Annotated in this window: 108 protein-coding genes, 6 tRNA genes and 20 pseudogenes (2 of these 134 running past the window's edge); 70 read left to right on the plus strand and 64 right to left on the minus strand. The window is 38.3% G+C overall.

All coding sequences use genetic code 11. The features are described 5' to 3' along the window. Nucleotides 1-612 carry the 3' end of a bifunctional glycosyl transferase/transpeptidase gene (gene mrcB / locus V3224_RS26025; protein ID WP_334473361.1) on the plus strand. The gene continues 1,869 nt to the left of window position 1, outside the view, so only the last 612 of its 2,481 coding nucleotides appear in the window; its start codon lies beyond the left edge, outside the window; its stop codon occupies nucleotides 610-612. A gap of 67 nt (nucleotides 613-679) precedes the next feature. Here mrcB and hemL read toward each other — a convergent pair whose 3' ends face one another. Beyond that, nucleotides 680-1,963: a glutamate-1-semialdehyde 2,1-aminomutase gene (gene hemL / locus V3224_RS26030; RefSeq protein ID WP_334473363.1), complete on the minus strand. Its 1,284-nt coding sequence runs from the start codon at nucleotides 1,961-1,963 to the stop codon at nucleotides 680-682. A 218-nt stretch (nucleotides 1,964-2,181) separates the two neighbouring features. Between hemL and erpA the strand changes: the two genes are divergently transcribed. Further along, the gene (gene erpA, locus V3224_RS26035; RefSeq protein ID WP_032116700.1) at nucleotides 2,182-2,526 is read left to right on the plus strand and encodes an iron-sulfur cluster insertion protein ErpA; all 345 of its coding nucleotides are present in this window, start codon (nucleotides 2,182-2,184) and stop codon (nucleotides 2,524-2,526) included. A gap of 69 nt (nucleotides 2,527-2,595) precedes the next feature. Here erpA and mtnN read toward each other — a convergent pair whose 3' ends face one another. After that, nucleotides 2,596-3,309, minus strand: a complete 714-nt coding sequence (gene mtnN, locus V3224_RS26040) for a 5'-methylthioadenosine/S-adenosylhomocysteine nucleosidase (protein WP_334473364.1) — start codon at nucleotides 3,307-3,309, stop codon at nucleotides 2,596-2,598. Nucleotides 3,310-3,432: 123 nt separating this feature from the next. Between mtnN and dgt the strand changes: the two genes are divergently transcribed. The 6 genes and pseudogenes from dgt (at nucleotide 3,433) to eno (ending at nucleotide 13,134) form a co-directional block, all read left to right on the plus strand. Further along, on the plus strand, nucleotides 3,433-4,959 hold the full coding sequence (dgt, locus tag V3224_RS26045; protein WP_334473884.1) for a dGTPase: 1,527 nt from the start codon (nucleotides 3,433-3,435) through the stop codon (nucleotides 4,957-4,959). A 514-nt stretch (nucleotides 4,960-5,473) separates the two neighbouring features. Beyond that, the gene (gene rlmD, locus V3224_RS26050) at nucleotides 5,474-6,796 is read left to right on the plus strand and encodes a 23S rRNA (uracil(1939)-C(5))-methyltransferase RlmD (protein WP_334473365.1); all 1,323 of its coding nucleotides are present in this window, start codon (nucleotides 5,474-5,476) and stop codon (nucleotides 6,794-6,796) included. Between the two features lie 13 nt (nucleotides 6,797-6,809). Continuing rightward, on the plus strand, nucleotides 6,810-9,044 hold the full coding sequence (relA, locus tag V3224_RS26055) for a GTP diphosphokinase (protein ID WP_334473367.1): 2,235 nt from the start codon (nucleotides 6,810-6,812) through the stop codon (nucleotides 9,042-9,044). A 72-nt stretch (nucleotides 9,045-9,116) separates the two neighbouring features. After that, a pseudogene (gene mazG, locus V3224_RS26060) lies at nucleotides 9,117-9,904 on the plus strand (nucleoside triphosphate pyrophosphohydrolase). Between the two features lie 224 nt (nucleotides 9,905-10,128). After that, nucleotides 10,129-11,778: a glutamine hydrolyzing CTP synthase gene (gene pyrG / locus V3224_RS26065; protein WP_334473368.1), complete on the plus strand. Its 1,650-nt coding sequence runs from the start codon at nucleotides 10,129-10,131 to the stop codon at nucleotides 11,776-11,778. 54 nt (nucleotides 11,779-11,832) lie between these two features. Then, a complete protein-coding gene (eno, locus tag V3224_RS26070) occupies nucleotides 11,833-13,134 on the plus strand; it encodes a phosphopyruvate hydratase (protein WP_334473370.1) in 1,302 nt (433 codons plus the stop codon). Nucleotides 13,135-13,765: 631 nt separating this feature from the next. Here the strand turns inward: eno and V3224_RS26075 are convergent. Beyond that, a complete protein-coding gene (locus V3224_RS26075; protein WP_334473372.1) occupies nucleotides 13,766-14,191 on the minus strand; it encodes a two-partner secretion domain-containing protein in 426 nt (141 codons plus the stop codon). A 311-nt stretch (nucleotides 14,192-14,502) separates the two neighbouring features. Between V3224_RS26075 and V3224_RS26080 the strand changes: the two genes are divergently transcribed. Next, complete coding sequence (locus V3224_RS26080) at nucleotides 14,503-14,970, plus strand: hypothetical protein (RefSeq protein ID WP_334473374.1); 468 nt, start codon at nucleotides 14,503-14,505, stop codon at nucleotides 14,968-14,970. Here the strand turns inward: V3224_RS26080 and mltD are convergent. Both mltD and gloB read right to left on the minus strand, forming a co-directional pair. Further along, entirely contained in the window at nucleotides 14,920-16,299 is a 1,380-nt protein-coding gene (mltD, locus tag V3224_RS26085; protein ID WP_334473376.1) for a murein transglycosylase D, read from the minus strand. The two genes, V3224_RS26080 and mltD, sit on opposite strands and share 51 nt — an antisense overlap. A gap of 89 nt (nucleotides 16,300-16,388) precedes the next feature. Further along, complete coding sequence (gene gloB, locus V3224_RS26090) at nucleotides 16,389-17,141, minus strand: hydroxyacylglutathione hydrolase (protein WP_334473378.1); 753 nt, start codon at nucleotides 17,139-17,141, stop codon at nucleotides 16,389-16,391. A gap of 44 nt (nucleotides 17,142-17,185) precedes the next feature. Between gloB and V3224_RS26095 the strand changes: the two genes are divergently transcribed. After that, nucleotides 17,186-17,902 (plus strand): class I SAM-dependent methyltransferase, encoded by a 717-nt coding sequence (locus V3224_RS26095; RefSeq protein ID WP_334473379.1) that lies wholly within the window; start codon nucleotides 17,186-17,188, stop codon nucleotides 17,900-17,902. Here the strand turns inward: V3224_RS26095 and rnhA are convergent. Then, on the minus strand, nucleotides 17,899-18,369 hold the full coding sequence (gene rnhA, locus V3224_RS26100) for a ribonuclease HI (protein WP_334473380.1): 471 nt from the start codon (nucleotides 18,367-18,369) through the stop codon (nucleotides 17,899-17,901). The two genes, V3224_RS26095 and rnhA, sit on opposite strands and share 4 nt — an antisense overlap. 59 nt (nucleotides 18,370-18,428) lie before the next feature. Here rnhA and dnaQ point away from each other — a divergent pair, with 59 nt between their 5' ends. From dnaQ to fbaA, 6 genes are all read left to right on the plus strand, one after another. Next, nucleotides 18,429-19,193 (plus strand): DNA polymerase III subunit epsilon, encoded by a 765-nt coding sequence (gene dnaQ / locus V3224_RS26105; RefSeq protein ID WP_334473381.1) that lies wholly within the window; start codon nucleotides 18,429-18,431, stop codon nucleotides 19,191-19,193. Nucleotides 19,194-19,310: 117 nt separating this feature from the next. Further along, nucleotides 19,311-19,387: transfer RNA gene (locus V3224_RS26110), tRNA-Asp, on the plus strand. 328 nt (nucleotides 19,388-19,715) lie between these two features. Beyond that, nucleotides 19,716-21,710, plus strand: coding sequence for a transketolase (gene tkt / locus V3224_RS26115; protein ID WP_334473382.1), 1,995 nt, complete (start codon nucleotides 19,716-19,718; stop codon nucleotides 21,708-21,710). A 269-nt stretch (nucleotides 21,711-21,979) separates the two neighbouring features. After that, a complete protein-coding gene (gene epd, locus V3224_RS26120) occupies nucleotides 21,980-23,011 on the plus strand; it encodes an erythrose-4-phosphate dehydrogenase (protein ID WP_334473383.1) in 1,032 nt (343 codons plus the stop codon). 76 nt (nucleotides 23,012-23,087) lie between these two features. Continuing rightward, complete coding sequence (gene pgk, locus V3224_RS26125; RefSeq protein ID WP_334473385.1) at nucleotides 23,088-24,251, plus strand: phosphoglycerate kinase; 1,164 nt, start codon at nucleotides 23,088-23,090, stop codon at nucleotides 24,249-24,251. Nucleotides 24,252-24,312: 61 nt separating this feature from the next. Next, nucleotides 24,313-25,392 (plus strand): class II fructose-bisphosphate aldolase, encoded by a 1,080-nt coding sequence (fbaA, locus tag V3224_RS26130; RefSeq protein ID WP_334473387.1) that lies wholly within the window; start codon nucleotides 24,313-24,315, stop codon nucleotides 25,390-25,392. 617 nt (nucleotides 25,393-26,009) lie between these two features. Here fbaA and V3224_RS26135 read toward each other — a convergent pair. Both V3224_RS26135 and V3224_RS26140 read right to left on the minus strand, forming a co-directional pair. Continuing rightward, nucleotides 26,010-26,753 carry a hypothetical protein gene (locus tag V3224_RS26135; protein WP_334473389.1) on the minus strand — a complete coding sequence of 248 codons (744 nt, stop codon included), beginning with the start codon at nucleotides 26,751-26,753 and terminating at the stop codon, nucleotides 26,010-26,012. Nucleotides 26,754-26,755: 2 nt separating this feature from the next. Continuing rightward, nucleotides 26,756-27,482 (minus strand): annotated as a pseudogene (locus V3224_RS26140) (IS701 family transposase); the annotation flags it as partial. A 78-nt stretch (nucleotides 27,483-27,560) separates the two neighbouring features. On the opposite strand from V3224_RS26140, the gene V3224_RS26145 reads away from it, so the two are divergent. Then, nucleotides 27,561-28,535: an IS701 family transposase gene (locus tag V3224_RS26145; protein WP_334470984.1), complete on the plus strand. Its 975-nt coding sequence runs from the start codon at nucleotides 27,561-27,563 to the stop codon at nucleotides 28,533-28,535. 13 nt (nucleotides 28,536-28,548) lie between these two features. On the opposite strand, the pseudogene V3224_RS30360 reads toward V3224_RS26145, so the two are convergent. Together V3224_RS30360 and V3224_RS26155 are read right to left on the minus strand one after the other, a co-directional pair. Next, a pseudogene (locus V3224_RS30360) lies at nucleotides 28,549-28,797 on the minus strand (IS701 family transposase); the annotation flags it as partial. A 659-nt stretch (nucleotides 28,798-29,456) separates the two neighbouring features. Further along, complete coding sequence (locus tag V3224_RS26155) at nucleotides 29,457-29,789, minus strand: hypothetical protein (RefSeq protein WP_334473393.1); 333 nt, start codon at nucleotides 29,787-29,789, stop codon at nucleotides 29,457-29,459. A 427-nt stretch (nucleotides 29,790-30,216) separates the two neighbouring features. Here V3224_RS26155 and V3224_RS30365 point away from each other — a divergent pair, with 427 nt between their 5' ends. Further along, complete coding sequence (locus V3224_RS30365; protein ID WP_409013965.1) at nucleotides 30,217-30,465, plus strand: asparaginase domain-containing protein; 249 nt, start codon at nucleotides 30,217-30,219, stop codon at nucleotides 30,463-30,465. Between the two features lie 163 nt (nucleotides 30,466-30,628). Here the strand turns inward: V3224_RS30365 and V3224_RS26160 are convergent. From V3224_RS26160 to V3224_RS26175, 4 genes and pseudogenes are all read right to left on the minus strand, one after another. After that, nucleotides 30,629-31,173: pseudogene (locus tag V3224_RS26160) on the minus strand (disulfide bond formation protein B). A 10-nt stretch (nucleotides 31,174-31,183) separates the two neighbouring features. After that, nucleotides 31,184-31,339: a DUF5993 family protein gene (locus V3224_RS26165; RefSeq protein WP_334473395.1), complete on the minus strand. Its 156-nt coding sequence runs from the start codon at nucleotides 31,337-31,339 to the stop codon at nucleotides 31,184-31,186. 305 nt (nucleotides 31,340-31,644) lie between these two features. Continuing rightward, complete coding sequence (locus tag V3224_RS26170; RefSeq protein WP_334473397.1) at nucleotides 31,645-32,853, minus strand: IS256 family transposase; 1,209 nt, start codon at nucleotides 32,851-32,853, stop codon at nucleotides 31,645-31,647. 552 nt (nucleotides 32,854-33,405) lie between these two features. Continuing rightward, a complete protein-coding gene (locus tag V3224_RS26175; protein ID WP_334473399.1) occupies nucleotides 33,406-33,966 on the minus strand; it encodes a hypothetical protein in 561 nt (186 codons plus the stop codon). 486 nt (nucleotides 33,967-34,452) lie between these two features. Between V3224_RS26175 and V3224_RS26180 the strand changes: the two are divergent. Beyond that, nucleotides 34,453-34,656: pseudogene (locus V3224_RS26180) on the plus strand (Arm DNA-binding domain-containing protein); the annotation flags it as partial. Continuing rightward, the gene (locus V3224_RS26185) at nucleotides 34,654-35,634 is read left to right on the plus strand and encodes a tyrosine-type recombinase/integrase (protein ID WP_442891191.1); all 981 of its coding nucleotides are present in this window, start codon (nucleotides 34,654-34,656) and stop codon (nucleotides 35,632-35,634) included. The pseudogene V3224_RS26180 and the gene V3224_RS26185, both read left to right, overlap by 3 nt. A gap of 421 nt (nucleotides 35,635-36,055) precedes the next feature. Here the strand turns inward: V3224_RS26185 and V3224_RS26190 are convergent, their stop codons facing one another. The 12 genes and pseudogenes from V3224_RS26190 to V3224_RS26245 all read right to left on the minus strand — a co-directional run bounded on the left by V3224_RS26190 (nucleotide 36,056) and on the right by V3224_RS26245 (nucleotide 44,817). After that, entirely contained in the window at nucleotides 36,056-36,301 is a 246-nt protein-coding gene (locus V3224_RS26190) for a hypothetical protein (RefSeq protein ID WP_334473401.1), read from the minus strand. Between the two features lie 23 nt (nucleotides 36,302-36,324). Further along, on the minus strand, nucleotides 36,325-36,501 hold the full coding sequence (locus tag V3224_RS26195) for a hypothetical protein (RefSeq protein ID WP_334469759.1): 177 nt from the start codon (nucleotides 36,499-36,501) through the stop codon (nucleotides 36,325-36,327). A 178-nt stretch (nucleotides 36,502-36,679) separates the two neighbouring features. Further along, nucleotides 36,680-38,104, minus strand: coding sequence for a DEAD/DEAH box helicase (locus tag V3224_RS26200; RefSeq protein WP_334473402.1), 1,425 nt, complete (start codon nucleotides 38,102-38,104; stop codon nucleotides 36,680-36,682). Next, on the minus strand, nucleotides 38,076-38,591 hold the full coding sequence (locus V3224_RS26205) for a hypothetical protein (RefSeq protein ID WP_334473403.1): 516 nt from the start codon (nucleotides 38,589-38,591) through the stop codon (nucleotides 38,076-38,078). The genes V3224_RS26200 and V3224_RS26205 overlap by 29 nt, the downstream gene beginning before the upstream one ends. Before the next feature lie 4 nt (nucleotides 38,592-38,595). Continuing rightward, nucleotides 38,596-39,364 (minus strand): annotated as a pseudogene (locus V3224_RS26210) (IS701 family transposase); the annotation flags it as partial. 9 nt (nucleotides 39,365-39,373) lie between these two features. Then, nucleotides 39,374-40,134 (minus strand): IS5 family transposase gene (locus tag V3224_RS26215; RefSeq protein WP_334473404.1). Its coding sequence is split into 2 segments (ribosomal slippage): nucleotides 39,374-39,796 and nucleotides 39,799-40,134, totalling 759 coding nucleotides; the frame shifts between segments, so codons are not numbered across the junction. Between the two features lie 46 nt (nucleotides 40,135-40,180). Then, nucleotides 40,181-40,423 (minus strand): annotated as a pseudogene (locus V3224_RS26220) (IS701 family transposase); the annotation flags it as partial. Continuing rightward, on the minus strand, nucleotides 40,401-40,784 hold the full coding sequence (locus tag V3224_RS26225; RefSeq protein WP_334473406.1) for an antA/AntB antirepressor family protein: 384 nt from the start codon (nucleotides 40,782-40,784) through the stop codon (nucleotides 40,401-40,403). The gene V3224_RS26225 and the pseudogene V3224_RS26220, both read right to left, overlap by 23 nt. Before the next feature lie 65 nt (nucleotides 40,785-40,849). After that, a complete protein-coding gene (locus V3224_RS26230; RefSeq protein WP_334473407.1) occupies nucleotides 40,850-41,749 on the minus strand; it encodes a BRO-N domain-containing protein in 900 nt (299 codons plus the stop codon). Nucleotides 41,750-41,905: 156 nt separating this feature from the next. Next, a complete protein-coding gene (locus tag V3224_RS26235; protein WP_334473408.1) occupies nucleotides 41,906-42,187 on the minus strand; it encodes a VRR-NUC domain-containing protein in 282 nt (93 codons plus the stop codon). After that, entirely contained in the window at nucleotides 42,178-42,399 is a 222-nt protein-coding gene (locus V3224_RS26240) for an ANR family transcriptional regulator (RefSeq protein ID WP_334473409.1), read from the minus strand. Before V3224_RS26240 ends, V3224_RS26235 begins: the two co-directional genes overlap by 10 nt. Before the next feature lie 355 nt (nucleotides 42,400-42,754). Beyond that, nucleotides 42,755-44,817 (minus strand): annotated as a pseudogene (locus V3224_RS26245) (DNA polymerase). Between the two features lie 216 nt (nucleotides 44,818-45,033). On the opposite strand from V3224_RS26245, the gene V3224_RS26250 reads away from it, so the two are divergent. Together V3224_RS26250 and V3224_RS26255 are read left to right on the plus strand one after the other, a co-directional pair. Beyond that, complete coding sequence (locus V3224_RS26250; protein WP_334473410.1) at nucleotides 45,034-45,705, plus strand: hypothetical protein; 672 nt, start codon at nucleotides 45,034-45,036, stop codon at nucleotides 45,703-45,705. Nucleotides 45,706-45,715: 10 nt separating this feature from the next. Then, nucleotides 45,716-45,790: transfer RNA gene (locus V3224_RS26255), tRNA-Lys, on the plus strand. Between the two features lie 2 nt (nucleotides 45,791-45,792). Here V3224_RS26255 and V3224_RS26260 read toward each other — a convergent pair. The 9 genes and pseudogenes from V3224_RS26260 to istA (V3224_RS26300) form a co-directional block, all read right to left on the minus strand. Continuing rightward, a complete protein-coding gene (locus tag V3224_RS26260) occupies nucleotides 45,793-45,987 on the minus strand; it encodes a hypothetical protein (protein WP_334473411.1) in 195 nt (64 codons plus the stop codon). Nucleotides 45,988-46,118: 131 nt separating this feature from the next. Then, nucleotides 46,119-46,682, minus strand: a complete 564-nt coding sequence (locus V3224_RS26265) for a DUF2815 family protein (protein WP_334473890.1) — start codon at nucleotides 46,680-46,682, stop codon at nucleotides 46,119-46,121. 203 nt (nucleotides 46,683-46,885) lie between these two features. Next, on the minus strand, nucleotides 46,886-47,929 hold the full coding sequence (locus tag V3224_RS26270; RefSeq protein WP_442891193.1) for a DUF2800 domain-containing protein: 1,044 nt from the start codon (nucleotides 47,927-47,929) through the stop codon (nucleotides 46,886-46,888). 112 nt (nucleotides 47,930-48,041) lie between these two features. After that, nucleotides 48,042-48,914, minus strand: a complete 873-nt coding sequence (locus V3224_RS26275; protein WP_334467716.1) for an IS982 family transposase — start codon at nucleotides 48,912-48,914, stop codon at nucleotides 48,042-48,044. Between the two features lie 103 nt (nucleotides 48,915-49,017). After that, nucleotides 49,018-49,494, minus strand: a pseudogene (locus V3224_RS26280) (transposase); the annotation flags it as partial. Between the two features lie 110 nt (nucleotides 49,495-49,604). Further along, nucleotides 49,605-49,787: pseudogene (locus V3224_RS26285) on the minus strand (DUF2800 domain-containing protein); the annotation flags it as partial. Then, nucleotides 49,780-50,109, minus strand: coding sequence for a hypothetical protein (locus V3224_RS26290; protein WP_334473413.1), 330 nt, complete (start codon nucleotides 50,107-50,109; stop codon nucleotides 49,780-49,782). The gene V3224_RS26290 and the pseudogene V3224_RS26285, both read right to left, overlap by 8 nt. 104 nt (nucleotides 50,110-50,213) lie before the next feature. After that, entirely contained in the window at nucleotides 50,214-50,975 is a 762-nt protein-coding gene (gene istB, locus V3224_RS26295) for an IS21-like element helper ATPase IstB (protein WP_334473414.1), read from the minus strand. Beyond that, on the minus strand, nucleotides 50,962-52,002 hold the full coding sequence (gene istA, locus V3224_RS26300) for an IS21 family transposase (protein WP_334473415.1): 1,041 nt from the start codon (nucleotides 52,000-52,002) through the stop codon (nucleotides 50,962-50,964). Before istA (V3224_RS26300) ends, istB (V3224_RS26295) begins: the two co-directional genes overlap by 14 nt. A 75-nt stretch (nucleotides 52,003-52,077) precedes the next feature. On the opposite strand from istA (V3224_RS26300), the gene V3224_RS26305 reads away from it, so the two are divergent. From V3224_RS26305 to V3224_RS26315, 3 genes and pseudogenes are all read left to right on the plus strand, one after another. Next, on the plus strand, nucleotides 52,078-53,127 hold the full coding sequence (locus tag V3224_RS26305; protein ID WP_334473417.1) for a phage tail fiber protein: 1,050 nt from the start codon (nucleotides 52,078-52,080) through the stop codon (nucleotides 53,125-53,127). 306 nt (nucleotides 53,128-53,433) lie between these two features. Beyond that, nucleotides 53,434-54,675, plus strand: a pseudogene (locus tag V3224_RS26310) (hypothetical protein); the annotation flags it as partial. A gap of 194 nt (nucleotides 54,676-54,869) precedes the next feature. Next, entirely contained in the window at nucleotides 54,870-54,959 is a 90-nt protein-coding gene (locus V3224_RS26315; RefSeq protein WP_334473891.1) for a YadA-like family protein, read from the plus strand. Between the two features lie 83 nt (nucleotides 54,960-55,042). Here V3224_RS26315 and V3224_RS26320 read toward each other — a convergent pair whose 3' ends face one another. From V3224_RS26320 to V3224_RS26330, 3 genes and pseudogenes are all read right to left on the minus strand, one after another. Then, nucleotides 55,043-55,393 carry a hypothetical protein gene (locus V3224_RS26320; RefSeq protein ID WP_334473419.1) on the minus strand — a complete coding sequence of 117 codons (351 nt, stop codon included), beginning with the start codon at nucleotides 55,391-55,393 and terminating at the stop codon, nucleotides 55,043-55,045. An 84-nt stretch (nucleotides 55,394-55,477) separates the two neighbouring features. After that, nucleotides 55,478-55,594: pseudogene (locus V3224_RS26325) on the minus strand (Rha family transcriptional regulator); the annotation flags it as partial. Between the two features lie 176 nt (nucleotides 55,595-55,770). Further along, entirely contained in the window at nucleotides 55,771-56,010 is a 240-nt protein-coding gene (locus V3224_RS26330) for a Rha family transcriptional regulator (RefSeq protein WP_334473420.1), read from the minus strand. A 417-nt stretch (nucleotides 56,011-56,427) separates the two neighbouring features. Here V3224_RS26330 and V3224_RS26335 point away from each other — a divergent pair. The 4 genes and pseudogenes from V3224_RS26335 to V3224_RS26350 form a co-directional block, all read left to right on the plus strand. Continuing rightward, nucleotides 56,428-56,595: pseudogene (locus V3224_RS26335) on the plus strand (NADP-dependent isocitrate dehydrogenase); the annotation flags it as partial. Nucleotides 56,596-56,937: 342 nt separating this feature from the next. After that, nucleotides 56,938-57,810 (plus strand): M10 family metallopeptidase C-terminal domain-containing protein, encoded by an 873-nt coding sequence (locus V3224_RS26340; protein WP_334473421.1) that lies wholly within the window; start codon nucleotides 56,938-56,940, stop codon nucleotides 57,808-57,810. 548 nt (nucleotides 57,811-58,358) lie between these two features. Then, nucleotides 58,359-58,811, plus strand: coding sequence for a lysis system i-spanin subunit Rz (locus V3224_RS26345; protein ID WP_334473423.1), 453 nt, complete (start codon nucleotides 58,359-58,361; stop codon nucleotides 58,809-58,811). 144 nt (nucleotides 58,812-58,955) lie between these two features. Then, entirely contained in the window at nucleotides 58,956-59,720 is a 765-nt protein-coding gene (locus tag V3224_RS26350) for an N-acetylmuramoyl-L-alanine amidase (RefSeq protein ID WP_334473424.1), read from the plus strand. An 875-nt stretch (nucleotides 59,721-60,595) separates the two neighbouring features. Here the strand turns inward: V3224_RS26350 and V3224_RS26355 are convergent. The 3 genes from V3224_RS26355 to V3224_RS26365 all read right to left on the minus strand — a co-directional run bounded on the left by V3224_RS26355 (nucleotide 60,596) and on the right by V3224_RS26365 (nucleotide 62,302). Beyond that, on the minus strand, nucleotides 60,596-60,841 hold the full coding sequence (locus V3224_RS26355; RefSeq protein ID WP_334473426.1) for a hypothetical protein: 246 nt from the start codon (nucleotides 60,839-60,841) through the stop codon (nucleotides 60,596-60,598). A 502-nt stretch (nucleotides 60,842-61,343) separates the two neighbouring features. Then, nucleotides 61,344-61,991 carry a hypothetical protein gene (locus V3224_RS26360; RefSeq protein ID WP_334473428.1) on the minus strand — a complete coding sequence of 216 codons (648 nt, stop codon included), beginning with the start codon at nucleotides 61,989-61,991 and terminating at the stop codon, nucleotides 61,344-61,346. 59 nt (nucleotides 61,992-62,050) lie between these two features. After that, a complete protein-coding gene (locus V3224_RS26365) occupies nucleotides 62,051-62,302 on the minus strand; it encodes a hypothetical protein (RefSeq protein WP_334473429.1) in 252 nt (83 codons plus the stop codon). A gap of 583 nt (nucleotides 62,303-62,885) precedes the next feature. Here V3224_RS26365 and V3224_RS26370 point away from each other — a divergent pair. Together V3224_RS26370 and V3224_RS26375 are read left to right on the plus strand one after the other, a co-directional pair. Further along, entirely contained in the window at nucleotides 62,886-63,860 is a 975-nt protein-coding gene (locus V3224_RS26370; RefSeq protein ID WP_334473431.1) for an IS701 family transposase, read from the plus strand. A 389-nt stretch (nucleotides 63,861-64,249) separates the two neighbouring features. After that, nucleotides 64,250-64,636: a pyrimidine dimer DNA glycosylase/endonuclease V gene (locus V3224_RS26375; RefSeq protein ID WP_334473433.1), complete on the plus strand. Its 387-nt coding sequence runs from the start codon at nucleotides 64,250-64,252 to the stop codon at nucleotides 64,634-64,636. Between the two features lie 214 nt (nucleotides 64,637-64,850). On the opposite strand, the gene mgtS is transcribed toward V3224_RS26375, so the two are convergent. Next, nucleotides 64,851-64,928, minus strand: coding sequence for a protein MgtS (mgtS, locus tag V3224_RS30370; protein ID WP_148305538.1), 78 nt, complete (start codon nucleotides 64,926-64,928; stop codon nucleotides 64,851-64,853). A gap of 1,172 nt (nucleotides 64,929-66,100) precedes the next feature. On the opposite strand from mgtS, the gene V3224_RS26380 reads away from it, so the two are divergent. Next, entirely contained in the window at nucleotides 66,101-67,561 is a 1,461-nt protein-coding gene (locus tag V3224_RS26380; protein ID WP_334473435.1) for an alanine/glycine:cation symporter family protein, read from the plus strand. 496 nt (nucleotides 67,562-68,057) lie between these two features. On the opposite strand, the gene V3224_RS26385 is transcribed toward V3224_RS26380, so the two are convergent. Continuing rightward, nucleotides 68,058-68,450 (minus strand): helix-turn-helix domain-containing protein, encoded by a 393-nt coding sequence (locus V3224_RS26385; protein ID WP_032114843.1) that lies wholly within the window; start codon nucleotides 68,448-68,450, stop codon nucleotides 68,058-68,060. 349 nt (nucleotides 68,451-68,799) lie between these two features. On the opposite strand from V3224_RS26385, the gene mgrB reads away from it, so the two are divergent. Both mgrB and V3224_RS26395 read left to right on the plus strand, forming a co-directional pair. After that, the gene (gene mgrB / locus V3224_RS26390; RefSeq protein ID WP_290606366.1) at nucleotides 68,800-68,952 is read left to right on the plus strand and encodes a PhoP/PhoQ regulator MgrB; all 153 of its coding nucleotides are present in this window, start codon (nucleotides 68,800-68,802) and stop codon (nucleotides 68,950-68,952) included. Nucleotides 68,953-69,101: 149 nt separating this feature from the next. Then, a complete protein-coding gene (locus V3224_RS26395; RefSeq protein WP_334473436.1) occupies nucleotides 69,102-70,463 on the plus strand; it encodes an amino acid permease in 1,362 nt (453 codons plus the stop codon). 58 nt (nucleotides 70,464-70,521) lie between these two features. On the opposite strand, the pseudogene pagP reads toward V3224_RS26395, so the two are convergent. Continuing rightward, nucleotides 70,522-70,995 (minus strand): annotated as a pseudogene (pagP, locus tag V3224_RS26400) (lipid IV(A) palmitoyltransferase PagP); the annotation flags it as partial. Nucleotides 70,996-71,105: 110 nt separating this feature from the next. On the opposite strand from pagP, the gene V3224_RS26405 reads away from it, so the two are divergent. The 5 genes and pseudogenes from V3224_RS26405 to V3224_RS26425 all read left to right on the plus strand — a co-directional run bounded on the left by V3224_RS26405 (nucleotide 71,106) and on the right by V3224_RS26425 (nucleotide 74,173). Next, a complete protein-coding gene (locus V3224_RS26405; RefSeq protein ID WP_334473437.1) occupies nucleotides 71,106-71,318 on the plus strand; it encodes a helix-turn-helix domain-containing protein in 213 nt (70 codons plus the stop codon). A gap of 161 nt (nucleotides 71,319-71,479) precedes the next feature. Next, a pseudogene (gene istA, locus V3224_RS26410) lies at nucleotides 71,480-72,016 on the plus strand (IS21 family transposase); the annotation flags it as partial. 188 nt (nucleotides 72,017-72,204) lie between these two features. Beyond that, nucleotides 72,205-72,540: a hypothetical protein gene (locus V3224_RS30375; RefSeq protein ID WP_442891059.1), complete on the plus strand. Its 336-nt coding sequence runs from the start codon at nucleotides 72,205-72,207 to the stop codon at nucleotides 72,538-72,540. Then, entirely contained in the window at nucleotides 72,527-73,288 is a 762-nt protein-coding gene (gene istB / locus V3224_RS26420; protein WP_334469160.1) for an IS21-like element helper ATPase IstB, read from the plus strand. The genes V3224_RS30375 and istB (V3224_RS26420) overlap by 14 nt, the downstream gene beginning before the upstream one ends. Nucleotides 73,289-73,981: 693 nt before the next feature. After that, complete coding sequence (locus tag V3224_RS26425; protein ID WP_442891061.1) at nucleotides 73,982-74,173, plus strand: cold-shock protein; 192 nt, start codon at nucleotides 73,982-73,984, stop codon at nucleotides 74,171-74,173. Here the strand turns inward: V3224_RS26425 and V3224_RS26430 are convergent. Then, nucleotides 74,133-75,107: an IS701 family transposase gene (locus tag V3224_RS26430; RefSeq protein WP_334473438.1), complete on the minus strand. Its 975-nt coding sequence runs from the start codon at nucleotides 75,105-75,107 to the stop codon at nucleotides 74,133-74,135. The genes V3224_RS26425 and V3224_RS26430 overlap by 41 nt on opposite strands. Before the next feature lie 680 nt (nucleotides 75,108-75,787). Between V3224_RS26430 and V3224_RS26435 the strand changes: the two genes are divergently transcribed. From V3224_RS26435 to V3224_RS26485, 12 genes and pseudogenes are all read left to right on the plus strand, one after another. Beyond that, the gene (locus V3224_RS26435; protein ID WP_334473440.1) at nucleotides 75,788-76,030 is read left to right on the plus strand and encodes a hypothetical protein; all 243 of its coding nucleotides are present in this window, start codon (nucleotides 75,788-75,790) and stop codon (nucleotides 76,028-76,030) included. Between the two features lie 443 nt (nucleotides 76,031-76,473). After that, the gene (locus tag V3224_RS26440; protein WP_334473442.1) at nucleotides 76,474-76,659 is read left to right on the plus strand and encodes a hypothetical protein; all 186 of its coding nucleotides are present in this window, start codon (nucleotides 76,474-76,476) and stop codon (nucleotides 76,657-76,659) included. A gap of 1,308 nt (nucleotides 76,660-77,967) precedes the next feature. Then, a pseudogene (gene dtpA / locus V3224_RS26445) lies at nucleotides 77,968-79,438 on the plus strand (dipeptide/tripeptide permease DtpA). 304 nt (nucleotides 79,439-79,742) lie between these two features. Then, entirely contained in the window at nucleotides 79,743-80,141 is a 399-nt protein-coding gene (locus V3224_RS26450; RefSeq protein ID WP_334473443.1) for a GFA family protein, read from the plus strand. Between the two features lie 343 nt (nucleotides 80,142-80,484). Next, complete coding sequence (locus V3224_RS26455; protein ID WP_334467716.1) at nucleotides 80,485-81,357, plus strand: IS982 family transposase; 873 nt, start codon at nucleotides 80,485-80,487, stop codon at nucleotides 81,355-81,357. Between the two features lie 35 nt (nucleotides 81,358-81,392). Beyond that, a complete protein-coding gene (locus tag V3224_RS30380; RefSeq protein ID WP_442891196.1) occupies nucleotides 81,393-81,671 on the plus strand; it encodes a phosphate-starvation-inducible PsiE family protein in 279 nt (92 codons plus the stop codon). Between the two features lie 186 nt (nucleotides 81,672-81,857). Next, complete coding sequence (locus V3224_RS26460) at nucleotides 81,858-82,505, plus strand: LuxR C-terminal-related transcriptional regulator (protein ID WP_334473445.1); 648 nt, start codon at nucleotides 81,858-81,860, stop codon at nucleotides 82,503-82,505. Continuing rightward, on the plus strand, nucleotides 82,498-84,330 hold the full coding sequence (uvrC, locus tag V3224_RS26465; RefSeq protein ID WP_334473447.1) for an excinuclease ABC subunit UvrC: 1,833 nt from the start codon (nucleotides 82,498-82,500) through the stop codon (nucleotides 84,328-84,330). Before V3224_RS26460 ends, uvrC begins: the two co-directional genes overlap by 8 nt. Before the next feature lie 53 nt (nucleotides 84,331-84,383). Beyond that, nucleotides 84,384-84,932, plus strand: coding sequence for a CDP-diacylglycerol--glycerol-3-phosphate 3-phosphatidyltransferase (gene pgsA / locus V3224_RS26470; RefSeq protein WP_334473893.1), 549 nt, complete (start codon nucleotides 84,384-84,386; stop codon nucleotides 84,930-84,932). 571 nt (nucleotides 84,933-85,503) lie between these two features. After that, nucleotides 85,504-85,579 (plus strand) — tRNA-Gly (locus V3224_RS26475). Nucleotides 85,580-85,612: 33 nt separating this feature from the next. Beyond that, nucleotides 85,613-85,686: transfer RNA gene (locus V3224_RS26480), tRNA-Cys, on the plus strand. Between the two features lie 7 nt (nucleotides 85,687-85,693). Further along, a tRNA-Leu gene (locus V3224_RS26485) sits at nucleotides 85,694-85,780 on the plus strand. Nucleotides 85,781-85,922: 142 nt separating this feature from the next. Here the strand turns inward: V3224_RS26485 and V3224_RS26490 are convergent. The 11 genes and pseudogenes from V3224_RS26490 to V3224_RS30390 form a co-directional block, all read right to left on the minus strand. Then, nucleotides 85,923-86,939 carry a tyrosine-type recombinase/integrase gene (locus V3224_RS26490; protein WP_334473448.1) on the minus strand — a complete coding sequence of 339 codons (1,017 nt, stop codon included), beginning with the start codon at nucleotides 86,937-86,939 and terminating at the stop codon, nucleotides 85,923-85,925. Between the two features lie 2 nt (nucleotides 86,940-86,941). After that, nucleotides 86,942-87,220: a DUF4224 domain-containing protein gene (locus tag V3224_RS26495; RefSeq protein WP_334473449.1), complete on the minus strand. Its 279-nt coding sequence runs from the start codon at nucleotides 87,218-87,220 to the stop codon at nucleotides 86,942-86,944. A gap of 26 nt (nucleotides 87,221-87,246) precedes the next feature. Then, nucleotides 87,247-87,560: pseudogene (locus V3224_RS30385) on the minus strand (antA/AntB antirepressor family protein). An 86-nt stretch (nucleotides 87,561-87,646) separates the two neighbouring features. Further along, the gene (locus V3224_RS26505; RefSeq protein ID WP_334473451.1) at nucleotides 87,647-87,892 is read right to left on the minus strand and encodes a hypothetical protein; all 246 of its coding nucleotides are present in this window, start codon (nucleotides 87,890-87,892) and stop codon (nucleotides 87,647-87,649) included. Between the two features lie 22 nt (nucleotides 87,893-87,914). After that, entirely contained in the window at nucleotides 87,915-88,091 is a 177-nt protein-coding gene (locus tag V3224_RS26510; protein ID WP_334473452.1) for a hypothetical protein, read from the minus strand. Nucleotides 88,092-88,268: 177 nt separating this feature from the next. Next, a complete protein-coding gene (locus tag V3224_RS26515; RefSeq protein ID WP_334473453.1) occupies nucleotides 88,269-89,693 on the minus strand; it encodes a DEAD/DEAH box helicase in 1,425 nt (474 codons plus the stop codon). Further along, nucleotides 89,665-90,474, minus strand: a complete 810-nt coding sequence (locus V3224_RS26520) for an antA/AntB antirepressor family protein (protein ID WP_334473454.1) — start codon at nucleotides 90,472-90,474, stop codon at nucleotides 89,665-89,667. The genes V3224_RS26515 and V3224_RS26520 overlap by 29 nt, the downstream gene beginning before the upstream one ends. Nucleotides 90,475-90,576: 102 nt before the next feature. Next, nucleotides 90,577-90,858, minus strand: coding sequence for a VRR-NUC domain-containing protein (locus tag V3224_RS26525; RefSeq protein WP_334473455.1), 282 nt, complete (start codon nucleotides 90,856-90,858; stop codon nucleotides 90,577-90,579). Next, on the minus strand, nucleotides 90,849-91,061 hold the full coding sequence (locus V3224_RS26530; RefSeq protein ID WP_442891067.1) for an ANR family transcriptional regulator: 213 nt from the start codon (nucleotides 91,059-91,061) through the stop codon (nucleotides 90,849-90,851). The genes V3224_RS26525 and V3224_RS26530 overlap by 10 nt, the downstream gene beginning before the upstream one ends. 34 nt (nucleotides 91,062-91,095) lie before the next feature. Next, nucleotides 91,096-93,159: pseudogene (locus V3224_RS26535) on the minus strand (DNA polymerase). Nucleotides 93,160-93,171: 12 nt separating this feature from the next. Further along, entirely contained in the window at nucleotides 93,172-93,861 is a 690-nt protein-coding gene (locus V3224_RS30390) for a Rha family transcriptional regulator (protein WP_442891069.1), read from the minus strand. Nucleotides 93,862-93,942: 81 nt separating this feature from the next. Here V3224_RS30390 and V3224_RS26545 point away from each other — a divergent pair. After that, a protein-coding gene (locus V3224_RS26545; RefSeq protein WP_334473457.1) for an IS5 family transposase occupies nucleotides 93,943-94,703 on the plus strand; the annotation gives its coding sequence in 2 pieces (ribosomal slippage) (nucleotides 93,943-94,278 and nucleotides 94,281-94,703; 759 coding nt in all). Between the two features lie 127 nt (nucleotides 94,704-94,830). On the opposite strand, the pseudogene V3224_RS26550 reads toward V3224_RS26545, so the two are convergent. Further along, nucleotides 94,831-95,034: pseudogene (locus V3224_RS26550) on the minus strand (helix-turn-helix transcriptional regulator); the annotation flags it as partial. Nucleotides 95,035-95,524: 490 nt separating this feature from the next. Between V3224_RS26550 and V3224_RS26555 the strand changes: the two are divergent. Both V3224_RS26555 and V3224_RS26560 read left to right on the plus strand, forming a co-directional pair. After that, complete coding sequence (locus V3224_RS26555) at nucleotides 95,525-95,911, plus strand: hypothetical protein (RefSeq protein WP_334473458.1); 387 nt, start codon at nucleotides 95,525-95,527, stop codon at nucleotides 95,909-95,911. Between the two features lie 10 nt (nucleotides 95,912-95,921). Continuing rightward, nucleotides 95,922-95,997 (plus strand) — tRNA-Lys (locus V3224_RS26560). A 2-nt stretch (nucleotides 95,998-95,999) separates the two neighbouring features. Here V3224_RS26560 and V3224_RS26565 read toward each other — a convergent pair. From V3224_RS26565 to V3224_RS26580, 4 genes are all read right to left on the minus strand, one after another. Further along, nucleotides 96,000-96,194: a hypothetical protein gene (locus V3224_RS26565; protein ID WP_334473459.1), complete on the minus strand. Its 195-nt coding sequence runs from the start codon at nucleotides 96,192-96,194 to the stop codon at nucleotides 96,000-96,002. Between the two features lie 74 nt (nucleotides 96,195-96,268). Then, on the minus strand, nucleotides 96,269-96,823 hold the full coding sequence (locus tag V3224_RS26570) for a DUF2815 family protein (RefSeq protein ID WP_334473461.1): 555 nt from the start codon (nucleotides 96,821-96,823) through the stop codon (nucleotides 96,269-96,271). A gap of 15 nt (nucleotides 96,824-96,838) precedes the next feature. Then, nucleotides 96,839-98,137 (minus strand): DUF2800 domain-containing protein, encoded by a 1,299-nt coding sequence (locus V3224_RS26575; protein ID WP_442891072.1) that lies wholly within the window; start codon nucleotides 98,135-98,137, stop codon nucleotides 96,839-96,841. Further along, entirely contained in the window at nucleotides 98,130-98,639 is a 510-nt protein-coding gene (locus V3224_RS26580; protein WP_334473463.1) for a hypothetical protein, read from the minus strand. The genes V3224_RS26575 and V3224_RS26580 overlap by 8 nt, the downstream gene beginning before the upstream one ends. Nucleotides 98,640-98,814: 175 nt before the next feature. Here V3224_RS26580 and V3224_RS26585 point away from each other — a divergent pair, with 175 nt between their 5' ends. After that, nucleotides 98,815-99,687, plus strand: a complete 873-nt coding sequence (locus V3224_RS26585; RefSeq protein WP_334467716.1) for an IS982 family transposase — start codon at nucleotides 98,815-98,817, stop codon at nucleotides 99,685-99,687. Nucleotides 99,688-99,708: 21 nt separating this feature from the next. Here V3224_RS26585 and V3224_RS26590 read toward each other — a convergent pair whose 3' ends face one another. Beyond that, nucleotides 99,709-100,071: a hypothetical protein gene (locus tag V3224_RS26590; RefSeq protein ID WP_334473464.1), complete on the minus strand. Its 363-nt coding sequence runs from the start codon at nucleotides 100,069-100,071 to the stop codon at nucleotides 99,709-99,711. A 122-nt stretch (nucleotides 100,072-100,193) separates the two neighbouring features. On the opposite strand from V3224_RS26590, the gene V3224_RS26595 reads away from it, so the two are divergent. Then, nucleotides 100,194-100,487, plus strand: a complete 294-nt coding sequence (locus tag V3224_RS26595; RefSeq protein WP_334473466.1) for a hypothetical protein — start codon at nucleotides 100,194-100,196, stop codon at nucleotides 100,485-100,487. Between the two features lie 12 nt (nucleotides 100,488-100,499). After that, nucleotides 100,500-100,946 carry a hypothetical protein gene (locus tag V3224_RS26600; RefSeq protein WP_334473468.1) on the plus strand — a complete coding sequence of 149 codons (447 nt, stop codon included), beginning with the start codon at nucleotides 100,500-100,502 and terminating at the stop codon, nucleotides 100,944-100,946. A gap of 634 nt (nucleotides 100,947-101,580) precedes the next feature. Here V3224_RS26600 and V3224_RS26605 read toward each other — a convergent pair. Next, nucleotides 101,581-102,210, minus strand: a complete 630-nt coding sequence (locus V3224_RS26605; RefSeq protein WP_334473470.1) for a LexA family protein — start codon at nucleotides 102,208-102,210, stop codon at nucleotides 101,581-101,583. A 133-nt stretch (nucleotides 102,211-102,343) separates the two neighbouring features. Between V3224_RS26605 and V3224_RS26610 the strand changes: the two genes are divergently transcribed. From V3224_RS26610 to V3224_RS26620, 3 genes are all read left to right on the plus strand, one after another. Beyond that, nucleotides 102,344-102,559 (plus strand): helix-turn-helix domain-containing protein, encoded by a 216-nt coding sequence (locus V3224_RS26610; RefSeq protein ID WP_334473472.1) that lies wholly within the window; start codon nucleotides 102,344-102,346, stop codon nucleotides 102,557-102,559. Between the two features lie 33 nt (nucleotides 102,560-102,592). Beyond that, complete coding sequence (locus tag V3224_RS26615; protein ID WP_334473473.1) at nucleotides 102,593-104,902, plus strand: DUF5906 domain-containing protein; 2,310 nt, start codon at nucleotides 102,593-102,595, stop codon at nucleotides 104,900-104,902. A 971-nt stretch (nucleotides 104,903-105,873) separates the two neighbouring features. After that, nucleotides 105,874-106,209 carry an antiterminator Q family protein gene (locus V3224_RS26620; RefSeq protein ID WP_334473474.1) on the plus strand — a complete coding sequence of 112 codons (336 nt, stop codon included), beginning with the start codon at nucleotides 105,874-105,876 and terminating at the stop codon, nucleotides 106,207-106,209. A 21-nt stretch (nucleotides 106,210-106,230) separates the two neighbouring features. Here V3224_RS26620 and V3224_RS26625 read toward each other — a convergent pair whose 3' ends face one another. Beyond that, entirely contained in the window at nucleotides 106,231-107,103 is an 873-nt protein-coding gene (locus V3224_RS26625; protein ID WP_334467716.1) for an IS982 family transposase, read from the minus strand. Between the two features lie 736 nt (nucleotides 107,104-107,839). Between V3224_RS26625 and V3224_RS26630 the strand changes: the two genes are divergently transcribed. The 10 genes and pseudogenes from V3224_RS26630 to V3224_RS26675 all read left to right on the plus strand — a co-directional run. Beyond that, nucleotides 107,840-108,076, plus strand: a complete 237-nt coding sequence (locus tag V3224_RS26630) for a phage holin family protein (protein WP_334473475.1) — start codon at nucleotides 107,840-107,842, stop codon at nucleotides 108,074-108,076. Continuing rightward, on the plus strand, nucleotides 108,036-108,518 hold the full coding sequence (locus V3224_RS26635; RefSeq protein ID WP_334473477.1) for a lysozyme: 483 nt from the start codon (nucleotides 108,036-108,038) through the stop codon (nucleotides 108,516-108,518). The genes V3224_RS26630 and V3224_RS26635 overlap by 41 nt, the downstream gene beginning before the upstream one ends. Beyond that, entirely contained in the window at nucleotides 108,488-108,937 is a 450-nt protein-coding gene (locus V3224_RS26640) for a lysis protein (RefSeq protein ID WP_334473478.1), read from the plus strand. Before V3224_RS26635 ends, V3224_RS26640 begins: the two co-directional genes overlap by 31 nt. A gap of 68 nt (nucleotides 108,938-109,005) precedes the next feature. After that, nucleotides 109,006-109,479 carry a DUF2280 domain-containing protein gene (locus tag V3224_RS26645; RefSeq protein WP_334473480.1) on the plus strand — a complete coding sequence of 158 codons (474 nt, stop codon included), beginning with the start codon at nucleotides 109,006-109,008 and terminating at the stop codon, nucleotides 109,477-109,479. 162 nt (nucleotides 109,480-109,641) lie between these two features. Continuing rightward, nucleotides 109,642-111,264, plus strand: coding sequence for a TerL protein (locus V3224_RS26650; protein WP_334473482.1), 1,623 nt, complete (start codon nucleotides 109,642-109,644; stop codon nucleotides 111,262-111,264). Beyond that, a pseudogene (locus tag V3224_RS26655) lies at nucleotides 111,261-112,663 on the plus strand (DUF1073 domain-containing protein). Before V3224_RS26650 ends, V3224_RS26655 begins: the two are co-directional and overlap by 4 nt. Continuing rightward, a complete protein-coding gene (locus V3224_RS26660; protein WP_334473483.1) occupies nucleotides 112,575-113,330 on the plus strand; it encodes a phage head morphogenesis protein in 756 nt (251 codons plus the stop codon). The pseudogene V3224_RS26655 and the gene V3224_RS26660 overlap by 89 nt, the downstream one beginning before the upstream one ends. 4 nt (nucleotides 113,331-113,334) lie before the next feature. Beyond that, entirely contained in the window at nucleotides 113,335-114,540 is a 1,206-nt protein-coding gene (locus tag V3224_RS26665; protein WP_334473897.1) for a DUF2213 domain-containing protein, read from the plus strand. A gap of 2 nt (nucleotides 114,541-114,542) precedes the next feature. Further along, on the plus strand, nucleotides 114,543-115,061 hold the full coding sequence (locus tag V3224_RS26670; RefSeq protein ID WP_442891078.1) for a structural cement protein Gp24: 519 nt from the start codon (nucleotides 114,543-114,545) through the stop codon (nucleotides 115,059-115,061). Nucleotides 115,062-115,072: 11 nt separating this feature from the next. After that, nucleotides 115,073-115,343, plus strand: the start of a protein-coding gene (locus V3224_RS26675) for a DUF2184 domain-containing protein (RefSeq protein ID WP_334473484.1). The gene runs 671 nt beyond the window's last position; only the first 271 of its 942 coding nucleotides appear in the window; it begins with the start codon at nucleotides 115,073-115,075; its stop codon lies off the right edge, out of view.

Below are 115,343 nucleotides of genomic sequence, written 5' to 3' on the forward strand. Positions count from 1 at the left end.
CAAACCATTAGTGGCGGCGGCAATCGAGCGGCATTATCGGCATTACGCTCCGTGATTGATGGTGATGGCAATGAACTTTATCAAAGTTATCCATCTGCAGAGCGGGCAGTATCTCCGCAGGCAGCTTATCTAACACTTTATGGTATGCAACAAGTGGTTGAGCGCGGAACATCTCGTTCATTAATGAATAAATTTGCTCAATATCACTTAGCCGGTAAGACCGGAACAACAAATGATCTACGCGATAGTTGGTTTGCTGGTATCGATGGTAAGGAAGTGGCAATTGCTTGGGTTGGTCGTGATAATAATGGTCCGACAAATCTTACTGGTGCAAGTGGTACATTACATCTATATCGTCGTTATTTAGAAAATCAGACTCCATTGGCATTGGATAATCGCTCTCCCGATGGAATTATGGAGATGCGAGTGAATATCGATGGCAGTTTTAACTGTGCAGGTGGTGGAGATCGTATTTTGCCAGTATGGACAGAGGATCCCCAAGCATTATGTCAGCAAGGGGTACAAGTATTGAAGCCAAACCTGAACTTAAATGAACAGCAGAGCAAAAGTAATGATGCACCTGCTTGGGTGAAAGAGATGTTTGGACAGTAATAAAAATCTAGTAAACCAGCGCTATGGTAAAAAATTAGCGCCGGTTTTTTTATGGCTTAATAAATGATCAGTTCATCTTATTAAAAGCATTTTCTGCTGCTTTAATTGTGCGATCAATATCTTCATCACTATGCGCAATGGACATGAAACCCGCCTCAAAGGCAGAAGGTGCCAAATAAACGCCTTCGTCTAACATGAAATGGAAGAATTGCTTAAATTTCTCAATATCACATTGCATGACATCCTGATAGCAGTTAACTTGTGGTGCCGCTGTAAAAAATAGACCAAACATACCGCCAACATGATTAACAACCAACGGAATAGCAGCTTGTTGCGCTTTTTCTTGTAAGCCTGTAACAAGTTTTTTCGTCAGTTCTGCTAAGCGTTTATGGGTATTGGGTTTAGCAACTTCTGTTAGGCAAGCAAGGCCTGCTGCCATCGCTAATGGGTTGCCTGATAAGGTACCGGCTTGATAAATTGGCCCTATTGGAGCGAGTTTTTCCATCAATTCGCGGCGGCCACCGAATGCGCCAACAGGCATACCACCGCCGATTATTTTACCTAAACAGGTCAAATCAGGTTTAACTTGATAATGTGCTTGTGCTCCACCTAAGGCAACCCGAAAGCCGGTCATCACTTCGTCGATAATTAATAACGCGCCAAATTGATCGCATAATGTACGTAGTCCAGGCAGGAATTCAGCCTCGGGTAGAATACAATTCATATTGCCCGCTACTGGCTCTACAATGATAGCAGCGATTTCTTGCGGATATTGGGCAAAAGTATGCCGAACTGAATCTAAATCATTAAATGTACAGGTAAGAGTATGTTTGGCAACATCAGCGGGAACGCCAGGAGAATTAGGTTGACCAAAGGTTAGAGCGCCTGAGCCTGCTTTAACTAATAGGCAGTCGGCATGTCCATGATAACAGCCTTCAAATTTAATAATCTTGTCACGCCCTGTATAACCGCGTGCAAGCCGTATGGCACTCATTGTGGCTTCTGTGCCTGAATTTACCATACGAACCATTTCGATGGATGGAATAAGTTGACTAATTGTTTCTGCCATTGTTACTTCAATGGCGGTTGGGGCACCAAAACTCAGGCCATTTTCTGCCGCTTGGATGACTGCTTTCTTAATTGTGGAGTGATTATGACCTAAAATCATCGGCCCCCAAGAACCAACGTAATCGATATAAGCTTTGCCATCAACATCATAAATATAAGCACCATCAGCTCGCTGAATAAATAATGGATAGCAGCCAACACCATTAAACGCCCGAACCGGTGAATTGACACCGCCAGGAATAAAATTTTTGGCTTTTAGGTAAAGTGTTTCAGATTGACTCATTAAATAACTCCAAGCATTGGTCCAGCAGAAATTTTGCGCATATCTTAAAGCAGTATTGGCAGTAAACCAAATAGCAAATGTAGCGAGAATTTTTTTAAATCAGTTAATTTCGGCTGGATCTTGAATCAATTGGCCGGCTGTTAGATAATCATCCATTGTCCAGTGAAGTATTGATGCTTCCTGGGTCTATTGATTGGCATGTCGGCCTGGAGTTAGAAATGAGTAATGATACTGCACTGCCTATACAGTTTACTGATGCTGCAGCGAATAAAGTTAAAGCGTTGATTGCGGATGAAGAAAATCCCAATTTGCGTTTGCGCGTCTATATTACTGGTGGAGGCTGTAGTGGTTTTCAATATGGTTTCACCTTTGATGATAAAATGAATGAAGGTGATTTAACGATTGAAAAGCAAGGCGTCGAACTAATCGTTGATCCTATGAGTTTACAGTACCTGGTTGGCGGTTGTGTTGATTATATTGAAGGATTAGAAGGGTCACGGTTTGTGGTAACCAATCCAAATGCGAAAACAACTTGTGGTTGCGGTTCTTCATTTAGTATTTAATCGCTTAACTTACTAAGGGTAATTAATAACCCTTAGTATAGGGATCTAGCCTAAGTGGTTGTTAATACCTCATTTACGGCTTTGGCTTGAGTTAGCTAAATTAGCCAGCATAGTTTGCACCAATAGGCTTGACTGACGAGCCGCGACAGGCAAAAACTCCTCAAAAGAGAGATGGGACTCTTTATCAGCGACATCAGAAATTGCACGCACAACAACGAATGGGATATCAAATTGATAACATACATGACCAATTGCGGCGCTTTCCATTTCAACAGCGATGGCAGTAGGAAAAGTTTGGCGAATATAGGTTAGCTCTTTCGCTCCATTAATAAAGCTATCACCACTACAAATCAAACCGCGAACAGCATGTAAATCTAATTTTTCAATACACTTTTCGGCCAGTTCTTGTAATTTTTTATCCGCTTTAAATGTGGCTGGACATTGTGCCATTTGGCCTGGTTGGTAACCAAAGGCGGTGATATTGACATCATGATAGCAAACTTCAGTTGAAATCACGATATCACCAACCTGCAAAACAGGTACTAACCCACCGGCGGAGCCAGTGTTAATAATAAATTCAGGGGCCAAATGTTCTATTAGTAATGTTGTCCCCATTGCCGCAGAAACTTTACCAATGCCTGATTTTAATAATGCGATATCAAGATCATCAAATTTTCCGCAGTAAATTTCGCAGCCAGCCCGTGATAATGTCAACTGAGCATTGATTTGCTCGCGCAATAATGCCACCTCTTGCTCCATTGCACCTATTATTGCAACTTTCATTGTGTCATACTCATAGTTGATTAATTAGACATGTTGTCAGATCCGTGCCATTGTAACATTGAAAAGAGAAAAAAAGTTAACTGTGATCCATTAGCTGGGGATATTTCATCATCGGGAGGGGAAATGTCCAAGATTGATTTTAGGCAAAAGCTCAATTTTCTTCGTAAATATAGTGATTACAATGTTGATGCAAAGAATGAGGAACAAGTTAATCGTCAATTTGAAAGTGATCGAGGGCGCATTATTAATTCTGCCGCAATACGCCGATTACAACAGAAGACTCAAGTCTTTCCTTTAGAACAAAATGCGGCGGTTCGAAGTCGTTTGACGCATTCGTTAGAAGTGCAGCAAATTGGCCGTTTTATTGCAAAGACTGTGATAAGCCAATTGAAAAAAAAGAAATTGCTGGCAACTTATGGTCTCTCTGAGCGCCTTGATGCGTTTGAAAGTTTGATTGAAATGGCATGTTTAATGCATGATATTGGCAACCCACCTTTTGGTCATTTTGGTGAAGCCGCCATTAAGAGCTGGTTTTCAACATTACTTGACGCTGAATTTGTTTCTACTAAATCAAAGGCTATAGATCAATGCCAAATTAATTTTCTACAACTAACAAATGAATCTAACAAGGATTTGCTTCGTCGCCAATTACGTATAGATCTTTGTCAATTTGAAGGTAATGCTCAGGGACTCAGAATGATCCATCAATTATTAAAATTGAACCTGACTTATGCTCAAATTGGCTCAATCTTAAAATATACTAAAGGTGCTTATCAACTGGATAAAATCCCTAAAGATTTTGATTATTTAACTAAAAAACCGGGCTATTATTGGTCAGAAGATAGTTTTATCAAAGAGTTGTATCGTCGATTGAATATGAAGCCATATTGTCGTTTCCCGCTTTCCTACATTATGGAAGCGGCAGATGATATCTCTTATTGCATTGCCGATTTGGATGATGCGGTAGAAAAAGGTATTTTCAGTGTTGATAAGCTGTTGGAGTATTTACGGCAAGGTTGGTTGGAAACAGGTAAAAAAGCAAAAGGTGATTTATTTGAACAGACAGTAGAAAAAGCTTACAAAAGTATTAATCACAATGAAACAAGACGTAGCAAGCAAGATCAATTTTTTATGTATCTTAGAGTTAATATTATTAGTAAATTGGCGTCGTATAGTGCTCATCGTTTTATTAAACATTTAGCTGAAATTTATGCCGGAAGTTTTAATAGTGCCTTATTAGAAGATAAAAGTGATGAACATCATCTCTTGGAGGTATTGAAAGGAGTTGCCTATAAACATGTATTTACGCACCCGGAAGTTGAACAATTAGAATTACAAGGTTATCGAATAATTAGCGGTTTGTTAAACTTTTATCGCCCATTATTATTAATGCCACGTGCTGATTTTACCCAGCTTTATCAAGATAAGTATCACAAGAAGTATTTCATTGAAACACGTCTATTGCATAAATTATCTACTAAACATTGTTTAGCTTATGGTGAAGCTATTGAAGGAATTTGCACTACTGATGAGACAGAAAAAGATATATTAGAATTTTATTACCGCGCTCGTCTTATACAAGACTATATTAGTGGTATGACAGATCATTATGCTTATCAGGAATATCGAAAATTTACTGTGAAAAATTAAAAAATGTTATGTTATTAAATTAAATAACGAAAATAAGCATATACTTAAATATATAGATTGGAAAATATTTTAAGTAATGCTTTAGAATAAACATATTAATTAAATATCGAGTTAAGGTCTGATAAGTGAAAAATGTTTTGAATTTAAAAACCATTGTAATCTAAATTACTCTATTTATATAATTAAAGTGATTTTGATAACATTTATTATTAGAAATTAGATAACAATTTAGTTATAACATTATTTAGCAATATTATATTGGTTTATTTGATTTTGAGAATTTATTTCATTGTTTTTATTTTTTTACAAAAATAAATAAATCTATTGCTTTATTTCTTTAAATTACAAATAATTAATAATTTAATGGTGGATAATCTACATCAATTGCTTCGAGATGTGATACTATTCTTCATCCTCATTGATAAAATGAATAAAATGAACTTAATTTTCCGATAATATATGAGATGACAGTTTCTTTATTAATAGACTAACAAAATTTTATACCTTTAATGATATGGTACAATTTTATTCTTCAAAGCAGCGTAAAGTTAAATCCGATAATTTGGCAGTAATAGCTGAAAGTCTTGATGTTAAGGGTCAAGGTGTTGCGCATTATCAAGGAAAAATAATTTTTATTACTGATTTATTTCCTGGTGAGCAAGCACAGATTCAATTTACAGAAGAGAAAAGGCAATTTGCCAAGGCAAAAGTGAGCAAACGATTGACTGATAGTCTTGATCGGGTGGCGCCTTTTTGTCGTCATTTTGGCATCTGTGGTGGTTGTCAACAACAACATGTGACGCCGGCTCTTCAACGTGCTGCAAAAATCAGTAGGTTAGAATATTTATTTCAACGTGAAACGGGCAGTGCGGTAAAATCATTGCCAGTTATTACCGGTAGTGAGTATGGATATCGCCGTAGAGCGCGCTTTGGTCTTCAATACCAGCATGCAGAGCGTCGTTTACACATGGGTTTTCGTCAGAGCCAATCAAATGTGTTAGTGGAACTGAAAATGTGTCCTGTGTTACAGCCAGAACTAGAAAAATTATTACTTCCTGTTGCTGACTGTTTAAACAAATTGGCAGCAGTTAAACATTTAGGTCATGTTGAGCTTGTTAATGCAGATAACGGCGTGAGTGTTATTTTGCGTCATCTTAAGCCGTTAACTACTAATGATAAAATATTATTAACTGCTTTTGCCAGGCGCTATAATCTCAATGTTTATTTGGTTGATAATAGTGCCAATCGGCTTAAACTTGTTAGTTTGGCAAGTAATGATAGTGAGCCTTATTATTCTATTGAGAATGTGAAATTGACATTTGATCCACAGAATTTTATTCAAGTAAATCCTGAAATTAATAAAAAAATGGTTGCTCAAGCGTTGGATTGGTTAGCGCTTGAGCCGCAAGATAGGGTTTTGGATCTATTTTGTGGCATGGGTAATTTTACCTTACCTATTGCACGTCATGTTAATGCTGTTGTTGGTGTTGAAGGCGTCGCTGAATTGGTGGCGCAAGGACGGTTTAACGCTAGTTTAAATCAATTAACCAACGTTGTGGAGTTTGACATAGACTGTCAACTTTGGGCAAAAATGGGCTTTAACAAAATCTTATTAGATCCTGCACGCGCCGGTGCTATGGGCGTAATGCCACATATTATCAAATTTAAACCAGAACGGGTGGTCTATATCTCCTGTAACCCAACGACATTAGTAAAAGATAGTCAACAATTACTTACAGCCGGTTATCAACTTATGAGTGTCAGGATGTTAGATATGTTCCCGCATACTAGTCATCTAGAGTCTATGGCACTTTTTTGTCGCGATTTAAGCAAATAGGCAAGGAAAGATTATGGTTGCAATTAGAAGCGCTCATTTGACATCTGCAGGAGAATTTGTCGTTGATAAGTGGGTTGCCAGTCTCAAACTTACCAACAATGACTCAGAACAAAAGTTAATTGAACTTTGGCATTACTGCTATAGCAAAGTTCAGCAACATGAACATCGTCAATTACTGCTATGGCGTGGCATCGAGATGGGAGAAATCCTGTCAACATTAAGCATGGATCTCGATAGTCTGCGTGCGGCAATGCTGTTTCCTTTAGTTGATGCCAAAATTGTCACTGAGGAAATTATTAATATTGAATTTGGTAAATCGATTCACGGATTGGTTAAAGGTGTGATGGAGATGGACGCCATTCGCCAATTGAATGCTAGCAAATTAGGCGAAAAAAGTTCTACTCAGGTGGATAATATTCGTCGGATGTTGCTCGCTATGGTGGAAGATTTTCGTTGCGTGGTGATTAAGATCGCAGAACGTATTGCCCATTTACGCGAGGTAAGGGAACGCTCTGAAGAAGAAAGAGTCTTAGCAGCAAAAGAGTGCTTAAATATATATGCGCCTTTGGCCAACCGTTTAGGCATTGGGCAATTGAAATGGGAGCTAGAAGATTTCTGTTTTCATTATTTACACCCAGATGAATATAAAAAGATTGCTGAATTACTCCATGAACGTCGTATCGATCGTGAACGCTATATTGATGATTTTGTTTCGTCACTGCGACATTTTATGCTACAGGAAAGTATTACCGCAGAAATTTATGGCCGCCCGAAACATATATATAGCATCTGGCGGAAGATGCAAAAAAAATACCTGGCCTTTGATGAACTGTTTGATGTGCGCGCTGTGCGTATTATCGTTGAACGTTTACAGGATTGTTACGCTGCATTAGGTATTGTGCACACTCATTTTCGCCATTTACCTGATGAATTTGATGATTATGTTGCTAATCCTAAACCGAATGGCTATCAATCTATTCATACTGTGGTGTTAGGGCCAAATGGTAAAGCGATTGAAGTACAAATCCGGACCAGCCAAATGCACGAAAATGCTGAATTAGGTATTGCCGCCCATTGGAAATATAAAGAAGGTGCGGTAATAACAGGCAAAGGCAGTAGCCATGAAAATCGTATTGTTTGGTTAAGAAAATTGATAGCCTGGCAGGAAGAGATGGCTGATTCAGGGGAAATGCTTGATGAGGTTCGTAGCCAAGTTTTTGATGATCGCGTGTATGTTTTTACACCTAAAGGTGATGTCATTGATTTGCCTGCTGGCTCAACCCCACTTGATTTTGCCTACCATATTCATAGTGATGTCGGTCATCGCTGTATTGGCGCTAAGATCAGCGGCCGGATTGTTCCTTTTAGTTATCACTTACAGATGGGAGATCAAATTGAAATTATTACGCAAAAATATCCCAATCCCAGCCGTGACTGGCTCAATCCAAATTTAGGCTATGTTACGACAAACCGCGGTCGCGCTAAGATCCACAATTGGTTTCGTCAGCAGGATCGTGATAAGAATATCCAGGCAGGGCGACAAATATTAGATAACGAACTTAATCAACTGGCGATAAGTATAAAAGAGGCGGAAAAGTTGTTATTAACCCGCTACAACGTTAACTCATTGGATGAAGTGCTGGCAGGTATTGGTGTTGGTGATATTCGTATTAATCAACTAGTAAATTTTTTACAGAATAAGTTTAGCCAAACCACTGCCGAAGAAGCAGACCGCGCCGCGTTAAAAACACTTGGGTCTAAAATATCCTCTATCCGCTTGCCAGTGAAAGATAGCGGTAGAATTGTGGTAGAAGGGGTTGGCAACTTGATGCACCACATTGCTCGTTGCTGTCAGCCAATTCCTGGTGATGATATTGTTGGTTTTATTACTAAAGGTCGAGGTATTTCGATCCATTGTATCGATTGTGAGCAACTGATCGAGCTACAATTGCATGCACCAGAAAGAATTGTCGATGCTATTTGGGGTGAAAACTACGCTAGTGGTTATTCATTAGGATTGAGAATTATTGCTAATGATCGTAGTGGGTTATTAAGAGATATTACGACTATTCTTGCTAATGAAAAAGTAAATGTTTTAAGTGTTAGTAGTCGTAGTGATGTTAAACAACAATTGGCGACTATCGATTTAAATATTGAAATCAATCAGTTACCTGTTTTAGGTCGTATTTTAGCGAAATTAAATCAACTCCCTGATGTATTTGAGGCTAAACGTTATATTAAGTCGTAACTATAACATCATGTTTTAGCAAGCGGCGCATTGATAGGTTTTTGAACTTTATTAACTTTGGATGGAAATAATATGCAAACGGACTCAGCTGCAATAGAACAATTGTTATTGATTATGACTGAGTTACGTGATCCTGAACATGGTTGTACATGGGATAAAGTGCAATCTTTTGCCACAATAGCGCCTTATACGCTGGAGGAAACTTATGAAGTTGTTGATGCTATTGAACGACAAGATTTTGCTGCTTTAAAAGAAGAATTGGGTGATTTACTGTTTCATATTGTCTTTTATGCCCAGATTGCAAAAGAACAAAAATTATTCGATTTTAATGAAATCTGCCAAATCGTCAGTCAAAAATTAATATCACGTCATCCTCATATTTTTGCTGGACAATCGATTATTAATAGCGATAAAGCAATATATGATTGGGAAAAAAATAAAGTCAAAGAACGGGCCGCAAAAAATCAGCATTCAGTTTTAGATGATATTCCACAAGTACTGCCGGCATTAATGAAAGCCAACAAAATGCAAAAACGCTGTGCGGCTCTCGGTTTTGATTGGGACAAATTTGCCCCGGTATTAGCCAAAGTTCATGAAGAAATTGAAGAGGTTTTGGCAGAAATAAATAAGCCTGAACCGAGCCAATCACATATTGAAGAAGAAATTGGTGATTTACTTTTTGCGGTGGTTAATTTATCGCGCCATCTTGGCCATGAACCTGAATTAGCATTACAAAAAGCGTGTCGTAAATTTGAACACCGTTTTCGCCGAGTAGAAAAACTGTAAACAAAGGCGGTTCATTAGAAAATGCTACACTAGATGAAATGGAAAAACTTTGGCAACAAATTAAAAAAGAGTGATTATTATTTTTAGCTGAATGGATTAAGTATTAGTTAGGATGTTATAATCGAGCAGCTATTTATTGACAGGAATTTGCATAAGCTAATTCTTGATATTGAAAGATTATTGATGAAAGTTAACCTTAATAGGTTTAGAACATTTGTAGCAGATTTAAGGTTAGGGTATACTGCTTTCCCGTCCTGTTATATTCATCGTCTTTTACACCTAAATTTTCAGGTTTAGCATGAAAACAAATTATATTTTTGTAACCGGCGGGGTAGTATCCTCTCTGGGCAAAGGCATTGCCGCAGCTTCTTTGGCTGCTATACTTGAAGCGCGTGGACTGAATGTTACTATTATGAAACTGGATCCTTATATTAATGTTGATCCAGGCACGATGAGCCCAATCCAACATGGAGAAGTTTATGTTACCGAAGATGGTGCAGAAACTGATCTTGATCTGGGCCATTATGAACGTTTTATTCGTACTAAAATGACACGCCGTAATAATTTCACAACCGGTCGCGTATATTCTGAAGTATTGCGTAAAGAGCGTCGTGGTGATTATTTGGGCGAAACTATTCAAGTTATTCCTCATATTACTGATGAGATCAAAAACCGGATTATTCGTGGCGGAGAAGGCCACGATATCGTTTTGGTTGAAGTTGGTGGCACAGTGGGCGATATTGAATCTTTACCTTTTTTGGAAGCAATTCGTCAATTAGCGGTTGATGTTGGTCGTAAACACACTCTTTTCCTGCATCTTACTTTAGTGCCTTATTTACCTGCTGCAGGTGAAGTTAAAACCAAACCAACTCAACATTCAGTAAAAGAACTTCTTTCTATTGGTATTCAGCCAGACGTGCTAATTTGCCGTTCAGATCGGGTTATTCCAGTTAATGAACGGGCAAAAATTGCGCTTTTCTGCAATGTACCGAAAGAAGCAGTTATTTCATTAGAAGATGTTGATTCAATTTATAAAATTCCTGCGTTATTGAAATCCCAGCAGCTAGATGATTATATTTGTAAGAAATTTGAGCTTACATGCCCAGCAGCTGATTTGTCTGAATGGGAACAGGTTATTGATGCGCAAGCCAATCCGGTAGGTAAGGTAACTATTGGCATGGTAGGTAAATATATAGAGTTACCTGATGCTTATAAATCGGTTATTGAAGCGTTAAAACATGGCGGTTTAAAAAATCGTTTAACAGTGAACATCAAGCTGATTGATTCTGAAGATATTGAAGCGCGTGGTACCGAACTATTAAAAGAACTTGATGCTATCTTGGTTCCAGGTGGTTTTGGTGAACGGGGTGTCGAAGGGAAAATTATGGCAGCTCGTTATGCACGTGAAAATAATATTCCTTATTTGGGTATTTGCCTGGGAATGCAAGTTTCTCTGATTGAATATGCCCGTCATGTTGCTGGTATGAAAGGGGCAAACTCAACAGAATTTGCGCCAGATTGTCCATATCCGGTTGTTGCCTTAATTACGGAATGGTCTGATGACAGTGGTAGTATTAAAGTTCGTAATGAGAAGAGTGATCTTGGCGGTACGATGCGAGTAGGTAGCCAATTATGCCGTTTAGAGAAAGGTAGTAAAGTCCGTGAGTTGTACAATAGCGACACAATTATGGAGCGGCATCGCCACCGTTATGAAGTCAATGGTAAGCTTTTGGCGCGTATTGAAGAAGCGGGTTTACGTATTGCAGGACGCTCAGCGGACAATAAGCTGGTGGAAATTATCGAGGATCCTAACCATCCTTGGTTTGTCGCTTGTCAGTTTCATCCTGAATTTACTTCGACACCAAGGGATGGCCATCCGTTATTTGCTGGTTTTATTAAAGCCGCAAAGGAATATCAGCAAGGCCAGCTGAAAAGAGATATGGGCTAATGGTATTAATTTGTTACCATTGGCTGAAATTTAACTTGTACTGAGGAAAATTTAATGTCCAAAATCGTTAAAGTCATCGGGCGTGAAATCATTGACTCCCGTGGTAATCCGACTGTTGAAGCAGAGGTTCATTTAGAAGGCGGATTTGTTGGTTTAGCAGCGGCACCATCTGGTGCATCGACCGGTTCACGAGAAGCATTAGAGCTACGTGATGGTGATAAAGATCGCTTTTTAGGTAAAGGTATTTTGAAGGCAGTTGCAGCAGTAAATGGCCCAATTGCTGATGCATTGATCGACCAGGATGCCAAAAATCAGGCTAATATCGATAAAATCATGATCGAATTAGACGGTACAGAAAATAAATCTAAATTCGGTGCTAATGCGATTTTGGCTGTTTCACTGGCTAATGCAAAAGCGGCTGCGGCAGCGAAAGGTATGCCTTTGTATGAGCATATTGCTGAATTGAATGGCACTCCGGGTAAATTCTCTATGCCTTTACCAATGATGAATATTATCAATGGTGGTGAACATGCAGATAACAATGTTGATATTCAAGAGTTTATGATCCAGCCAGTGGGCGCAAAAAGCTTGAAAGAAGCAGTTCGGATGGGATCAGAGGTTTTTCACCTCTTGGCAAAAGTGTTAAAAGCCAAAGGGATGAATACAGCGGTCGGCGATGAAGGTGGCTATGCGCCAAATTTAGAATCTAATGCCGCAGCTTTAGCCGCAATTAAAGACGCCGTTGAAGCAGCAGGCTATGAGTTAGGTAAAGATATTACTTTAGCAATGGATTGTGCCGCCTCAGAATTTTACAACCAGGAAACGGGTAATTATGAGCTGAAAGGTGAAGGTAAAACTTTTACTTCACAAGAATTTACCCACTATCTAGAAGAATTAACCAAACAATATCCTATCGTTTCTATTGAAGATGGTCTTAATGAGTCAGATTGGGATGGTTTCGCCTACCAGACTAAAGTGTTAGGAGACAAAATTCAGTTAGTTGGTGATGATTTATTCGTTACTAATACCAAGATTTTGCAAGAAGGCATTGAAAAAGGAATTGCTAATTCTATTTTAATTAAATTCAATCAGATTGGTAGCTTAACCGAAACTTTAGCAGCAATTAAGATGGCAAAAGATGCCGGCTACACTGCGGTTATCTCACATCGTTCAGGTGAAACTGAAGACGCTACAATTGCAGATTTGGCAGTAGGAACAGCAGCGGGCCAGATCAAAACAGGTTCAATGAGCCGTTCTGATCGAGTTGCTAAATATAATCAATTAATCCGTATTGAAGAAGTGTTAGGTGAAAAAGCGCCTTTTAATGGTCTAAAAGAAGTTAAAGGCCAGGCTTAAATTTACTGTTATTGATTAATCATATATTAAAGGCGAGAGACTTATTGTTATCTCGCCTTTTTTATTAATAGTCCTTGGATTTCTTTTATGCTTTTATTATGGCTTAATAAGGCAACTGTTTATTAATATTATCAATTTATCGATCATGGTTGCCGGCCAAGAATTAGCGATCCTGAATTTTCAAATAGACTATCACCGCGTAGGGAAAAATTTTGTGCGATCAGCGAGCCGTTTAATTGGATATTATTATTTTTGCATGAATAACTATTACTACAGTGATAAGGGTGGCTTTCCAGAATAATATTTTGCCCTTTGACAGTAGTCTGCTGGCTAAGTTTAAGCTGACTATGGTGTAAATAAGTTAGATTAGTATCCGGTTTGATTAGGTGCTTAAGTTTAATGTTAGCTTGGCGCAGGCTATAAGATATTGCGCCAGTTGCGGCAAGGTAGTGTTGTTGTGCAGCCTCCAGGGTTATATTATTGTTGATGATAATTTTATCAGCAAAAAGATTAACTTAAGCAATATTAATTTTAGCCTCAATATTTGCCAGATTGTTGATGGACAAGGAATTTTCTCTATCATCAGTTAAATTAATGCTGCTACCTATTGTGGTAATGAATTTTAGACTTTTCAGCTGTTGTAACGTTTTTTCGCTGGGATTTCCAGTTTACCTGCGATAAGCGACAGACTTTTGACATTATCTATTTTACCATTTTTCCAACTGATCCCATTAGGATTGGCAATAATCAAATCTGCAATAGTTCCTTTAATGCCGATAGTGCCTTGTAGATTAGAGTGCTTATCGCTAGTAATTTCTGCGATAATAATCTTAGCCGCTGTATTGTCTAGTATTGGATTTGATTGGATATCATTATTAAAGCTAATGCCACTTTGAGTGAAAGGAAGTTCAGAAAATGTATTGTATGAAATGCCATTTTCTAGTGGTTTTGCAATATCAACAGTAGAAGTATTGGCATAAATAAATTTATTAGCAGTAATTAAAGTAAACAATAGAATTTTTAAACCTAATTTGAATAAAATTGAGCAATAGTCCATTATTGTTCCTTTTAGTATTAATATAATTTATGATGAAAAATTTATGTCGGATTTATTATATATTAAATAGTAGATTTTTATTTCACCAATAATCTTATTTAAAGTTGCTTTAGATAATGAATGTTAAATTATTTTTAATTATAAATATTATTTTATAAATTGGTATTTTTATTCTTTTTAAGTTAATTAAATAATTATTTATTTTTTTATTTATAATAAAATATTAAATACAATAAAAAAGAAAATTTGATTTGATAATAAAATAAACTATATTTCAGTTGCTTTTTACTTGTTATTTTTAGGAGAAAATTATGGAAAATCAGGTCCAAACAAAAACAATACCGGAAGGTGTTAAGCAGTGGAATTGGGGCGCTTTTATGTTTAGTATTTTTTGGGGATTTGGCAATCGAACTTACTGGCCGTTGCTGTGTATTATTCCATTATTTAATTTTATTTGGATGTTTGTATGTGGTATTAAAGGGAATGAGTGGGCATGGCGTAATGGTAATTATAGTGATGTAAAAACCTTTAAACTTGTACAAGATACCTGGAATAGAGCTGGATTGGCTGCATTTATTATTAGTTTGATTTTTATTATTCTCTATTTTTTATTTTACCAGACTACGGACAAGTTCAAGTGGGATAAATTATTATCTCGATATCTAATGATAAAAAGAAATAATCGTCAATTTTTATTAATGCGCAAAAATAACCCTTCGCGCGAAGGGCTATTTTACCATAATATTATTGTGAATAGTCAGCGTTATGCCCGGTTTTAAATCTGCTATTCTAACGCTAGAGTTCCAATTCATCAGATCTTTAAGATCGATGCCGTGGCGTTTAGCAATACTGTAATAGGAATCACCTTGACGGACTTTGTAGGTCTTGATATTTACTTTACCTTTCTTGCCTGATGAAGTGCTATTTTTAGCAATCATAGTTGCTGCACGATAACTACTTTTACCGCTAATTTTTAATGTTTGCCCGATCCGCAAGTTGGCTGTTTTCATGCCATTGAGTGACTTAAGCTTATCGGTTGTGGTATTAAAACGTTTGGCAATAATTGATAAGGAGTCACCGCGTTTAACTTTGTAATTAGTGATAGCACGCTGTCTAGCTAATATCTGTTTATTATTGTTGGCAACAGCAAGGCGAATACTATTTAATACGTCTTGATCAGAAAGCGCATCCTTAAGCAGATCAGCTTTATCTGTTGGTAGCATAATAGTATAGGGACCGGCTGGAGGTGTTATATTATGTTTTAAATTTGGATTATAGGCTTTAAGAGCGGTTAATGGCAGTCCAGAAAGTCTAGCTGCTTGAGGTAAGGTAATTTGTTCGCCTATATTAACCTGGGTAAGTGCATTATTTTTATTGGTTGTTGGTAATTGCAATGCATATTGTTCGCTATTGCGTAATATATTACTGAGAGCCAAAATTTTTGGTACATAATTCATTGTTTCTTTGGGGAGTGATAATGACCAATAATTAGTAGGTAATCCCAGCTCTTCATTTTTCTTGATGGCATTAAGAACACAACCTTCGCCACAATTATAAGCAGCAAGTGTTAGAGGCCAATCACCGTCGAATAGGTTATTTAATCGTTCAAGTAAATTTAGTGCTGCACTAGTCGAGGCAGCGACATCTCTGCGTTCATCAACCCATTTATTTTGTTTTAATCCATATGACTGACCAGTCAATGGAATAATCTGCCATAAACCTGTAGCCTGAGCCTGTGAGGTCGCATGGGAATTAAAAGCACTTTCAACGATAGGAACCAGGGCAAGCTCCATTGGCAGGTGGCGTTGATCAATTTTTTCAACAATCCAGTACATGTAAGGTTCTGCCCGTAATGTCACATTCCGCAAATAGCTTTCTTTGGCCAAATAAGATTTGATTTGATTTCTGATCCTGGCATTATCAGGAATATCCATTTTCAGCTCATTACTAATATAACCCCACAAATCATTTTCTATTAAATAGGTTGATTCCCAAGTGGTAGTTTCAATATCTTGATTGGCTGAAGACCGATCTGGCGTTTGCTCATTGGGTGTCATTTGACAACCAACAAGCAGAACAGAGGCGAATAGTATCGCTTTTGTCTTCATTAATGTAACCTATCCTAGGTTGTTATTTATTCAATTGTTTAATAAAGAGGGAATGATACTGATCTCGTTAGCTAATGACAACCATCAATTTAAAAGCGATCTTTTAGTTTGCGAATTTTGGCAAATACATCACAATTTGAACAAGTAGCAGGAGAAAACCCCAATACTTTTTGTAAGTAAGGATCGTCATATTTTAAGAAGATATTGATCTTTTTTTCTACTTTAAGTTGTGATGGCAGTGTGGATTGTTTTTGGGCTCGTTTTTGATTCACGGCTAAAGTATAAGCTTTTATTGCTTCATCGTGGGGTAGCAAATAACTGGCAAATACCATATTCGCAGCGGTATATTCATGTGCGCAACAGACTAACGTCTCATCAGGTAAAGCTTTAAGCGTTTCAAGCGAATGATACATTTGTTCAGCTGTTCCTTCAAAAATACGGCCACAACCACCAGAAAATAGGGTATCACCGCAAAATAGATATGGTTTTTGATAGTAAGCAACATGTCCTAAAGTATGTCCAGGTACGGCAAAAATTTGCCATGAAAAGCCGGCAAAATTTAGCTGCTCTCCACCTTTTATGATACATGTTGCTCCTTTGCTACTGGTTTCCATTGGACCATAGACGACTAATTCGGGATAATATTTTTGTAATTCTTTGACGCCATCGACGTGATCATGATGGTGGTGAGTAAGTAAAATAGCGACCGGTTTTATAGCATTTTGTTGCAAAAATTGCTGCACTGGCTTAGCAGTACCAGGATCGACAATAATACAGTTACCTTGATAGATTAATAGCCATATATAATTATCAACTAAGGAAGGAATTCTGATAAGCTCCATAATATAATAATGCCTCATAGCTAAAGGGTTAGAAGGATATTACAATGAAGTCAGCTCGTATTGCTCAACGATCTAAAATGCCTGACTCCTGGGAAGACATTCCATGGGGAGAGTATTATCGTATTGCATTGAACCAGCAGCTACAACCATGGTGGCCAAAAATATTTGGTTTCCATTTATTAAAAATTGGCCAATTGAGTTTACAGATTGATACCCAAGCATCGCTGATTACCCATCAATTTAGCATGAATATAGCTGGAAGTAACTGTCAATTATTAGGTGATCCTAATGAAATGCCTTTCGAGGACAAATCGATCGATGCCTGTCTTTTAATACAACAACTATCTTACAGTACTAACCCACATTGGTTATTGCGTGAAGCTGATAGGGTTTTGGTTGATGATGGTTGGCTAATTTTATCTAATTTTAATCCTTTTAGTTTGCTAGGGTTAGGGAAATGTATTCCTCTTTTACGTAAGCGGCAACCCTATCGTAGTCATATGTTTTCGACCTGGCGTCAACTTGATTGGTTGAGCTTATTGAATTACGAAGTACTGCAGCGACAAAGTTTTCAAATTATACCCTGGATAAACCCTGATCATTTTATCAATAGAAATTTGCAATTTGCCGGTTGTATCAATCTTATCATTGCCCGTAAAAGAACATTACCGTTGACGCCAACACCCATAAAATTTATGCGAACCCGCATGAAAATAGGTAATACAATGGGGGTTGTTAAGTGTTGGCGCAAACGTCATTAATTTTGTTCCGTTTGGTAGCTGCTATCCTCTTCTGTTGGTGAATTTGCCGCATTTCTTGCTAATTCATCGCATCGCTCATTTTCTGCATGTCCAGCATGGCCTTTGACCCAGTGCCATTCTATTTGGTGTCGAGAAATTGCTGCGTCTAATCGTTGCCATAAATCAACATTCAAAACAGGTGATTTATCTGCGCGTCGCCATTGGCGATTTTTCCAGTTGTGGATCCATTGGGTGATACCCTGACGGACATATTGACTATCAGTCGTTAGAATAACCTGGCAGGGTTGTTTAAGCGTTTCCAAACCAATAATGGCAGCCATTAATTCCATACGATTATTGGTGGTACGAAAATACCCTTTGCTTAATGTTTTTTCATGTTTATTATAACGCAGTAAAATACCATAACCGCCTGGGCCTGGATTGCCTAAGCAAGAACCATCGGTGAAAATTTCTACCTGTTTCGTCATTTCTGATAAACTCATTTTATTTGTGATTTATAACCCTAAGTCTGACATAAAAAGGCACTATGAGCACTGTGATTACAAGACAAATTGTTCTTGATACGGAAACTACTGGTATGAATAAGCTAGGGATCCATTATGAAGGACATAATATTATTGAAATTGGCGCGGTAGAAGTGATCAATCGCCGCTTAACTGGTCGTCATTTCCATGTTTATATAAAACCAGCACGATTAGTTGATCCTGAAGCTTTCGAAGTTCATGGGATTAGTGATGAGTTTTTACAAGATAAACCAACTTTTGCTGAAATAGCCGATCAATTTTTAGATTTTATTCGCGGCGCTGAGTTAATCATCCACAATGCCCCTTTTGATATTGGGTTTATGGATTATGAGTTTTCCAAGTTAAATAGAGATATTCCACCGACAGCAAACTTTTGTCAGATCACTGATAGCTTGGTATTGGCCAGAAAGCTGTTTCCCGGAAAACGGAATAATCTTGATGCTTTATGTGATCGCTATCATATCGATAATTCAAAGCGTACACTCCATGGCGCCTTGCTCGATGCAGAGATCTTGGCCGAAGTCTATATGGCAATGACCGGAGGACAAACCTCGTTAGCTTTTTCAGTTGATTCAGAGCCAGGTAGTGAAACCTATACCGATGATATTAAACGAATAGAACGCTCAGCAATGGGATTAACCGTGATTTATGCTAATCAAGAAGAAATTACTGGCCATGAAGCAAAACTGGATCTGATTGAAAAGAAAAGTGGAAAGATTTCACTTTGGCGTTCCGATGATTGCGAAAAGGATCAGGTTAAACATTAATCATTGTTACACTTTTAGCTGAAAAAATGCGCAAATAGTGATTTTTTTTCTAAAAAATATTGACGTATAGATTGCTGATTCGTAATATCATGGCCGTTCTTAAATCGATTATACCGTGGTGCGGTAGTTCAGTTGGTTAGAATACCGGCCTGTCACGCCGGGGGTAGCGGCTTCAAGTCCCGTCCGCACCGCCAATATTATAAAACCCTGAGTATAAGCCTCGGGGCTTTCTGTATTTTAAGATAATAATCATTCTTTTTGCCAGAAAATCATATCCAATCTCACAGCCTTTTTGCTTAGAAAAAATTATGATATTCGTGTTTTGATTTTCGCTATAGCACAAACAGTGATTGTTATTATTGTTTCATTCACTTATTTTTAATTCTTTTGCTATTGATTAAAATTTTGTTACCGCTGATTATTTAGGGCAGATACCTAGATTAGATTTTAACTGTTAAGATGGCAAAACGACCTTGAGAAAATCAGTATCAAATTTGCTATTTATTCGATTTGGAGTAAACAATGATCACTCGTAAAATCCTTGCTAATGCTATCCGTTTCCTCAGTATAGATGCGGTACAGAAAGCAAAGTCAGGGCATCCAGGTGCGCCAATGGGAATGGCGGATATTGCTGAAGTACTCTGGCGTGACTATCTGGATCATAATCCTGCTGATCCTGACTGGGTAGATCGTGACCGTTTTGTATTATCTAATGGCCATGGTTCTATGCTACTTTATAGCTTGCTGCATCTTACCGGTTATGATTTACCGATCAAAGAATTAAAAAATTTTCGCCAACTTCATTCCAAAACACCAGGACATCCCGAATATGGTTATACGCCAGGTGTTGAAACCACGACTGGCCCGCTGGGACAAGGAATTGCAAATGCTGTAGGTTTTGCTATTGCCGAACGAACGTTAGCTGCTCAATTTAATCGTCCAGACCATACTATTGTTGATCATTATACCTATGTATTTATGGGTGATGGTTGCATGATGGAAGGCATTTCACATGAAGCTTGTTCGTTGGCTGGAACATTGAAATTAGGTAAATTGATTGCTTTTTATGATGATAATGGCATTTCAATCGATGGTGAGGTGGAAGGTTGGTTTACAGATAATACTGCTGAACGTTTTGCCGCTTATCATTGGCATGTTATCAAAGGTATTGATGGACATGATCCTGAACAAATCAAGTCAGCAATAGAACAAGCCCGTAAGGTTACCGATAAGCCCTCTCTATTAATCTGCAAAACGATAATTGGTTATGGCTCGCCACATAAGGCTGGTTCCGAAGAAGCGCATGGTTCACCATTAGGTGAAACTGAGATCGCTGAAACCCGGGCAGCACTAGATTGGTCATATCCACCTTTTGAAATACCAGCAGATATTTATCAAGCCTGGGATGCACGCGAAATTGGTCAGCAAAAAGAAGCTACCTGGCGTGAAAAATTTGCTGAGTATCAACGGGCTTTCCCGCAACTTGCCGAAGAGTTTATCCGTCGGACCAAAGGTGAATTACCGACTAATTGGCAAGCTGTTGCAAATAATTTGGTGACGGAATTACAACGCAATCCTGCTAATATTGCCAGCCGTAAAGCCTCACAAAATACGTTGGAGGTTTTCGGTAAGATATTGCCTGAACTTTTAGGCGGCTCCGCTGATTTAGCTCCCAGTAATTTAACTATGTGGTCAGCGTCTAAGTCAATAAAAGATTCTCCAGCAGGTAATTATATTCACTATGGTGTACGTGAATTTGGTATGTCGGCTATTATGAATGGTATTGCCTTGCATGGTGGTTTTATACCCTATGGTGCAACCTTTTTAATGTTTGTTGAGTATGCGCGTAATGCAGTACGCATGGCTGGGTTAATGAAAATTCGCAGTATTTTTGTCTATACTCATGATTCTATTGGTCTGGGTGAGGATGGTCCAACCCATCAACCTGTTGAGCAATTAGCCAGTTTGCGCCTGACGCCTAATATAAGTACTTGGCGTCCTTGTGATCAGGTTGAATCGGCCATTGCCTGGCAGTATGCGATTGAGCGTAATGAGGGGCCAAGTGCGTTGATTTTTTCCCGTCAAAATCTTGAACAGCAACCACGTGATACTAAACAGTTAGCCAATATTATTAAAGGGGCTTATGTGCTCAAAGATAGCGAAAAAACACCCGCGCTTATTTTGATTGCAACTGGCTCTGAGGTTGGATTAGCGGTTAATGCTTATGAAAAATTGACTGCCGAAGGCTATCAAGTACGAGTGGTTTCTATGCCATCAACGGATACTTTTGATAAACAGGATGCCGCTTATCGTGAGTCTGTATTACCCTCTTCAGTTACTGCACGATTAGCTGTTGAGGCGGGTATTGCTGATTATTGGTACAAATATGTTGGCACAACCGGTGGGGTTGTTGGTATGCATACTTTTGGTGAGTCAGCACCGGCAGAGGCTTTATTTAAAGAGTTTGGTTTTAGTGTGGAAAATGTGATAGAGAAGGCTAAAGCTTTATTGCCGTAATTGATGAAAATGATATGAGCGTATTGATCAGCTTTATATGATTAGATACGCTCTTTTTATTTCAGCAGATAATCATGCGCTATTGCGATCTTTTTTTTATGTTGTAGTGCATTTAAATTAAGCTGAAAGCTTTCATTTTGGCAAAATTGCTAGATTTATTGATCAAAAGCACACTTTTTATGATTGACGACAAAAATCCTCAGTACAAAAGCTGTAATTATCGGTATTCTTAGCCATTAACAAATCAGTTGTTATATTGAAGGAAGAGTATGGTAGTTAGAGTGGCAATTAATGGTTTTGGGCGAATAGGGCGTAGCATATTAAGAGCGCTTTATGAATCAGATCACCGAGCTCAAATTGCTGTTGTTGCAATTAATGAAATTGCTACTTCGGAAGGAATAGCGCATTTATTAAAGTATGATTCTAGTCATGGCCGATTTGCTTATGATGTGCGCCTGAATAACGATTTGTTAGTTGTAGGTAATGACAGTATGCATCTTTTTCATCAATCTGAGATTGAAAAACTACCATGGCGAGCATTGGATATTGATGTAGTACTCGATTGTACCGGTGTTTATGGTTCAAAGGTCGATGGCTCTGCGCATTTATCAAGTGGCGCAAAAAAGGTGCTATTTTCTCATCCGGGAAGTACTGATCTTGATGCAACTATTGTTTATGGGGTTAATGAAACCAGTTTGAAAAATAGCGATCAACTGGTATCAAACGCATCTTGTACCACAAATTGTATTATTCCTGTGATTAAAATATTAGATGATGCTTTGGATATTGAGTCTGGTACAGTGACTACGATTCACGCTGCAATGAATGATCAGCCGGTTATTGATGCTTATCATCAAGATCTACGTCGTACACGGGCCGCTAGCCAATCTATTATTCCTGTTGATACCAAATTGGCTGCTGGGATCACACGAATATTTCCAAAATTCAAAGATCATTTTGAAGCGATATCGGTTCGCGTACCAACTATCAATGTAACGGCGATCGACCTCAGTGTGACGGTAAGATCTAAAGTAACGGTAGCTAAAGTCAATCAGCTGTTGCAACAAGCAGCAGAAGGTTCATTTCGTGGTATAGTTGATTATACTGAATTGCCGTTAGTATCAACAGATTTTAATCATGACCCACATAGTGCTATCGTAGATGGAACGCAAACACGAGTTAGTGGGCAACACCTAATTAAGATTTTAGTTTGGTGCGATAATGAGTGGGGTTTTGCCAATCGTATGCTTGATACGACATTAGCAATGGCTGCTACTGGTTTCAACAAATCTATCTGTTGACAGACAGTATGGGGAATATTGCTCTCCATACACAGCAGAAGATTAATAATTTAGAGAATCAACGAGAGGATTCACCATGTCTGTAATTAAGATGACCGATTTAGATCTGGCGGGTAAAAAAGTATTCATCCGGGCTGACCTAAACGTTCCTGTCAAAGATGGCAAAGTTACCTCTGATGCACGAATCCGTGCTTCTTTACCGACGATTGAAACCGCTTTAAAGCAAGGCGCAAAGGTAATGGTAACGTTTCATTTAGGTCGCCCGATTGAAGGTGAGTATAATGAGGAATTTTCATTGAAACCCGTTGTAGACTATTTAGCAGATAAGCTCGACTATCCTGTTCGTTTAGTAAAAGATTATTTAAATGGAGTTGAAGTTGCTAATGGCGAGCTGGTGGTTCTTGAGAATGTACGCTTCAACCGGGGTGAAAAAAAGGATGATGAAAATTTATCTAAGCAATATGCTGCACTTTGTGACATCTATGTAATGGATGCATTTGGTACGGCGCACCGTGCTCAGGCATCAACCCATGGTGTGGCAAAATTTGCTCCTATAGCATGCGCAGGGCCGCTGTTATTTGCTGAGTTGGACGCATTAGGTAAAGCATTGAAAGAGCCTGCTCGGCCAATGGTTGCAATCGTTGGTGGTTCAAAAGTTTCGACTAAATTAACTGTTTTGGATTCTTTAGCAAAAATTGCCGACCAAATTATTGTGGGAGGCGGTATTGCCAATACCTTTATCGCAGCTGAAGGTCATAAAGTCGGCCGTTCTTTATATGAAGATGACTTGATCCCAGAAGCAGAAAAATTATTATCTACTTGCGATATTCCTGTACCTACTGATGTTCGTGTAGCGACTGAATTTTCTGAAACAGCCGAGGCGGTAATGAAATCTGTCAATGATGTTAAAGATGATGAGCAGATTTTGGACTTAGGCGATGAAACGGCTGAACGTTTGGCGGGTATTCTTAAAAAAGCAAAAACGATTTTATGGAATGGTCCAGTTGGGGTTTTCGAGTTCCCTAATTTTCGCCACGGCACCGCAGTGATTGCCCAAGCAATTGCAGAAAGTGAAGCTTTTTCTATAGCAGGTGGTGGTGATACATTAGCGGCGATTGATCTGTTTGGTATTGCGGATAAAATTTCTTATATTTCTACTGGCGGTGGTGCTTTTCTTGAATTTGTGGAAGGTAAAAAATTACCTGCAGTTGTTGTGTTAGAAGAACGAGCAAAACAGTAATTATATCTGAAGAAAATGACAGGTAGCACTGTTCACCTGTCCAATAATAGGATTTTATCTCATGTCTAAGATTTTTGATTTTGTAAAACCAGATGTTATTACCGGCGATGATGTGCAAAAAGTTTTTGCCGTTGCAAAAGAACATAAATTTGCGTTGCCGGCAGTCAATTGTGTCGGTACAGATTCGATTAATGCTGTTTTGGAAACCGCTGCTAAAGTTCGTTCTCCGGTAATTGTCCAATTTTCTAACGGTGGTGCTGCGTTTATCGCTGGTAAAGGTCTAAAAGCAGAAGGTCAGCAAGCTGCGATTTTAGGCGCAATATCAGGGGCTCATCATGTGCATCAAATGGCAAAACATTATGGTGTCGCTGTTATCTTACACACTGATCATTGTGCACGTAAACTACTGCCATGGATTGATGGCTTGCTAGATGCTGGCGAGGAATATTATAAAACCACCGGTAAGCCACTGTTTTCATCGCATATGATCGATTTGTCTGAAGAGTCATTAGCGGAAAATATTGAAATTTGCTCTCAATATTTGCAACCGATGAGCAAAATGGGCATGACATTAGAAATTGAGTTAGGTTGCACTGGTGGTGAGGAAGATGGTGTCGATAACACTGGCTTAGATAGCTCATCGCTTTATACACAGCCTGAAGATGTCGCTTATGCTTATGAGCAATTGAGTAAAATTAGTCATCGATTTACTATTGCGGCATCTTTCGGTAATGTGCATGGTGTTTATAAGCCAGGCAACGTTCAATTAACACCAAAAATTCTACACAACTCACAACAGTACGTTGCGCAGAAATTTAATTTGCCAGCGGAAAATAATCTGAATTTTGTTTTCCATGGAGGTTCAGGCTCTACTGCTGAAGAAATTAAAGAAGCGGTCAGTTATGGTGTGGTAAAAATGAATATTGATACTGACACCCAGTGGGCGACCTGGGAAGGCATTTTGAATTATTATAAGAAAAATGAAGGTTATCTACAAAGCCAACTGGGTAATCCAGAAGGTGAAGATAAACCTAATAAAAAATATTATGACCCTCGTGTTTGGCTGCGTGCGGGTCAGACTTCCATGATTGAGCGTTTAGAACTTGCATATAAAGAGTTAAACTGTATCAATGTGCTGTAATTAAACGCTATTTTATTTTCCTAGTTCTCAACCCTATGGTTCACCATAGGGTTTTTTATTATCCGACGTAAGTTTTGACAAAAAAGATGTTTTAGGTATAAGTGAGATATCAATTTTAACAAAACTAATAGAATAACCTGAGTTCGGGATAAGGAATATAAACTTTTTCATTATATATTCAAGTAGTTAACTTAAAATAATTACATAAAGTAGTGCTTAATCTTAGTTTTTTTCATGATTTTAGCAGAGAAAATAGCTTATTTTTTAACCTGCGATCACTGAAGAACTTTCCGTTTTTCCTCATTTTATTGATTTTAAAAAGGTTTTATTGATAAGTAAGTTATTTTTATTTTCTCATAACTACCGCTTATCCCGAACTCAGGTTAGAATATTATACGGTTAAAGATATTACTGTTGAATAGAATAAATAATTAACCATTCGGGTAAAAACGGAACATCGACATATTAAGCGACGAATACCAGCTATACTGGTATTCAAATCATTGCAGTGTACCCAAACTTTGTTTACAAATATCGAATTGATACATATGTTAAATAAGCAGCAGCTTCAACATCCGAAAAGGGATGACTTGTTGCTGGCCAACCAATTTTATCTGTTAGCCAGCTAAAAATAACAGAGCAACTTTTACTGAAATGCTAGCGGGTTTCCAAAAACGCATCCCCCTCATTGTGAGCATGCCATTTTTATCAAGGTAATTATTTAATGAGGTCAAATTGATGTTATATTGTTCACTGATCCCTATTAACCCACCAGCCTTTGCAAACCCTTCGGTACCTAATGACACTATTTTTGTTAACATCTCATGGGTTATGCGATTGGATATGCCATATAAAAAATATTTTCCTCGAGCCGTGAGAATGCCATTTTTATCAAGGTAATTGTTTAATGTAGTCAAATTGATGTTATATTGTTCACTGATCCCTCTTAACCCACCTGCCTTTGCGATCCCTTCTGCACCTAATGACACTATCTCTTTTAGTAGTTCAGGGGTTAATTTATTGGATTTACCACCTAAAAAAACTTTCCCTCTAACCGTCAGTGTGCCATCCGCATGGAGGTAATTATTTAAAGTACTCAAATTGACATTATATTTTTCACTGAGCCTTGTTAGTCCACCAGTTTTTGCGATCCCTTTTGCACCTAATAACACTATCTCTTTTAATATCTCAGGGGTTACTGATCTTATTTTTTCTCCATTTACCATAGTGTGAGCTAGATGAGTATTTTCAGTGAGTGAATTATGAGGAATATTATTGGACTCGACTTTTCTTTCTAAGTTACCATTAGTTATCTGCTGTTGTGTAAGTTCATTGCCTATAAAATCACGAGTTTCGCACAAAACTAATTTGGGTACGCTAATAAAACACGGATTTGCTCAGTAATAGCACTTTTGATTACGTCCCAATTTTGTTGATATAAGGGTTATTTTTTCAGATATACGACGTTTATGTTGTTCAAACCACGCAGAAATAGCGAGAAAAATATGATTTCTTTGCGCTCGGCTCGTGCGAGCCTGACAGCGTTCAATACCACAGTTTTGTTTAACTTCTCGATGATAAACTTCAACAGACCAACGGGCATCCATGATAGATTTGAGGTATTGACGGGTGGGATTCTCTTTGTTTGTTACTATGTAATCAATACGGCCGTTTTTGGCTGTAAATTTGAAAACGGTTACCCAACCATATCCTCGCAAGTGTATTGACGTTCCTTCTTCTGAGATGTCTAACTTGTTCAGTTGTTTGTTATGGTTAACAATCCTATTTTTCCTCAGCGTGGTTACCCAGATCCAACCATGAGAGCGAATTGATTTCAGGTTATCCAGGCTAGAATACCAAGCATCCATCACTACCGCTTCTGGCATGATCCCTCTTTTTTTAGCAAGAGTGAGCATTTCGGAAAAGTGCGTGTTTTTTGTTTTTCCATCAGAATCTTTATCATAAATACGATAATTGATAGGAATTGATTCAACCTTCGTCAGATCATGCCAAAGCAAATTAACTAAACCTATGCCAGCAATAACCTCATGTTCATTACCTGAATATTGATAATGGACCATCTCTATTTTTTACTACGTCACGAGTTTCGCAATCTCCAAAAAAGAAGTATAAATTTAAAAACAAGAAAAAATCAGGGTGTTCATATTTTGTCGGGTTATCCATTTATTAAAGATATCTATAAAACATTCTTACAAGTAAGCAGTTTAAGATACTCTGGTTTAGCGTTATCAGAAGTAAGCCCATCGCCTTTATCTCATGACACTGTTAGCCGATGGCTAAAAAGTAGATGTTTTAGACCTAAAGACCTATGGCGATTAGTTGAACCTTCTATAGACAAAAAAAGCCCTTGCGTACTAATTGCCGATGATACATTGATTGCCAAAACACGTAGTAAAAAAATAGAGATGGTCCATTATCAATATTCAGGTAATGAACATGATGTTATTGCTGGCATAGGTTTAGTTAATTTGCTTTGGCATGATCTGACGAAGGTTGAATCAATTCCTATCGATTATCGTATTTATGATAAAGATTCTGATGGAAAAACAAAAAACACGCACTTTTCCGAAATGCTCACTCTTGCTAAAAAAAGAGGGATCATGCCAGAAGCGGTAGTGATGGATGCTTGGTATTCTAGCCTGGATAACCTGAAATCAATTCGCTCTCATGGTTGGACCTGGGTAACCACGCTGAGGAAAAATAGGATTGTTAACCATAACAAACAACTGAACAAGTTAGACATCTCAGAAGAAGGAACGTCAATACACTTGCGAGGATATGGTTGGGTAACCGTTTTCAAATTTACAGCCAAAAACGGCCGTATTGATTACATAGTAACAAACAAAGAGAATCCCACCCGTCAATACGTCAAATCTATCATGGATGCCCGTTGGTCTGTTGAAGTTTATCATCGAGAAGTTAAACAAAACTGTGGTATTGAACGCTGTCAGGCTCGCACGAGCCGAGCGCAAAGAAATCATATTTTTCTCGCTATTTCTGCGTGGTTTGAACAACATAAACGTCGTATATCTGAAAAAATAACCCTTTATCAACAAAATTGGGACGTAATCAAAAGTGCTATTACTGAGCAAATCCGTGTTTTATTAGCGTACCCAAATTAGTTTTGTGCGAAACTCGTGTACGTGTTTTGGCAATCAATGTATCATCGGCAATTAGTACGCAAGGGCTTTTTTTGTCTATAGAAGGTTCAACTAATCGCCATAGGTCTTTAGGTCTAAAACATCTACTTTTTAGCCATCGGCTAACAGTGTCATGAGATAAAGGCGATGGGCTTACTTCTGATAACGCTAAACCAGAGTATCTTAAACTGCTTACTTGTAAGAATGTTTTATAGATATCTTTAATACATGGATAACCCGACAAAATATGAACACCCTGATTTTTTCTTGTTTTTAAATTTATACTTCTTTTTTGGAGATTGCGAAACTCGTGAAAATATGAAGATAAAACCTCATATTGGGGATAGAGACTGAACCAGATATCAAAAGTACTGTGGTTAGAGGAATTCATATATTTATTTACTACTTGTTGATAAGTTCGTGAAAGATTTTCAGCCACTTCTGGTTGTAAAGTATTAAGATTACTATAGGGTGCATGCAATAAAACCACCCGCTCTGGATCTAACGGGCCTAAGATATGTGTTTCATCAAAACTTATTGCTCTTTCTAAACTCCCTGTTACAGAGAATAGCAACGCTATAGCACTAGTGTCAGGATCATCAAAATTCTGTTTCAATGAAACCGCTGGTAATCCAAGCGCGGCAATAGCAAAAACCGCATAGGCTTGATTGCGGGATACATATCGTACAATTTCATCATAATTTCCGGCAACAATGGTTGTTTCTCCTTGTCACGAGTTTCGCACAGGCCTATAAAATTCTAGAAATGGCTTAAAAGTAATGATTAATCTGCAAGTTACTGAAATGCATAAATTCACTTAATTTACAATAAGTTATATTTAATTTATAAGGTTTTATCTATTTACATATTATGCTGAATTAAACTTAAAAATAGAGCGTTTTTTTATTGGTGCGAAACTCGTGCTTGTTTTCCAATCATTGGGTATAAGGAATTAAAGTCATGTGAAGGTTGAAATCCATTTATTTCAGGCTGTTCATTTACCGGATCGAGGACAACCTGAAATAGTAACGGAAAATTATCGCGAGCAGTTAGTCCGTTAGGAAGCAAGCGAGTTTCCCCTTGAATATGAGCAGAAGATGATATTAATTGCTGCAACAGCATGTTGGGTGGATCATTTTTATTGGGCAAAGCAACATGAGCAACCGTTGATAAATTACTTATTGGAAACACGTCACGAACTCCATAAAAAATAGAATATAAACACGAGTTTCGCACCGGCATATAAAATTCTAGAAATGGCTTCAGAACAATAATTAATCTGTAACTTGCTAAGACGTATAAATTTACTTAAATTACAATAAGTTATTTTTAATTTATGAGATTTTTTCTATTTATATATTATGCTGAATTAAACTTAAAAATAGCGCGTTTTTTTATTGGTGCGAAACTCGTGATAAATAAAGAATCAAGCATAGAAGAAAAATAATTATTGTAGTAATCCAAATTTGATCGGATAGTCAGCCACTTTATTGACGCAGGATCCTATATTGCCGTTGTTATTATCAACAAGACTTGAGTGGGTATCATCCAGATTAATGGAGTGACGATAGGTAAATTCTATAGAGGCTGCCTGCGGTATGTTTAGCCAAGGTGTTTTTTGCCTAATTTGCCGTTGCTAACAAAACAAGACTTTTAATTTAGAATAACCCATGGTAGCGATACTAATGAGGAAATCGCCTATTTGCTAAACTTGACGGTAAAGGGTGAGAAAGCTGTTGTGCTGGTGGGTGTGATGTGTCCGGTGACTGCATTTATTTCTGACGCGCCGGCAAACTTGCACGACGTAATCGTGACGGTAGCGTCACCAGACAACGTCAGGCAGGGTGTGATACTTATGATGAATAAATACATCCTTGACGCGCTGGACATGACGCAGATAGGGCTTTGTTAGCGTGAGCATAGGCAATAGCAAACCGCATTAAATATCTGTTTAATCGATTTAAACACAACGAATATTTTTAAAACGATTTAATAGACATTTTAGGGCAGACATTTTTAACTGTCTAAAATTTATACTATAACTGCGAATTTTCAATTGATAATAAATTAGATTTTTAATTTAATAATTTATAAAATATTGAGTTATCAACACATTGTGTCAGCCCACACTCCAATATTGTGGATATAAGGTTAGCGAGTATTAAAAATACAAATAGATAAATCGCTATTTCTCTGGCAGGGGATTTTGCTACTTGTATTTCAGCGCTATTGAATAACATTAATACACAAACAACAGAATGATGGCTAAGGAGAAAAGTAGCGACCAAGTATAAAGATGCAAACCGAAGACTGTGGAATAATATCCAGGATCACCTGGCAGAATATGAATTAATACTTGGCGGGTTGCAGTGATACATGTGGTGATAGAACTAAGAATAATTATACTATAATGACGCTGATTAATACCAAAGATAAGATTAAATAGAAAACCGATACCTATCATTATAATACCCACTCGTTGTAATAAGCATAGTGGGCAGGGTATTTCATGTAATATAATTTGATAATAGAATGCAACGATTAATGTTACAGATATTCCTAATAGCCCTAGAATATTCAGATTAGAAATAACTTTTGTTGAAGATAGTGTTTTCATCATAATTCTCTAACTAAAACGATAGGTTGATATTATCGCTTGTATGATATTTAAATAATAAGATAGTTATAATAAACAGCATTAATAAAAGGATATAACTTAGTTTTCTCTGTTTGAGAATAAGTGAGATAGTGACCAGAAAAGCGATGAAAAAAGGTAAAAACATCATAAGATCCTATTAGCATAACATTAACTATTCGATTTTATATGCACAATAATATTATCAATATAAATAATATATTTTATAATAATATATTAAAGTGATATTTTTAATTATAAATTATAGGTGTTAACTAATTGTTGTCAAAAGTTGTTAATAAACTGCATTTATTAGCAAAAAGCAATCCAATGCAAGATCATCTAGTGTTAAATTAAAATTCTATAGAGTTTTAAAACACAGAGGGTCAATGCAACTAATTTTATCAGGTTAACATTTACCCGACCCTGTACACGATTCTGTGTAAATGCCTTTTCTCAGTAGTGACCGTCCAGGCGGTCACCGAACTCGATAATAAAGCGGCTCATCGCCATACGCCAGTCCCTCAGCGGCATTGTCCATTTCTGTGACGCCGCCTGGATTGCCAGCCACACCACCTTTTTCACTGCGTCATCCGTCGGGAACACCTTACGCTTTTTGATGGCATGCCGGATCACGCTGTTCAGCGACTCTATGGCATTCGTTGTGTAGATCACCTTGCGGATGTCTGCCGGGTAAGCGAAGAACGTCGCCAGGTTGGCCCAGTTTGTCTGCCAGCTCCGGCTTATCTGCGGGTAGCGGCTGTCCCATGCGCTGGCGAACGCTTCCAGCGCCTGCTGGCCTGCTTCTCCCGTGGAAGCCTGATAGATGGCTTTCAGGTCGCGAGTGACGGCTTTGTAGTCCTTCCAGGAGACGAACCGCAGGCTGTTACGCACCATATGCACGATGCACAGCTGAATGCGGGCTTCCGGATACACGGTGTTGATGGCGTCCGGAAAGCCTTTCAGACCGTCGACACAGGCGATGAGGATATCGTTCAGACCACGGTTTTTTAGTTCTGTCAGCACACTGAGCCAGAACTTCGCGCCCTCGTTTTCGGCCAGCCACATACCCAACAGTTCTTTCTGACCTTCGATGTTGATACCCAGGGCCAGAAACACGGATTTATTGATGACGCGACTGTCTTGCCGGACCTTCAGGACGATACAGTCAAGATAAACAATAGGATAGACTGCATCCAGTGGGCGATTTTGCCATTCGGTAACCTGCTCCATCACGGAATCGGTGACCTTCGAGACCAGCGCCGGTGAGACATCCGCGTCATACAGTTCTTTGAACGCAGCCGCTATCTCGCGGGTGGTCATCCCTTTGGCGTACAACGATAAAATCTGGTTATCCATCCCGGAGATCCGGGTCTGGTTTTTCTTCACCAGTTGCGGTTCGAAAGAACCGTCACGATCGCGCGGAGTGCGTAGTTCCAGAGGACCATCGCCGGTGGTAACGGTCTTTGTGGAATAGCTGTTGCGGGAGTTGGCACCCGGTTTGGGCTGATTTTTATCGTAGCCCAGATGGTGGGACATTTCGGCGTTGAGAGTCGCCTCAATGCTGATTTTCTTCAGCAGACGATCGAACTGGCTGAGATCGTCAGGGGTTTTGAGATTTTTGGCCAATTTATTAGCCAGAGCCTGCAATTGTTTTTCGTCCATAAATTAACCTTCATTTGATGCTGGATTGAACATATCAAAATCAGGCAATTACACAAATTTATGTACAGGCTCATTAATTTAGTAAAATTGAATCAGTTTTATTTGCTTAGCGGTTACCAATATAAACAATAGTAAAATAAATACTCTAATAACTATTTGTTTTAAAAAGTATAAAAATGAATTTTTATTTTTCTGTTAATTCAATATTTATCTAATAGCTTATCATGACTAGTGAAAATATCATGTTATTTATGTCGCAGCTATTACCGCCAATTTGGGCTCTGGGTAAAGACATTGCGAATATACTATTTTGGTAAACTGTTTTTGGTGTAATAAATCTGGCAACTATTTTAATCAATATGTCACAGCATTAATTTCAAATTATTATAAATTTTATATGATCAATCTTGCCAGATTAAAAAAAGAGGCCAGAAATACTGGCCTTATCAGGTTAGAAGGAAGTGTAAAACAATATTATTCTTATTTCGATGGTTCTAACTACAATTAACTTTTTAACAATATTTTCTTTTAATTCATTAAACTAATTCAATTTTATTGTTTTTGTGGTTGAGAATTTTGTTGCATGGTTGCCGCTTTTTCTTCAGCGCTTTCACTTAAAGTGTTTGCCTTATTGGTTAGATCCTCTTTAGCTGCTGCTTTATCAGATAATGTCTGGACTTCAGAATTAAACCCTTCTTTAACTTGGGTTGCTTTTTCTTTGGCTTGATTTGTGGCTTCAGCGGCTTTATCTGAAATATTTTGTTGCAACTCTGATGTTTTTTGTTTGGTTGTTTCTTTTAATTGATCTGCTTTTGTTGATAGTTTATCAGCTTCTTCAGCAGCTTTATTTTTTATATCGGTTGCAGCTTCTTTCGCATCATCAACCACTTGTTTAGCTTTTTTTGCCCCAGCCTGTTTTATTTGTTCAGCGCTTTCCTTGGTCTGTTGGATGGCATCGTCTACTTTAGGTGATTCATCACAAGCGGTAACAGCAGTCATTATACCCGCCAAGATTAGCATACTTAGAATTTTTTTGTTCATTGATAAGTTACTTTCTCTATATTCACGGACGATCATAAATAAGTGTATAATCAATAAAAAAGATTTTAACATTATAGATACATCTATTAGATAAAGACATAAGACTGGGTATAAGATTTTAACAACATAACAACTTGATATGTATAACTCTGTAGCTTATGTCCGTTATCCATTAAGCATAGATGAGAATTAGAAGAATGAAAAAAAATTACCATCAGTAATTGTACTAAAAATGAAAATGGCTAATCCTTCTTAAGTTGAATTAATTAAATACTTAAAATCAATCATATTACTTAAGTAAATAAGTCTCGCCCATCAGCAATAGCCTTAAACAGTCATCAATAGACGAGGCTTTATCATTAATAGACTGTTTTATAATAATTTTATTTTTTACTTTAATATATAATAGCTGTTTTTAGTCACCTATCATAACCCTTGTGTCATGAAATTTATGTACATATTGGTGTACATAAAATATTATATAAAAAAGACGTAAGGAGAAAAAAGATGGCGGTGAGTGATTCATAGTTAAGAGCGGTAAATGGTAAGCCACAAGCTAAAATAGTGACTAAATCAGACAGAGAGGGTTTATCAGTTCGCGTGACACCAAAAGGTAAAGTCATTTTTCAATATCGCTATCGTTGGCAGGGGAAAGGTGATCGGATAGACATTGGAACGTATCCGGCAATAAGTTTAAAAGATGCTCGTGATAGTGGGCTTTTTTACCGTGGTGAACTGGAACAGCATAGAAACCCGAAAGTGGTTAAACGCACTCGTAAACAACAATCAGTTGATGTACAAACGGTTGAATCCGTTATTCGCGACTGGTGGGAAAAATCACTTAAAAATGCACAGGTAAAAGCGGGTGAAATATTACGGTCATTTGAAATTTATGTTTTTCCCAAGATCGGCAATTTACCCCACGACAAAACTCACTTGCATGTCTGGTTATCGCTAATTGAAGAGGTGGTAAAAGCGAAACCGGCGATAGGTGCGCGGATTTTACGTTATGCCAAAACCGCCCATCGGTGGGGGATACGTAGGGGGGCCATCAGTTTAAATCCACTTATCGATGTAACATCACAGGACTTAGGGGTGAAAGCACAACAGGGCGAGAGGGTATTAAGTGAAGATGAACTCAGAGTATTATTTGCGTTAATTGATGCGCCAGACTATAACCCTAGAAATACCTTGATAATCAAACTAGCGTTATTATTTGGCTGCCGGATAGGGGAATTGCTAAAAGCGAAAATGACCGATTTCGATTTTACTAAAAGAATATGGACAGTGCCGCCAGATAATCATAAAACAGGGCGAAAAAGCAAAAAGCCCATTATCCGGCCTATTATTCCAGCGGCAGAGGAATTGATAAAAGTGCCTAAAAAATTGAGTCATGGCAGTGATTATTTGTTTACAGTATCAGAGGGTAAAGCTTTATGTATGGGTGGCCACCTTGGTTTTGTCAACGGCTTGAACAAAAAAATGGCTCACAGATTTGAGAATTATACTCACTGGTCAATTCACGATTTGCGTAAAACCATGCGCACGGGGGTTGCGGAGTTAACCCAGCCTCATGTTGCTGAAATCATGTTAGGGCATAAATTACCGGGGGTTTGGCAGGTATACGACAAGCATACCTACCTAGAGGAACAGCGAGAAGCTTATGAGCGCTGGTGGAATAAAGTTAATCAAATCGTTTACCCATCTCCCAATCAAGAATATCCTGCAGGGCAAAATTAAGCTCATCAGATGTAAACCGAGGGCGTGGAAAACCTTCCCGCCGTTGGCATCCATTACCCGCTCAGAGTCTGATAGTGTGAGTTGACACTCTGTACCTTTTTGCCAGTTCACTGGTTTTGACAAAAGGGGATTCATTCATAGGATTTTTCTCCTTATTATATCTTTTCGTTATGGGTAGTTTAAGTGGAACACGAGTTTCGCACGGGCATATAAAATTCTAGAAATGGCTTCAGAACAATAATTAATCTGTAACTTGCTAAGACGTATAAATTTACTTAAATTACAATAAGTTATTTTCAATTTATGAGGTTTTTTCTATTTATATATTATGCTGAATTAAACTTAAAAATAGAGCGTTTTTTTATTGGTGCGAAACTCGTGTGGAATAGATTAGGGTGGGTAATGACTTCTTGTTTTATAACTATTTCTTCAATGTATCGAGAAACACCCCCAAATAAACCATAAGAGCTGGCACTATCATGACTCCGATAACCATTAACTCTTGCCCGCCTAAATGGATGTTGCCTAATTCACCACGTTTAAACCTGATTTGTGGGTCAATGACAGTATCGGCGTGCGCGAGATGTCCAACTAGCATTTCAAAGGCTAGCGCTGCGCTGATAAAAAGTAATGTCGTGATTAGTAATTTGATGATGTTAAGTTTCATGGTTGAACCTTTGTAAAATTAGCTTATTTCTTAACGCAAATCGCTTTGGCGTTGATATCCTTGAAAGTTTCAAACTCACGCTCAAACTGTTTAGCGGCGAATTGGCACATATTTTCAGTGTCAAATTCCTGAGTATGAACACTTGCAAAGTTACTGGATGCATAAGGACTGGCGTACATGGACAAGATTAAAATCCACATAGTGGGAACTCCTTTAATTGAGAAAATATTCATAAATTTAAGGTTAATTAATTTTCTATACATATAATTAAACTGTTTATATATACAGCTTTACTATGCTATGGTATAGTTATTTGGTTGTGTGTTTGCTAACAGCAATATTTTTACCTGGTGTTGGCCAGCCTAGCGCTGGTCTTTTTTATTTCCTTCTCATCGCTTCCAGTAATAAATCCTGTATCGCCCGTTTTGAATTACGACGTACCATGACCACTTCATCGAGTGTATCTTTAGCGACGATATGATGGATAAAGACAGGGCGATTGTGTCCTGCTTGCGCTTGACGGGTGGGGCCGATACGTTCGATAATTTGCTGGTACTGCTCTAAATCCCACCAGTGGGAGAAAAAGACCAGAATATTACCGCCGTCCTGTAAATTTAAGCCGTGTCCACAGCTTGCGGGGTGTGCAAAAAGTAACGGGATTTTGCCATTATTCCAGTCGGTAAGGGTTTGTGGGCTAGCGTCTAACATTTTGCCTTTTGGAAATGCTTTTAACAGTCTTTCAAGGTCATGTTTCCAGTGATAAGCAACCATAACTGGCATCCCTCCGGCTTCATTGACAATACTTTCCAGCGCCTGGATTTTGGCATCATGGATCACAGTCCAGTTGTGATTGTCATCACTATAAATAGCGCCTGCTGCAATTTGCAAACATTTTATTGTTTTTGCAGCGGCATTTAACGCTTCGATCTCACTATCGCCCAATTCAAGAAATAGTTCTTTTTCCATGGCCTGATAGTGTGCTCGCGCTTTTGCAGGCAGTTCAACGTTGATAACGTTATGTATTGGCTCTTCGATATTAAACCAATCGGCGGCATTAAGGGCTAAGGTGACATCACTAAGGGCTAACTGAATTTGTAGATTAGCAAATCCTAAAGGCTCAAACCTGCTCCACTGTTGCCCAGGGAGCTGGATACGATTAAACCAACGGGACATAAACGCATTATGCGTTCTGCCTAAGCGTTCGCCCTGGTCAACAAACCACGCTTGCCCCCATAAGTCCATTAGGCCATTCGGTGAAGGCGTACCGGTTAGATTTACCCATCTATGGACAGATTTATGGGCGATTTTGGCTAGGGCTGCGGTGCGTTTACCCCCTTTGCGTAACCGGAATGATTTTAATCGGGTGCTCTCGTCTGCGATAATCGTGCCAAAAGGCCAACTGTCTCCGAGGATGTCAACCAGCCAAACGAGATTGTCATAATTGACCGTAAATACGCTGGCATAGGTATTTTTGAGTGCTGCCATCCGTGATTTGGCAGTGCCAATGATGGGTTGCACCTCGATATTATGGAGGTGGTTCCATTTAAGTGCTTCATCCGGCCAGGTGGATTGGGCTACCCGTAAAGGGGCTAACACCAATGTGGGTTTGGTTTCACTGCCTGCAAGATAGAGATTTTCTAACGCCGTCAGCGTTGCTGCTGTTTTACCCATTCCCATTCCCGCCCAGACATTTGAGCGTTTGATATCGAGTAGGTGATTGATAATGAGATTTTGGTAAGGGCGAGGGGTGAAGGTTTTAGCGATTGTCTTTTGTTCAGGCGACAATCTGGATAATTTTGTCATGGGTATGTAATCCGTTCCAGTTCTTTTTCATGGGGAGTTTGTCAGCCAAATACTGGTCATAAAGTCGCTGTGCGCCTTTTCTAAGTAAAACAGGGCGATAACTAATGAAGCTATTCGCACCATGTGGGCTTATTTCGTTTTGTTTTTCGGTTAAATATTTATCCCGAGCGGTAGCGGCAACACGCCAGCGTAAATTGTTGCCGGACTTACTTTCGTTATAGAGCCAGTTTTTCGCTGCAAGATAATGATTTATCTGTTGACTATTCACGCCGTTAAGCATTTTGCTAAATTGGGTAGGGGTCATGCCTTCTTTGAAGAGATTTTTAAGACAATCGTTTTCGGTTGATAGGCTTTTATTTTCCAGTAATAACTTTTCTTTCTCCTCCTCAGCACGAACAACCATGAGTGCCAGTTCTTTTGCCGTCGGTAGTAATGCTTGAGGTTGTAAAACACGCCTTTCGCATTCAATAAAACACGAGTTTCGCACAAAACTAATTTGGGTACGCTAATAAAACAGGGATTTGCTCAGTAATAGCACTTTTGATTACGTCCCAATTTTGTTGATATAAGGGTTATTTTTTCAGATATACGACGTTTATGTTGTTCAAACCACGCAGAAATAGCGAGAAAAATATGATTTCTTTGCGCTCGGCTCGTGCGAGCCTGACAGCGTTCAATACCAGAGTTTTGTTTAACTTCTCGATGATAAACTTCAACAGACCAACGGGCATCCATGATAGATTTGAGGTATTGACGGGTGGGATTCTCTTTGTTTGTTACTATGTAATCAATACGGCCGTTTTTGGCTGTAAATTTGAAAACGGTTACCCAACCATATCCTCGCAAGTGTATTGACGTTCCTTCTTCTGAGATGTCTAACTTGTTCAGTTGTTTGTTATGGTTAACAATCCTATTTTTCCTCAGCGTGGTTACCCAGATCCAACCATGAGAGCGAATTGATTTCAGGTTATCCAGGCTAGAATACCAAGCATCCATCACTACGGCTTCTGGCATGATCCCTCTTTTTTTAGCAAGAGTGAGCATTTCGGAAAAGTGCGTGTTTTTTATTTTTCCATCAGAATCTTTATCATAAATACGATAATTGATAGGAATTGATTCAACCTTCGTCAGATCATGCCAAAGCAAATTAACTAAACCTATGCCAGCAATAACCTCATGTTCATTACCTGAATATTGATAATGGACCATCTCTATTTTTTTACTACGTGTTTTGGCAATCAATGTATCATCGGCAATTAGGGCCTGTCATCAAATAAGCCAGACGACGGCAGCGGCCAGATGGATAGCGCCAAGAAAGTTGATGGCGGTTTTATCGTAACGGGTAGCAATAGCGCGATACTGCTTCAGTCGAGCAAAGAAGTTTTCGACTAAATGGCGAGCTTTGTAGAGGTGTTTGTCATACGTGCGGTGTTGTTTTCGGTTCGAGCGAGATGGGATCACTACCGCCTTGCCTTTGTCTTTCAATGGCTGGACAAGGCGCTCTTGAGCATCGTAGCCTTTATCGGCAATAATCGTTTGGCCTTGTGTATCCTCAAGCAACACATCGGCACCTTCTAGGTCGTGGGCCTGGCCCGGCGTAAGATGAAAGCCTGTAGGGTTACCGAGAGCATCGACTGTGACATGAATTTTGGTGCTTAACCCACCGCGACTACGCCCGATAGCTTGTTTGTCTGTATCCCCCCTTTTGCTCCAGCGCTATGCTGATGGGCCCGCACTATAGTCGAGTCAATCATCGCATACTCGTTGTCAGCATCCTGCGCCAGGGCGTTGAAAATGCGCTCCCATACGCCAGTCTTGCTCCAGCGTGAGTGACGTAAGTGCACAATACGAAAGTCGCCAAAACGTTCGGGCAGGTCTCTCCAAGGAATACCTGTTCGATAACGGTAGATCACCGCCTCTACGAACAACCGGTTGTTACGTGCGGTCATGCCCACATGGCCTTTCCGTCCAGGAAGGAATGTCTCAATCCGAGCCCATTGATCATCTTGAAGTGCATAGCGACGCGTCATCTCTTTCTCTTTGGCCGAAGTGGATAATCATATATGGGGCATATCATACACGTTTATCCCGACATTTGATGACAGGCCCTAGTACGCAAGGGCTTTTTTTGTCTATAGAAGGTTCAACTAATCGCCATAGGTCTTTAGGTCTAAAACATCTACTTTTTAGCCATTGGCTAACAGTGTCATGAGATAAAGGCGATGGGCTTACTTCTGATAACGCTAAACCAGAGTATCTTAAACTGCTTACTTGTAAGAATGTTTTATAGATATCTTTAATACATGGATAACCCGACAAAATATGAACACCCTGATTTTTTCTTGTTTTTAAATTTATACTTCTTTTTTGGAGATTGCGAAACTCGTGTAAAATACTGCCTTGCCTGTTTCCCTTTTTCGTTACGCTCAACCATGGATAGTTCTTTCGCCATATCGAGGGAAATTGCGTATTCCTTTGTAGGACGCCCACCATTTGGGGTTTTTCCTAAAATTACGATAAAGTCCTGACTCTCAATAAATCCGTATTGTTGAATGCGATCTTTTATCCAATCAGCAAATTTCTGCTTGCTTTCTAAAAACTCATGTAAATCACGTGCATTAACCGTTTGGATTAATGAGTCATTGATGTTTTTTGTTTCGATGTTGATTAAATTTGACATAAGGATATTCCTCAATAGTTAAATTGATGAAAAATTGCTCCTATAAAAAGGGGCGTTAAGATTAATTAGTGGCGTTCTAAGAAGTGGGTCAATTCACCTTCATACCACTGATCGGTGCGTGCTGTGATTATCCCGATTTGTTGATGGTGGAATTGTTCAAAAAGCTGTTTTATTTCCGCTAATACGGTATCAATATTCTCACGCTTACGTAAAAGTCGTTTGATAACCTGTTTTTCAGCGTCATTGATAATCTGGCGTAGCGACTCGGTGATGTAGTAAATACTTCTGCATTCGTCAGCCATTAACGGTATATGTGCTACCTGAAAACGCTCGGGTGATGGCGTGCCTGTCACTTCGCACAAAGCCAGCCAGACCGCGTTACTCCAAGAACGCTCAAAAAGGAAGCCATTAGTCATGCACCAAACTAAATGCGTCAGATTACGGGTGTCTGAATGGTTAAAACGCTCTAGGGCTTTCGGTTGGTACTGTTGTTTGGGGTGATCATATCTGCCAGTTTTGCGGATTGATGGGAGGACTTCATTAAACACCCAATCCTGAAATTGTTTTGCTTCGGGCTTATTACTACGAAAAATTACACGATAAAGATTAGGTTCATTCACATAAACAAGTAGTTGATTGCCGCCTATAGTAGGGGGGTATGTTTTACATATACCCTTTTCATCAAGTTGTGCTGCTAATTGGCTAACATTTTTTATTTCTAAAATTGAGCAAATATCTTTCAAACAAAACCAAGGTTCCCTATCTATTATTTGAATTCGTACATCATTTGCTTCTTGGAAAGAAAATGAGATAGCTTGTGCGGTAGTCATAATATGACCTCCGATAGTGATTTGAGGTATCCCATCGTTAGAGTTGATAATCTCATTGGCGATGAGCTGAACAGGGTTATCAACACCGGAATCACCGACCGGCCAACCTTTCGGCTGCCCTATCCAGCCCACCATTGAATTAAGGCTAGATTACGACATTAAAAAACACGCTCGCGGCGTGCATATGTCGCGATGATTCTACCAGGTTCAGGTTGATAATCCCGACATCTGATTTATCAGATGCAAGCAAACTATAGCGCATGATTTCTTCTTTCGTCAATAAGTTAATTTTTAACCCACAACAGGTAAGATGTTACTTAAATCGTGACTGTCCAATAGGATGACCTGATGGCCTAAGGCAAAAAGCCTTGCGTGTTCGCGTAATTGGTAGGGGGTAGGTTTTTCGCCTGGGGCTTTACATTCGACGAAAATAATCTTGCCATTGGGTAGGGCGACTAATCGGTCAGGTACGCCCCGTCGTCCGGGTGAAACAAATTTATAGGCAATGCCGCCGATTTTTTGCACCTCACGCACTAAATGTTTTTCGATACTCTTTTCCCTGATTAACCGCATGGATACTTCCTTTTTATGTCTTCCCGTTTTATTTGCATAATGCAAAAATCGGCGCGGTTCTCACTCCAGATACGATTATTGCGATTGCGCGCCAGCCGGTTTGCCTGTGACCATGCGCGCGCGGCGTCATGGTATTGCCCTGACTGTTCAAGGTGAACTGCATCGCGCGCCGCCTTAAAATAAAGTGGGCTGTCGTTTTTTCTAAAGGCCATGATAGCTCCAAAAATAAACTCCTTCCTAGTCTGTGGGAAGGATATCGCTCTTAGGGGGGTGAATAGTGGGGTAAATGTGTTTTAAGTATTTTTTCAATCGTTGAGGTTGCTGACGGATTACCTTGTAGTTGAATGGTCTTATTGCGGTATAGATTGATGTACACCCCACAGGCTAATTCATAGCATATAAAATTCCCTTTCATTTTCGGCATAATTTTACCTAATCCGCATTTTTCCAAGAAACTGGAAAACGTAGCTATCTGGTAAGGGTACTTTTTCAGCGGTAATATATTGAGTGGGTCTTGTATAGTGAATAAACCTTATGATTTCCCTGTTAATCATTGTGAATACTTTTTTATTCTTTTCGATAGCGATAAGTCTCAAAGCCGGCTGCGCTAAGCGGTAAATCAAAAGCCCAGTCAGGCTTGGCACTTAACAGTGTACTTAACCCCTCGGCTGAGAATTGTGGGGTATCCGGCGCTTCGCTGATAATCTCATCATGGACGGTTAAGACAATAGCATAACCGGCCTTTTCAATAGACGGCATGCTATAGGCTAATACATCCCGAGCGGTAGCCTGACAGATATTTTCAGTAATTTTCCCCCCGTAGGTTTTTAGCCTTTCCCATTTACGACTATAGGGGTTAGTCCCCATATAGGTAATTTGTCCATTCTCTGTTCGTGCAGAAGGGTAGCAAAGACTACGACCTGATGGTAGACAAATCCTGAGCCAGCCTTTATCGCGCCGGACGCTAAGTTTACGGCACTTAAACACTATCCCTGGTGCCTGAATGGCCTGTTTTACTGCCTCTTCAATGTCGTACCAGAATGATACGGTTTGCGGATGGGCATTGCGCCATATGCGCTTAAGGGAATCGCAGGTAACAAATACTTTTTCGCTGAGGTCATAAGTTTTATCCGTTTCAACGGATTTTTGATACCAGCGCATCGCCTCTTGCTTAACGTTAGTGGGAATGTTAGGTAATGCGGCTTCCGCCAGCTCATCTAAATCCAGACCGTAGGCGAGGGCGAACGTTAGAAATGCCGCAACGCCTCCGCCATAGCCTAAGCCGAGTTCCATTACCTTACCGATTTGTCGTTGAGCTTTAGTGACGTTCTCAGGTAAAAGATTAAATGCCCTTGCGTAAGCGAGTTTATAGAGGTCATCGCCTTTGCCGTTATCAAACTCGCTAAAAGCGTTGACTTTCCATTTTTCCCCCGCTAGCCATGCCAGCATGCGGCCTTCAATATTCGACAAATCTGAGATAACCAGTTTTTTACCCCGTGGAGCGATAATACACCCTCTTAACGCAGAACTAGTCAGTTGCATAATGTCATCACAAATTAACTCGGCGCAACCAGCTTTTAATGCGTCAATACCGTTATCAATGGCTTCCTGGTCAAGCGAAGGTCTTGGAAGATTATCCGGCTGAAAAATCCGCCCAGCCCATCGTCCTGTGCGTGAGGCGCCACAGAATTGCTTAGTCCCTCGAAGTCGTGCATCTGCGCTGACCGATTTTAACAGCGCTTTGTATTTACTGGTGCTGGTTGTGCAGGATTGCAGACGGACTGACAACAGTTCGCGTAAAGCAGGTGGAATATCAGGGGCATTAACGCGTCGCTGTAGCGTGCTGGCTTGCATATCCGGTAATGTGATGCCAAATGCCGAGGTAATATGCTGTAACAGTGCATCACGTTGAGTCGCGGCCTGTACGGCATTATCTGTTAATTGCTGGGTGACGGTTGATAACCGTTTTTGCTCGTTTTCAACCGCAGTTAAGGCACTTTTCGCCAGTTCAACATCCATACACATCCCACGGCGATTAATTTTTGGTCTAACTGCCATAACGTTGTTTCATTATAATTCATATTCCAGCGGGGTAAATGTTGATAAATCTCGCGCATAGCTAAAATATCAGAGCCTGCGTATTGTTTAAAACGTTGCCACTCTTCAAAATGTGTTACCGCCGTGGCGCGTTGTATTTTGCTGTTTTTAGGGCGCGGTTTGCAAAATAGCTGTATGAGCGCTTTACCTTCTTTATCTTTGGTTTTATCGCTATTGACGTTAAAGATATCGCAAAGCGAACCAAGCGCACCGGGTAAGCCATGTGCCAGTGCTTGTACAAGGGGGTCGTGAACGCGGGATAGCGGTAAGTCAATATTTAACGCGTGTTTTAAAATTACCGTATCAAACATACCGCCATTATGCCAGACGGTTAAGATCGCAGGATCATCAAGATAGGCTTTTAAATCTGTGGGCATCGTTTTATCTTCAGTCACATCCCAAACCTTTACGGGTTCATGATTATAAGCATACGCAAAAAGTAATATTTCTGCATTTTCAGCGTAGCGATAAGTGCCACAATTAATCGGAATATCGCTATAGGTTTCTAAATCACAAAATAGTAAATTTTGCATGTAAAAATTCCTCAATAATGAAATTGATGAATGATTATCCCTGTAAAAAGGGGCTTTAAGATTAAATAAATGACGTTCTAGAAAGTGGGTAAATTCACCTTCGTACCAGTGGTTGCTAGTACACGAGATAATTTAATAAAAAAGCGGTATTTATTTTTGTTTTTTATAAAAAAAAAACTACGCTTAACTATAAAAATAAAGTTAATGGTGATATTTATGAAAACCAGTGACGTACTAGCTAATCACCTTATCTCGTTTATGGAAAAACAAGAAGATATTTGGGACATTAAAGATACTGACTCACGTATTCTCTATGCCAATAAAACAGTTTTAAACACTTCTGGTTTACCAATGAACTTCAATATTGAAGGGAAGAAAATTTCTGAATGTCCTGTATCATGGACTGAATATGTCGAGGCAACGCATGCATATGAACAAATTGTTATTCAATCTGAGAAGCCAATATTTATTATTAACACACACTTTGTAGAGAAAGAGCAGGTAGTGCAATCTTTTATTATAGAAAAAATACCCTATCATAATAAAAATAAGATTATGGGTACTATTTGTCATGGAAGAAAAATACCGGCTCTAGTACTATCAAAACATTTCTTTAAAAATCCAACCACGCCTTCCCTTTTAACCAATCACCCACCGAATAATTTATTTACGACTGAAGAACTGAATGTGCTATTTTTTGCGATGAAACTTATGAGTAATCAAGAAATCGCATTGCGGTTAGGTACCTATTGTTGTGTTGTAGAGCAAATAATACAACAAATATATAAAAAGATTGATATTTACACCCGAAAACAACTAAGAGACTACGCGATAGCGGAAGGATTTGATAATTACTTCCCGCCATTTTTGTTAAAGGGATTGTTATAAAAAATATTATGGGCTATTAGCTTAATGATAGAGCAGAGGGCTTTTGGCCCATCGGTTGCAGGTTCGAGTCCTGCATAGCCCACCATTTTACCGATGGCTTTTTGCCAGTCGTTTATTCTCTTTTGTCAGGTACTGGTTTTCTTCTGCCAGTAGTTGAATTATATTGATTAATGTTTTGGTTTCTTCATCAGCATAAACGAGTTGCGCTAAGTTAAGCAAATAATGGCTGTTATCACTGGGATTAGTGAGCGTAAGGACTTCAGTCATATTATCTAATTTCATTTTTAAGCCTCCTCAGGGTATTTACACTTTACATATCAAATTTTCCTTAAATTAAATAGAGTAAAATTTACTCATATTTTTGAACGGAGCCTGATTATTTCACTACCTCAGGCGGCGGTAGTTCCCTGGTGTTAACTTGCCAATAATTCTTCTTCCTCAGCCATGCTCAGGTCGTCAAACTCTTCAACAGAAGCTACGCTTCCACCGCTAAACGCATCACCATCGCGGAAAAACTGAACGCCTCTTAATGACGCTGAAATACCTTTACCATTATTGTCATAGGCGTAAAACTCAATAGTGGCGTTAACGTAGCAGCCAGAATAGGGGCGACCGTCCTGTGCTGTTAGGGGTGAGAGATTACGATCGAAGACTGACGGACGATCTTTATTACTGGCACTGATGTACATATTTCCGGCATAGCCGTCGTATTCCTTATTGTCCCCGTCGCGGAAGCAAAAACGGTTGTTGGAGTGGCAGATGCTGTTATAAATTTTTTCTACCTCTTTGGCTCCCCATTTTTCCTTAATGACCGCCTTAATCCCCTTTTTGATTTCCTCAATCAGGTCAGTACGATTTTTGGCGATAAGGAAATTTGCTCGGTATTTGAAGGCGCCCTGGCCACTGACTTGTGTAGGTTCAAATAAATCAGGAAAAGCCAGACGTACGTTGTTTAATTTGACACGAGTTTCGCACAGGCGTATAAAATACTAGAAATGGCTTAAAATCGATGATTAATCTTCAAGTTACTAAAACACATAAATTTTATTAAATTACAATAAGTTGTTTTTGATTTATAAGATTCTGTCTATTTATATACTATGCTGGATTAAACTTAAAGATAGAGCGTTTATTTATTGGTGCGAAACTCGTGTTTGATTTTCATCACGTTACCTTTTGATTAGATGGATTTATCGACGAGTGCCGCTTCGGTCACATCGTCGAAGTCGTTTAGGGGATTAATAACAATGGCAGGTCTTGGGTCTGATTCCGGTGCGATGACGGGTTTACCGTCTGCTCGCTCAATAAGCGCTTCCAGTTTTGCCCAGCGACTCGGTTTGTCTTTTTTAAGCAATTTTTCAGCCTGTGGTGGGCTGATAATTTTCTTGTGGTAGATTTGCTCCTGTTTAAGTTTGGCATTTTTTAACAGCGTTTCGGCTTCACGTTCATCACCCCATAAGCGATTCCCCTGTTTGCCCGTAACCAGTTTAAAGCCAGGTACCGATTGCCCGTTATGTAATGCCTCGGCTACCCGATTTCGTAAGGCTTTACAAAAGCTCTCTATCAAATCGACATGCGGGTAGAGTGTTGCCATTTGCTCAGGGGGTAGTAGTGTAATGCGTTTTGATGCATCACTTAGTTGGGGGTTCAAGGGTTGGGTTAAATCGACAAAATCGCCTCTGACTTCATTATGGACAAATTGCGCCTGGGCAAAACACAATCCGCCTTTAGCTTTGCAGAACTGGCATTGCTTGATACCTGGTGAAAAGGCACTATCGGGTAGCGCATCAAGCCCGTTGCGCACGGCGAGGGTTGCCATCTCCATGGCTTTTTGCGCCCGCAATCTGGCCAAATCCCTAAAGTTTTTTAAGTCCGCAACTGATACTGCCCATTCGGACAGATGGTTAAGTCTGGGTTGATGAATAAAAAGACGCACCGTGTTAAAATCATAGACAAGGTCAAACAGATTTAAGGCTCCCAGCGCATAGAGCATAAGTTGCTCATTGCTCGGGGCATATACTTTAACGCCTTTACCGTATTTCAGGTCATGGATTTGTAGCTCATCCTCGCTGATAATAATCGCATCGGCGGTACCAAATGAATTCTCTACGCCAATGACCGCTGAAAAGTCAACTTGCTCCTCAACCTGTAAGATTTTCCCGTCCGCCAGTTGCCAGATAGTATCAACATAGGTCTGGACGTGCTCAATCATCTCTTCATCCACTTGTGGCGAGTTGGCTTTTAACAACGGATATGTACCGATATAATCTTTTGCATCAAAACCAGATGTTCGTCTACGCCCTTCACTAACCTGAGTTCGGGATAAGCATTATCAATTATACTTGAAGATACGTACCTGCAACAGGTATCTTTGGTTTAGATGGCATTAAACAATATGCAACCAGTCCGCCTAATAAATTCACTACAAAGTTAGCCGGAGAGCGATGTCGCGTATGCTCTATTTGACAAAGATTTTTTAACTCATCAAATACCGTTTCAATGACAGAACGATGACGCAAGATGGCTTTGTCGAAACAAGTCTGTTTAATAGGCTTCATTTTCTTCTTGATATTCGTTATAAGGCTAATTCCCATCGTTTTGAGTTGCTGTTTCAGTGAAGCCGATAAATACCCTTTATCTGCGTACAAACAACCAGAAAGATCCTTTGTCAGCTCAGGCAATGGTTTCCGATCATCGGTGTTTCCTGGTGTGAGTCGAAAACTGAGTATTTCCCCCAAATGATTGATAATTACATGAAGCTTGAAACCAAAGAACCAACCTGTTGAATTTTTTCCCCGTTCAGCTATCCCATTGAAGACTTTATGTCTGCGGATCCGTAAGTTATCACACACCGCTATCGGAGTAGAATCGGCAACCGATAGCCCCGTGCATTTTCCCTTAATTGACTCAAACAGTGCCGTTAACGCTAAGGCACTACGCGGAAGTAACTCTACACAGCGTGAATAGGATGGCAAGTTAGGAAATTCCTTCCGGAGATATAAGCGGACATAATAGAGATAAAATACCTTGAATTGCCTGAATCGGAGTTGATGAAACAACACAACCAGTGTCATCATTTCCGCCAACGAAAGCTGAGTAGACCGTCTACGACGCTTAGTACCGTTAGTCAGCAAATATTCATGCATTTTTGGCTCGAAGTCTTTGCAAAAATCATCCATCAGGCAATAAAGTTCAGTAAGATTTTCCATAATTGTTTAACAATGCTCTACTCTTTAACCAGACTGTTAGAGTATTTTAACAAAACAGGCTCATTCAACTATTTGAATATCAAGACTTTCTCTTTATTTCTTATCCCGAACTCAGGTTAATTACATGAAGCTTGAAACCAAAGAACCAACCTGTTGAATTTTTTCCCCGTTCAGCTATCCCATTGAAGACTTTATGTCTGCGGATCCGTAAGTTATCACACACCGCTATCGGAGTAGAATCGGCAACCGATAGCCCCGTGCATTTTCCCTTAATTGACTCAAACAGTGCCGTTAACGCTAAGGCACTACGCGGAAGTAACTCTACACAGCGTGAATAGGATGGCAAGTTAGGAAATTCCTTCCGGAGATATAAGCGGACATAATAGAGATAAAATACCTTGAATTGCCTGAATCGGAGTTGATGAAACAACACAACCAGTGTCATCATTTCCGCCAACGAAAGCTGAGTAGACCGTCTACGACGCTTAGTACCGTTAGTCAGCAAATATTCATGCATTTTTGGCTCGAAGTCTTTGCAAAAATCATCCATCAGGCAATAAAGTTCAGTAAGATTTTCCATAATTGTTTAACAATGCTCTACTCTTTAACCAGACTGTTAGAGTATTTTAACAAAACAGGCTCATTCAACTATTTGAATATCAAGACTTTCTCTTTATTTCTTATCCCGAACTCAGGTTCACTAAAGGGGTTTTGACGCATTGTTAAGATACTTTCCGCCAAGGCGTGCGCCGCGCTGCCTTCTTCCGCAAACGGTGATGTTTTATCGGGTAAGGTGGCTTTTACTGCGAGACTGGCGCTACATCTAATCCATCTATGCGCTGAGGAGGGGGCAAGTTTTGCATGTTCAGCCATCGCTACCCTCGGCTAAAACGCGTTGGGCTTTCTCGATAAACTGAACCAGATTGTCATCGGTTACGTCACCCATCTTTTTAGCGTTGAATGAGGCGAGGATATCCAGCACTTCATTGCGATATCCGCCTTTGATCAGTTGAGTAATGCAGGCCGAAGCCTCACTGCGAAGTGCCTTAAAATCAATCGGTTTGACTTCTGCTGGGGTAGGCAATTCACGCAATAATGACAAGGCAAATTCGCGAGGATCGGTAATGCCAAAGAGATTATTCCAGTTAGCCAGTATTTTTAGGCATACGTCGAAGGTTTTGATTTTAAGGCGCAATAAAGCGCATCAATTTGCCCGGTAACACTATCTGCTTGTCAACGATCACCGAAAACTGATCCACTTTTTATCTAAATACGATCAATCAAAATTGATCCACTGTTTTACTCGGTTATTGCTCCTGATCGCCGCTTATCTTTCAATCGATAGCTTTCACCGCTTAATTGCAGTACATGCGAATGATGAAGTAAACGATCAAGCATAGCGGCGGTTAATGTTGCGTCATCAGCAAAAGTACCAGGCCATTGCCCAAATGATAAGTTACTCGTCAATATGACACTACCATGCTCATAATGCTTGGCAATCACATTAAAAAATAGGGTTGCTTCCTCTCGCCCAAACGGCAAGTATCCAATCTCATCTATGATCAACAACTTCGGGGCCATCACCGAACGTGATAGATATTGTTTGAGCTTATTTTGTCGTTTGGCAGTTGAGAGTTGCAACATCAGTTCAGCCGCTGTTGTAAAGCGAGTTTTCTTCCTAGCCTGTACTGCTTTTAATCCTAATCCAATAGCTAAATGCGTTTTACCTACACCACTTGGGCCAAGCAATACGACATTTTCATTACGTTCAATAAATGTTAATGCGCTTAATTCCTGTATTTGTTGTTTAGGAACACTCGTTGCAAACTTAAAATCGAACGTATTAAGTTCTTTGTGTACTGGGAATCCTGCCATCCGACTCAAGAGATTACGAGTTCGTTCATCTCGTTGTTGTTGCTCGCATTTTAATAGGGACAGTAAAAACTCTCCGTAGCTTTTGTCTTGGGCAATGCATTGTTCGGCAAGTGATGACCAATGAGTCGGAATAGAATTTAATTTCAATGACTCACACAGGTGTTCAATTTGTTCATGCAATAACATGTTCACCTCCCAGCAATGCTTCGTATACGCTGATTGAGTGTTGCAAACTGACAGATTCAAGGGGCGGTACGATACGGATATTAAGCGTATCAGTCTGCGGGATAGATTGGCAAACCCTTGCTGGTAAGGGTAGAAGATACTTAACTTCCTTAGCTAGTCTATCTGCTGGCTTCTCTAACGTTGTTCCATGAATCCGCTGATGGGCAACGCGTTGTAACCAGGGCCCCACTCTTGCATTAGCTATCTCAATATCCAGTTCAAGATTATGAGCACGAAGGTCGGTATTTAATGGTACGATAAAGCTGTTTTTTAAATAGTGGTTAAAGCGCTCTACTTTCCCTTTAGTTTTTGCCCTGTAGGGCTTGCAAGCACACAATTTAAACCCGTAATCTTTCGACATTTGAAGCATTTCGACATGCAATTTATGTTTACCTTCTGCATAAGCATCCCGTTCGATGATGAGGGATTTTGCGTTATCACACAATATTTCCTGTGGTACACCACCAAAATAGTCGAAAGCTTCTCGTAAACCTTGTTGCCAGGATTCTGCTCGTTCATTATCAAAGAACTTTACATAACTCGCACGCGAATAGCCTAGCGTTGCACCAAACGCTTTTAGTGATTTTTTACCTCGCCGGATGCTGGTGAAGTCGATTTGCATTTGTTGACCTGGCTGTGTTTCAAAACGGACGACAGCTTCGGGAACAATGCTTGGTTTAAATTGACAAACAAATCGGCGTAACTGAGCAATACCGCCTTGATAACCTCTTTCAGCTACCTCATCAAATAACACTGTTGCAGGGATCCAATCAGGTTTAGCCAATTCAATTCGCTGAAGCAAATAAGGTTTAAAGGGTGCCAGTTTACTCGGTTGTTTACTTCTTTTAGCATAAGTTGGCATTGCCTGTTGTTGTAAATGATGTTTTACGGTGTTACGGGAAATGCCTAATTCACGGGCAATTTTTCGAAGGCTTTGTCCTTGTGTAAAGCGAACATGAATATCCACAAATATCTCCTTGGTTAACATAAATTACCCGTACAAAAATGTACGAATAATACCAAGTGGATCAGTTTTAGATGATCGTTAGTGGATCAGTTTTGCATGATCGGTGACAATAATAATTCTGATGCAGCAAGAGCACTTGTTGCAGCCAACACTTACATTATCTATTTTCTGCAAAACATGAACACATGGATGACTGAAAATGGTGTGGTTGAAATCACGTTACCGAGTGGTAAAACAGTTAAGTTAGCGTCGATTAAAGCACTGCAAGAGCTAGTAGAAAGCAAAGCAGATGCTAGTAGCATTGAAGAGATAAAAACTGCACTAGAAAGTAAAGCTGATACAAAAACTGTTGAAGACATAAGTGAAACGGTGACCGGTAAGTTTGATAAGGAAAGCGTAGTTCAGGAAATCGGTAGCGCTACTGATAAAGTCATGAGTCAAAAAGCATCTACTGATATTCTTGCGAAAAAAGATTCAAATGAACAACTTAGAGCTGGAAAAATAAGTGCCTCACATTCTACCGGTGACTCAGTTATATGGTTAGGAGATCCTAAAGAGGGTTATGATTTAGTCTATGTACGTTCATCTAAACGTGGTTTTATACGTAATAATAGGCTTAGCGTAGCAACTTATTTTCCAGATAAAGATGGAACATTTGCTTTATTGTCAGACATTCCAAAAATGATAGCGGATGCTAACGGTTTTTTTAAAAGAGCCTCGCCGATAGTAAAAATCCATCCCGATGGTAGTTTTGAAACCAACGAAGAATCAGAAGGGGCAAGAGTCCAACGAACTGGAATTGGCAGCTATTTTATTTCCGGCGTCATGGGTTATAACGCTGATGGAGCATGGGGTGTGAATGGCGGAATATCAATCCCTAAAGATATTAATGGATTAGAACTTATCTACGTCAGAGACAAAATCTTATCCAATGGTGATATTGAGATTCAAACATTTCACCGACAACACACCCATTTGCCTAGAGATTTTCAAAATTGGCGAATTAAAGAAATTATTGACGGCAAACCAGTTTATTACGCTGACGGTGAGCAAGTTGATATCCCACCCTCGACATGGTTAGACGTGCGGGTGCAAATGCCCGTTGATTCAATTTGGGGTCAGCAGCAAAGATTGAAAGCGAAATAGCACTTCACAAAAATTTTTATCTGAAAATCGGATACATTGAACATCAAAAGACTTTCCTTCTTACTCGAAAATTTCGTTAGTTGATTAAACCCTATCATGGGATAGCGGGTGTGGTAAACAACTTTTCACATTAAAAAATCGATCGAATCGATCAAGATAATTCATTTTATTTTTGGATTCATGGAAAACTAAATACCCATGCGGCATTTAATTCTAAATGTCAGTTTTATTTAGTTAAATTAATCAAAAAATGGAGATAAAATGAATAAAAAAGTTATAATTCTATTAGCTTGTGCACCTATGGGAATGCTGTTAAATACTAAGGCTCAACCTAAAGAAAATGTTAAGTTTGCAACTGCATTAGGTGAAGGAGCCGAAGCTTACGGTGAAGAAAGTACCAGCATTGGCGTAAATAGTAAAGCAACCGATGAGTATTCATCTACATTAGGTTCAAGAGCCGAAGCTGCTGGTCAAGCAAGCACCAGTATTGGCGCACAAAGTAAAGCAACCAGTAAGTATTCATCTGCATTAGGTTCACTAGCCAAAGCTACTGGTCAAGGAAGTACCAGTCTTGGAGTACAAAGTAAAGCAACCGGTGAGTATTCATCTGCATTAGGTTCAAGAGCCGAAGCTGCTGGTCAAGGAAGCATCAGTCTTGGCGTAAACAGTAAAGCAACCAATGAGCTTTCATCTGCATTAGGTTTCAACTCCGAAGCTTTCGGTAAAGAAAGCACCAGCATTGGCGTAAACAGTAAAGCAACCAATGAGCTTTCATCTGCATTAGGTTTCAACTCCGAAGCTTCCGGTAAAGAAAGCACCAGTATTGCCGTAAACAGTAAAGTAACTGGTAAAGACTCAATTGCAGTTGGCTCAAAATCAATAGCACAAAGAGAATATACCAAAGATATAACTGATACATTAAGAAAACAACTTCCTTATAAAGATGCATTAATTAGAGAGTTCTCTATGGGTTCTGTTGTTCAAGATAATAAGAGTAGCACTGCTGGCACGAATGTAATGTTGAGTCAAATTACTCATGTTGTACCAGGTACTGAAGACACTGATGCGGTTAATCTTTATCAATTAAATAAAGTAAAACGGGACGTTGATGAGAGAATCGGCGAAGTAGACAAAATCAAAACGACCAAAAATAAGGTAGAACAATTCGAAAATGGTGCTAAGGATGCATTGGATGTAACAACTCAACACCGTGATAATGCTAATCTAGCGCTAAAGGAAACTGAGAAACACCGTGATAATGTTTATGGTGCCTTGACAAGTGTAAAAATGCATGAAAATAGCGCTGATTTACTCGTTAAACGACTAATAAAAAGAGAGGCATCATTGGTAGACGGGGAAATTACTCAGAGTTCCGATGGGACAATGTATATTGGCAAGGAGTTAGAAGGCAGTCAAATTTTTGTCTCTGGCAAGCAGGGTGACAGAGTGATAAGCGGTGTGGCTAGTGGTGCAAGAAACAGTGATGCAGTGAATGTTTCTCAATTAAACACGGTCAGAACCACTGCCAATTATGCAAGCCAACTGGCGCAAAAAAACAGCTCACGGATAAATCATCTTGAGGATAAGTTATCGAAAACTAACACGAAAATTGAACGAGGACTCGCGACCTCTGCGGCGCTGACCGGACTTTTCCAGCCTTATGGGGTCGGTAAAGTGAATTTCACGGCAAGTATTGGGGGATATGGTGCTTCTCAGGCCCTGGCGGTTGGTACAGCTACCGTATCACTGAAAATGCGGTCGTTAAAGCGGGGGTTGCTTATTCTGGCGGTAATCATGTGATGTATAACGCGTCATTTAATTTTGAGTGGTAATCCTGTTAAGTTTTACAACAGTCCCCAGAAAAACGCTGGGGACTTTTATCTTTTCTCAATTACCCCATTCAAGGGGCATCCTATTAGGAGCGTTGGAGGAAACGATTAACGTTCGTTTGTTGCCATCTTTCAAGGGATTGTATCATGACGCTATCGTGTTCGTGAGTACTGACCTCTAACAGTTGCTGCATTTCACGAAGTACCGTCTCAACATCTTCCTGATGGCGGAGTAGACGGCGGATAACTTGTTTTTCAGCGTCAAAAATAGCGGATTTCAGTGTACTGGTCATGCCGTAAATTCGTCGGCATTCTTCTGCGATTATCGATATTTGATTAACTTCAAAATGTTGAGGGGATGCGACTCCTGTCGCATTACGGAGCGCATACCAGATACCTTGTGTCCATGCTCTCTCAAATCTAAATCCATTCGCCATGCTCCAGACAAGATGAGCCAGATTGCGTGTGTCGTTATCGGTTAAGAGTTAGGGTGCTTCTGGTCTACGTTTAGGGATTGAATGTAGCTCTGCTTCCATACGATTAAATTCAGCAATGTAGGCTTCCTTGAATTGCGCCGCTTTTTTACCAGTAAATCCCATCACCAAGAATACGAAGCCATCTTTGGTCATGTGATAAATCTTTCACGAGTTTCGCACAGGCCTATAAAATTCTAGAAATGGCTTAAAAGTAATGATTAATCTGCAAGTTACTGAAATGCATAAATTTACTTAATTTACAATAAGTTATATTTAATTTATAAGGTTTTATCTATTTACATATTATGCTGAATTAAACTTAAAAATAGAGCGTTTTTTTATTGGTGCGAAACTCGTGTCTTTGATTCACGAGTTGCTCCATTACCAATGTCTATTTTTTGAACATGAGCGTAAAAGTTCGCTGATGTAAATTCAATCGAATATTCCAGTGATTCTATTTTTCTAAGTACATCTTTATGCAATTTACCAAAATAATCAGCTACATCTTGAGATGTGGTAATAGTTTTGCCGTTATGAACAGTTACTTTAGGAGTGATAGTAGATAATTGAAGTGTCATATGACCTCCAGTGGTTAACTGAGTTAATCACCACCAAGAGCTTCTAATCTCTATATTGGTGGTGAGCTGAACAGGGTTAGAACTACCGTGTTAACCGAACGGCCAGCCTACGGCTGCCCCATCCAACTCACCATTGATTATGATGTGCGGAAGTTATACAACAAAAAACACGCTCGCGGCGTGTCATTGACGCGGTTAACATAGTTCGGTGTTCTAATCCCGACATCTGATTTATCAGATGCAGATAAACTATAGCGCATGATTTCTTCTTTCGTCAATGGGTATTTTGTGGTTATCAAAACTAAATAAAATAAATGTATATTCAATTAGTTAGATATTGTTTATTTTTAATATTTTAAATTATGGAAAATGATAAAATAATAATATAAATCAATAATTTATTTGTTTTTTACCTATCTACTGTTACGCCATATGGGTTGGACAGAAGCCGCTGACTTAATTATTAAAGGCATGCAAGGGGCGATTGCTGCCAAAACCGTCACCTATGATTTTGAGCGTTTAATGCCAGGTGCTAAACTATTGAAATGCAGTGAGGTTGGTGATACAGTGATCAATCATATGTAATTTTATGCTTTGCTGAATTAATCACGGGAACTTAACGGTTCCCATTTAATTTGTGAGCTATTGTTTTGTTCCCTAAAACCGAACAATTAGACGGTAATGATTTGCCACTCTTTTCCACGATATTCTTGCTTATTCCTTCGGTAAAAAATAATAGCTAATCTACCATTATCAGATTTTGCAATGGCGCGCAAAAAATGATCGGTTTTTTTGTGCAGCACACACTCTTATTGTTGAATTTTTAATCATTGGTTATTAACAATTTTTCCAACATGCCAAATTTTAATTTTGACTTAATATTACTTATGTAATTTAAATTTTATCGATAAATAGGAAGAATATTCAATGACATTTAATTCAGAAAATAAACATAATGTTAGCAATGTGACCTTGTTAGGTAGAACAATAACAAACGACATATTTGATAGTTGTTTAGAAGATCACATGAGAATTGTTATTAATAATAGAGAAGCTGGTGCCCTTTGTACTTTAAGAAATGATGCGATATTAGGTGTCCAAGAAGATGATGTCATTTCTGGTACTGAAAAAGGAGAAACCATTTATGGTGGAAATGGAAATGATAACATATCTGGTGGTAAAGGAGACGATATCATATATGGTAATGATGTCATTAATGGTAATGAAGGAGATGATTACATATCAGGTGGTAAAGGAGACGATAACATATATGGTAATGATGGAAATGATGTCATTAGTGGTCATGAAGGAAACGATTGCATATCAGGTGGTGAAAGAGGCGATACCATATATGGTGATGATGGAAATGATGTCATTAATGGTAATGAAGGAGATGATTACATATCAGGTGGTAAAGGAGACGATAGCATATATGGTGATGATGGAAATGATGTCATTAATGGTAATGAAGGAGGCGATAACCTGTCAGGGGGCAGCGGAAAGGATGTTTTTCTTTATTATCAAATAGATGATTCGATGTTCGATTCGCCAGATAAAATAATCGATTTTGAGACTGGTAGCGATACAATTGATATTTCTGCAGTTAGTAAAATTAAAGGTAATACTATCGAAATTAAGCAAGTAAATCACTTTTCTAACCAAAAAAATGAAATGATAGTTGATTATAATCAATCAGAAAATTTAACCAGCCTAATGCTTGATTATAATGGAGATGGAAAAGCGGACTTTCCAATCGAAATTATCGGAGAAATTAATCCGATAGCGGATATCGTGACTTAAGGAACTTCTAAAATATAACAACCAGAATTTTACCCGAAGTTATAAAATTTACAGTTTATATGAGAAATTAAAATAGGATAACAAGATTATCCCAATCATTACGGGTGGTAATAAGCCGCTCTTTTTTATGAGGCGCACATGACGGCTGTTTTTGCTGCTGGCTATTTGATTGTAGTTTGTGACTTTGAACTGTGTTCGGCAATTTGTGGTCGCTATAACAAGTAAAGCAGGAGCTTCGCGACTATTTTTAAACAACGGTTATTATATTTAAAATAATAAATATTATAAGAAATAAATTAAATATTTTTTTTAATTTTAATTAAATTTAATTTTCTAAAAAGAAAAATAATCATTTGTTATCTTTTTTATTTTGATTTTTTATTACAAATTAGCGATAGTTAGGTTGTTTTAAAACTTAATCTAAATTTGTATTTTCATTGATAGTTAATGGTTTATTGATTAATAAGTCGAATAATAAAAACCGCTTTTATTGGTAAAGAACACGGCAGTTAACATACGAGGAAACGTTTGAAAAAGCGTCTTTTATTATGAAATTAAATTCTATCATAATAATTATAGCAACTTTAATATCCGCGATATTTGCGGTGGTTTATAACAATTACACTCATCTAAAGTATCAATACAAAAAACTTAAAGATGAATTACAACAACAGATAGAACTTAAAAATAATTATTTATACGAAATAGAATCGTTGCAACAAATTGATGTTAAACGTACTCAGGAACTTAATAATGCGAAAATGGAAATACATAAGCTTAGTGATGATTTGCGTAATAACCATAAGCGCTTGTTCGTCAAAGCAGTGTGTCCCCCAGATCAAAATGTTGCTACCACCACCACCGGTTTGGATGCTATCAGATCCACCGAATTGGCGCCAGACGCTGGACGAAATTATCTTCGTCTCAGACGTCAACTTGAAACATTAGAAGCCCAATTTTTGGGATTGCGGTCAAGAGTGCAGGAAATTTATAAACAGTGATAAATTTGTTATTCATGTGCTCAATCATGATTGCATCGTTTGTGATTAATATTGCTTTGAAATTAATTGTTACATATTAAATAAGGAGTTGAAAAACCGTTTCATTTATTGTTGAAAATAGTTAAACGAACAGAGGAAAAAAACATGTACTTCATCGATTATAACTCATATCGTTCAGTCAAAAGTTTTAACCGTAGGATTCGTTTTCTTGTTATGCATTATACGGCTTTAAATTTTCAAGCTTCAGTTACTGCATTAACGGGTAATAGTGTTAGTGCGCATTATTTAGTACCAGATCCAACTGATAAAACTTATCAGGCTGCTGGTTTTAATGATGTCAGAATTTTTAATTTGGTAGATGAAAATGAGCGAGCATGGCATGCGGGTGTTAGCTTATGGGCTGGACGATCAAATTTAAATGATACGGCGATAGGAATCGAAATCGTCAATGAAGCGGGTTATGCTAATGGAAAAATGATTTTTCCGCCGTTTAATGATAAACAAATTGATGCAGTAAAAGAATTAGCATTAAATATTGTTCAACGTTATCCAGATATGTCACCAACGAATATTGTTGGGCATTCAGACATTGCCATTGGTCGTAAAAGTGATCCTGGCGCTGCCTTTCCATGGAAAAAACTTTATGACGCCGGAATTGGTGCCTGGTATGAAGAAGAAATAAAACAGAAGTATATGGAGCAATTCAAAAATAAAATACCGGCAAAGGCGGAGATTGTTAAAAAACTAAAGTCCTATGGCTATGATGTATCTCAGGCAGCCAATAATAATGACTATATAAAATTGATCAGAGCTTTTCAGCTACATTTTCGGCAATCAAATTATGAAGGCATAATAGACGTTGAAACCGTGGCTATTCTTTATGCTTTAGTAGAAAAGTATTTTCCTTAATCGTTTATTAAGATTTAGCTTATAAAAAACTATCATTTAAATCTGATGGTTTTTTATATTTAAATATAATAATCCATTGAAAGTAAGTGAAAATTTTTATTAAAACAAATGCTGTGTTAATTTTGAGAGTTTTAAAATATGGCTGAACCGATATAGGTCAGTTAAGTTCTGATTGGATATTTAATATAAATATTCTTTTACTATAATAATTATTTTTTAGAACTAACTATTAATATTTTATCTGTAAAATACCGTTTATTAAACTATATTTACCGGTAAATTCATTAAACTTTCATTCTTGTACTCAATAAAATGTATGCTAATTAGCCACCGTAATAATATGCTCTTATATTTTATGATTTAAGTTGTTACTTTATTTTTATAACCAGCCCTAGCGGCTGGTTTTTTTGTATTATGATTATGCTTTTGGTTACCAAGTCGGCTCAATTATTACTTTATATTATGGATAATCTCCATTTAAATCGTTCAGATTTTCATCATCAATTTCTAAGTTGGTATCATTATTGCTATAAACTGGACTGCCTGAATTATAGGTTTTGGGGTAATGTCAGTGTTAGGTATAGCTGTAGGATCAGTGAGGTTGGTACTATTATGGACATTTGTTGCGGCATAAATATCTAAACTTTTTTTGATTGCCATATTTGTTGTTTTGTAAGCCTCGTTGTTAGCACTTTGTGTAGTACACGAGTTTCGCACGGGCATATAAAATTCTAGAAATGGCTTCAGAACAATAATTAATCTGTAACTTGCTAAGACGTATAAATTTACTTAAATTACAATAAGTTATTTTTAATTTATGAGATTTTTTCTATTTATATATTATGCTGAATTAAACTTAAAAATAGAGCGTTTTTTTATTGGTGCGAAACTCGTGTAGTAGTCAAAATTTTATCAATGTTAGTAACCCCGGTTTCTAAGGTTTTATTGGTTATATTATTAGCAAAATTCAGGGTGGGTGTTAGCAATTGCTCATTATGTGTTATTGTACTGCTATTAAGAGCGCTATGCGCAAGTTTAAAACTTTCTTGGACAGTATTTTTCATTAAATCCATACTTTCGTTAAAAGCGTATTTAGCGAAGTCAATATTTTGTTGTGCCATAACATAACCTTAAAAATAATTTTTGTCCACAATCGAGTTTATCCCCTCGTAATTATGGAATTGATCGTTATTGTGACTATAAATACCAGTAATTTCAGTCGAGGGATTGAACTGTCTATTGTTGGCTATTGCCGTCATCAAATGACAAGCAAATAAGATAATAATGGATGATTTATATAATAATTTCATAAACTAGCTCCTCACGATAGAAATTATTATTAAGTATATTTTAATTTAACATTTTGACCTATTATTCAAAAAACAGTCGGGCTACTTGATTTTTACCCTGAATAGAATAATGTAACCAATTAATAGACAAAAAATTTTGTAACAAATTTTGGCTATTGGATTTTATGGTTAATAAAACACTTTATTTAAATAGAGTTAGCTAACTAAAGATAACCATATTCATAATAATATCTCTCTTTCATAACCAGCAATATGAAAGAGATATATGATGCACATTTGTTATAAATCGATAAATAGTGCTTAATAATAATGGCTATCCTTGGTATCCATTTGCAATTTCATCTTCTGTAACACTATCAATATTACGATTATTATTGGTGGAAGTTGTACCAGCAGTATTGTTAATAATAGCTCCAGCATTATTGGCTGGATCAGCAATCGTAAGAGCATGATTAGTAGCAGAATTTGCCAAATTTAGACCTTGATTAGTAGTAGAATTCACAAGCTCTGAACTGGTATTGGCGGTATTACCAGCTATATTTATACCATTATTAACAGTATCTTTAACTGCATTTATCGTTGCTTGGGAAATAGTCCTGTTTGAATCAAAAGTCTCGTTAAGCACTGTGTCCGCTGCCTGAAATGCTGTGTCGAGAATACGATTAGCCGTATTTAAGCTACCGTCAGCGGTGTTCTTCACCACTCCTAAGGTTTTATCCATCATTTTATTGGCAGAATTTAACCCAGCGTCAAGAGCATTGGTAGCCACGATTAACCCTTGAGGACGAGTGTTAGTTCCATATTGTACTTTTGAAACTTTAGTAGAGAATTCGGTTGTTTTATCAAGAACATCACTAGCAAATTTTAAACCGCCATTAGCAGCAGATTCAACCATATTAAGTGTTTTATAGGTGATATCTGCCGCCATTTCTAGCCCATTTTGCGTAGTTTTTTGGACCAAATTCAAACCGCTTTCGGTTGTTGTTTGATTAGCACTTAAACCTGATTTAGCGATATTGTCTATAAGTTTGGTGCCATTATTGACGACTGACTGAACTGATTGGCAGCGGTATTTGCTTTTTGAACTGTGTTATAACTTGCTTTTACCGCATTATTGGCAACATTTGAACCAGTTTGAAGAACTGGGTTTACAAGATGCTCATTATTGTTAGGCACTGGGTTTCTTTGTGAGGTAACGTCAGCTATAGTAGCGGTAGAATTAAGTCCGATTAGTATTGTGATAATAGTAGATGTTTTTAATAATGATTTCATAGTTTAGATCCTCGAGAATGAAAATCATTATCAAATATAGTTTATTTTTGACAACTAATTAACATTTAGCTGATTTTATGAATTTAATCTGCATCTCACCATTAAAATAGAGTGATTATTTTTTACTAATATGGTTAATAATAATTAACTAAATGAGACTGGCAATAAATGAAACAATTAATGGTCAAGTCAATCATTTAATATAATATTATGTGTATTACCTTCAACGTCATGTGTTAAGCAATGGCGTTTGCCATCTTCAACTCCCACGACAATTTTCTCGCAAGCATATATGGCAGTAGGACTGGTCATCGCATGGCAAATATTAACTAGATTAAATTTTAAAACGGATATAATAGTCAAAATTTTAAATAAATATTTCATGGTTATTTTTAGTAGATATAAAACCGCAATTTTAAATTAACCAAATGATATTAAAATATATTTTATGAAATAATGACCAATTTATTTATTGAGTTGTCTTATTAGAATTTTATATCATCTTTTACTATATCACGAGTTTCGCAATCTCCAAAAAAGAAGTATAAATTTAAAAACAAGAAAAAATCAGGGTGTTCATATTTTGTCGGGTTATCCATGTATTAAAGATATCTATAAAACATTCTTACAAGTAAGCAGTTTAAGATACTCTGGTTTAGCGTTATCAGAAGTAAGCCCATCGCCTTTATCTCATGACACTGTTAGCCAATGGCTAAAAAGTAGATGTTTTAGACCTAAAGACCTATGGCGATTAGTTGAACCTTCTATAGACAAAAAAAGCCCTTGCGTACTAATTGCCGATGATACATTGATTGCCAAAACCCGTAGTAAAAAAATAGAGATGGTCCATTATCAATATTCAGGTAATGAACATGATGTTATTGCTGGCATAGGTTTAGTTAATTTGTTTTGGCATGATCTGACGAAGGTTGAATCAATTCCTATCAATTATCTTATTTATGATAAAGATTCTGATGGAAAAACAAAAAACACGCATTTTTCCGAAATGCTCACTCTTGCTAAAAAAAGAGGGATCATGCCAGAAGCGGTAGTGATGGATGCTTGGTATTCTAGCCTGGATAACCTGAAATCAATTCGCTCTCATGGTTGGATCTGGGTAACCACGCTGAGGAAAAATAGGATTGTTAACCATAACAAACAACTGAACAAGTTAGACATCTCAGAAGAAGGAACGTCAATACACTTGCGAGGATATGGTTGGGTAACCGTTTTCAAATTTACAGCCAAAAACGGCCGTATTGATTACATAGTAACAAACAAAGAGAATCCCACCCGTCAATACCTCAAATCTATCATGGATGCCCGTTGGTCTGTTGAAGTTTATCATCGAGAAGTTAAACAAAACTGTGGTATTGAACGCTGTCAGGCTCGCACGAGCCGAGCGCAAAGAAATCATATTTTTCTCGCTATTTCTGCGTGGTTTGAACAACATAAACGTCGTATATCTGAAAAAATAACCCTTTATCAACAAAATTGGGACGTAATCAAAAGTGCTATTACTGAGCAAATCCGTGTTTTATTAGCGTACCCAAATTAGTTTTGTGCGAAACTCGTGTATATATGACTGTCAAAATACTTAAAATTTATCTAAATTAAATCGCATAGTGAGTATTCTGTAATGCTAAATATGATAATGTCTTTGGCTGATAAAAAACATGGCTAATTTTGAAGTAGCTAATGCGTACAAGGTTGATATTTAAGCTGTAAAATTGTTTGCGATAGCTGGAGTTGATTTATTACAGCAAATAATATCGCCATAATCAAACTTAATAATAAATTCTCCCATAACAAAAATACACCTACAGGTTCAGGTAATTTATTGGTTATGCATAGTAAAAATATAAGATAAAATAATTTTTAATATAAATTTAGTAAATAGAGATATAATAAGATTTTTAACATAAAAATTTTGATTATTAGCTAATTATGACGAGAATAAATGTAATCCCACCTAGTGAATTATGCGATCAGCACTTGTTAGCTGAACATAGAGAATTAACTCGTATACCAAATTATATTGTTAAAAAAGAAGGCAATGTTACATTGTCTACGTTAACTTCATATACCTTAGGAAAGGGACATGTCATATTTTTTAGGGATAAATTGCTATTTTTGCATTGGCGATATACATCACTACATCAGGAATGTCTTAAGCGGGGATTTTCTGTTATCAATAAATGGCCTGAAGAGGTGAAAAACTATTCTCATTTATGGAGAAATTATCAAATTACTGAGCTAGACATTATGATTAATAAGGCTCGGATAGATGAAAGAATGCCATTAAAACCACGATTCACGCCTTATAAAAAATGATACTATTAACAAAAAATTGAATTAGGCTTGATATTAATTTTTTTCTATAAATATTGAAATAATAGACGTTTGGTTTGAATAAAATTAGATTTTTTGGATTGAGGATTTTATAGAATATTTTAAATTTGATTTTTAGATATAAGATAACGCCCCTTTTTCAGATCATAATCTAATAAAGGGGCGTATTACTCGGTGGATACTCTTCAGTATTCATTTAATCATCCCATTTTGGGCTCATCATTGCGGCGAAAATGCCAGATGCGCAAATCAGGCCGAGAATTAGTAAAAACATGATATTCTCCTTATTTTTAGTTAATGCATTTCGATAGAAATACCTCGCTAGAATGAAAGTTAAATGCCATTATTTGGCCGAGTAATTCTAGTCAAATAGTGACAAGATAAAAAGTAGTATTGTATTTAAAACATAAGTTATTTGACTTTGTTGAGGTTTCATTTAATTTTTTTCGTTTTAACAAAGAATTTGGTGGTACAAAATTTCAGAGCCACCCTCTTTATGTGATTAATTAGGTGCTTTTAGTGATAAATACTGTTTATTCTTGTTATCGAAGTAATATCATGTTGTGTGGTGGGTAACTAAATTAAATTGCGCTAGAAATAATAGTTACAATAGATAAAACTAGTTTATAAAAGATTACCAAAAGGATTATATCTTTTCCTGATATTCTAGAAATTTATTACTAATACTAAAATAATATTAAATAAATAATGTATTGATAATATAAATTAAAAACTTATTAATAAAATAATAAATATTTAACGGTTTTTCTATAAAAAAATAAATTAATAATTTAATAAAGTAGTTATAATAAATTTAAATATATAATTAATGGTTTTATACAGCTAAATATAAAAATACATTTAGAAAATAAAAGTATAAAAATAAACTTGAAGCAGAAGTTGCGGAAAGTGAAATTTATATTACAGTTAAGCATTATATTTATTTTAGCTAACATATCAAGTTATATTAGTAATTATAATTAATTAGTTGATTATTCTATATGATTTTTCTTGAGCTGAAACTTAGGGTAAATGATTTCTACAGTTATAAAGTTAATATTAAATATAACGACTATCATCTATCAAAATATAAAGATAGTTTGATTATTAATTATTAGTAGTTATTATCGTTAAGATTTACTGGATACTGACATAATTGATCATGTGCATTAAAACTCAGTGAATTGACAAATATCTTTTTATCTCTTTGCTATATTGCAGTTTATAGCTAATCATAATTCTCACTTTTAAAATAAAAAGGTTACCTAAACAGGATGTTTATGTTACATTTTAAGGAGTTTTGCTGCTTAGTAATGTTATTATTTTTTAGTGAAAGAGTGAAATTTATACAAATAAAAGGGTTGTTTTTAAAAAAGGTTTAGTATTATTTATTAGTGTATTTTATTTATTGGACAGTTTTTATTAATACAGATAAGGGGAAATGTTTTGACGGAACTGATAGACAATTTTAATAATATTCTCTGGAGTGGTGTATTAATCTATTTATTGCTTGGAGTAGGTATCTATTTTACGTTAGGCACTGGTCTTATTCAATTCCGCCATTTTGGGCATATGTTTACTATACTGAAGAATAGTAATAAATCGGATAGTTCAGGTATATCTTCCTTTCAAGCTTTATGTACAAGTCTTGCAGCCAGAGTTGGAACTGGAAATCTAACGGGTGTTGCTATTGCATTAACTGCTGGAGGACCAGGTGCTATTTTTTGGATGTGGCTTGTTGCTTTAATTGGTATGGCAACCTCTTTTGCTGAGAGCACCTTGGCACAATTATATAAGACAAAAGATGATCAAGGGAATTATCGTGGCGGCCCCGCCTACTATATGGAAAAGGGCCTTAAAATGCGTTGGATGGGGGTACTTTTTTCTATCTTTCTCATTATCGCTTTTGGCCTAGTATTCAATTCTGTTCAAGCTAATTCAATTGCACAGGCAACAGCAGTAGCTTTTGGTTTTAACCCTCTTTACGTAGGAATTGTGCTTGCAATAATTTGTTGCATTATTATTTTTGGTGGTCTACGTTCAATTGCTCGAGTGGCAGAATTCGTTGTTCCTATAATGGCAATCGCTTATTTGATATTAGCATTTTGGGTAATGAGCAATAATATTGAACGTTTACCAGATGTTTTTTTACTAATTATTAAACATGCTTTTGGTTTACAGGAAGCAGTTGGCGGCGTAGTTGGTTATGGGGTTGCGCAAGCGATGACACAAGGGATACAGCGCGGCCTATTTTCAAATGAGGCAGGTATGGGCTCAGCGCCGAATGCTGCAGCTGCTGCTTCACCTTATCCACCTCATCCGGCATCGCAAGGATATGTACAAATGCTAGGTGTTTTTATGGACACTTTAGTGATCTGTAGCGCAACAGCAATTATTATTATCTCTTCTGGTGCATTAGATAGCGCTGATGCCACTATTAGTGGAATTGAATTAACACAGCGAGCTCTTTCTTCAGCTGTTGGCGATTGGGGTGCAATTTTCATTGCAATAGCTATTTTCTTCTTTGCTTTTACTTCAATTATTGCAAATTATGCATATGCAGAAAGTAATATGGTATTTTTAGAAAATAACCATACTGCTGGATTGTATATTCTCAGACTTGCTACTTTGGGAATGGTTATTTTTGGCTCAATGGCAGAAATGCCCTTAGTTTGGAAATTAGCTGATCTCTCGATGGGTTTGATGGCGTTAACAAATCTAATTGCAATATTGATGCTTTCAGGTATCGCGTTTAGACTTACTAAAGATTACAATCAACAACGCAAAGCTGGCAAATTACCCACATTTGATATAGATGCTTATCCTGAGATTAAAAAACAGGTAGAAGATGGTATTTGGGAAAAGGACAATTTAAAGCAATGGAATGAACGAGAAATTAACAGTTAGTTAATATAATAAAAACCTTCGTATAAGAAGGTTTTTATCGCTATATCCATCTAAATCTTTATTTACTTTTTTATTAATAAATCTATTTGAGTAAGAATTAAAATGGAATAATCTAATGCAGTAGTTTGATAAAATAAAATAGTATATTTTTTATAATATCATTATCTGTCAAACGCTGGTTTATTCCGTATTGTATTATAGTTAATTTTATAATATTAGTGTCGATTTATTATTGTCCAAGAATTGGTATATTTTTGTTCGAATTTTATATATTTATAGTTTATTACATATTTATTATTATAAATAGTATGCTAATTATTTGTACTTAAGAGAGAGCTCATATTGAGCATTAATAAAAGATGCTAAATTAAAATAAAGTAGCTGTAGATTTATGTCATTTTACCTTAGCATCTAAAATTACCTTCCTTTTTAATGGATTATTGATTACAGTTTTGGTTAGTTAACACCAGTTTGATTAACATATTATTTCCACTGGTTAACTATTTGATGACTTTTGGTAAATTAAATGTAGTGGTTCCTTGATTTCTAATTTAATATTAGGGTTTTGCCGAAAATCGTAAGGTGTGATACCAAATTCTTTACGAAACATATAGGTGAAATGAGATTGCGAGCCAAAGCCAAAATCCAACGCAATATCAAAAATGGCTTTGGAACTATTTCTCAGAAGATTAACGGCCTTGGCAAGTCGACGTTGTCGAATGTATTTACCAAGTGAAATTCCGGTGATCTCTTTAAAAATTTTTTGCATATGCCAAAGAGAATAACCTGAGTAGGCGGCAAGCTCTTCCAGGTAGATTATTCTTCCTATGTGTTCTTCGATCCATTTACTTAATTCGTAAACAAGTGCTAAGTGGGTATCTTGTAGCATTGTGATATCATACTAGTTATTGGTTAAAGAAGTATACACAACTTTTTTTAGGGATGACAAAGTCCTAAAGCTTAATGTTTAAATAATTTATATAAAAATTTATGTTAATCTTTAAAAAAGATCAGTTTATCTCTTTATAAGTGGGTATTTAAGCCATTTTTTATCTATAATAATTTTTTTTAACTTTTACAGCTAACTGACAAACAGCATGTAGCATAAATTAATAAAAAGATTTTATTGATTTCAGCAATGACGCTATGGTTACTTTAGTAAGTGACTTGATTTTTATACAGTGACATATTAATTGTTTTTTATCATGTGGTATTAAAAATATGAAAAGGGTTAGATATTGAAAATAAAAAAAATAGTAATTGCGACACTGATCGTTTTACTCTGCTTATTTTTATATTTAGTCGCATTAGACAGTTTTTGTGACCAGGATCAAAATGGTGGGAATTTCACCATCGGCATCTGTAAAATAACTGGTTATTTGCCATTTTAACTAAAATTAATAGGGTTTTAATCTTATTTGATGATTTAATATAGGCTTAAAGAAAAATTAATGTTTTAATTAACAGTTTTGACATGCGCTTTAATTAAGGCTTGCATCGATAAAAATATTAGGAAATTAGAATAAAATGAAGGTTAATTATGGCGGAAGAAGTTGGGCAAACGCTTAAGCGCGGGTTAAAAAACAGACATATTCAATTGATTGCACTTGGTGGGGCTGTTGGAACAGGCCTTTTTTTAGGAATTGCACAAACTATAAACATGGCAGGGCCATCTGTTTTATTAGGTTATGCAATTGGTGGATTTATTGCTTTCCTGATTATGCGTCAATTAGGAGAGATGATTGTCGAAGAACCTGTAGCTGGTTCTTTTAGTCACTTTGCTTATAAATATTGGGGCCCTTTTGCTGGTTTTTTATCTGGCTGGAACTATTGGGCAATGTTTATCTTGGTTGGTATGGCTGAGCTGACTGCAGCAGGTATTTATGTGCAATATTGGTGGGATATCCCAACCTGGATTTCAGCTGCAATCTTTTTTATCGCTATCAATCTTATCAATTTGACCAATGTACGTTTATATGGTGAAACAGAATTTTGGTTTGCAATAATCAAGGTGTTCGCAATTATTGCGATGATTATTTTTGGCTGCTATCTGTTAATCAGTGGAAAAGGTGGCCCACAAGCATCGGTATCAAATCTTTGGCAATATGGAGGATTCTTTCCTAATGGGATTGCTGGATTGGTAATGGCGATGGCAGTTATTATGTTTTCTTTTGGTGGATTAGAGCTCGTTGGCATAACAGCGGCGGAAGCGGAAAATCCAACACAAAGTATTCCTAAAGCGACTAATCAAGTTGTTTATCGTATTTTAATTTTTTATATTGGTTCTTTATTTGTATTGCTCTCACTGTATCGTTGGATAAATGTAGTTAGTGGTGAAAGCCCGTTTGTGCTTATTTTTCATGACATAGGCGATAAATTTGTTTCTAATTCTTTGAATATTGTCGTTTTAATTGCAGCATTATCAGTTTATAACAGTGGAGTATATAGTAATAGTCGTATGCTTTATGGTTTAGCAAAACAAGGTAACGCCCCGCATTTTTTGAATATCGTGACTAAGCGTGGTGTGCCTATTGTCTCAATTGCTATTTCAGCTTTAGCAACATCAGGTGGTATTTTAATTAATTATTTATTAGATGGTAAAGCGCTAGAATTACTAATGTCATTGGTTGTGACAGCCTTAGTAATTAATTGGATTATGATTTGTATATCTAATTTAAAATTTAGAGCGGTAAAAATAAAAGAAGGTATTGAACCTAAATTCAAAGCATTATGGTATCCATTTGGTAATTATCTCTGTTTAATTTTTTTGTTTCTTATTTTGGTTATCATTTTACTGACTGTTGGAATTCGTATTTCAGTTATTCTTATGCCATTTTGGGTTCTGTTTTTATGGATAGGATTTTTACTCACAAAATTTAGAAAACAAAATAGAGCAAATTGATAAAATAGTAACTAATTACCCTGGTTTAAACCAGGGTATAAGTATAACACTTAAAAATTTATTGCCATTGCCAGCGTATCCAAGCAAAAAATACATTACCGTTATTATATGTTCCAGGAACATATGTTGCTTGGATTGAGAATTGTTTATATTCAATAGAAGCAATCGGAAGTGGTAATGGGATCGGTATATACCAATATTCATTTCTGGTCGTAACGCTTAGTGTAAAACCTGCTCCTATACGAAATTCATCAAGCTCACTTGGTCGCCAAATTTTTTGAAATCCATATCCGACTATGGGTTGTACTTTATTATGGGAATCAGCAAAAGCCATAGCATAGATAGAATGCCAATTTCTATTTTGATCAAAGCGGTATTTTCCAATACCTAATCCCCAAGGAGTTTCATTATGTCCAGAAATTTTTTTATTATCATAAGTTAATCGATTATGCCAAATTAAAAAAGGTAGATAAATTTCGTACTGATTAGAATTCCAAGTTTTATTAATATTATAAGTGAATCTTTCGCTAAGAGAGAAAGGTTTATTACTTTTTTGTCACCGATCATGCAAAACTGATCCACTAACGATCATCTAAAACTGATCCACTTGGTATTATTCGTACATTTTTGTACGGGTAATTTATGTTAACCAAGGAGATATTTGTGGATATTCATGTTCGCTTTACACAAGGACAAAGCCTTCGAAAAATTGCCCGTGAATTAGGCATTTCCCGTAACACCGTAAAACATCATTTACAACAACAGGCAATGCCAACTTATGCTAAAAGAAGTAAACAACCGAGTAAACTGGCACCCTTTAAACCACGAGTTTCGCACAGGCCTATAAAATTCTAGAAATGGCTTAAAAGTAATGATTAATCTGCAAGTTACTGAAATGCATAAATTCACTTAATTTACAATAAGTTATATTTAATTTATAAGGTTTTATCTATTTACATATTATGCTGAATTAAACTTAAAAATAGAGCGTTTTTTTATTGGTGCGAAACTCGTGTAAACCTTATTTGCTTCAGCGAATTGAATTGGCTAAACCTGATTGGATCCCTGCAACAGTGTTATTTGATGAGGTAGCTGAAAGAGGTTATCAAGGCGGTATTGCTCAGTTACGCCGATTTGTTTGTCAATTTAAACCAAGCATTGTTCCCGAAGCTGTCGTCCGTTTTGAAACACAGCCAGGTCAACAAATGCAAATCGACTTCACCAGCATCCGGCGAGGTAAAAAATCACTAAAAGCGTTTGGTGCAACGCTAGGCTATTCGCGTGCGAGTTATGTAAAGTTCTTTGATAATGAACGAGCAGAATCCTGGCAACAAGGTTTACGAGAAGCTTTCGACTATTTTGGTGGTGTACCACAGGAAATATTGTGTGATAACGCAAAATCCCTCATCATCGAACGGGATGCTTATGCAGAAGGTGAACATAAATTACATGTCGAAATGCTTCAAATGTCGAAAGATTACGGGTTTAAATTGTGTGCTTGCAAGCCCTACAGGGCAAAAACTAAAGGGAAAGTAGAGCGCTTTAACCACTACACGAGTTTCGCACGGGCATATAAAATTCTAGAAATGGCTTCAGAACAATAATTAATCTGTAACTTGCTAAGACGTATAAATTTACTTAAATTACAATAAGTTATTTTTAATTTATGAGATTTTTTCTATTTATATATTATGCTGAATTAAACTTAAAAATAGAACGCTTTTTTATTGGTGCGAAACTCGTGCACTATTTAAAAAACAGCTTTATCGTACCATTAAATACCGACCTTCGTGCTCATAATCTTGAACTGGATATTGAGATAGCTAATGCAAGAGTGGGGCCCTGGTTACAACGCGTTGCCCATCAGCGGATTCATGGAACAACGTTAGAGAAGCCAGCAGATAGACTAGCTAAGGAAGTTAAGTATCTTCTACCCTTACCAGCAAGGGTTTGCCAATCTATCCCGCAGACTGATACGCTTAATATCCGTATCGTACCGCCCCTTGAATCTGTCAGTTTGCAACACTCAATCAGCGTATACGAAGCATTGCTGGGAGGTGAACATGTTATTGCATGAACAAATTGAACACCTGTGTGAGTCATTGAAATTAAATTCTGTTCCCAGTCATTGGTCATCACTTGCAGAACAATGCATTGCCCAAGACAAAAGCTACGGAGAGTTTTTACTGTCCCTATTAAAATGTGAGCAACAACAACGAGATGAACGAACTCGTAATCTCTTGAGTCGGATGGCAGGATTCCCAGTACACAAAGAACTTAATACGTTCGATTTTAAGTTTGCAACGAGTGTTCCTAAACAACAAATACAGGAATTAAGCGCATTAACATTTATTGAACGTAATGAAAATGTCGTATTGCTTGGCCCAAGTGGTGTAGGTAAAACGCATTTAGCTATTGGATTAGGATTAAAAGCAGTACAGGCTAGGAAGAAAACTCGCTTTACAACAGCGGCTGAACTGATGTTGCAACTCTCAACTGCCAAACGACAAAATAAGCTCAAACAATATCTATCACGTTCGGTGATGGCCCCGAAGTTGTTGATCATAGATGAGATTGGATACTTGCCGTTTGGGCGAGAGGAAGCAACCCTATTTTTTAATGTGATTGCCAAGCGTTATGAGCATGGTAGTGTCATATTGACGAGTAACTTATCATTTGGGCAATGGCCTGGTACTTTTGCTGATGACGCAACATTAACCGCCGCTATGCTTGATCGTTTACTTCATCATTCGCATGTACTGCAATTAAGCGGTGAAAGCTATCGATTGAAAGATAAGCGGCGATCAGGAGCAATAACCGAGTAAAACAGTGGATCAATTTTGATTGATCGTATTTAGATAAAAAGTGGATCAGTTTTCGGTGATCGTTGACACTTTTTGTATCAATGGGGTTAGAATATTTAGATATTGCTATTGTATAAGCTGTAAATATGCAGCAGGAAACTAATATACTAACTTTGATAATATTAATAAATAGTTTTTGATTCATTCTAAGGTCCAAAATTCAGTTATTGTGTGATAATATCCATATTCCTCTAATATGGTTAAAAGTGTAGAATTGATTAGATATAATTAAATTTTTTTATTTTAGTATTATAACTAATAATAAAGTGAAAATGAAAATAGTAAAGTAATTTACTCAATATTAAAAATAGAATTAATTATTACCGATTGATATAGGAAGTTTATAAATATAATTTTATATCAAGCTATTTTAGGATGGATAATGTATAACTTATTAAAATTATTGAATTAGTAATTGATATAGTTAAGGGGCCTATATATTTTTTATTGTAATTTTTTTATTTTCTTGATAGAAAATAGAGAAAAAGGTTTTTCGCTGTTAACTTTTTTAAAGTGACTAATAGCACTAAAATATAAAATAGTTTGTTATTGTAAATAAAGTATATAATAGCATAAATATAAGCGGTAATAATATATTGCTTAATATCCATTTGTGTTATTAAAAAATCAATTTATGGTCTCAAAGGAAAAAAAATGGCAAAGATCACAGGTACGGTAAAATGGTTTAGTGAAAAAAAAGGTTTTGGTTTTATTACACCTGAATGTGGTGGCAACGATGTTTTTGTTCATTATACTGCTATTTTTGGTAATGGTTATAAAACACTGACACGAGTTTCGCACAAAACTAATTTGGGTACGCTAATAAAACACGGATTTGCTCAGTAATAGCACTTTTGATTACGTCCCAATTTTGTTGATAAAGGGTTATTTTTTCAGATATACGACGTTTATGTTGTTCAAACCACGCAGAAATAGCGAGAAAAATATGATTTCTTTGCGCTCGCCTCGTGCGAGCCTGACAGCGTTCAATACCACAGTTTTGTTTAACTTCTCGATGATAAACTTCAACAGACCAACGGGCATCCATGATAGATTTGAGGTATTGACGGGTGGGATTCTCTTTGTTTGTTACTATGTAATCAATACGGCCGTTTTTGGCTGTAAATTTGAAAACGGTTACCCAACCATATCCTCGCAAGTGTATTGACGTTCCTTCTTCTGAGATGTCTAACTTGTTCAGTTGTTTGTTATGGTTAACAATCCTATTTTTCCTCAGCGTGGTTACCCAGATCCAACCATGAGAGCGAATTGATTTCAGGTTATCCAGGCTAGAATACCAAGCATCCATCACTACGGCTTCTGGCATGATCCCTCTTTTTTTAGCAAGAGTGAGCATTTCGGAAAAGTGCGTGTTTTTTGTTTTTCCATCAGAATCTTTATCATAAATACGATAATTGATAGGAATTGATTCAACCTTCGTCAGATCATGCCAAAGCAAATTAACTAAACCTATGCCAGCAATAACATCATGTTCATTACCTGAATATTGATAATGGACCATCACTATTTTTTTACTACGTGTTTTGGCAATCAATGTATCATCGGCAATTAGTACGCAAGGGCTTTTTTTGTCTATAGAAGGTTCAACTAATCGCCATAGGTCTTTAGGTCTAAAACATCTACTTTTTAGCCATCGGCTAACAGTGTCATGAGATAAAGGCGATGGGCTTACTTCTGATAACGCTAAACCAGAGTATCTTAAACTGCTTACTTGTAAGAATGTTTTATAGATATCTTTAATACATGGATAACCCGACAAAATATGAACACCCTGATTTTTTCTTGTTTTTAAATTTATACTTCTTTTTTGGAGATTGCGAAACTCGTGACTGATAGCAGGTCAGAAGGTAGCATTTGATATTCAAGAAAGTTGTAAGGGTTTCGCTGCTAATAATGTAATGATTATTTGATTATTACTAAGATGATAAGTTATGAGTTACTCAATTGTAAAATAATTTATTTGATTGGCTATATTGATATTTTATTGATCTTGAATATAACAGCATGAGTGTTATAGCTAATAATAAATTGAATTTTGCTATATTGTATATTATGTGTATTATTTTATTATTGTTAATAAATTTTTTGTATTGCATTATTATTGTTAGCTAAATGTAAACTTTAATATAAATACTAGTCATGTTAAATAAAACAATTTAATCGTCTTTCATTATTTAATACTCATTCATTTGAATTCATAATTTTCTATTTTTTCGTCATGTTGTTTTTTTGATGACATGTTAAAAAAAGGAAATGTAAAGCTATAATTGGTAGCAAATAAGATAAAAATTTTTATTATAAAAAAAGTAAAGTTAATATCGAATATTTACTATAACTTATATGATTAAAATGCACTTAAGTAAAAAAAGAACTAATATTTGTTAGTTAATTATAAAAATAGCACTAGCGTTAAAAAGAAATTGGAGTTTTAACTATTTTATGAAAAAATTTTTATGGGTTTTAATTATGATGCAAGTTTTATTCTCCTCAGGATGTTCTGATGAGAAGTCTAAGATTGAAGCATACAAAAATAATTTTGTTAAGCATTGCATAAATTCTGCAAGTGGTACTGAAGATAAAATAAATACTATTACTGATGTGTGTAATTGTGCCTTTGATAAAATAGTTAAAAAATATGGTATGAATAAGTTTATACAATTAGATAAACAAGTTAAAGGATAATGGTTATAGTCCCCCAGAAGTTGAGCAAGATATGTTAAGATATGTTAAGATATGTTAAGATATGCTAAGTATTGTTTGTCAGAGTTAAAGGAAAGCACATATTAATTTTATATCTTGGCGCTGTTAATATCATTTTGATTAATCAGCGCTTTTATAAAAATTAAGTTAAATATAAAAATTAATGACATTAAATTTATTCTAGCTATTTTAAAAATCCCATATTATTTTCCATTGTTAATTTTAAAATTATTGCAAATATGAATTAGAAAAATTTTTTCTGCTAGATTTAGATAAATATTTCATATTATATAGATTGTTTTTGTTTTGTTAATATTAATTTAAAAAAAAGTATATCTATTTTTTTTGAAATAAAATTTTTAAAATTGAAATTTATAGCTTATGCTTATAATTAATAAATTAACTAAAGTGGATAATCATTGATAATGAAGCATAATCAAAATCTAGAATATACATTAGAGTCAATGGCTTATGATCTTGCTATTCAAATAGTTTCTAAAACATCTCATTCGTGGAATTCTAATGACTTATTGGCAGAATTGGCTGGAATATTGCCAATGTGTATAGAAATAATTAGATTTCAGCAAGAAAGCGTAAAAGCAGAAAAGTGATAAAATTTTACAATAACAATAAATTTATTTTTTCATAAAATGTTATGATTATTTTTAAAATATAAATAAATTTAATGCTTTCTGCTTTGTAATAAAATTTTTAACGCTAATAATTAATTCATATTTTTCATGCTGGCATTACCTTATTTTATTATTAATGAATATAATTTTTGTTACTAAAGTTTAAACTAATAATTTTACTTTAGATGGTATGTTTTTATCTAATTTAGCACTTATTTGAAATTCTATTTTTTATAAAATATCCAATCATTAAAATTAACTCTAGTATTTTGATTGATTCATAACTCTTCTATACACGAGTTTCGCACAGGCATATAAAGTTCTAGAAATGGCTTAAAAGCAATGGTTAATCTGTAAGTTACTAAAACACATAAATTTTATTAAATTACAATAATTTGTATTTAATTTATAAGGTTTTGTCTATTTATATATCATGCTGAATTAAACTTAAAAATAGCGCGTTTTTTTATTGGTGCGAAACTCGTGCTATACTTAGTCAGCAACACCTTTTTATAATTAATTTTCATATAATATTAAAACATTACATAATCGGATTTTGGCCTAAAATTGAGTAGTTGGGTAAAATAAGGTTTAGCAATTAAGTTTTGTTTTGAGCATAAGATATCCAATTTATACTGATTTATTTTTTTTGAATCCGATATTTTCCATTCATTTGTTATATTATCAAATGTTTATTATAAATTTTTAGTAATTGCATTATTGGCTTATAACTTGCTGGAAATAATTATGTTGATTTTTTGTGGTATTAAATTCCAATTAATCAATGTGTTGTTTTAGATTAAATAACATTTTTACAAAATATGAAGTTATTATTACATAATATAGATTTTTTAACATTAAATTTTAATTTCAAATGGAAACTAAAATATCAGTTGATAGTCATATATCTTCTAAATTTTGCCTGTTGTTATACTTTACTACTAATTAATTCTTTATTTTTTATGCATAAATGGCGTATATTGCTATATATGCTTCATTTACTTATGTAAAAGTTAGATGTTGAAAACAGAATATGGAATGTATTCAAAAATCTTAACTTATTGAATATATTTGCTATATTGGTTTTCTTCCCGCGTTGTTGTAAGCATGAAAACAACGTGTTATAAATGATGGTGATCGCATCATTATGTCGTAATTGACAAACTAACCGTGATCACTAGTTGGGATTATTTAGCTTTTATTTGATATTTTAACTTATAACTATAAAGTAAACGGTAATGTTACATGCATGTGCATATAAACGCATTAGCTGTATAGAGGTAACTTGTGTCCACAATGAATAATACCAAGAATATCAGTTTGAATGCTTTCAAACAACCACGTTCTTTTTATCTCATTTTTTCAATTGAACTATGGGAAAGATTTGGCTTCAGTGGTTTGCAGGGGATTTTGACAATATATTTAACTCAAATGTTAGGAATGTCTGAAGCTCAATCTTTTATATTATTTTCTGCTTTTACTGCACTGGTCTATGGTTTTGTTGCAATTGGTGGATGGTTAGGTGATAAGGTATTAGGTACAAAAAGGGTTATTATACTAGGTGCTATCGTACTTATTTTTGGTTATGCTTTTATTGCTTATTCTAGTCACGATGTTTTATTAGTGTATCTTGGATTAGCAACTATTTCTGTTGGTAATGGTTTATTTAAGGCAAATCCTTCTTCGTTACTTTCCACTTGTTATGATAAAAATGATCAGCGTCTCGATGGTGCGTTTACAATGTACTACATGGCTGTCAATATCGGTTCATTCTTTTCCATGTTGGCGGCCCCCTGGCTGGCAAAGCACTATGGCTGGGATATTCCATTTTCATTGAGTGTAATTGGCCTGATTATTACTTTAGTTAATTTCTTAGTATGCAGAAATTGGGTTAAAGATTATGGCTCTAAACCTGATTTTCGATCAATCGAATTGTCTAAATATTTATTTACTATTATCGATTATCGGTATAGTAGCACTTATTATACTGTCTAATTGGTTATTGCATAATATGGCTGTGGCAAGAGTCGCCCTGGCAATCATTTCATGTTTTATTGTAATTATTTTTGTTAAGGAAACTATTGCATTAAAGGGTACCGCTCGCAGAAAAATGATTGTGGCTTTTATTTTAATGATAGAGGCAGTTGTATTTTTTGTACTATATAGTCAGATGCCAACATCATTAAATTTCTTTGCTATACACAATGTAGAGCATAATATTTTGGGTATTAGTATTGAGCCCGCCCAATACCAAGCTTTCAACCCACTTTGGATCATGCTTGCTAGTCCGATACTTGCATCGATATATAATAAAATGGGTGATAATTTGCCTATGCCTTATAAATTTGCGATCGGAATGGTACTTTGTTCGACTGCATTTCTTATATTACCATTAGGCGCAAAGTTTGCTAATGAAGCAGGTATTGTTTCTGTTAAATGGTTAGTACTCTCTTATGGATTGCAAAGTATTGGTGAGTTGATGATTTCTGGCTTGGGACTAGCAATGGTTGCGCAGCTAGTACCTCAACGCTTGATGGGATTTATTATGGGTTCATGGTTTTTAACCAGCTCAGCTGCTGCTTTTATTGCAGGTTTTATTGCTTCTATGACGGCAACTCCTCAAGGTGAATCATTAAGTCCTTTAGTATCATTGGGCATATATAGTCATGTTTTCATGAAGATAGGTATAGTAACAGCAGTTATTGCATTAATTATGTTACTTACGGCGCCATTACTTAATCGTATGACTCAAGTATAAATTAGATATCTTATACATAAGAAGCTATTGAAGATATTTTCAATAGCTTTTTTATTATTATAATTTCAAATAATTGAGTGCTTTTACCTTTCCGTATCAATTTAAACAGAAATTTTTGGAAAGTCAGCATTGATTTGATTAAGCAATTTTTTGTTAAAAAATTATCATTTTTGAGATAGTCAAATAGCATAATAACGAGCCGGATCACATATATATTACTCAAACCTTTTGGTTAAAAAATAGTTATTGATTTTAAAAAATTGCTATGTTTTTATTTGTTTTTTAATAATAAAAGGGCATGTTTATGCAGTATGAGGATCAATCTTTATATCAGCCAGTTATATTAAAAACAGAACAACCTTGTTATGAAATCTCTGTCTGTAATTGTATGATATGTCAAAAATGGAATGGTGATCTGTTAATGACCTTTATTGTTGAAAATGGTTTGTCCATCGAAGGTAAGTACTATGTTAGTTATTGTCGCTATTCTATATGGCTAATGCGAATATTTTGCCATAAATATGGTACGTATCTTTTTTCTAAGACATTTAAACCTGAAAGTTATTATGCCAATGCTGTTTTATTTGAAAAGAGTAAAATGGGTTTTCTAGTTACTCAATTTTATGTTGGTTGTAATCCTTTGCATTATAACCTTACTAAAAAAACGGCATTGTTTACAGAACAACATATCCTTAATACTTAAAAATAAATTAAACCAGTTTTTGTTAGATTTATAATTCTATAATCATCAGTATCTTGGTAAAATTTTAGTTGATGGTATTGAGGAGATTCAATGAAAATAACTGAATATAATATCAATATATCTAGGTTGTTACAGCCCACTTTGAATTTTAGCTCGCTGATCTTAGCAATATTACTGGTATTTTTTTTAGCTAGTAAAACTTATCCGTTAGCATTATTATTATTTAACCTGAGTTCGGGATAAGAAATAAAGAGAAAGTCTTGATATTCAAATAGTTGAATGAGCCTGTTTTGTTAAAATACTCTAACAGTCTGGTTAAAGAGTAGAGCATTGTTAAACAATTATGGAAAATCTTACTGAACTTTATTGCCTGATGGATGATTTTTGCAAAGACTTCGAGCCAAAAATGCATGAATATTTGCTGACTAACGGTACTAAGCGTCGTAGACGGTCTACTCAGCTTTCGTTGGCGGAAATGATGACACTGGTTGTGTTGTTTCATCAACTCCGATTCAGGCAATTCAAGGTATTTTATCTCTATTATGTCCGCTTATATCTCCGGAAGGAATTTCCTAACTTGCCATCCTATTCACGCTGTGTAGAGTTACTTCCGCGTAGTGCCTTAGCGTTAACGGCACTGTTTGAGTCAATTAAGGGAAAATGCACGGGGCTATCGGTTGCCGATTCTACTCCGATAGCGGTGTGTGATAACTTACGGATCCGCAGACATAAAGTCTTCAATGGGATAGCTGAACGGGGAAAAAATTCAACAGGTTGGTTCTTTGGTTTCAAGCTTCATGTAATTATCAATCATTTGGGGGAAATACTCAGTTTTCGACTCACACCAGGAAACACCGATGATCGGAAACCATTGCCTGAGCTGACAAAGGATCTTTCTGGTTGTTTGTACGCAGATAAAGGGTATTTATCGGCTTCACTGAAACAGCAACTCAAAACGATGGGAATTAGCCTTATAACGAATATCAAGAAGAAAATGAAGCCTATTAAACAGACTTGTTTCGACAAAGCCATCTTGCGTCATCGTTCTGTCATTGAAACGGTATTTGATGAGTTAAAAAATCTTTGTCAAATAGAGCATACGCGACATCGCTCTCCGGCTAACTTTGTAGTGAATTTATTAGGCGGACTGGTTGCATATTGTTTAATGCCATCTAAACCAAAGATACCTGTTGCAGGTACGTATCTTCAAGTATAATTGATAATGCTTATCCCGAACTCAGGTTATTTAGTATTAATTTAGCACAATCATCTTACTGTTTACTTGCAGCTATCTTCAGTTATTTTCTTTATTTTGTATTTATTTCGTTATTCATTAAATATTTCCAATCAGATTATCATTTTTCTTTACATTATTTTATTTATATTGGCACTATATTTGTTGTCAGTTTGATTATTATTGTTCATAAATCTGCTGTCGATACTATTATTTATGATGGAGTGCTGTTGTTATTGTTTTTGGCTTTATGTTTTGCAAATACTGAAAAAAATAAAGTGCGAACAATAGTATAAATTTATATTTCAAATTATTTTATATTAATTATAAATAGTATCTTGAATAATTAATATTATTTTTATTTTATTAACTTTCTATTTTTAGTTATAAAATATAGTGATTGTCTAGCATAAATAAATTTATATATTAATGATAATGACATTTTCATTACTTATAAGAAGAGGGAGATTTCTTTGATCAGTGTGTTATTAGTGGAAGATAATGAGTTTATTAGATTGGGAATGCAGTCTATTTTTGATAAAACAAAAGGTATGAAAATAGCTGGGCATGTTGTTTCTTTGAATCAAGCCATACAATGGTGCCGAAAACATACGGCGGAAATTATTTTATTAAATGGCAGAGCAAGCGACTATGAATTAATTAAAAAATTACAAAGTTTAATTAGGATGATCCCTGATATAGGCATAATTATGTATTCTACTGAAAAGAAAAATATCTATTTAATGAAGGCGCTAGAAGCTGGAGCACGAGGTTTACTGAGTGTGAAGGCGAAAGAAAGCGATTTACTGCATGCCATTCGTGTCGTCAAATTAAAGCAAAAATATTTGTCGCCGGATATTGCACAATGGCGGGTATTGCATCAATTAGATACAGAAATGAGCAATCCTTTAAACCTATTATCTGATCGTGAATTACAAATTATGCTTATGGTGACGCGTGGTATACCGGTTGGCGAAATAGCAAAACAGCTCAACTTAAACACAAAAACAATAAATAGCTATAGATATAGAATGTTTAGTAAACTAAAAGTGCGTAGTGATGTAGAATTAACTTATATAGCTATAACGAATGGATTGATTCAAACAGAGAGTTTTTATTATAGTGCCTGAACTATTTGAACCGAAAGTATTTTTGCAGACAGTAACCAATCAACCAGGTGTATATCGTATGTACGATACATCTGGGGTGGTTATTTATGTCGGCAAAGCTAAGGATTTAAAAAAACGGTTAGCGAGTTATTTTAGTGGGCAAGTAACGAGCCGTAAAACCGAACAACTTGTTAAAAATATTGCTCAGATTGACATTACTGTAACACATACAGAAACCGAGGCTTTATTACTTGAACATAACTATATTAAACTTTATCAGCCTCGTTATAATGTTCTGTTAAGGGATGATAAATCCTATCCTTATATTTTTTTAAGTGCGGATAAACATCCACGTTTGGCTATGCATCGTGGTGCTATGAAGACAAAGGGGGACTATTTTGGCCCATTTCCAAGTGTTCATGCTGTCAGAGAAACGCTGGCTTTATTACAAAAGTTATTTCCATTGCGTCAGTGTGAAGACAGTGTCTATCGCAACCGATCCAGACCATGCCTCCAATATCAAATTAATCGCTGTCTTGGGCCCTGTGTTAACGGGCTGGTTGCTGATGAAGAATATCATCAACAAGTAGAATATGTTCGTTTATTCTTATCGGGTAAGGATCAGCAAGTTCTTAATCAATTAATCCAAAATATGGAGCAGGCCAGTCAAGCTCTTAAATTTGAAAGTGCAGCGCGTTATCGCGATCAAATACAAGCCGTTAGAGCGGTTACAGAGCAACAATTTGTCACTGGTAATACGCAAGATCTAGATGTAATTAGCGTTGCTTATCACTTAGGTATTGCTTGTGTTCAGGTGCTCTTTATTCGCCAAGGGAAAGTACTTGGTAGCCGTAGTTATTATCCAAAGATCCCTGCAAATACGCAATTAAGTGAAGTTGTGCAAACATTTTTAGGTCAATTTTATTTACAGGGTAGTGAAATTCGCTCTTTACCGGCAGAAATATTATTGGATTTTTTATTACCGGAAAAAGCGCTATTTGTTAATTTATTGACTAAAATAGCGGGACGTAAAATTAACATTCAAGTGAAACCGCGAGGTATAAAAGCTAAATATTTAAAACTGGCTCGTACTAATGCAGCGACAGCATTGACCACCAAAGTTGCACAACAATCAACTATTCACCAAAGAATAGAGGCATTAGCTGACTTGCTAGGACTAGAAAAAATTTATCGCATGGAATGTTTTGACATTAGTCATACATCGGGGCAGCAAACTGTAGCATCTTGTGTTGTTTTTGATAGTAATGGGCCCTTACGTTCTGAATATCGTCGTTATAATATAATTGATATTACGCCTGGTGATGACTATGCTGCTATGTATCAGGTTTTAACGAGACGTTATGGTAAACATGTAGATGAAAATAAAGTACCGGATGTTATTTTTATTGATGGTGGCAAGGGACAACTGGCTCAGGCAATCGGTGTATTCCAGGCATTAAATGTTGATTGGGACATAACGCGACCCAAATTGATAGGGATAGCTAAAGGACATGATCGCAAAGCCGGCTTAGAAACATTGTTTTTTAAACCTGATGGAGAAGGTCTTTCATTACCGCCTGATTCACCAGCGCTACACTTAATACAAAATATTAGTGATGAATCACATAATCACGCGATTACAGGACATCGTCAGCGTAGGGCGAAAGTTAGAAATACCAGCACCTTAGAGTCTATTGAAGGGGTAGGTCCTAAACGTCGGCAGATGCTACTTAAATATATGGGGGGCTTACAAGCTTTACGTAATGCGAGTCTTGATGAAATCGCAAAAGTGCCAACGATTTCATATGCACTAGCAGAAAAAATTTATAATGCGTTAAAGCAATAAGCGTAGTGTAATTGTATATATATTTTATTTTGGCCAGACAATTATAGAGCATGATGCAATTAAATATTCCAACTTGGTTAACACTTTTTCGTATCATATTGATTCCGTTTTTTGTGTTATTTTTTTATCTTCCTTTTCACTGGGCGCCTTTTGTTTGTGCGTTTCTTTTTGTCATTGCTGCGTTAACTGATTGGTTTGATGGTTTTCTTGCCAGATTGTGGCAGCAAACAACCAGATTTGGTGCATTTTTAGATCCGGTCGCTGATAAAATTATGGTAGTAACGGCATTAGTATTGGTGACCGAATATTATCATACTTGGTGGGTTACATTACCGACAGTGACTATGATAGCGCGTGAAATCATTATTTCCTCATTACGGGAATGGATGGCGGAGGTAGGAAAACGTAGTTGTGTAGCTGTTTCTTGGATTGGAAAATTTAAAACAGCCGCCCAGATGCTCTCATTAGTTGGATTACTGTGGCATCCTAATATTCAAATTGAGGTAATTGCTCTCATATTACTTTATTTTGCGGCTATTTTAACGTTTTGGTCTATGTTTCAATATTTATCTGACGCCTGGAAGAATTTGAATGAAGCTTGATCGAAATGATTGAAAAATCAGCGAACGAACCGAATTAATTAATAATAGTATTGACTCAATACAGGAAACAAGTAGAATGCAGTGCATCAAACGATGCGGGGTTTAACTAACTAACTAACTAACTAACTAACTAACTAACTAACTAACTAACTAACTAACTAACTAACTAACTAACTAACTAACTAACTAACTAACTAACTAACTAACTAACTAACTAACTAACTAACTAACTAACTAACTAACTAACTAACTAACTAACTAACTAACTAACTAACTAACTAACTAACTAACTAACTAACTAACTAACTAACTAACTAACTAACTAACTAACTAACTAACTAACTAACTAACTAACTAACTAACTAACTAACTAACTAACTAACTAACTAACTAACTAACTAACTAACTAACTAACTAACTAACTAACTAACTAACTAACTAACTAACTAACTAACTAACTAACTAACTAACTAACTAACTAACTAACTAACTAACTAACTAACTAACTAACTAACTAACTAACTAACTAACTAACTAACTAACTAACTAACTAACTAAGTATTGTGAGAATGCGGGAATAGCTCAGTTGTTAGAGCACGACCTTGCCAAGGTCGGGGTCGCGAGTTCGAGTCTCGTTTCCCGCTCCAATATCAGCCCTACATATAAGCTAGATTGAATAGGGCGCGCTGGCAGAGTGGCCATGCAGCGGATTGCAAATCCGTCTACCTCGGTTCGACTCCGGGACGCGCCTCCAGAATTTAGCCCAGGTGGTGAAATCGGTAGACACAAGGGATTTAAAATCCCTCGGCTTTAAGGCCGTGCGGGTTCAATTCCCGCCCTGGGCACCATAATAAAATTTACTTTATTATCAATAGGTTAATCGGTAAAAAGTGAGATATTAAATATCCTATTTTTGTGATTAAAATCACCTTTCAGAACATCTTCAGAAGATGCTTTCAGAAGATAAATTGAGTAAATTTGAATATTTATTCATTTCTTCTGATTACCTACGACCGGTACGACTTTTATTTTTCTGTCATATCTGGCAGTCTGACCAATATTTTTATGACCCGAAATGGCTTGCTTTTCTTGTAGTGTTCCTTCTAAATCAGAGATACCTTTTGCTTTTAAATCATGAAAGGTAAAATTGAAATCCAATTCAGGGTATTTTTTAGTGGCTTCTTCTTTAGCTTTTAACCATCTACTATTAAAACCATCTCTGGTATAAAGTTTTCCATTTGCTTGATGTAAAACGTATAAGCTATTAACACCTTCTTTTAATGGTAATTGTTTAGCTAATTTTATAGCTTTAGTTAATCTTTCGGACCAACCTTTTATCTGGCTTTTGCCTGTTTTCCCTTGTTTGATATAAATTCCTGCTTCCATGAGTTGATCTTTGCGTAATGCTAAAATATCTCCTTGCCGAGCACAGCAAAGATAGGCTAGTTCCATAGCAACCTGAACAATCAACGGTGAAATAGAATATAATGCGTGATACTCTGTATCTGTAACATAACGGTCACGGGCTACTTCTTTGTATTGTTTAACGCCTTTACACGGATTATTTTTTACTAATCCTCGTTCATATCCCCATCGAAATACTCTGGACATAAACGATTTTTCTCTGTTGGCCTGTGTTCTACTCTTTAATCCTCTTTTATCCATATATTTTCTAATATGTTCAGGTTTAATATTATCCGGATTCATTTTGCCAAAAACAGGAATAACTTTTTTGGAATATTTTTGATAGTCATTCTGCGTGTCTTTCGATAATTCGATAAAATCTGCTGAACATAGAAATTGATTAATCAGCGATTCATAATTAAAAATATGTTTCTCGTCATTAACGTATTGTTCATAGTGACTCCAAACAACAGATCTATCTACATTTAGATCACATAAACGAATTGTACGACCATTTGGATGTTTAAACTCGTATGCAGATCTCCCACGAAATACACGTGGGGGCATCCAATTATCAGCAGGATTTTTTCGTTTTCCAGACATAACTATATAGCTCCGAAATTTGGTTTCTCAGCAAAATTAATATCAAATTTTTTTGAAGAGGGGTTATTGAAATGCACCCATGTAGTTTTGGGGCGACCATCAGGCCTCTTAATAAAAAATATTCCCGCTTCTTCCAAAACTTTGCATTGTTTGGATGGTTTCTGATAGCCTGTTAACTCTTTCATTTGTTCATCTGTAATAAACATAGAATTATTATTCACGTTTATGTCCTCATTGAAAAACTCACAACGTAATTTCCCTGGTGTTGGCCAGCCTTGCACTGATCCTTTTTATTTAGCATGATGTATTAACAAGAACAGATAATTTGTTGCAAGTACTTCCTTGTTAGGTTACCTTTTTCACTGCACTCAACCATGGATAACTCTTTTGCCATATCGAGGGAAATGTGGTAGTCAATTATAGTAGCGTTGTTGGCTTCCATTTTTTGTGGAGGCGAATAAAGTCTTTATTTTCAACTAATCTAAAGTCTAAAATTCGCTTCTTCATCCATGTGTTAAAATCTTGCTTACTTCCCAAAAAGTAGTGTAAATCATGTGCATTAACCATCGTGATTAATTCACCATTGATGTTTTTTGATTCGATGTTTATCCAATTTCGCATATAGTTATCCTTCAATATTAAAATTGATGAATGGGTATTAATTAAGTGGAATAGATTAGGGTGGGTAATGACTTCTTGTTCTGTAACTATTTCTTCAATGTGTCGAGGAATACCCCCAAATAAACCATAAGAGCTGGCACTAGCATGATGCCAATAACCAGTAGCTCTTGTCCGCCTAATTGAATATTGCCTAATTCGCCACGCTTAAACCTGATTTGTGGGTCAATGACGGTATCAGCGTGCGCAAGATGTCCAACAATGAGTTCGAAGGCAAACGCTGCACTAATAAAAAGTAATGTTGTGATTAGTAATTTGATGATGTTAAGTTTCATGGTTGAACCTTTTGAAATTGGCTTATTTCTTAACGCAAATCGCTTTGGCGTTGATATCCTTAAAAGTTTCAAACTCACGCTCAAACTGTTTAGTGGCGAATTGGCACATATTTTCAGTGTCAAATTCCTGAGTATGAACACTTGCAAAGTTACTTGATGCATAAGGGCTGGCGTACATGGCTAAAATTAAAATCCACATGGTGAGTTCTCCGTTGTTAATGAGAATAGTAACGATAATGATAACTATTTATTTTAAATATATAAATATTTATAAATTTAAGGTTGATTCTTTATTTCTCTTGTATAGTTATTTGGTTGTGTGTTTGCTAACAGCAATATTTTTACTTGGTGTTGGCCAGCCTAGCGCTGGTCTTTTTTATTTCCTTCTCATCGCTTCCAGTAATAAATCCTGTATCGCCCGTTTTGAATTACGGCGCGCCATCACCACTTCATCAAGCGTATCTTTAGCGACGATATGATGGATAAAGACAGGGCGGTTATGTCCGGCTTGCGCTTGACGCGTAGGGCCGATACGTTCGATGATTTGCTGGTACTGCTCTAAGTCCCACCAGTGGGAGAAAAAGACCAGAATATTACCCCCGTCCTGTAAATTTAAGCCGTGTCCACAGCTCGCGGGGTGTGCAAAAAGTAACGGAATTTTGCCATTATTCCAGTTGGTAAGGGTTTGTGGGTTAGCGTCTAACATTTTGCCTTTTGGAAATGCTTTTAACAGTCTTTCAAGGTCATGTTTCCAGTGGTAAGCAACCAGTACTGGCATCCCTCCAGCCTCATTGACAATACTTTCCAGCGCCTGGATTTTGGCATCGTGTATTTCTGTCCAGTTGTGATTGTCATCGCTATAAATAGCGCCTGCTGCAATTTGCAAACATTTTATTGTTTTGGCAGCGGCATTTAACGCTTCGATAGCGCTATCGCCCAACTCAAGAAACAGTTCTTTTTCCATCGCCTGATAGTGTGCTCGCGCTTTTGCAGGTAACGTAATGTTGATAACGTTGTGTATCGGTTCATCGATATCAAACCAGTCAGTGGCATTAAGGGATAAGGTGACATCACTAAGGGCTAACTGAATTTGTAGCTGAGCAAATCCTAAAGGCTCAAACCTGCTCCATTGTTGCCCAGGGAACTGGATACGGTTAAACCAGCGAGACGTAAACGCATTATGCGTTCTGCCTAGCCGTTCGCCCTGGTCAACAAACCACGCTTGCCCCCATAAGTCCATCAGGCCATTGGGTGAAGGTGTACCCGTCAGATTTACCCATCTATGGACAGATTTATGGGCGATTTTGGCGAGTGCGGCGGTGCGTTTACCCCCTTTGCGTAACCGGAATGATTTTAAGCGTGTGCTCTCGTCTGCGATAATCGTGCCAAAAGGCCAACTGTCTCCGAGGATGTCAACCAGCCAGACGAGATTGTCATAATTGATAGTAAATACGCTGGCATGGGTATTTTTGAGTGCCACCATCCTTGCTTTGGCGGTGCCAATGATCGGTTGCACCTCGATATTATGGAGATGGTTCCATTTAAGTGCTTCGTCAGGCCAGGTGGATTGGGCTACCCGTAAAGGGGCTAACACCAAGGTGGGCTTGGTTTCACTGCCTGCAAGATAGAGATTTTCTAACGCCGTCAGCGTTGCTGCCGTTTTACCCATTCCCATTCCCGCCCAGATATTTGAGCGTTTTATATCGAGTAGGTGATTGATAATGAGATTTTGGTAAGGTCGAGGGGTAAAGGTTTTAGCGATTGTCTTTTGTTCAGGCGACAATCTGGATAGTTTTGTCATGGGTATGTAATCCGTTCCACTTCTTTTTCATGGGGAGTTTGTCAGCCAGATACTGGCCATAAAGTCGCTGTGCGCCTTTTCTCAGTAAAACAGGGCGATAACTAATGAAGCTATTCCCACCATGTGGGCTTATTTCGTTTTGTTTTTCGGTGAAATATTTATCCCGAGCGGTAGCGGCAACACGCCAGCGTAAATTGTTGCCGGATTTACTTTCGTTATAGAGCCAGTTTTTCGCGGCAAGATAATGATTTATCTGTTGACTGTTTACCCCGTTAAGCATTTTGCTAAATTGGGTAGGGGTCATACCTTCTTTAAAGAGATTTTTAAGACAATCGTTTTCGGTTGATAGGCTTTTATTTTCCAGTAATAACTTTTCTTTCTCTTCCTCGGCACGAACAACCATGAGTGCCAGTTCTTTTTTTGTTGGGAGTAATGATTGAGGTTGCAAAACGCGGCGTTCACATTCAATAAAATACTGCCTTACCTGTTTTCCTTTTTCATTACGCTCAACCATGGATAGCTCTTTCGCCATATCGATACTGATGCAGTAGTCTTTCATCAGACGTTGGCGAGATTTTGCACTACTCAAATTTGAGTAGCTCAAATTTTCAACAATAATATAGTCAATGTTCTCTTCAAAACTATATTCTGCTATACGCCTATTTATCCAATCATTAAATCGCGTGGTAATTTCCAAAAACGCATGTAAATCGCGCGCATTAACCGTTTGGCTTAATGCACCGTTGATGTTTTTTGTTTCGATGTTTATTAAATTTGGCATAAAGCTATTCCTCAATAATGAAATTGATAGTGTGAAAAGTGATCTGTAACCCGCAGGGGCTTAAATAAGGGAAATCAAGAAGATAAATTGCTTTTAAGGCTCTCAGCCCGCAACGGGTAAGATGCTGCTTAGATCCTGACTGTCCAGTACGATGACCTGATGGCCTAGGGCAAAAAGCCGTGCGTGTTCGCGTAATTGGTAGGGGGTGGGTTTTTCGCCTGGGGCTTTACACTCCACAAAAATAATCTTGCCATTGGGCAGCGCGACTAATCGGTCAGGTACACCCCGTCGTCCAGGTGAAACAAATTTATAGGCAATGCCACCGATTTTTTGCACTTCACGCACCAAATGTTTTTCGATACTATCTTCCCTGATCAACCGCATGAATACATCCTTTTTATGTGTTCTCTTTTAATTTGCATCAGGCAAAAATCGGCGCGGTGTTCACTCCAGATACGGTTATTGCGATTGCGTGCCAGTCGGTTTGCCTGTGACCATGCGCGTGCGGCTTCATGGTATTGTCCTGACTGCTCAAGGTGAACTGCATCGCGCGCCACCTTAAAATAAAGTGGGCTGTCGTTTTTCATAAAGGCCATGATGTTTATTTTATCCTGTGTGTTATTATTCTTTTCGATAGCGATAAGTCTCAAATCCCGCTGCACTAAGCGGTAAATCAAAAGCCCAGTCAGGCTTGGCACTTAACAGTGCGCTTAACCCCTCAGCGGAAAATTGTGGGGTATCGGGCGCTTCGCTGATAATCTCATCGTGGACGGTCAGAACAATCTCATACCCCGCCTTTTCAATAGGCAGCATGTTATAGGCTAATACATCGCGTGCGGCCGCCTGACAGATATTTTCTGTAATTTTCCCGCCGTAGGTTTTAAGCCTTTCCCATTTACGGCTATAGGGGTTAGTCCCCATATAGGTAATCTGTCCATTCTCTATTCGCGCAGAAGGGTAGCAAAGACTACGACCTGATGGTAGACAAATCCTGAGCCAGCCTTTATCGCGACGAACGCCAAGTTTACGGCACTTAAACACTATCCCCGGTGACTGAATGGCCTGTTTTACGGCGTCTTCAATGTCGTACCAGAATGATACGGTTTGCGGATGGGCATTACGCCACATCCGCTTAAGGGAATCGCAGGTAACAAAGACTTTTTCGCTGAGGCCATAAGTTTTATCTGTTTCAACGGATTTTTGATACCAGCTTATCGCCTCTCGCTTAACGTTATGCGGTATATTAGGTAATGCGGCTTCCGCCAATTCATCTAAATCCAGGCCATAGGCGAGGGCAAATGTCAAAAATGCTGCAACCCCACCGCCATAGCCTAAGCCAAGCTCCATCACCTTACCGATTTGTCGTTGAGCTTTAGTGACGTTCTCAGGTAAAAGATAAAATGCGCGCGCGTAGGCGAGTTTATAGAGGTCATCGCCTTTGCCGTTATCAAATTCGCTAAAAGCCTTGACTTTCCAGTTTTCGCCCGCCAGCCATGCCAACATGCGACCTTCAATATTGGATAAATCGGAAATAACCAGCTTCTTACCCTGCGGGGCAATAATACATCCTCTAAGCGCAGAACTGGTCAGTTGCATAATGTCATCGAAAATCAGCTCGGCGCAACCCGCTTTTAACGCTTCAACCCCCTCATCAATGGTTTTTTGGTCAAGCGTGGGTCTCGGGAGATTATCCGGTTGAAAAATCCGCCCCGCCCATCGTCCAGTGCGTGAAGCACCACAAAACTGTTTGGTTCCTCGAAGTCGTCCATCTGCACTCACCGATTTCAACAGCGCTTTATATTTACTGGTGCTGGTTGTGCACTATTGCAGACGGACTGACAGCAGTTCACGTAAAGCCCGTGGAATATCAGGGTCATTAACGCGTCGCTGTAGCGTGCTGGCTTGCATATCCGGTAATGTAATGCCAAATGCCGAAACGATATGATGTAGCAGCGCATCGCGTTGGGTCGCGGCTTGTACGGCGTTATCCGTTAATTGCTGGGTGACGATTGATAGCCGCTTTTGCTCGCTTTCAACTGCGTTTAAAGCGCTTTTCGCCAGTTCTACGTCCATACACATCCCCCGGCGATTAATTCTTTGGTCTAACTGCCATAACGTTGTTTCATTAAAATTCATATTCCAACGCGGTAAATGTTGATAAATCTCGCGCATTGCTAAAATATCAGAGCCTGCGTATTGCTTAAAACGTTGCCATTCTTCGAAATGTGTTAACGCCGTGGTGCGTTGTATTTTGCTGTTTTTAGGACGGGGTTTGCAAAATAGCTGTATGAGCGCTTTACCTTCTTTATCTTTGGTTTTATCGCTATTGACGTTAAAGATATCGCAAAGCGAACTAAGTGCACCGGGTAAGCCATGTGCCAGTGCTTGTACAAGCGTGTCGTGAACACGGGATAACGGTAAGTCAATATTTAACACGTGTTTTAAAATTACCGTATCAAACATACCGCCATTGTGCCAGACGGTTAAGATCGCAGGGTCGTCAAGACAGGCTTTCAAATCTGTGGGCATCGTTTTATCTTGCGTCACATCCCAGACCTTGACAGAGCCATGATTATAAGCGTATGCAAAAAGTAATATTTCTGCATTTTCAGCATAGCGATGCGTACCACAATTAATCGGAATATCGCTATAGGTTTCTAAATCGCAAAATAGTAAATTTTGCATAATCCATCCTTATCAGGCGGTTACGGAAAAACGCCCCATTTTAGGGTGATACCACTGACTGCCGCGTTTCTCAGACTCAAGCATCATCGTATCCAGCGCGTATTTAAATGCTTCTTCCTCAACTACCGACATTTGGGTAATCTGACCACCTGGCGCTACATGAGGCACTTTTTTATAAGGCACATTCCACGCCATCACTAACTGGCGACATTTCGCATCGCTTAAGCCATATTTTGTTTTAAGATAGCTATAACCTTGGAAATCCGCGGGGATAGTGCCTTGTTTTATATGTTCGATTTCTTCCGAAACTTGTTCTATCTGATGCTCGATACTCTTTAACCGACGCTCCTGTGCAACGTTAGCTAACGCCATTGCTGCGATAATTTCATTGGCGCTTTGTGGTCTACTTTGTTGCTCCAGTTTATCAATCAGTGAACGGCGAACGGCTTTCGATTCACGCGCCGCAACACGGAGCGCTTGCTTAAGTGTCATTTCGATAACTTCTGATTCCGTGTTGTTCATTTTTTGCACTACACTTTTTGTGTAGTACTCTCCTTCAAGCTCATCCTTAATTTTTTCAATAAATTTGTTGTTTCTAATTGGTGGTTCGCCATGTTCTTTTCGTGTTTCGTTGACCATTAGCAGCAATTGTTGTGAATCGATAGTCTCGCTGTTGGAAAATGTGATATTTTGTGCGTTCATTAGGGCCTGTCATCAAATGCCGGGATATACGTGTATGATATGCCTCATATATGATTATCCACTTAGGCCAAAGAGAAAGAGATGACGCGTCGCTATGCACTTCGAGATGATCAATGGGCTCGGATTGAGACATTGCTTCCTGGACGGAAAGGTCATGTAGGCGTGACCGCTCGGGACAACCGGCTGTTCGTAGAGGCGGTGATCTACCGTTATCGAACAGGCATTCCCTGGAGAGACCTGCCCGAACGTTTTGGCGACTTTCGTGTTGTGCACCTACGTCACTCACGCTGGAGCAAGACTGGCGTATGGGAGCGCGTGTTCAACGCCTTGGCGAAGGAGGCTGACAACGAGTATGCGATGATTGATTCGACTATCGTGCGGGCCCATCAGCATAGCGCTGGAGCAAAAGGGGGGATCCAGACAAACAAGCTATCGGTCGTAGTCGCGGCGGGTTGAGCACCAAAATTCACGCTACAGTCGATGCTCTCGGTAACCCTACAGGCTTTCATCTTACGCTGGGCCAGGCCCACGACCTAGAAGGTGCCGATGTGTTGCTTGAGGATACACTAGGCCAAACGATCATTGCCGATAAGGGCTACGATGCTCAAGAGCGCCTTGTCCAGCCCTTGAAAGACAAAGGCAAGGAGGTAGTGATCCCATCTCTCTCGAACCGAAAACAACACCGTGCGTATGACGAACACCTCCATAAAGCTCGGCATTTAGTCGAAAACTTCTTTGCCCGACTGAAGCAGTATCGCGCTATTGCTATCCGTTACGATAAAACCGCAATCAACTTTCTTGGTGCTATCCATCTGACCGCTGCCGCCGTCTGGCTTATTTGATGACAGGCCCTAGATTTTGCATATAAAAATTCCTCAATAGTTAAATTGATGAAAGATTGCCCCTATAAAAAGGGGCGTTAAGATTAATTAGTGACGTTTGTGGATTACTTATTGGTGAAATTAAGGTTTATTCGGTGATCACGGGTTCGATAAGATTGCGCTCAACGCAGATTCTTATTGCCTGTTTGACATTATATACCTCGAGTTTTTTTAATATGTTGCCTATGTGAAATTTAACCGTGACTATTTTTATATCCAGTATCATTGATATTTCAGGATAAGTTTTCCCCCTACTCACCCAGTAAATGACCTCGTTTTCACGCTTGGAAAAGGGTTTGGTCTTTTCTATAGGCGGTTTAGCCTGACTGCTGCAATTACCCACGATACTAAAATGAAACATTCTTACCTGAAAAATGGCGCGTAAGTGACTGACTGAATCCGTTTCGTATATCTCTTTTATCTTTTCAAGTGTTTTGCTGACGGTGGTATCCGTAGCCGATCTGAAATATGCAATTTGCTTTTCAGGTATTCCCATTGCGTATAAAACCGCGGTTTCAAGTTGCTCGGGAGCAAGTTCTGGAAAGATTTTGTTATAGCGTGCGATGTGTTGTTCAGTGAGAGGCCGCATTAGATCACCTCCACAAAAACTTTACAGACAGCGATAACAGTAATAGACTTTTTCATTAGACTTATTCCTACTTACATTAGGTTTAGGGTTAGCTGGCTGTTGGGATTCACACTCCCTTCAGTCAGCGACTATTTCTCATTGAGTTCACAATGCGCGTGATTATGTTATACTTCCAGCAAAAGGAGGTATCGTTATGGGTCAGGTTGCATTTGATGCATTACAAGCATCAGAAGAACTAGAAAATGCGGGTATTTCTAGAGAACAGGCTAGAGCTATCTCACTTGTCGTACGTAGATCGCATGAAGTTGCTGATGTAGCGACTAAACGTGATTTAGAAGACGTACGTAAAGATATAGATGTAAGATTTGATAAAGTTGACGCTCAAATAGCTGATGTTCGTAAAGACATGATTAATCTTTTCGATAAAACGGATGCTAAACTATCACTAGTTCGCAAAGACTTACAACTTGAAATGTCAGGCATTCGCGCTGAGCAAAAGTTAATGCGCTGGATGTTAGGCGCGGGTATTTTAGGTATCCTCTCTCTAGTGGTAAAAGCCTTTTTGATGCCTGCACTATAATTACTATCATGGGTTATTAGCTCAGTTGGTAGAGCAGTGGACTCTTAATCCATCGGTCGCAGGTTCGAGTCCTGCATAGCCCACCATTTTACCGATGCCGCTTTGCCAATCGCTTATTCTCTTTTCTCAAGTGCTGGTTTTCTTCTGCCAGTAGCTGAATCATATGAATTAATGTTTTGGTTTCTTCATCGGCGTAAACAGGTTGTGCAAGATTGAGTAGATAATGGCTGTTGTTACTGGGGTTAGTGAGCGTAATGCTTTCACCAATATTATCTAATTTCATTTTTAAGCCTCCTCAAGGAATTTAGCGCGGTGCCTGATTATTTAACCACTTAAGGCGGCAGTGGTTCCCTGGTGTTAACTTGCCAATAACTCTTCTTCCTCAGCCATGCTTAGGTCGTCGAACTCGTCAACGGAGGCCACGCCGCCACCGCTAAACGCATCACCATCCCGGAAAAACTGAACGCCTCTTAATGACGCTGAAACGCCTTTACCATTATTGTCATAGGCATAAAACTCAATGGTGGCGTTAACGTAGCAGCCAGAGTAGGGGCGACCATCCTGTGCGGTTAACGGTGAGGTATTGCGGTCAATGACTAACGGACGAGATTTATTGCTAGCACCGATATACAGGTTTCCGGCGTACCCGTCGTACTCTTTACTATCCCCATCGCGTAAGCAAAAACGGTTAGGGTTATTGCAAATGCTGTTATAGATTTTTTCGATATCCTTTGCGCCCCATTTTTCGCCAATCACACGTTTGATACCGGTTTTAATTTCCTCAATCAGGTCAGTACGACTTTTAGCGATAAGGAAAGTGGCACGGTATTTGAATTCGCTCTGACCACTAAACTGAGAAGGTTCAAATAAATCGGGAAAAGCTAGACGTACGTTGTTTAATTTGATTTTCATCACGTTACCTTTTAATTAGATGGATTTGTCAACGAGTGACGCTTCGGTCACATCGTCAAAGTCGTTTAAGGGGTTAGTAATAATGGCAGGTCTTGGGTCAGATTCCGGTGCGATAACGGGTTTACCGTCTGCTCGCTCAATAAGCGCTTCGAGTTTTGCCCATCTGCTCGGCTTGTCTTTTTTAAGCAATTTTTCAGCCTGTGGTGGACTGATAATTTTCTTGTGGTAGATTTGCTCCTGTTTAAGTTTGGCATTTTTTAACAGTGCTTCGGCTTCACGCTCATCACCCCAGGTGCGATTACCCTGTTTGCCAGTCACCAGTTTAAAGCCTGGTACCGACTGCCCGTTGTGTAATGTTTCGGCGACCCGATTTCGCAGAGCTTTACAAAAGCTCTCTATCAAATCAACATGCGGGTAGAGTTTTGCCATTTGCTCAGGAGTTAGTAGCGTAATGCGTGTTGACGCATCGTTTAGTTGAGGTACTAAAGGCTGGGTCAAATCGACAAAATCGCCTCTGACTTCACTATGGACAAACTGAGCCTGAGCAAAACACAATCCGCCCTTGGCTTTGTAGAACTGGCATTGCTTGATACCTGGTGAAAAAGCACTATCGGGTAGCGCATCAAGCCCATTGCGCTCGGCAAGGGTGGCCATCTCCATGGCTTTGTGCGCTCTCAATCGGGCTAAGTCCCCAAAGTCTTTTAACTCCTCAACCGATAGCGCCCATTCGGACAGATGGTTAAGCCTGGGCTGATGGATAAAAAGTCGAACCGTTTTGAAATCATAAACCAGGTCAAACTGATATAAAGCGCCTAGCGCATAGAGCATAAGTTGTGCGTTTTGTCTGGCATCGACTTTAACGCCTTTGCCATATTTCAGGTCATGGATTTGTAACTCATCCTCGCTGATAATAATTGCATCGGCGGTACCGAATGAATTTTCTACGCCAATGACGGCTGAAAAGTCAACTCGCTCCTCAACCTGTAAGATTTTCCCGTCCGCTAGTTGCCAGACAGTATCAACATAGGTCTGGACGTGCTCAATCATCTCTTCATCCACTTGTGGCGAGTTGGCTTTTAACAACGGATATGTACCGATATAATCCTTTGCATCGAAGCCAGATGTTCGCTTACGCCCGTCACTAAACGGGTTTTGACGCATTGTCAGGATACTTTCCGCTAATGCATGCGCCGCGCTGCCTTCTTCCGCAAACGGTGATGTTTTATCGGGTAAGGTGGCTTCTACTGCGAGACTGGCACTACATTTAATCCATCTATGGGCTGAGGAGGGGGCAAGTTTTGCATGTTCAGCCATCACTGCCCTCGGCGTTATCATCGGCTAAAACGCGTTTGGTTTTCTCGATAAACTGAACCAGATTATCATCGGTTACGTCACCCATCTTTTTAGCGTTGAACGATGTGAGGATATTTAGCGCTTCATTGCGATATCCTTTTTTGACCAGTTGGGTAATGCATGCGGAAGCCTCACTGCGAAGTGCCTTAAAATCAATCGGTTTGACTTCTGCTGGGGTAGGCAATTCACGCAATAATGACAAGGCAAATTCACGACGATCGGTAATGCCAAAGAGATTGTCCCAGTTAGCCAGTATTTTTAAGCATATCGTAAAAATCTTGGTTTTGGAAAGAAATGTCACTTTAGGTAACCCGTTTAAGGCACAGTAAAGCGCATCAATTTGCCCGGTAACACTATCTGCTTTCTCAGATGTAAACGTTGCGGTGGCTTTAGCAACTTGCGTACTGTCAGGTTTTACTGCTTTATCCCCAAACAATACCGACAGGGCGACCATATGGCGCAAATCAAGCGATTCGATATCAACCGCTTCGGGCTTAGGTTCAGGTTCAGGCTCTACTTTAACCTGAGTTCGGGATAAGAAATAAAGAGAAAGTCTTGATATTCAAATAGTTGAATGAGCCTGTTTTGTTAAAATACTCTAACAGTCTGGTTAAAGAGTAGAGCATTGTTAAACAATTATGGAAAATCTTACTGAACTTTATTGCCTGATGGATGATTTTTGCAAAGACTTCGAGCCAAAAATGCATGAATATTTGCTGACTAACGGTACTAAGCGTCGTAGACGGTCTACTCAGCTTTCGTTGGCGGAAATGATGACACTGGTTGTGTTGTTTCATCAACTCCGATTCAGGCAATTCAAGGTATTTTATCTCTATTATGTCCGCTTATATCTCCGGAAGGAATTTCCTAACTTGCCATCCTATTCACGCTGTGTAGAGTTACTTCCGCGTAGTGCCTTAGCGTTAACGGCACTGTTTGAGTCAATTAAGGGAAAATGCACGGGGCTATCGGTTGCCGATTCTACTCCGATAGCGGTGTGTGATAACTTACGGATCCGCAGACATAAAGTCTTCAATGGGATAGCTGAACGGGGAAAAAATTCAACAGGTTGGTTCTTTGGTTTCAAGCTTCATGTAATTATCAATCATTTGGGGGAAATACTCAGTTTTCGACTCACACCAGGAAACACCGATGATCGGAAACCATTGCCTGAGCTGACAAAGGATCTTTCTGGTTGTTTGTACGCAGATAAAGGGTATTTATCGGCTTCACTGAAACAGCAACTCAAAACGATGGGAATTAGCCTTATAACGAATATCAAGAAGAAAATGAAGCCTATTAAACAGACTTGTTTCGACAAAGCCATCTTGCGTCATCGTTCTGTCATTGAAACGGTATTTGATGAGTTAAAAAATCTTTGTCAAATAGAGCATACGCGACATCGCTCTCCGGCTAACTTTGTAGTGAATTTATTAGGCGGACTGGTTGCATATTGTTTAATGCCATCTAAACCAAAGATACCTGTTGCAGGTACGTATCTTCAAGTATAATTGATAATGCTTATCCCGAACTCAGGTTACTTTAGGTGCTTCAACAATCGGTTTAACGGCTTTAGCAGGTTTCGCTTCTGCCTTAGGGGCTTGAACCTTTTTCTCGGCGACAACGGGGGCTGGTTTGTCTTCGGCTTTAGTGGGCACTTCGATAGTAATTTTAGGCTCAATCACTTCTTTAGTCTCAACCATAACCGATGGCGCAACAGGTTGAGGCTTAACGTCCTGTGTGAAGGGTTTTGGTTCGTTTGGGTCATGTTCAGTATGTCCGACCAACTGACTGATTAACATTTTATGGGCTTCGGCCAGTTGATTGTGCGCCATGATCATTTGCGTGTGGTTTTCTGCCAGTCTTGCCAGCAGGGGAGTATTTGCGGTAAGCATTATGTGGCGACCTCAACGATATACAGTGACAGGAAACTGGTGATTGACATTACGTTTTAGCGCTTCTAATTTTTGTAAATAGCGTAAACGCCGGACGTTGTTATTCATCGGAAATCGCTCCGATGACAGGATTTTTGCTTTTTGCATGGTGGTTTTTCCGATGTAATGGGGTAAATAGGGGATGCCTGATATTTCTGGCGCGTCAGGCTCGCTCCCTTTTGTGTATTCCCACAACACACAAAACCGGTTACTATGTGTTTCCCGCAACGCATAAAAAAGAAACAATTATGTCTGATAAAAAATCGGTAACAGAAAAGGTAAGAACGATTGATCATCTACCGTCTAAAATGATTAGACCAACGCCACAACCTAAGTCACCGCCATCAAAAAGTTCAGGGGGTGAAAGTAAAAAATAAGGATTGATAGTTATGAATCGAGAAGAAATCACCGATAGAATTCTTTATGGTCATTATCTCGAACAGTTGTTTGCAATAATCACTGGACGCATAGATAGATTTATCTCGGTATTACTTTTAATTTTTGGTTCAGCGATTGTGTTGAATGGAAATCCTTTCTTTTTTGGTATATCGATCGTTGTCCTTTCCGCTATTCAATCAACATACCAATTTGGCAAAAAATCAGGCGAAGCAAAGAAAAAAGCGTTTGATTATCTAAAGCTCTATACTAACGAATCTAAATTTGATGATAGTGAATTAAGAGAAAGATTATTAGAGCTGGAAAGTACCGATGACATAATATGGCCTTGTCTAGAACCGATTGCGCTACTTAAAACGCAGATCAAGTTGAATGTTGACCTCCAGTTTCAAGAAAAACTATCTTACTATCAAAAATTTATACGTTTGGTATGCGGTTGACCTCCTAAATACCAATCGGTTTTGGTGGTGTGTGCCGGAGGTATCCGGATTATATTTACCGTCATATTGGTAGTGCCCTGGTGTTAGTTTTTAACTTAATGACTGTATTTTGGTTATTTCACACACCCCAAAAACGACTGTTTGGGTGTTTTATGGTTCCATCTTTTAGCGTAATAAAGATAATTATTGGTATTTTGTGACCGTAGGTTAGTAAAAATCACTCACCATAGGCCACTTCGCAAAATGACCTATAATTAGTGTTTTTTGCGTTTGTACAGTCTGGGATGGCTGCCTGTCCCTTGACATTGCTGTCCTGCAAAGAGCGGATCGCACTCTATGCAACGTGCATACCTGCACTCATACAGACATAACGCGCTGTACATTCCGACTTTCTAAATTGTTAAAGAGCAGGTAATAGTTCTATCTGTTAGTATTTTAAATATACTATAAAAATAGTATTTGTAAACATATAAAAATGTATTTTTCCGTATGTGATTGTTAATTATTGAAAAGTTTTTGATTTTTTTTACTTATTTGATAGTAATGCAGAAGGGGTTTAAGCTATCTAGAGGAATATTAAGGGGATAATAGTTAGTAGAGAGTTCAAATATGAACTCTCTATTGGTTGCAATGGTTAGCGTTTTCTACGATAAATGCGGTGTTCAACCATTACACCGACTATATGCATGTTATGTTCGGATGCTCGCAATGTTGGATAATCGGTATTTAAGGGCACTAACTCAAAATCATTGACTCCAACACCTAGTGGTCTAAATTTTTTGAATGTTCCTGCGTTATTACTATTTTTTGCAAAGACAAATTCACCTGGGATAGGTTCAATTGCTGTGTCTATAACAACCAGATCTCCCTCTTCAAATTCAGGTTTCATACTATCACCTTCAATATGTAAAGCAAATGAATTGTCACTAACGCTGTCATTGACCAGTGTATATTCATAATTACTTGTTTCGTCGGTAATCAAATCTTTCTCCTTGTAACACGCGGCTTGCATGTAGTTGAGTAAAGGAATACTTTTGGAGTTAGATGTGATTTCTGCTAACGGCATTATGTTTTTACCATTTAAGAGCCATTCGGGGTTACATTGCAGAGCTTTAGCTAGTTCTAGAATATTTCTAGGTTTATGTGTTCTACCATTCTCTATGGACTCTATTGATTGTTGGCTAATACCTATTGAGTTTGCTAGCTCTAATTGAGTTAACCCTAACGCTTTTCGTCTTTGTTTCATTCTTGATGCTATAGTCATAATTTTCCCCAAAGTATAATTTTTTACTTATTTACTATCTATTAATACTAATTTTGTTGTATTTGACAAACACATTTATTGGTGATTGAATACTAATAAAATAGTTATTAAATACTGTTAATGAGGTATTAACGTGACTTTAGGAAATAGGGTAAAAAATAGACGTAAAGCTTTAGGGTTAACCCAAAGCGTTCTGGCAAAACATGTTGGTTTATCTCAACAAGCTATAAATAAAATAGAAGATGACATTATTTGTCGTCCTCGTTTCATTTTAGAATTAGCTCATGTTCTTGAGTGTGATCCCGAATGGTTGCTTAAAGGTTCTGCTTCAAACACTAAGGCCAAATAACCCATGCAAATCAATTATTCTGTCGGGCGTAGTGTGAGTGATCAGCGCCCGAGTCCTGCTGTTGCTGGCTCGTATGACGAGCGTGATCACCTAAAAACATGGGGTGCGTTGCCTGATGAATGGGTGCACTTCGATTTAGTCCTTGGTTATACCGATAGATTATTACCTGTGGTCTGTAATACTGAGGCTACTATTTCGCCTTCCAGTAAAATGAAAGTACTAGGTAAAACGCCCTCAATCTATAATTCTCAGCGACAAGTTATTGGTATAACCGAATGGACTAACAAATCTTCCTCAGGGGCAGATATTGAAAAATGGATGATGGAGCCTGATTACGGTATCTGTGTCAAAACGGGCTCTGGCATAGTAGCACTGGATTGTGATAGTGACGATGTTGATGTCCAAGCACGTATCCAGGCCTTTATGCTACAGTCCTTTGGTCAAATCCCACCACGCCGTTTTCGAAATAACAGTAACAAATGTCTTTACCTCATCGCAGTAGAAGGTGAGTTTTCTAAACGTTTACATCGATTAAAAAACGATTTGGGGATCATTGAGCTTCTCGCTAAAGGGCAACAATTTGTCGCTATGGGGACACATCCTAGCGGTGCGAGGCTTCGATGGGATAATGATTTACCGTCTGAACCTTTTATGATCACTGAAAAACAATTGAATGATTTTTGGAAGGACTTAGCGGATGAATTGCCCGTTGTGTCGTCGTCAGAGTCTGATCGCGTAGGTAAAGTAAGAGACCGTTCGATCGTAACGCCTAATGCAACCGATGAAGTCGCTGAGTTCTTGGATAGCCAGGGGCTAACACTAGACTATGGGCGTAATGGTGAACGCTATATCACTTGCCCTTTTGAAAGCGGACATAGCACTGATAGTGGGGTCACCAGTACGGCGTATTTCCCTAAAAATACAGCGGGGTTTGAAGTAGGGCATTTCAAATGTCTTCATGCCAGTTGTGCACATCGAAACGATGGCGATTTCTTGCACGCTATTGGGTTTGGTAAAGATGATTTTGATGATCTGTCGGATAATAAAACTGAAGAGGGTTTTACCGATATCAATATGGATATGACAAGTCATTTCCTTGAGCGTTTCATTTATGTGATTGAAGGTGATCAGGTCTGTGACCTACTACGGCCTCCTTATAATTGTGTGATGGAGATGCGATCGTTTAAAAATCTGATGGCGCCTTTTCAAATACCATCAATAAGTAAAAAAGGTCAACTAACTTCTGCAACGAAACGCTGGATAGAGCATCCTAAAAAACAAGTGGCTGAGTGTGTGGGGTATCAACCTGGAAAAGATAGGTTAGTGCAACGTCCTGACGGGCGTTTTGAAATTAATCAATTCTATATGCCAAAGCATAAAAAAAACTTAAACACAGGTAAGACTGAGATCTTTCTCAACCATATGAATTATTTAGTGCCAGACGAATGGCAACGTAAGTTTTTCATTGCACGTCTGGCATGGTTTGTTCAGCATCCAGAACGTAGATGTCTTATATCCATATTGCATGTGGCCACTGCACATGGTACAGGCAGGGGGTGGATTAGCCAATTAATGGAAAAAGTGTTAGGAGCATGGAACTGCTCCCGAACACGTATGAATGTCTTGTGCGATAACCAGTATCACGATTATTTGTACCATACGTTATTATGCACTGTAGATGAAGTTAAGGAAAACACTAAAAGGTATGAGGTTAATGACAAAATCCGTGATGTGCTGACAGAGTCTCGTTTTGAGGTTAACAGGAAATACGGACGAAAAATGACTATTGATATATTTACAGGATTTCTTTTTTACACTAACCATTATGATGCTTTAGCATTACCAGAGGAAGATCGACGCATCGCGGTTCTTGGAGGGCCTGATACTGCCGCTAATGAAGATCACTATGCCGAGTTATATAGTGCACTTAGCGATAATGATTTTATCGCACAGGTGTATTGGTATCTGATGAGTGTTGATATATCGAAGTTTAATTGGCAACGTGCCCCCAATACCAAAGAACGCCAATTAATGATCGAAAGCAATAAAAGTGATATTGAAGTTGCGATTATTACGCTTCTAGAGAATCCCCCAGTACCGGCTATGACCTATCAGCAAATAGTCAATGAAGTTATCAAAGAAATTGGATTGGAAGCTGAAATTAACCAGAAACATATTACTCGAATTTTAAAAGAAAAAACGAAGCGGCCTGTTACCAAATTAGTAAAAATTAAAGGTATAGCCTACCGTTTTTGGATATTGGAAAAAAATCGCGAATTTAGTAGTGCTGAATTACGTGGGATTTTTGAAACTTATGAAAAATTGCAAGGGCAAAGTTTATAAAACAAAAAATTCCACTGCAAAAAAGGTAACAGGTAACAGTTAAAAAAAAGATTTTTGACTAATTAAGTGCAAGGGGTAACTGATAGGTAACAGATAAAAGGATAACTGTTACCTCTATTTTTTAGATTAAAATCATAACTTTAAGTGAAAAAGGTAACAGGTAACAGTTGTTTTAAACATATAACACGCGAGATGTGGTGCATACGTACCCTATGTTACTTGTGTATATAGAGTTGAAAATAAGTGTTACCTGTTACCTAAATAGTCGTAAAGCCTTATAGCAAAAGGGGTTAAGGTAGGTAACAGTTAACTTTTTATCTGTTACCTACCTGTTACCTCAAAATTTTAAATAATTTAGAAAAGGAAAATAGAATGAAAATCGTGACCAATACGGATACGAGTTTCGCACCAATAAGAAAACGCTCTATTTTTAAGTTTAATTAAGCATAATATATAAATAGAAAAAATCTCATAAATTAAAAACAACTTATTGTAATTTAAGTGAATTTATACGTCTTAGTAAGTTAAAGATTAATCATTGTTTTGAAGCCATTTCTAGAATTTTATATGCCCGTGCGAAACTCGTGACGGATTTAGATTTGTTATGCCCAAAATGTAGTAGTTCTTATTTAACCCACGATGCGGTTCACGTGTTTAACAGAAAGAGAAACAGTAAGTATGGACAGCATATAACGGTATATCACGGTGATATACACCAAGATATACACCAAGATATACACCAAGATACATACATGACTGATAGCCCTTCTCCTAAACGTAATGGTGTTCGTTTGAAATTTAGGTGTGAAGAATGTACTACATGGTTTTACTTAGTGTTATCGGAACATGAAGAAGGGACAAAAATGTTCTGGGAGAAAGCGGAGAAGCAGTATGCTCATTACAGACGCATACGGGGATATGAAGATTAAATTAGTAAAAACATTGCCGTTCACAACAGGAGCGAAAAGATCATGAGCAGAGACATAGAGAAAATACTACTCCACTGGGGCGGCTGGTGTGCGGGTGATCCGTATGCCTCGGTGAGCTGGTTGCCTGTGGCATCCGGCTTTAATCGCCTCATGCCGTTTGCAGGCGCAAATCGCTTATCGTGCAGTGATGCGGACGGGCTGGTGATTGATGTGTGCGTCAGTCGGCTTAACACGGTGGGTATGACAAGAGAGTTGAGCTACATCGAGGATTATTACATCAGAGGCATATCCAAGCGTGCCATTGCGCGAAAGTTTGCGGTACGCGAGGATGAGGTGCGAAAACGAATGCAAATTGCGGAAGGATTTATTTTAACCTGAGTTCGGGATAAGCATTATCAATTATACTTGAAGATACGTACCTGCAACAGGTATCTTTGGTTTAGATGGCATTAAACAATATGCAACCAGTCCGCCTAATAAATTCACTACAAAGTTAGCCGGAGAGCGATGTCGCGTATGCTCTATTTGACAAAGATTTTTTAACTCATCAAATACCGTTTCAATGACAGAACGATGACGCAAGATGGCTTTGTCGAAACAAGTCTGTTTAATAGGCTTCATTTTCTTCTTGATATTCGTTATAAGGCTAATTCCCATCGTTTTGAGTTGCTGTTTCAGTGAAGCCGATAAATACCCTTTATCTGCGTACAAACAACCAGAAAGATCCTTTGTCAGCTCAGGCAATGGTTTCCGATCATCGGTGTTTCCTGGTGTGAGTCGAAAACTGAGTATTTCCCCCAAATGATTGATAATTACATGAAGCTTGAAACCAAAGAACCAACCTGTTGAATTTTTTCCCCGTTCAGCTATCCCATTGAAGACTTTATGTCTGCGGATCCGTAAGTTATCACACACCGCTATCGGAGTAGAATCGGCAACCGATAGCCCCGTGCATTTTCCCTTAATTGACTCAAACAGTGCCGTTAACGCTAAGGCACTACGCGGAAGTAACTCTACACAGCGTGAATAGGATGGCAAGTTAGGAAATTCCTTCCGGAGATATAAGCGGACATAATAGAGATAAAATACCTTGAATTGCCTGAATCGGAGTTGATGAAACAACACAACCAGTGTCATCATTTCCGCCAACGAAAGCTGAGTAGACCGTCTACGACGCTTAGTACCGTTAGTCAGCAAATATTCATGCATTTTTGGCTCGAAGTCTTTGCAAAAATCATCCATCAGGCAATAAAGTTCAGTAAGATTTTCCATAATTGTTTAACAATGCTCTACTCTTTAACCAGACTGTTAGAGTATTTTAACAAAACAGGCTCATTCAACTATTTGAATATCAAGACTTTCTCTTTATTTCTTATCCCGAACTCAGGTTATTTTAGGATGCTTAGAAACCCTTGATATTCAATTAGATATCGACATATTGTACAAATATCATACAAGCAGTTATCAAACACTAGTGCGGCCGCAAAAGGTATGCTAAAGTGCCCATGATGAATTTTTGCGTCCAGCGGATGGCCACCGTTGGTAAGCATTAAAATAATTTTTGAGTTAAGCGTTAAATCGAAAAAAAAAATGAAACGAGAATTTACGCCTGGAAAATATCAATACTGTCCCAAGTGCGGTTCAGTTTTAGAACCTAGATGGGAGCAAGTTGAATACCTTAACGGCTGGATAGGCGAAGGCGATTGTTCAAAATGCAATCAGTCAAGTGTTTACATATCAGGAAGTAAACAGTTCCTACGAGAAGCTCGAAAAATGGTTGAAAAACCTAATTGATTCTGAAATCAAATTAATGTCGCATTGAGACACTAATAAGGTCTGAAAAAACATCAAGTTTATTTAGACATAAATTTAATAAGCCTTGCTTTTGCGGGGCTTTTTCGTTTTACGCCACCGCAACACTTACAGATAAAATAGCCTAAACAAGTAAGGCGGTTGGCTCCCTATTTAATTCAAAGCAATGGAACCCTCAATAGGAGGGTATATGCGCATGTCTGAAAAATACTCAACACCTGCGGCCTATCTCTGGGGCATCATGACCACCATCGGTGGTGTTACAACAACGATTTTTGATTTTTTAACCCTTGACCAGTGGGTAGCTGTGATGGGTATCGGCTGCACGATAGGGACATTTTTTATCAACGTGTACTACCGCCGAAGGGAGTACAAACTCAAGGAGCGTCAGTATGAAAATACCGAAAAAAATAGTGATGGCAACCGGCGGTAGCGCGTTATTTCTGGCGTCAAGCATGATAACGCATTTTGAAGGGTTGAGACTTAAGCCCTATTTTGACGGTGGCGGTATTCTTTCTGTCTGTTATGGGCACACAGGTAACGATATTAAACGTAATCGAACGTATACCAAAACCGAATGTGATAAGTGGCTTGATGACGATTTGAAAGTGGTTAAGCGGTATGTTGACCCGTTGATTAAGGTCAATATCACTACACTCACTCAAGCTGCCCTTTACTCATTTGCCTACAACGTGGGCGTGGGGAATTTTACCAAATCCACGTTACTCAAAAAGCTCAACGCGAATGACCGAACGGGGGCTTGTGATGAGATGAAGCGATGGGTTTATGTGAAAGGTGAAGTCTGGAAAGGGCTAATGACCCGTCGGGAAATAGAGAGTGTAATATGTTATGGCGCCCTTACACATTTATCGTAGTGATGATTGTCGCATTGGTTTTATCACTCGTTTTTCTCAACAGCCGTTACAAAACCGTCAAGCAAAACTATCAAACGCTAAAACAGAAATATCACGAGCAAATTGAAGCGTTGGAATTGGAGCAGCAGAAGATAGAAGCCTTGCGCCAACTCGATATTAAACACACCGAGGAACTCAATAATGCTAAAGCGGAAATTGATAAGCTCAATGATGCTGTGCGTGCTGGCACTAAGCGGTTGCGCGTCAATGCCGTGTGTCATACATCCAAAACCGTTACCGCCCAGAGTCGACATGATGAAGCCACACCACAACTTGGTGAGGCAGCTAGACAAGATTATTTCCATCTCAGAGAAATGATAGTTGAGAATGAGAAGCAGACGGAATATCTACAGCAGTACATCAAAACACAGTGTCAATGAAGCAATAAGCGTGTTGTCGATTGAAATTAAGCAAAATAAATTATATTAACTTAGTAGGAGGGTAACCAATGGCGGCATTATCTCCAGAGGTTAAGGCCTTCATCGTGCAGTCATTAGCCTGTTTCGATAGCCCAACGCAAGTGCTCAAACAGGTGAAACTGGAATTTGGATTAACTCTCACCGTACAGCAGGTCTCTTCCTATGACCCCACAAAAGCGATTGGAAAAAGCCTTGGTCAAAAATGGGTTGATCTCTTTCACTTCACGCGAGAGCGATTCAAAAAAGAGATTAGTGATATTCCTATTGCCAATAAAGCGTATCGACTGCGGGTGTTAAACCGTATGGCGATTCGAACAGAGTCGATGGATAATTTTTTACTCACGGCGAAAATGATAGAGCAAGCCGCTAAAGAGTGCGGCGATGCATATACCAATAAACAGAAAATAGAACATTCAGGAACTTCACAGAGCCAGGTTGAATTAATCACCCATGACATGACCCCCGAACAGGCGGCAGAAGCCTATAAAAAATTGATGGGGTAACGGGTTAAAATGGATATATTATTTTTACCATAAATAATGTTGAAGTAAAAATATCAATTACTATCAATATAGTATGTAAATTAACTACCTGTTTAATATTTTTTATGTACGTATTTATGTGCGATATATTTTTTTGACTCGCCTTTTCCCGGACAAATTCCCATGCCATTACCGTTCCCTTTTGACTTTAAAAAGCCGGATTATGCCCAGGTGTTTGAGTGGCGTGCAGAACGCTTGAAACGCCTTCGCGAGCAGCCGGAAAGTTTTAAACCATTAACCCGATTTTACAAGGATAATCCCGCGCAGTTTATTATCGACTGGGGTATGACCACAGACCCACGTAACATTGATTATGGGCTACCGGTGACTATTCCTTTTTTGCTTTTCCCCAAACAGGAAGCCTGGATTGACTGGATAATGACCCGTTGGCGTGAGCGTGAGAACGGCATTACCGAAAAAAGCCGCGAAATGGGCTTAAGCTGGACGTCAATTGCGTTGGCCTGTGCGTTATGCCTCTTCAACAAGGAAATGGTCATTGGCTTTGGGTCACGCAAAGAAGAGTATGTTGACAGCACGGGTGACCCGAAAGCGCTATTTTGGAAAGCGCGCAAGTTTGTGGAAACGCTACCTCAAGAATTCAGGGGGGGATGGGAAGCGAAAAAGCATGCGCCTTATATGCGGGTCAATTTCCCAAACACTGGCGCCATTATCAAAGGTGAAGCAGGGGATAATATCGGACGGGGCGACCGCACAACACTCTATTTTGTCGATGAAGCCGCTTTTTTACCGCGTCCGTTACTGATTGATGCCGCCTTATCGCAAACGACTCGCTGTCGCATTGATTTAAGCTCGGTCAATGGTATGGCTAACCCGTTTGCTCAAAAACGTCACAGTGGCCGTATTCCGGTGTTTACTTTTCATTGGCGCAGTGACCCGCGTAAAGATGATTCGTGGTACGAAAAAGAGTGTCTGAAAATTGATAATCCGGTCATTGTGGCGCAAGAGCTGGATTTGAACTATCAGGCGTCGGTTGAAGGTGTCTTGATTCCAGCAGAGTGGGTACAGGCGGCGATTGATGCCCACACAAAACTGGGTATTAAGCCCACTGGTATACGCTTAGGCGCTTTTGATGTGGCGGATGAGGGCAAAGACAAGAACGCTTTTTCTTGGCGTCATGGCTTCTTGCTTGAAGGCATTGAGGAATGGTCGGGAAAAGGCAGTGATATTTTTGGCAGTGTTGAGAGCGTTTTCCAATTAGCCGATAAATATCAGCTTGAAAGTTTTCGCTTTGATGAAGATGGATTAGGGGCTGGTGTGCGAGGCGATGCACGTATTATCAATGACCAGCGCAGACAAAGAAGAGCTGCACGTATTGACGCCGTGCCATTTCGCGGTAGTGGTGGGGTATTTGATCCGGATAAAGAGGCGGTTGCTGGATTTGATGGACAAAACGCCCGATTAAACAAGGATTTTTTCGCTAATGCCAAAGCACAAAGTTGGTGGCATTTACGCAAACGCTTTCAAAATGTCTATCGTGCGGTAGTGGAAAAACAACCCTTCAAACCGGATGAACTGATTGCCATTAATGGCGCAATGCGACTCAAAGACAAACTGATTGTTGAGCTATCGCAACCAACCTATTCCATTAACGCGGTGGGAAAAATTGTGATTGATAAACAACCCGATGGCACAAAGTCACCGAATCTCGCCGATTCGGTGATGATTAACTTTGCCCCAATGAACACGTCACTTGAAATTTGGTCACTACTGGGCAGGAGCGCATGACAAAAAAGAAAAAATCACACTCTCAAAAAACCGTTGACGGGTATGAGAATTTTACCGCCCGAGTCGGGATGCAAACCCCCAATCAACATGCGGATTCGACTTATCGCCCTGATTGGACAAGTCGGAACCGGTTATTACTGGAGTATGCTTACCGCTCGTCATGGATAATTGGTGCGGCGGTCGATACTGTCGCCGATGATATGACGCGAAAAGGTGTGCGTATCACCTCGCAAATGGAGTCGAGCGATAAAGGTGCAATCGAATCCTTATTTGATGAACTGGAAATCTGGGAAAGCCTGAATAACGCGATCAAGTGGTCACGGCTCTACGGCGGCGCATTAGGGCTTATTCTGATAGAAGGGCAAGCGCCGTTTACGCCATTACGCGTTGAGACGATAGGACAAGGTAAATTCAAAGGTATTTTACCGCTTGACCGTTGGCAGGTTAACCCCGATTTGAATCGGCGTATCAAAACGTTAAGCAAGGACTTAGGGAAACCCGAATTCTACGACATTGTGACCGTTGAGAACGGCATCCCCGCCTGGAAAGTGCATCATAGCCGCCTGATCCGTTTTGACGGTGTGACGCTCCCTTATCAGCAAGCCAAAACCGAGAATGAGTGGGGTATGTCGGTCATTGAACGTATTTTCGACCGGTTAACCGCTTTTGACAGCACCACAACCGGCATTGCGCAATTGGTGTATAAAGCGCATTTACGAACCTTCAAAGTAACAAAATTACGTGAAATTATCGGCTTTGGTGGCGAGCAATATGAAGCACTAATGAAACACATGAACATGATACGTCAATACCAGAGTAACGAAGGGCTGACGCTCATGGACGCTGACGATACCTTTGAAACGCATAGCTATTCGTTTTCAGGATTGGATAACGTGCTGGCGCGCTTTGCTGAACAAATCAGTGGGGCAACCGGCATTCCACTGGTTCGTCTGTTTGGACAGTCGCCATCAGGCTTTAATACCGGCGATGCCGATTTAGCCAATTACTACGACAACATCGCGACACAACAATCAAGGCGCCTCAAGCAACCGTTACGAAAGTTATTTGAGATAGCGCAGCGCATCAATCGGCATTAGGTAAACCGTTACCCGATGATTTTACGTTTGCCTTTAATCCGCTGTGGCAAATGTCCGACATGGATAAGTCTACCGCCGCGGTTAACATGATTAATGCGCTCAATGCCGCGCAGGATGGCGGCATGTTGTCAGCAAAAGCGGCTATGTCGTCGCTACGGGATTTGTCCGATGTTATCAGTATAGGCAGTACCATCACCGATGAGGACATAGCGAATGAGGAAGAAGAAGCACCGCCAAGGCTCAGTGCTGTCCACGCACCAACGGTCAAAACGGGCGGAAACCCAATATCGAACGAGCCTTAGTCAAGTTGCTCGTAAAATCGGGGCTATCATCAATCAACAATACGACGGTTCGAATGATTCAGTGCTAGACATTCAGCAAGCATTAGCGGATTACAGCGAACTTATCGAGAGTTGGGCAAGGCGGGTAGCGACAAAGTTTGTCGAAACCGTATCACAAGATAATGCGAAGTTGTGGCAGCAACATAGCCATGAAATGCGCAGAGAACTCAAGCAATTGATTGCTCAAGCGCCAGTAGGTCATGTGATGCAATCACTTGTTCATGAGCAAATCAAGTACATTAAATCGCTGCCCATTGAAGCCGCTGATAGAGTTTATGACATCCAAAACCGAGCGATTGCAGCGGTAGTGAACGGTGAACGGCCTGAACATTTTACTGCGATGATAGCGCAATCCGGCGAAGTGACGGCGTCGCGGGCAAAAATGCTAGCCCGCACCGAATTAGGCCGAGCGACGCAAGCCCTAACGCAAGCGAGAGCACTGGCAATAGGATCAACAGGCTATATCTGGCGCACCGCAAATGATGGCGATGTAAGGCACTCTCATAAACAACTGGAAGGGCAGTTTGTCAATTGGCATAACCCACCTACCTTGGATGGGTTGACAGGGCACGCTGGGGCATTACCCAATTGCCGTTGCTACTGTGAAGTCTCTTTTTCTGACAGATAACATCATGAAATATTTTTTTAAAACCCGTCTGGGTAACACCCGTTATCAGATGGCGGACGGCTCGCTACTGTGTAAAAACGTTCCGATTGCCCGAACAGGCACGCAAGTTTATTTCGCCTTGGATTTGCCGAATCTGACGCCTGACAATCGTGGCCAAATTCTCGTTGAAAGAAGTAAAGATGAAGTTTTTCGTCCTGAAACGCTGGCCTCGTTTGAAGGTATGAGTGTCACGCTGCTGCATCCCGAAGATGGGGAAGGCAATGTCATTTTTGTTGACACCGACAATTGGCGCGATTTAGCGCAAGGGCATGTACAAAACGTCAGACGCGGAGAAGGGGAACAGGCGGATTTGATAATCGCGGATTTAATTATCAAAGATGCGCTTGCAATCGAGGAAATTAATCACGGCAACGACGAAGTCTCGTGTGGCTATGATGCGCAATACGAACAGATTGCGCCTGGCATCGCACGGCAATATGAAATCGTTGGCAATCATGTCGCTCTGGTACCTAAAGGCCGAGCGGGAATACGATGTGCAATTGGAGACAGTATGTCAAACAAAACACAAACCTGGTTCAAACGGCTGTTAAGTGCCCATCGCACGAAAGATGCTGTGGCCATGGAATCAGTGCTCAATAACGCGCCCGAGTCAATTACAGGGGATGAAGGGACAGAGGAACTACCGAAGGCGATTAATATCAACATTAATCCCCAAGGTGTCAACCCGCCCGAGCAACCAATATCAACGACGGATGACACGCCTGATTATATTGAGGCGATATTAAAGCGACTCGATGTGCTTGAAGGTAAAACCGCCGATAGTGACGATAAACCGGAGGATAAAACAGTGGGTACGGTTGATGACGAGGAAAAAAACGAAAAGGCAGAAACCATTACCGGCGATGCAGCATATAAAGCAGAGTTGATTATGCCAGGGGTAGCCCTTTCAACACCGGTAAAACCCACGGCCTTTAAACGTCAGGTGTTAGCCAATGCAGACCAAACTATTGTGCGCGCTATTGTCGGCGATGCGGAAATTAACCGATTATCCAAGCGCACGGTGGATATGGCGTTTAATGCGGTGGCAGAACTTTCGAAAAACCGCAATACCGCAAACACCTTCACGACAGATTCACTCCGAAAATCCGGCAATGCGATTGCCGATTTAAACAAGTTAAATGCCGAATTTTGGGCAACACGAGGCAAATAAAAATGATGAAACCCTATTTATACCGGATGCCAGTGGGTATCGCCGGTGCAATCTCACGCTATCGGGATTTAACCACCGAACCGGTGTTACTAAAATCTAAAGACGGTTTTCCGGACTATGGACTAGCAGGTAAATATGACGGCGATTATTTTGTGCCGCTTGCTGAAAATGACACGGCAGACGTCATCAAAGGCATTTATATTCGCCCTTATCCAACGACGCAAACGCAGGATTTTATCCGGCAAGTCGGCAAAGAGAAAAATTTTACTGGCGATGCGCTAAAACGCGGCTATGTCTTGGTGAATGTCGGTGTGGATAGTCAACAGGTTAAAAAAGGCGCCAAGGTCTATGTGCGAGTGGCAGGGGCAACGGATAAAAGCCCACTAGGCGCTATTTTGATTGCCGAAGAGAAAACGGGATCAGGGGCGGCCGAAAAAATTAATACCGTGATATTGGCTAATGCCGAATTTACCGGACACGGTGATGCTGACGGCAACGTTGAAATATCGTATAAAATTTGAGGGATTCATACATGTTAACTTTTGACCAACGCACAATCGACTCAACCGGTGCGTTTCTTATCGGTGAGCTTGAGCGTTTAGACCAAAGCATTAATCTGCCTTTAGTACAATATACCTATAGTCGGGATATTCAATTGCGCGAAGATGTGTCCATTGCTGATGACATCTCAAGTTTTACCCGTACCGGATTTGCCGCCGCAGGGACAGGCGCTAACCCTAACGGTAAAAACTGGATAGGTAAGGATTCTACCGCCATTGCGGGTGTGAATATCGATATCCAAA

It is taken from the genome of Arsenophonus sp. PmNCSU2021_1 (assembly GCF_036919435.1).
In the GTDB taxonomy this organism is placed as follows: domain Bacteria; phylum Pseudomonadota; class Gammaproteobacteria; order Enterobacterales; family Enterobacteriaceae; genus Arsenophonus; species Arsenophonus nilaparvatae.

Coding starts and splice junctions, on each gene's coding strand:
- V3224_RS26520 (WP_334473454.1), bottom strand. CDS start 90,474: ATGCCAAATTTAATAAACATCGAAACAAAAAACATCAACGGTGCATTA.
- V3224_RS26515 (WP_334473453.1), bottom strand. CDS start 89,693: ATGACAAAACTATCCAGATTGTCGCCTGAACAAAAGACAATCGCTAAA.
- V3224_RS26635 (WP_334473477.1), top strand. CDS start 108,036: ATGAAAATACCGAAAAAAATAGTGATGGCAACCGGCGGTAGCGCGTTA.
- V3224_RS26595 (WP_334473466.1), top strand. CDS start 100,194: ATGACAGGATTTTTGCTTTTTGCATGGTGGTTTTTCCGATGTAATGGG.
- istA (WP_334473415.1), bottom strand. CDS start 52,002: ATGTTAACCAAGGAGATATTTGTGGATATTCATGTTCGCTTTACACAA.
- V3224_RS26625 (WP_334467716.1), bottom strand. CDS start 107,103: ATGGAAAATCTTACTGAACTTTATTGCCTGATGGATGATTTTTGCAAA.
- V3224_RS26235 (WP_334473408.1), bottom strand. CDS start 42,187: ATGCGGTTAATCAGGGAAAAGAGTATCGAAAAACATTTAGTGCGTGAG.
- V3224_RS26645 (WP_334473480.1), top strand. CDS start 109,006: ATGGCGGCATTATCTCCAGAGGTTAAGGCCTTCATCGTGCAGTCATTA.
- V3224_RS26240 (WP_334473409.1), bottom strand. CDS start 42,399: ATGGCCTTTAGAAAAAACGACAGCCCACTTTATTTTAAGGCGGCGCGC.
- V3224_RS26590 (WP_334473464.1), bottom strand. CDS start 100,071: ATGCTTACCGCAAATACTCCCCTGCTGGCAAGACTGGCAGAAAACCAC.
- V3224_RS26575 (WP_442891072.1), bottom strand. CDS start 98,137: ATGGCTGAACATGCAAAACTTGCCCCCTCCTCAGCCCATAGATGGATT.
- V3224_RS26340 (WP_334473421.1), top strand. CDS start 56,938: ATGACATTTAATTCAGAAAATAAACATAATGTTAGCAATGTGACCTTG.
- V3224_RS26095 (WP_334473379.1), top strand. CDS start 17,186: ATGAAGTCAGCTCGTATTGCTCAACGATCTAAAATGCCTGACTCCTGG.
- V3224_RS26195 (WP_334469759.1), bottom strand. CDS start 36,501: ATGTGGATTTTAATCTTGTCCATGTACGCCAGTCCTTATGCATCCAGT.
- V3224_RS26200 (WP_334473402.1), bottom strand. CDS start 38,104: ATGACAAAATTATCCAGATTGTCGCCTGAACAAAAGACAATCGCTAAA.
- V3224_RS26375 (WP_334473433.1), top strand. CDS start 64,250: ATGACGAGAATAAATGTAATCCCACCTAGTGAATTATGCGATCAGCAC.
- rnhA (WP_334473380.1), bottom strand. CDS start 18,369: ATGACGAAACAGGTAGAAATTTTCACCGATGGTTCTTGCTTAGGCAAT.
- V3224_RS26665 (WP_334473897.1), top strand. CDS start 113,335: ATGAAATATTTTTTTAAAACCCGTCTGGGTAACACCCGTTATCAGATG.
- V3224_RS26525 (WP_334473455.1), bottom strand. CDS start 90,858: ATGCGGTTGATCAGGGAAGATAGTATCGAAAAACATTTGGTGCGTGAA.
- fbaA (WP_334473387.1), top strand. CDS start 24,313: ATGTCTAAGATTTTTGATTTTGTAAAACCAGATGTTATTACCGGCGAT.
- V3224_RS26330 (WP_334473420.1), bottom strand. CDS start 56,010: ATGACACTTCAATTATCTACTATCACTCCTAAAGTAACTGTTCATAAC.
- V3224_RS26585 (WP_334467716.1), top strand. CDS start 98,815: ATGGAAAATCTTACTGAACTTTATTGCCTGATGGATGATTTTTGCAAA.
- V3224_RS26345 (WP_334473423.1), top strand. CDS start 58,359: ATGAAATTAAATTCTATCATAATAATTATAGCAACTTTAATATCCGCG.
- V3224_RS26260 (WP_334473411.1), bottom strand. CDS start 45,987: ATGAAATTAGATAATATGACTGAAGTCCTTACGCTCACTAATCCCAGT.
- V3224_RS26355 (WP_334473426.1), bottom strand. CDS start 60,841: ATGGCACAACAAAATATTGACTTCGCTAAATACGCTTTTAACGAAAGT.
- gloB (WP_334473378.1), bottom strand. CDS start 17,141: ATGGAGCTTATCAGAATTCCTTCCTTAGTTGATAATTATATATGGCTA.
- V3224_RS26175 (WP_334473399.1), bottom strand. CDS start 33,966: ATGTTAAAATCTTTTTTATTGATTATACACTTATTTATGATCGTCCGT.
- relA (WP_334473367.1), top strand. CDS start 6,810: ATGGTTGCAATTAGAAGCGCTCATTTGACATCTGCAGGAGAATTTGTC.
- rlmD (WP_334473365.1), top strand. CDS start 5,474: ATGGTACAATTTTATTCTTCAAAGCAGCGTAAAGTTAAATCCGATAAT.
- mtnN (WP_334473364.1), bottom strand. CDS start 3,309: ATGAAAGTTGCAATAATAGGTGCAATGGAGCAAGAGGTGGCATTATTG.
- mltD (WP_334473376.1), bottom strand. CDS start 16,299: ATGAAGACAAAAGCGATACTATTCGCCTCTGTTCTGCTTGTTGGTTGT.
- hemL (WP_334473363.1), bottom strand. CDS start 1,963: ATGAGTCAATCTGAAACACTTTACCTAAAAGCCAAAAATTTTATTCCT.
- V3224_RS26190 (WP_334473401.1), bottom strand. CDS start 36,301: ATGAAACTTAACATCATCAAATTACTAATCACGACATTACTTTTTATC.
- V3224_RS26080 (WP_334473374.1), top strand. CDS start 14,503: ATGGAAAATCAGGTCCAAACAAAAACAATACCGGAAGGTGTTAAGCAG.
- V3224_RS26170 (WP_334473397.1), bottom strand. CDS start 32,853: ATGGACGAAAAACAATTGCAGGCTCTGGCTAATAAATTGGCCAAAAAT.
- istB (WP_334473414.1), bottom strand. CDS start 50,975: ATGTTATTGCATGAACAAATTGAACACCTGTGTGAGTCATTGAAATTA.
- V3224_RS26565 (WP_334473459.1), bottom strand. CDS start 96,194: ATGAAATTAGATAATATTGGTGAAAGCATTACGCTCACTAACCCCAGT.
- V3224_RS26350 (WP_334473424.1), top strand. CDS start 58,956: ATGTACTTCATCGATTATAACTCATATCGTTCAGTCAAAAGTTTTAAC.
- tkt (WP_334473382.1), top strand. CDS start 19,716: ATGATCACTCGTAAAATCCTTGCTAATGCTATCCGTTTCCTCAGTATA.
- pyrG (WP_334473368.1), top strand. CDS start 10,129: ATGAAAACAAATTATATTTTTGTAACCGGCGGGGTAGTATCCTCTCTG.
- eno (WP_334473370.1), top strand. CDS start 11,833: ATGTCCAAAATCGTTAAAGTCATCGGGCGTGAAATCATTGACTCCCGT.
- V3224_RS26385 (WP_032114843.1), bottom strand. CDS start 68,450: ATGCTACAAGATACCCACTTAGCACTTGTTTACGAATTAAGTAAATGG.
- V3224_RS30390 (WP_442891069.1), bottom strand. CDS start 93,861: ATGAACGCACAAAATATCACATTTTCCAACAGCGAGACTATCGATTCA.
- V3224_RS26670 (WP_442891078.1), top strand. CDS start 114,543: ATGATGAAACCCTATTTATACCGGATGCCAGTGGGTATCGCCGGTGCA.
- V3224_RS26570 (WP_334473461.1), bottom strand. CDS start 96,823: ATGAAAATCAAATTAAACAACGTACGTCTAGCTTTTCCCGATTTATTT.
- V3224_RS26555 (WP_334473458.1), top strand. CDS start 95,525: ATGGGTCAGGTTGCATTTGATGCATTACAAGCATCAGAAGAACTAGAA.
- V3224_RS26450 (WP_334473443.1), top strand. CDS start 79,743: ATGCAGTATGAGGATCAATCTTTATATCAGCCAGTTATATTAAAAACA.
- V3224_RS26510 (WP_334473452.1), bottom strand. CDS start 88,091: ATGTGGATTTTAATTTTAGCCATGTACGCCAGCCCTTATGCATCAAGT.
- V3224_RS26320 (WP_334473419.1), bottom strand. CDS start 55,393: ATGGCGAATGGATTTAGATTTGAGAGAGCATGGACACAAGGTATCTGG.
- V3224_RS26620 (WP_334473474.1), top strand. CDS start 105,874: ATGAGCAGAGACATAGAGAAAATACTACTCCACTGGGGCGGCTGGTGT.
- dgt (WP_334473884.1), top strand. CDS start 3,433: ATGTCCAAGATTGATTTTAGGCAAAAGCTCAATTTTCTTCGTAAATAT.
- V3224_RS26630 (WP_334473475.1), top strand. CDS start 107,840: ATGTCTGAAAAATACTCAACACCTGCGGCCTATCTCTGGGGCATCATG.
- V3224_RS26600 (WP_334473468.1), top strand. CDS start 100,500: ATGAATCGAGAAGAAATCACCGATAGAATTCTTTATGGTCATTATCTC.
- V3224_RS26405 (WP_334473437.1), top strand. CDS start 71,106: ATGTTAACCAAGGAGATATTTGTGGATATTCATGTTCGCTTTACACAA.
- V3224_RS26250 (WP_334473410.1), top strand. CDS start 45,034: ATGAAAACCAGTGACGTACTAGCTAATCACCTTATCTCGTTTATGGAA.
- dnaQ (WP_334473381.1), top strand. CDS start 18,429: ATGAGCACTGTGATTACAAGACAAATTGTTCTTGATACGGAAACTACT.
- V3224_RS26230 (WP_334473407.1), bottom strand. CDS start 41,749: ATGGTGGGCTGGATAGGGCAGCCGAAAGGTTGGCCGGTCGGTGATTCC.
- erpA (WP_032116700.1), top strand. CDS start 2,182: ATGAGTAATGATACTGCACTGCCTATACAGTTTACTGATGCTGCAGCG.
- V3224_RS26505 (WP_334473451.1), bottom strand. CDS start 87,892: ATGAAACTTAACATCATCAAATTACTAATCACAACATTACTTTTTATT.
- V3224_RS26530 (WP_442891067.1), bottom strand. CDS start 91,061: ATGAAAAACGACAGCCCACTTTATTTTAAGGTGGCGCGCGATGCAGTT.
- V3224_RS26305 (WP_334473417.1), top strand. CDS start 52,078: ATGATCGGTGACAATAATAATTCTGATGCAGCAAGAGCACTTGTTGCA.
- pgk (WP_334473385.1), top strand. CDS start 23,088: ATGTCTGTAATTAAGATGACCGATTTAGATCTGGCGGGTAAAAAAGTA.
- istB (WP_334469160.1), top strand. CDS start 72,527: ATGTTATTGCATGAACAAATTGAACACCTGTGTGAGTCATTGAAATTA.
- V3224_RS26440 (WP_334473442.1), top strand. CDS start 76,474: ATGAAGCATAATCAAAATCTAGAATATACATTAGAGTCAATGGCTTAT.
- V3224_RS26075 (WP_334473372.1), bottom strand. CDS start 14,191: ATGGACTATTGCTCAATTTTATTCAAATTAGGTTTAAAAATTCTATTG.
- V3224_RS26605 (WP_334473470.1), bottom strand. CDS start 102,210: ATGACTATAGCATCAAGAATGAAACAAAGACGAAAAGCGTTAGGGTTA.
- V3224_RS26435 (WP_334473440.1), top strand. CDS start 75,788: ATGAAAAAATTTTTATGGGTTTTAATTATGATGCAAGTTTTATTCTCC.
- V3224_RS26275 (WP_334467716.1), bottom strand. CDS start 48,914: ATGGAAAATCTTACTGAACTTTATTGCCTGATGGATGATTTTTGCAAA.
- V3224_RS26455 (WP_334467716.1), top strand. CDS start 80,485: ATGGAAAATCTTACTGAACTTTATTGCCTGATGGATGATTTTTGCAAA.
- V3224_RS26490 (WP_334473448.1), bottom strand. CDS start 86,939: ATGTCTGGAAAACGAAAAAATCCTGCTGATAATTGGATGCCCCCACGT.
- V3224_RS26650 (WP_334473482.1), top strand. CDS start 109,642: ATGCCATTACCGTTCCCTTTTGACTTTAAAAAGCCGGATTATGCCCAG.
- mgtS (WP_148305538.1), bottom strand. CDS start 64,928: ATGTTTTTACTAATTCTCGGCCTGATTTGCGCATCTGGCATTTTCGCC.
- V3224_RS26365 (WP_334473429.1), bottom strand. CDS start 62,302: ATGAAATCATTATTAAAAACATCTACTATTATCACAATACTAATCGGA.
- V3224_RS26165 (WP_334473395.1), bottom strand. CDS start 31,339: ATGATGTTTTTACCTTTTTTCATCGCTTTTCTGGTCACTATCTCACTT.
- epd (WP_334473383.1), top strand. CDS start 21,980: ATGGTAGTTAGAGTGGCAATTAATGGTTTTGGGCGAATAGGGCGTAGC.
- V3224_RS26660 (WP_334473483.1), top strand. CDS start 112,575: ATGAGGAAGAAGAAGCACCGCCAAGGCTCAGTGCTGTCCACGCACCAA.
- pgsA (WP_334473893.1), top strand. CDS start 84,384: ATGCAATTAAATATTCCAACTTGGTTAACACTTTTTCGTATCATATTG.
- V3224_RS26425 (WP_442891061.1), top strand. CDS start 73,982: ATGGCAAAGATCACAGGTACGGTAAAATGGTTTAGTGAAAAAAAAGGT.
- V3224_RS26395 (WP_334473436.1), top strand. CDS start 69,102: ATGGCGGAAGAAGTTGGGCAAACGCTTAAGCGCGGGTTAAAAAACAGA.
- V3224_RS26225 (WP_334473406.1), bottom strand. CDS start 40,784: ATGTCAAATTTAATCAACATCGAAACAAAAAACATCAATGACTCATTA.
- V3224_RS26640 (WP_334473478.1), top strand. CDS start 108,488: ATGTTATGGCGCCCTTACACATTTATCGTAGTGATGATTGTCGCATTG.